Source organism: Nocardiopsis sp. LOL_012 (assembly GCF_048060475.1).
Classification (GTDB): Bacteria; Actinomycetota; Actinomycetes; order Streptosporangiales; family Streptosporangiaceae; genus Nocardiopsis.
The window spans coordinates 57672-139450 of the sequence record NZ_JBHMIV010000010.1; the positions used below are offsets into that span (position 1 = coordinate 57672).

The following is an 81779-nucleotide window of genomic DNA, read 5'->3' on the forward strand; positions in this document are numbered from 1 at the left end:
ACGCCTACCGCGCCGGGCACGTGCCCGGCGCCGTGTTCGCCGATGTGGACACCGACCTCGCCGCCCCGGCCAGCGCTCAGGACGGCCGCCACCCGCTGCCCTCCCCGACCGACTTCGCCGCTGCCCTGAAGCGCCTGGGCATCGGCGACGACTCCACCGTGGTCGTCTACGACGACGCGAACGGTTCCGTCGCGGCCCGGATGGTGTGGATGCTGCGTGCCCTGGGCACCCCGGCGGCGTTCCTCGACGGCGGTCTGGCGGAGTGGACCGGGGAGCTGGAGACCGGTGACACGACCCCCGAACCGGGGCGCCGCACCGCCCGGCCCTGGCCGCAGGAACGGATCGTGCACACCGACGCGGTCGCCTCTCTGACCGGCGACCCCGCACACCTGCTCCTGGACGCGCGCGCCCACTGCCGCTACACGGGTGAGGCGCCCGCGCCGGTCGACGCCCGACCCGGACACGTCCCGGGGGCCCGCAGTGCCGAGTGGCAGGGCAACCTCGACGAACGGGGTCTGCTGGCGGCTCCGGAGGTTCTGCGCGCACGCTTCTCGGCGCTGGGAGCCGACACGGCCGCCACCGTCACCGCCTACTGCGGGTCCGGGGTGACCGCCTGCCACGACCTCCTGGCGCTGGAGCACGCCGGATACGCCGGGGCCCGTCTCTACCCCGGTTCGTGGAGTCGTTGGGGAGGTGACCCCTCTCTCCCCGTAGAGACCGGTGACCGGGCACAATAGGATGTGCTCCCGCCCGATTCCTCCACATAACGCCCCCTGAAACAGGGGGCGCGACTGTCCGAAACCGGCCACCGAGGGAACCGGTGGGAGCCCCCTCACGTCTGACATGATCGGCACCCGCCCTACCCGCGAATCGAGGAACCTTGACTGTCGTTGTCCTGGCGGTGGCGATCGCCCTCGTCGCCGTCATCATCGCCGTCGTCGCCGTCGTCGTCGCTCTCAGGAAGAACCAGACGAAGACCGCCCCCCACACCCCGACCACCCCCAAGGACCCCTTCGCCCCCGAGGGCGACACCACCGGCGACCCCCGGACCCTCAAGGCCGGCGACATGCTGGACTGGGGCGTGGAGCGCACCTGGATCCGCGGCTCCCTGCGCCTGTCCCAGGGCGGTTTCACCTGGACGGAGCACTTCTTCGAGACGGACGAGGGCAAGGCCTGGCTGTCCGTCGAGGAGGACCCCACCCTGGAGCTGGCCGTGTGGGACGCGCGCCCCGACGTGGAGCTCACACCGCACGCCAAGACCCTGGAGTTCGAAGGCGTCACCTACCAGCTCGACGAGAAGGGCAGCGGCTCCTACCGCTCCGAGGGGACGACCGGCCTGAAGGCCGCCGGCGGTATGGACTACGCCGACTACGAGTCCTCCGACGGCCGACTGCTCTCCTTCGAGCGCTTCGACCACGGCCCCTGGGAGGTCAGCGTCGGTAGGAAGGTCCTCCCCGGCAGCTTCACGATCTACCCCGGGAGCTGAGCGCCGTGCTCGCGAGCATCAGCGTTCCCTTCGTCGACACCAGTGCGGCCGACCTGGTGTGGACGCTGGACCACCCCCTGATCGACCCCCTCGCCACCCGCAGTGTCGGCGCGCACGGTCCGCGAACGGAACTGCGGGTGCTCGGAGCCTCCCATCAGGTGGTCGTCGAGTCCCCCGCGGGCACACTGGTCGAGACCGTCGCCTGCCTGCCCGGTGTCGACGGGCGCCTCCCTGCGGTGACCGAGCGCTCGGTCGCCGCCGGCGGGTACCGTTTCCGTTCCAGCGTGGAGACCCTCTCCCCCGGTGAACTGCACCGCCGGGTGGGCCGGCTCCACGACGAGGTCACCGACGCCCCCGGCGGCCTCCTGGTCTCCTTCCCAGGAGACCGCCTCGCGGTGACCGCGCTGCACCTGACCCGCGGCGACGGCGGGCCGCTCACGTGGCGCACCTGGCACGCCTACCCCCAGAGCGGCGAGCTGGTGAGCACCGCGTCGACCGTGACCATCCCCTGACGTGAGGAGAACCCCCGCCATGAACCACCTCGGCAGCACCTCTACGAGAAAACGGCCCCTGACCGTCGCGGGCTTGGCGATGATCGCCATGGTGATGATGGTGTCCCTGCTCAGCGCCTGTTCCAACAACGGGCGTATCAGTTACTGCCCCGCGCAAGAGACCGTCCCCGACTCGCGTTACAGCGAGAGGAACTGCAAGAACGGGACCAGTCTCTACTGCCCCGACGACGACCACGTCACCGATCCCCGGTACGACGACGACGAGTGCGAGAACGACGGCGGGTATCGCGAAGGCGAAAGCTCCAACAGCGGAGGCGGCTTCTTCTTCTTCGGAGGCGGCGGTTCAGGAAGCAGCTACCGGGGAGGCGGTTCGGGCTCCGGCAAGTGACCCCTCTACCGAACCGCTGACCGACAAGGACCCCCCATGGCGGACGACGAATACGAGGACGTCGAGAACAAGGTCGCGCTCAACATCTTCCTGTCCCTCGCGGCCATCGTGGCGCCCTTGATCCTGGCCGCCTCCTGCGACAGTGACGGAGGCGGCTACCGGGGCGGCGGCGCGAGCTTCGGCAAGTAGCCTTCCGGCCACCGCTTCCACCGCCCCGACCAGCGCACATCCATCCCCCGACCCCGTGGAACTGGACCCATGAACGACCTTCTGTACAACTCCCTCGGAGCACTCGCCTACGGCGGCGTGGGCATCGTCATCCTCATCGTCGGCTACCTCGTCGTCGACCTGCTCACCCCCGGCAAACTCCACAAACTCATCTGGGAGGACCGCAACACCAACGCCGTCCTCCTCGTCTCCGCCAACACCCTCGGCGCCGCCATCGTCGTCTTCTCCGCCATCATGAGCAGCGAATCCGAACTCGGCCTCGTCCCCGGCCTGGTCTCCACCGGCGTCTACGGCCTCATCGGCCTCGCCGTCATGGCCCTGGCCTTCCTGCTCATCGACCTCGTCACCCCCGTCAAGATCACCGAGATGATCAGCAGCCCCGAACCCCACCCCGCCTCCTGGGTCAGCGCCACCTCCCACATCGCCATCGCCGTCGTCATCGCCGCCGCACTCACCTGACCCGCGGCCGACACACCCACCGGACAGGCACCACCGGGCTACCGAACGATCCGGCACAACCGGGCCGGCGCATGCCGGGGCGGGGGCTCCGCGGAGCCCCCGCCCCGGCATGGACCCGGTGACCCGCCGTGCCCGGTACAGCCATCACGGGTCGCCCGCGACAAGCCCGCTCCTCTGCGGCGACCGTGCCCCTTTCCCTGAGGAGAACCCCCCGTGAAGTACGCGTCCGAAGGCGGTGCCCACGCCGGAAACGGACAGCAGAGAGCCCGGATCACGGTGATCGCGGCACCGGCCGTCACCTTCCTGCTCATCGCCCTGCTCAGCGCCTGCGGCAACGGCGTACCGGCGAACGGCGCCGACACGGTCCGAACCGTCAGTACCGGCATCGGCTACTGCCCCGACCAGTCGGACGTGGCGGACTGGCGCTATGACGAGGCCGCCTGCGAGAACGGCACCAGCGACTACTGCCCCGACGACGACCACGTCACCGATCCCCGGTACGACGACGACCAGTGCGAGGACGACGTCGATACCGGCACCAGGACGACCACGATCAGGGCCGGAAGCGGCAGCACCGGAAGTACGAGCGGTACGAGCACCGGAGGCGGATTCCGCGGTGGCGGTCCTGGCTCGGGCAAGTAACCTGCGAAGGGGCGTATCCGCCACATACGCCCCGACCAGCGCACATCCATCCCCCGACCCCGTGGAACTGGACCCATGAACGACCTTCTGTACAACTCCCTCGGAGCACTCGCCTACGGCGGCGTGGGCATCGTCATCCTCATCGTCGGCTACCTCGTCGTCGACCTGCTCACCCCCGGCAAACTCCACAAACTCATCTGGGAGGACCGCAACACCAACGCCGTCCTCCTCGTCTCCGCCAACACCCTCGGCGCCGCCATCGTCGTCTTCTCCGCCATCATGAGCAGCGAATCCGAACTCGGCCTCGTCCCCGGCCTGGTCTCCACCGGCGTCTACGGCCTCATCGGCCTCGCCGTCATGGCCCTGGCCTTCCTGCTCATCGACCTCGTCACCCCCGTCAAGATCACCGAGATGATCAGCAGCCCCGAACCCCACCCCGCCTCCTGGGTCAGCGCCACCTCCCACATCGCCATCGCCGTCGTCATCGCCGCCGCACTCACCTGACCCGCGGCCGACACACCCACCGGCCCCCGCCCCCGGCCCGGCCCACCCCACAGACAGGCACCGCCCGTGACCGACACCGCCGAGACAGAGACCACCGAACGCACCGGCCCGCCGGGCACGAGGACCGGTTTCCGCCTGCCCGTACCGCCGCGGCTGGCACGTTTGCTCATCCTCACCGCGGTCTTCATCTGCGCCGCCTGCGGTCTGGTCTACGAACTGGCTCTGGTCGCCATCGGCAGCTACCTGCTCGGCGACACCATCACCCAGGCCGCCGTGGTCCTGTCGGTGATGGTGTTCGCCATGGGCATCGGCTCGCTGATGTCCAAGCGGTACCAGTCCAGCCCGGTGGTGGCCTTCGCCGTCATCGAGGGGCTGCTCTCGCTGGTGGGCGGCCTGTCGGTCCTCCTGCTCTACGGCGCCTTCGCCTGGCTGCACGCCTACCAGCCGGCCATGGTCGTGCTGGCCTTCGTCATCGGCATGCTCATCGGCATGGAGATCCCCCTGCTGATGACGCTCATCCAGCGCATCCGCAAACAGGAGGCCTCCGAGGCCGTCGCCGACCTGTTCGCCGCCGACTACGTGGGCGGACTCATCGGCGGTCTGGCCTTCCCGTTCCTGCTGCTGCCCCTGCTCGGCCTGCCCAAGGGCGCACTGATGGTCGGCGCGCTCAACGCCGTGGTCGGCGTGGCGGTGGTGCTCTGGCTCTTCCGGTCGCAGCTCACCCGGCGCGCCCACATCGCCCTGGCCACCGGGCTCGTCCTCATCGTCGCCGTGCTCGCCCTGGCCTTCGCCTACGCCGAACGCTTCGAGGTCGACGCCCGCCAGGCCCTCTACCGTGCCCCGATCGTGCACTCCGAGCGTTCCGACTACCAGGAGATCGTCATCACGCAGTCGCTGGACGGGGAGGACACGCGCATGTTCCTCAACGGCAGCCTGCAGTTCTCGACCCTGGACGAGTACCGGTACCACGAGTCACTGATCCACCCGGTGATGAACGGGCCGCACCAGGACGTACTCGTCCTGGGCGGCGGCGACGGTCTGGCACTGCGGGAGCTCCTCGGCTACGACGACGTCTCCTCGGTGACCCTGGTCGACCTCGACCCCGCCGTCGTCGAACTGTCCTCCACCGATCCGGTGATCAGGGCCGCCAACGAGGACTCCTTCGAGGACCCGCGGGTGGAGGTCGTCCACACCGACGCCTTCAACTGGCTCCAGGAGAACGCACGGACGTTCGACGCGGTGGTCGCCGACCTGCCGGACGGCTCCGACGTCGGACCGGCCAAGCTGTACTCGGTGGAGTTCTACTCCCTGATCAAGCACGCCCTGGCCGAGGACGGCCGTCTCGTGGTCCAGGCGGGGTCACCGTTCTTCGCGCCCGAGGCGTTCTGGAGTGTGAGCCACTCCCTGGAGGAGGCGGGGCTGGCCGCCACCCCCTACAACGTGGACGTCCCCTCCTTCGGGAACTGGGGGTTCTACCTGGCCTCCCACGACACCGCCCCGACACCGGCCATCCCGGAGGACGCGCCGCCGCTGCGCTTCCTGGACGCCGAACTCCTGGAGGCCGCCCTGGTGTTCCCGATGGACCGGCGCGACCCCGGGGTACGGTCGTCCACCCTCATGAACCCCCGCATCATCGACTACCACCTGGAAGGCTGGCGCGGGTACTGAGCCCTCCGGCACGGTCCCGAAGAGGGGGCACCGCGCGGCCCTCGGGTATCTCGGGCCGGTGGGCAGGCCACGCGGTGGATCGGAAAGCACCGGACACGGCCATCCTGTCCGGTTCGGGCACCGGCGCGGTGATGCGCCGTCCCGTTTCGGGCAATGCTGACTCCGACTTTTCCCGGGCTTTCCGCTCGGACGGGGTCAGAGGTGCACCAAACCGCTGTGTCCCCGTCTCCCTCACGCCTCACCGAGGGCGGCCAGGGCCATCACCGCACCGAGCTCCCAGCACGCCTCCCGGGCCGCCCCGTCGGGCCGTCCGGTCACCAGGACCGGGGGCCGGTGCCGCCGCCACCCCATCCCCTTGGTGATGGACTCCACAGCCCGCACCGCCCCCGAGGTGTCGTTGTCCCCGTGGACGAAGAGCGCGTAGGGCAGACCGCCCGTCCCGTCCTGCGCGGGATAGTACACATTGTCGAAGAAGTGCTTCAACGCCCCCGACATATACCCGATGTTGACCGGCGTCCCCAGCAGTACGGCATCGGCTTCCAGCAGGTCAGCGGCGGTCGCGGACAGAGCCGGCGTCGACCTGGCCGCCACCCCTTCGATATCGTCTGTGCGTGCGCCGTCGAGGACCGCCTCCAGCATCTCCTGGGTCGCGGGCGAGACGGTGTGGTGAACGATGAGCAGTCGAGCCATACCCCAACCCTAGGCACGCCACCGGAACCGCCACGGCTCTCCCGGCGTCCGAACCAGTAAGAACCCCAGCCGCGGATCGCGGGCGGCTCCGGACGACCACCGGGCCCCCGGGTGCGCCCGCACCCCGGATCGGGGGCACTCCGCCCCGCTCACGGAAGAAAGCCAAGGACCGCCATGAGCCAGCCTCCTTCGAACGGCCCCTACGAGGGCCAGCCCGCTGACATGCCCCCGCAGGGGCCCTACACCGGCGGCCAGCCTCCCGTGAACCCCCCGACCGGCGGCCAGCCCCCCATGGCTCCCCCTCCCGGAGACCCGCACGTCAACCCCTACGGCCAGCCGGGCATGCCCCCGCAGGGGGCCTACACCGGCGGCCAACCACCCATGGGTCCCCCGCCGGGCGACCCGTACGGCTACGGCCCACCGCCCGGCGACCCGTACGGCTACCCCTACGGCCAGCCGGGCATGCCCCCGCAGCGCAAGAAGACCTCCCCCTGGCTGTTCGTCGGCCTGGGCTGTGCCGGACTGTTCGTCCTCGGCGTCGTGGCCGTGGTCCTCATCGCCCTGGTCTTCAACGGCTCCGAGCCGACCGAACCCTCCACGCCCCAGGTGTCCAGCGGGTCGGAGGAGCCCGCGCAGCCCGAGGACCCGCCCGTGGACAACCCGGACATGCACCAGATCGGTGAGGAGTTCACCCACGAGGGGATGACCTACGTCATCACCGGTGTGGAGGTCGTGGACGAGTACCGCGGCTCGACCCCGTCCGGCGAGTACCTGGTCGTGTCCATGGACGTGGCCTCGGCCACCTCCGGCTCCGAGTGGTTCTGGATGGACGAACAGCGCGTCTACACCGCGGACGGCACCTGGTACGAGGAGGACTACGACCTCACCAACGAGGCCAACGGCGGCGTCAGCGTGATCGTGGACTCCGGCGACGGCTTCACCAGCGTGGCCATCCCCTTCGACGTCCCCGACGCCGACGCGATCACGCACATGGGCGTGAGCTCGGAGACCTACGGCGGCAACGAGACCGACGTCGCCCTGTCCTGGTAGGAGCGCGCCGTCCCGTGGGGGCGGGGGCCGGAAGGCTCCGGTCCCCGCCCCCACGGTCCGCCGGAGCCCTGTCACACCCCGCCCGCGTGCTCGCCTTCGTTGACCACCGAGGCGGTCAGCGCCGTGTCCTCACGCAGGCGGCGCGACGCCTTCCGCGTCCATCCGTCCTCGGGCACCGGCTCCGCGACGACGGACGCCCCGTGCACCAGGCCGCGCAGCGCCACCAGCGCCGCGGAGGGCAGCGCGCGGACCTCGTGTCCCGGCCCCAGCCCCCGCAGCGCCAGTTCCACGGGCAGTCCCGGGTCCACCAGGCGGACCCGCCCGTCCTCGGCCAGCCTGGCGAGGACCCGCGGGTCCTCGCGGTGGTGCGGACAGTAGGCGACGGGCCCCCGGCCGGTCTGCTCCTCCACCCAGGACAGGTAGGCGGGCAGGCGCAGGAGGCCGTCCTCGACCAGTGCGGTGCCGAGCACGATTCGCTCCTCGTCCGGAAGCTCGCGCTTCGGCAGCGAGCTCAGCAAGGGGAAGTCGTGCCGCACCACCCTGATGCCGACCGTCTCGGCCGCCGAGAGCAGCTCCCCCGGCAGGGGAAGCATGGTGAACACCGTCAGTCGCCCCTCGGCCGCCGCCGTGCGCAGCACACGCGCGGCGGAGCGGCCCAGGACGGTCCTCGGCAGGGTCCTGTGGTCCCGGGCCCGGACCAGCGCCTGCGGCGAGGGGCCGCTCAGCAGACGCAGCAGGTACCGGACGGAGAGCCCCTCATCGACGAACACGAGGCGGCAGCGCGGTGCCTTGCGCAGTGATCGCTGGACCCGGACGGAGAAGGGGTCGCCGAGCACCCAGGTGTAGTCGTCCGAACGGGGGCGCGCCGGACGCCGGACGAGCGCGGCGGGCTGGACCGCGGGATGGAGCCGACGCAGCTCCGCGTGCAGGGCGCTCAGCCCCGGAGCGTCCTGCCGGAGCATGACGATGCCGTGCGTGGACAGATCGCCGCTCGCGTAGGCCTCGACGGCGGACAGGAACTGCAGGGGGGACTCCACCCAGGCCGACCCGCGTGCTTCGAAGGCCCAAGGGACGTCGTCCATGGGAAAGAGGGAGTTCATGTGAGACTTTCACACCGAAGCCGACATGTGGCCTTTGACGATACAGACCACAAGTAACAGACCACACACGAAGCCGCGTCCCGGCCCGACCCGGTTGACGGCCCGCGCCAGTAGGTCCTCATCGGGGTGGGCGCTCCCCCAGCTCCCAGCCCGTCGGCGCAGTCGTCCGGGCGGTCATGAACACCACCGGCCACTGGAATGGCACACATCGCCACAAATAGCCACACATGACTACAAGATGACATGAACCACGCTCAGCAGGCTCGGAATCGCATGGCTTCCACGCCGACCTCACGACAAGGACTTGCGCAAGCAAGTGATTCACATCGCCTCGGGCGAACCCCGCTCGGGAGTCTCCGGTACGCAGGCCGAGGAGCCCACTTCTCGCCAGGGGACCAAGGCCGCCCGGGTCAGCGGTACCCGTCGGGGTTGGCCGACTGCCAGCGCCAGGCGTCGGCGCAGGCCTGGTCCACGGTGTGCTCGGCCCGCCAGCCGAGTTCGCGGACCGCCAGCCCCGGGTCGGCGAAGCAGGTGGCGATGTCGCCGGGGCGGCGGGGGCCCACCGCGAACGGGACGGCGCGCCCGCTGGCCCTCTCGAAGGCGCGGATCGCCTCCAGGACGGAGGTGCCCCTCCCAGTGCCCAGGTTGTACACCTTCAGGCCCTCCCGGCCCTCCAGGCGGTCCAGCGCCGCCAGGTGCCCCCTGGCCAGGTCGACCACGTGCAGGTAGTCGCGCACCCCGGTGCCGTCGGGGGTGTCGTAGTCGTCGCCGAAGACCGTGAGTTCGGGGAGCCTTCCCGCGGCGACCTTGGAGATGTAGGGGAAGAGGTTGTTGGGGATGTCGTTGGGGTCCTCGCCGATCAGGCCGCTGGGGTGGGCCCCCACCGGATTGAAGTACCGCAGCAGGGTGATCCGCCAGTCGGGGGAGGAGACCGCCAGGTCCCTGAGGATCTGCTCACCGAACAGCTTGGTCGCGCCGTAGGGGTTCACCGCGCTGAGCGGGCTGGGCTCGGTGATGGGGACGGTCTCGGGGTCGCCGTAGACGGTGGCTGAGGAGCTGAACACCAGGCGGCGGACCCCTGTCCGGTCCATGGCCTCCACCAGGGTGAGGAGCGCGTCCAGGTTGTTGCGGTAGTACCGCAGGGGCTGAGCCACGGATTCACCGACCGCCTTGAGCCCGGCGAAGTGTACGACGGCGTCCACGGCGTACTCGGCGAAGACGCGCTCGACCACCGCCGGGTCGGTGCAGTCGCCCTCCACGAACGGCACCGGTCGGCCGGTGATCTTCTCGACCCGCCGCACGGCCTCCGCACTGCTGTTCACCAGGTTGTCGAGCACCACGGCCTCATGGCCGTGCTCCAGCACCTCGACCGCAGTGTGCGAGCCGATGTATCCGGCGCCGCCTGTCAACAGAATACGCACGGTTCCCGCCCCTTCCTCGCAAGCACCTGTCCTCCGAGGTTACGCGCCTGTCGGCACCCCGTACGGACGACGCTCCCACCGGGACCTACCTGTCAGGCCGCCTCGGACCGCTACGGAAGGAGTGCCCTGATGTCGCTGTCGACCCGCTCGAACCGGCGGGTGTGCCGCCAGAGCTTGTAGACGAGCAGCGCCTCGAACGCGAGCATGAGGACGGCCGAACCCGCGATGAAGGCGAGCATCGCGACCACGGAGAACATCCCGGCCAGCGGGGCGACGATGAACACACCCATCTGGAACTCGATACCGCTGAACAGGTGTGGGCGGACCCGGTGGGCGCGCAGGAAACCCAGGAGCCGCCAGTAGGCAGAGGTCCCTCCGGAGGCCGGGGTCCGGGAACAGGGCCGCACCGGCCGGGAGCCAGTACCACTTACCGAGGAGGAAGCATGCCTCGTTCTTTCTTCCTGTCCTCGGCCCCCACTGTGAGGACACCTTGGGCGAACGAAGGCGGCGGCCGCACCGATGGTGCGGCCGCCGCAGGAGCCGGGTTCGGGGTTACTCGCCCTTCCACACGGGGGCGCGCTTCTCGGCGAAGGCCGCCGCCCCCTCCATCGCGTCGTGGCTGGCGAACACCGGTCCGGTCAGCTCACCCTGTTTCTGCCACATCTGCACGGTGGACCAATCGTCGGAGGCCTTGACGACCTCCTTGGAGACCTTCAGGGCCAGCGGCCCGTTCGGGGTGACGCGGGCGGCTAGGTCCCGGGCCCCGGCAAGCGCGCCCCCGCTGGGGGTCACCTGGTTGACCAGGCCGAGCTGCGACAGGCGCGGCGCGTCGACGAAGTCGCCGGTCAGGGCCAACTCCATCGCGATGTTGCGCGGGATGCGGTGGTGCAGGCGCAGCAGGCCGCCGCCCGCCGCGACCAGGCCGCGCTTGACCTCGGGGATGCCGAACCTGGCGTCCTCGGCCGCGACGACCAGGTCGCACGCGAGCACCACCTCGAACCCGCCCGCCAGGGCGTAGCCCTCGACGGCGGCGATGAGTGGCTTCCTAGGGCCGCGCTCGGTGAGGCCCGCGAACCCGCGGCCCTCGACGGAGGGGAACTCGCCCTTCACGAACGCCTTCAGGTCCATACCGGAGCAGAAGGTCCCCCCTGCGCCGGTGATGATCCCGACGCTCAGCTCCTCGCGGGCGTCGAGGTCGTCGAGCGCCTCGGCGACCTGGGCGGCCACGGCCGCGTTGACCGCGTTCTTGGCCTTGGGGCGGTTGATGGTGATGACGGCGATGCCGTCCTCAGCCGTGTAGAGAACCTCGTCGGACATGATCTCCCCCTACTTCGGCGGCATGCGCAGAGCGCCGTCGATCCGGACGACCTCACCGTTGACGTAACTGATCTCCAGCAGGGCGCGGGCCAGCCTCCCGAACTCCCCGGCGGTGCCGAGGCGCTTGGGGAACGGGATCGGCGCGGCCAAGCGCTGCTTGAACTCCTCGGCGCCCTCGCCCTCCCCGTAGATGGGGGTCTCCAGGATGCCGGGGGCGATGGTGTTGACGGTGACGCCGACCGCGGCCAGGTCGCGCGCGGCGGGCAGCGTCATACCGATCACGCCGCCCTTGGAGGAGGAGTAGGCGATCTGGCCGATCTGCCCCTCGATCCCGGCCAGCGAGGCGGTGTTGACGATGGCACCGCGCTCGCCGTCCTCGTTGACGGGCTCGGTCTTGGCGATCTCGGCCGCCGACAGGCGCAGCACGTTGAACGTGCCGATCAGGTTGACCTGGATGACCTTCTGGTAGCTGTCCAGGTCGTGCGGGTTGCCAGACCGGTCCACGGTGCGGGTCGCCCAGCCGATCCCGGCGCAGGAGACGGCCGCGCGGAAGGGCTTGCCGGTGTCGACGGCCGCTCGGACCGCGGCCTGGACCTGGCCCTCCTGTGAGACGTCCGTGGCGACGAAGACACCGCCGATCTCCTTGGCGATGGCCTCGCCGCGCTCGGCGTTGAGGTCGGCGATGACGACGGTGGCGCCGGCCGCCGCGAGTTCCTTGGCGGTGGCCTCACCGAGGCCACTCGCACCGCCCGAGACGAGGGCGGAGATTCCGTTGAGATCCATGGGCCGCACTCTACAGACGATGCGACCCACACACTAGAACCGGGTTCGGTTCAACGGGCCGCGTCGCGGCGCCCCGCCCCACGGGCCGCAGGGGCCACCCGAGAGCCCGCACGGACATCGCGTTCGTGTCGTCACCCCGGGCTACCTTCCTGCCATGAGAAGACCCGCGCTACTAGAGTGGCCCCAGGAATCGACTCTGGAGGATTCGATGCCCGCCCAGCCGCTCCCCGCATGGTTCACCCCACCGCCCGGCGGCTGGACCGCCGATGACATGGACAAGCTCCCTCCGGGCACGCCCCGGATGGAACTCATCGACGGAGCGTTCGTTTTGCTGTCTCCCCAGACCGGATTCCACACCAAGCTCATGTTCCGTCTGGAGGCCGCTCTGGACGATGCGGTCCCTCCGGGCGTCGACGTGATGCACGAGATGACGATCAAACTGGGCAAGCATCAGCGGCCGGAGCCGGACCTTCTCGTGTACCGCTTCGAGGAAGGGGACGATGAGCACCTGAACTGGTACGCGATGACCCATGTGCCGACAGAGGACGTACTCATCGTCGTGGAGATCGTCTCCGAGGAGTCCAGGGACCGGGACCGCACGACCAAGCCGCTCAAGTACGCTCAGGCGGGGATTCCGCACTTCTGGCGGGTCGAACTGGAGGACACGGGTCCCGCGATCCACGTCTACGAACTCGACGGGACACGGGACCCCCGGTACGTTCCGACCACGATCGCCCGGGAACGGCTCAAGCTCGACGTGCCCTTCCCCATCGACATCGACGTGAGGGAATTGGTCAAGCGCTAGCGGTACCCGGCTCCAGGGACGGGAACACGGCAGGCCCGGGTGCGCGGAAGGCTTCCAGCCGGAAGCCTTCCGCCAGGTCGTCACCGGCCTCGCCGCCGCGGGCCGACGCGTACGGTCACAGCGCCTCTCCGGCCAGGCGGGCCGCGCCGATGAGCCCCGCCTCGTTGCCCAGCGCCGCCGCGACCACACGGGCCGCGGGCCGGAAGCCCCGGCCGGGCAGGGTGCGCTCGAAGGCGGTCCGCGCCGGCCCGAGCAGCGGCTCCCCGGCCTCCGACACCCCTCCGCCGACGATGAACAGCTCCGGATCGAACGCCGCCGCCAGGTTGGCCAGGCCCGCGCCCAGCCAGGCGCCCACGTCCTCCAGCAGCTCCACGCAGGCCCGGTCACCCTTGCTCGCCAGTTCGCTGACGAGGGGCCCGGTGATCAGCCGTGCGTCGCCGCCGACGGCCTGGTGCAACCCGCGCGCCACCGGGGACTCGGAGCGGACCAGTTCACGGGCCTCACGTGTCACGGCGTTCCCGCTGGCGTACTGCTCCCAACACCCCCGGTTCCCGCACTCACAGCGGTGCCCGCCCGGAACCACGGTCATATGGCCGAACTCGCCCGCGATCCCGTGGCGGCCCCGCCACAGCTTCCCGTCGAGGACCACGGACCCGCCGATCCCCGTTCCCAGGTTCACCACCACGACATGGTCCACGCCCTGCCCGGCCCCGGCCCACACCTCGGCCCAGGCGGCGGCGTTGGCGTCGTTCTCCACCACCACGGGTAGCCCCAGGCGCGCGCCCAGGGCCTCCCGCAGCGGCTCCCGGCGCCAGGACAGGTGCGGCGCGAACAGCACGCTGGCGCGCTGCTCGTCCACGAACCCCGCGGCACCCACGCCCACGGCCCGTACCGCAAACCCACGTCGAAGCTCCTGGACGGCCCCGACGATGGTGTCCTCGACCACGTCGGGGCTCTTGCTCCGCTCGGGGGTCTCGGTCCGGACCCTGGCGAGCACCCGCCCCTCCGGTGTGACCACCCCGGCGGCGACCTTGGTCCCACCGATGTCGACACCGATCGTCAGGGCGCCTTCGCCTGGTGCGTCCGCCATGTCCTCCTCCGGCCCCGCACCCTAGAGGGCGGAGCGGACCACGTCCGCGAGCCGCTCGGCGACCGCGGTGGCCTGACCCGCTTCCTTCGCCTCGACCATCACGCGCACCTTGGGCTCCGTACCGCTGGGCCGGAGCAACACCCGGCCGGTTCCGCCCAGTTCGGCCTCGGCCTCGCGCACTGCGGCGGCCAGCTCCGCCGACGTGGCCACCCGGGTCTTGTCGACCCCGGAGACGTTGATGAGCACCTGCGGCAGGCGCGTCATGACCTTGGCCAGCTCCGCCAGCCCCTGCCCTCGGTGGGCCATCGCGGCCAGCAGGTGCAGCGCGGTCAGGACGCCGTCACCGGTGGTGGCGTGGTCCAGCAGGATCACGTGCCCGGACTGCTCACCGCCCAGGTTGAAACCGCCGCGCTTCATCTCCTCCAGCACGTACCGGTCGCCCACCGCGGTCTCCACCACGGAGACGCCCTCGCGCTCCATCGCCAGTTTCAGGCCCAGGTTCGACATGACCGTCACCACGAGGGTGTCCGCGGCGAGCCGCCCCGCCTCCTTGGCCTCCACCGCGAGGACGGACAGGATCTGGTCCCCGTCCACGACCCGGCCCTGCGCGTCCACCGCCAGGCACCGGTCGGCGTCGCCGTCGTTGGCGATGCCCGCGTCCGCGCCGTGCTCCACCACGGCCCGCTGGAGGGCTTCCAGGTGGGTGGACCCGTGGCCCGCGTTGATGTTGTAGCCGTCCGGTGTGTCACCGATCGCCACGACCTCGGCGCCCGCACGGCGCAGCGCCTCGGGGGCCACGGCGGAGGACGCGCCGTGCGCGCAGTCCACGACGACCTTCAGCCCGTCGAGGGGGTGCGGCACGGAGGCCAGCACATGGTCGATGTAGCGCTCGGCACCGTCGGAGGAGTCGGTGACCCGGCCCACATCGTCGCCCACGCACGGGGGGGAGGGGACGCCGAGCATGCCCTCGATCTCGTCCTCCAGGGCGTCCGCCAGTTTCCGGCCGCCCCGGGCGAAGAACTTGATGCCGTTGTCCGGCGCGGGGTTGTGGCTGGCGGAGAGCATGACACCGAAGTCGGCGTCCAGGTCCGCGGTGAGGAAGGCCGCGGCCGGCGTCGGCAGGACACCGACCCGGACCACGTCGACCCCCTTGCTCGCCAGGCCGGCGACCACGGCCGCCTCCAGGAACTCGCCCGACGCCCGCGGGTCGCGGCCGACGACGGCGCGGGGGCGTCGCCCCTGCTCGCGGTCGGCCAGCACGCGGGCGGCCGCGACGGACAACTCCAGGGCGAGGGCGGCGGTCAGGTCGCGACCGGCGACCCCGCGCACACCATCTGTTCCGAACAGCCGTGCCACAGGCCACAGCCCCTTTCGAGAACGGCGTCCTCGGACGCCGGCGGAGAAGAGTTTCGACGCCACTGCGGGCGCCACGGGTAGCGGGCGATAACGAGAAAACCCGCGTGCCGCCCCGACGCGGGGACGACACACGGGTGAGCGCTCAGCCGAACGGACGCCGGCACATGGGGTTCTAGCGCTTGGAGAACTGGGGAGCCTTGCGGGCCTTCTTGAGACCGGCCTTCTTCCGCTCCACCTCACGGGAGTCGCGGGTGAGGAAGCCGGCCTTCTTCAGGGTCGGCCGGTTGTTCTCGGGGTCCAGCGACGCGAGCGCGCGGGCGATACCGTGGCGCAGCGCACCGGCCTGGCCGCTGGGGCCGCCGCCGTCCAGGCGGGCGGAGACGTCGTAGGCGCCGTCGAACCCGAGGGAGACGAACGGCTCCCGGATGGTCTGCTGGTGGACCTTGTCCGGGAAGTAGGCCTCCAGGGACTTGCCGTTGACCTTCCACTCGCCCGCTCCGGGGGCGATGCGGACACGGGCCACGGCCTTCTTGCGGCGACCGGTTCCGGCGCTGGGTCCGGACGCGGTGGGGACGTAGGCGGCGTCGGCCGCCTCGTCGGACTCGCTGGTGTACTCGGAGGGGAACTCCTCCGGGTTCTCCGCGTACTCCTGCTCGACGTCTTCGATGCCGGTGGGCTCGACCACGGTTCTCCTCGTGCTTCCTGTCAGTTCTCGCGAACGCCTAGGCCGGCTGCTCGATCTTGGTGATCTCGAACGGCACCGGCTGCTGGGCCTGGTGCGGGTGCTGCGGCCCGGCGTACACCTTGAGCTTCTTGGCCATCTGGCGGCCGAGCGACCCCTTGGGCAGCATCCCCTTGACGGCCTTCTCCACGGCGCGCTCGGGGTTCTTCTCCAGCAGTTCGGCGTAGGCGATGGAACGCAGACCGCCCGGGTAGCCGGAGTGCCGGTAGGCGCGCTTCTGGGCCAGCTTGTTACCGGTGAGGGCGACCTTCTCGGCGTTCACGACGATCACGAAGTCGCCGGTGTCGACGTGGGGCGCGTAGTACGGCTTGTGCTTGCCCCGGAGGAGCGTGGCAACCTGGCTCGCCATACGCCCGAGCACGAGATCGGTAGCGTCGATAACGTGCCACTGACGCTGAATATCGCTTGGTTTGGGGCTGTATGTGCGCACGATCGTTTGCCTTCGCTCTTCAGTCGGCTGCCCCATCCCCGTCCGGGATGGTGGACTCGTATTACGAAACGCCACCGCGGGTACGGAGGCGTTACTTGGCCGGATGTCCCATGCCAATGAGGACGACCCGGAGGGTGAGTGCGCAGACGATGGTGCGTGGATCGGCACCCGACTTGTCGAGTCTGGGGACCACGGCAACTCAACGCACAACGACGGTATATCCTACCCGGTCACCATGCGCAGGTCAAAGCCGACGGCGGGTGTCCGGGCACGACCACGCCTGGCGGGAAAGCGCCGGCACGGGGTCACATCCGTGACCTCTCCGCCTTTTATTATGCCTGTCGTCGGGAGTGCTTCGTCCTTCTTCCGCCCGGGGTTTGGTTACGCTTGTACCGAACACCCGCTCTCCGCCCGGTATGACGGGCGCGAACGCGCAGTACGGAGACGCCCGTCACGGTAGCCCGGCCGGACCGGACCCCGCACGGTCGTCCAGTCCCCCTCTGAGCCATCGGAGACACCCATCAGTACGCATCCCCACCAGCCGCAGCACGGCCCCGACGGGTATCCCACCGGCCCGGAGCACGGGGACGGACAGGACCTGCTCGGCTCGGGCCTCCCCCATCCGGACGGCCGGCCTCCCGTACCCGGCGAACACCCCCAGCACGGCAGGACCGGACCGGTGCCCCAGGTGCCCCCCGGCGCCCCGATCCCCCCACCGCCCTACGGGCAGATCCCCAGCGGCCCTCAGAGCCCGTACTCCCATCCCCAGAACGGGCCGCAACCCACCGCCGACCCGTACCAGGATCCCTACCAGCGGCCCTACCCCACCGCGCCGAACGACGGCCGGTATCCGCTCGGTCCCGGCCAGGACCAGGGCTTCGGCGCTCCCCCCGCGACGGGCGAGCAGCCCGCAGCTGGGTACTACCCCCACCAGAGCGGACCTCACCTGCCCCCCAGCGGCCCGCAGCAGCGCTTCCAGGGGCCGACCGGCCACCAGTCCCCGGTGCGTCCGCACGAGAACCCCTTCCCGCAGGGACCGCCGAGCGGGCCCCAGCCACCGATGCCCCCGGGCCCCGGCGCGCCCGGCGACGGGCACCCCGGCGCACTTCCCCGCGCGGGCGCGTTCGGACCGCCCTCTTACACCCCTCACACGTCCCCTCAGCCCCCGGGCGGTCCCGGGCCCGACCCTGTGTTCCCCTCGGAGGCGCAGGGGCCCACACAGTACATCCCGGCCCTCCCCCCGACCCCCGGGGCGGCAGCGGACCGGCCCCTGTACCGGGACGAGGTCCCCGCCGACGCGGGATCGTCGACCACCCAGTTCGACGTCGAGGACTACGACTCCCACGACGACTACCCCGACCGGCGTCCCTCCGGCACCTCCGGGGGCCCCGACAGGACACGGCTGCTCCTCATCGCGGGGTTCGTGGTACTGCTGGTCATCGCGGGCGGCGGCGCGTTCTTCTTCGCCCGCGGCGGGTTCTCCGGCGGAGGGGACGGCTCCGAGGGCTCCCCCGTCGCCCCGCTCGCCGCCGAGTCGTTCTTCCCCGAGACCGTGGACCTGGGCGACGCGGGAACGTTCACCCGCGTGGTGGTCGACGAGACCGCGGAGTGCGCCGAGGGAACGCACAACGGATACGGTCAGGTCCTCACCGACAGCGGGTGCGAGCAGTTGATCCGGGCCTCCTATGTCAGCGAGGACGAGGCCCGCGCGGTGACCATCGGCGTCGCCACGCTCGACAGCGAGGCGGACGCCGTGGCGGCCCAGGAGGGGCAGGACCTCGTCGCCGCCGAGTGGTTCGCCGGCCTGGCCGGCGAGGAGGGCACGCCCGCGCAGCGGCTCGGATCCTCCGGCGGCCACGGCAGCAGCGGCCAGTGGGGCAGCTACGTGCTCTTCGCCCTCGCCGCCAACAGCGACGGGTCGGCGGAGGCCGCCTCCGCCGAGGCCGAGGCGGCCACCGCCCTGCGGTCGGTCAGCGAGGGCTTCCTCAACGAGACCTTCGCCCGGCTCACCGCGGAAACCGAGTGACCGCGGCTGGTGGCGGGGCACCCGGGCGGGTGCTCCGCCACCGCCTTCAGCCGGTGCGGCCCCGGCAGGGCAGCTCCCGCACCCGCCGTGTGGCCGTCGCCCGACCGGCCAGCTCCGCGTCGGCCGGGTAGCGGACCTCCTCCAGGCTCAGTCCCTGCGGCCCCACCACGTGCACCGAGGAGTCGCGCACACCCGCGCCGAGCACCTCACCGGGCCAGGAGACGTCTCGGCTGCCGTCCCCCACCGCCAGGAGCGCGCCCACGAGCGCACGCACCATGTTGTGGCAGAAGGCGTCCGCCTGGACCGTCCCTTCCAGGAGGGCCCCGTCCACGCGCTCCCACTCCAGCCTCAGGAGCTCGCGGATCGTGGTGGCCCCCTCCCGCCTCTTGCAGAACGCCGCGAAGTCGTGCTCGCCCGTCAGCAGTGCCGCGGCCGCGTTCATCCGCGCCTCGTCCAGCGGCCTGCGGTGCCAGAGCACGTACCGGCGCAGCAGCGGGTCGACCCCGTAGGGCGCATCGCTCACCCGGTACACGTAGCGCCGGTACAGCGGCGAGAAGCGCGCGTCGAACCCGGGCGGCGCCGGACGCACCGCGCGCACCCGCACGTCCTTGGGCAGCACACCCGCCAGGCGGCGCAGCAGCCGCTCCCCCTCGGCCTCCCACACCGGCCGCGGGACGTCGGCTTGGGCCACCTGGCCCCGGGCGTGCACCCCGGCGTCCGTGCGCCCGGCACAGGTCAGGGAGGCCTCGGGTAGGCGCAGTACGCGGGCCAGGGCCGCCTCCAACTCCCCCTGCACCGTCCGGCGTCCGGGCTGGGCCGCCCACCCGGAGAAGTCCGTTCCGTCGTAGGAGAGGTCCAGCCGCAGCCGGACCACCGTGTCGTCGTTGTCCATCGCATCCGCTTCCCGGGAAAGGCCGAGTGCCCGGCCCCTCTGGGGCCGGGCACTCGGTGCGCGGTGCGCGCCGCGACGGGCGCGCGACCGCCTACTTGCTCTCGGAGCCGCTCTCCGCGGCCTCCTCGGGCTCACCGGCGTCCGCGGCGGGGGCCTCCTCGGCCGGGGCCTCGGACTCCTCCTTGGCGGGCGCGGCCGGAGCCGCGGGAGCGGCGAGCGCCTCGACCAGCTCGATGATCGCCATCGGGGCGTTGTCGCCCTTGCGCGGACCGATCTTGGTGATGCGCGTGTAACCGCCGGGGCGGTTCTCGTAGCGCGGACCGATCTCGGTGAACAGCTCGTGCACGACGGCCTTGTCCGTGATCTTGGTCAGGACCTGGCGGCGGGCGTGGAGGTCACCGCGCTTGCCGAGGGTGATGAGCTTCTCGGCGTAGGGGCGCAGGCGCTTGGCCTTGGCCTCGGTGGTGCGGACACGGCCGTGCTGGAACAGCGCGGTGGCGAGGTTCGCCAGGATGTGCCGCTCGTGAGCGGGCCCGGAACCCAGACGGGCGCCCTTGGTAGGCGTGGGCATGGTGTCGTTCTCCTAGTGACGCGGTCCGCGGCCGCACTCGGCCGGGGACCATGTGGGCGACGAAGGTCGGTTAGAACTGCTCCGTCTCGACGAAGGACTCGCCCTCGTCGTCGGAGCCGTACGAGTCGGCCGCGGTGCTGGGGTCGAATCCGGGCGGGGAGTCCTTCAGGGACAGGCCCATGTCGACGAGCTTCTGCTTCACCTCGTCGATGGACTTGGCACCGAAGTTGCGGATGTCCAACAGGTCCTGCTCCGAGCGGGCCACCAACTCACCGACGCTGTGGATGCCCTCGCGCTTGAGGCAGTTGTAGGACCGGACCGTCAGGTTGAGGTCCTCGATCGGCAGTGCCAGGTCCGCCGCCAGAGCGGCGTCCGTGGGCGAGGGGCCCATGTCGATGCCCTCGGCGTCGATGTTGAGCTCACGCGCCAGGCCGAACAGCTCGACCAGGGTCTTGCCCGCGCTGGCGACCGCGTCACGCGGACGGATGGCCGGCTTGGTCTCGATGTCGACGATCAGGCGGTCGAAGTCGGTGCGCTGCTCGACACGGGTGGCCTCGACCTTGTACGTCACACGCAGAACCGGCGAGTAGATGGAGTCGATCGGGATACGGCCGATCTCCTGACCCATCTGCTTGTTCTGCGTCGCCGAGACGTAGCCGCGGCCGCGCTCGACCGTCAGTTCCATCTCCAGCTTGCCCTTGCCGTTGAGCGTGGCCAGGTGCAGGTCGGGGTTGTGCACCTCGACGCCGGCCGGCGGAGCGATGTCCGCGGCGGTCACCACACCGGGTCCCTGCTTGCGCAGGTACATCAGCACCGGCTCGTCGTGCTCGGAGCTGACGACCAGGCCCTTGAGGTTGAGGATCATCTCGGTGACGTCCTCCTTGACCCCGGGCACGGTCGTGAACTCGTGCTCGACACCCTCGATGCGAATGCTGGTCACGGCCGCACCGGGGACGGAGGACAGCAGGGTACGCCGAAGCGAGTTGCCGATGGTGTAGCCGAAACCCGGCTCCAGCGGCTCGATGACGAACTTCGAGCGCAGGTCCGAGACGGCTTCCTCGGTCAGCGTGGGACGCTGTGCGATCAACATGGTCCGTGTTTTCCCTTCCACATGGCCGACCGCTATATGACGGCCACCGGACGGGCACCGCGTGACGGGTGCCCTCTACTCGGATTCCTACCCAGAGCCGTGCGGCCCCACGGGGCCACACGGCGCGAGGCCGCGCGCGCCCGCGCGGTAGGAGGCGCGGACGCGCGGCCGGGATCAGACCCGGCGACGCTTGGGCGGACGGCAGCCGTTGTGCGGAACCGGGGTGACGTCCTGGATGGAGCCCACCTCAAGGCCGGTCGCGGTGAGCGAACGGATGGCGGTCTCCCGGCCCGAGCCCGGGCCCTTGACGAAGACGTCCACCTTGCGGACACCGTGCTCCTGGGCACGGCGCGCGGCGGCTTCGGCGGCCATCTGCGCGGCGTAGGGGGTCGACTTGCGCGAACCCTTGAAACCGACCTGGCCGGAGCTGGCCCACGAGATCACGGCACCGTTGGGGTCGGTGATACTCACGATCGTGTTGTTGAACGTGCTCTTGATGTGAGCGTGTCCGTGGACAATGTTCTTCTTTTCCTTGCGGCGCACCTTGCGCGCGGCACCCTGCTGGCGGCCCTTAGGCGGCATGAGCGAAACTCCCAGAGATCATCGGTCCGTGCATTGCTCTCGGACGCGGTCGTACGGTCCGAGCGGACTACTTCTTACCGGCCTTCTTCTTACCGGCCACGGTCTTCTTCTTGCCCTTGCGGGTACGGGCGTTGGTCTGCGTGCGCTGACCGCGGACCGGGAGGCCGCGCCGGTGCCGGATCCCCTGGTAGCTGCCGATCTCCATCTTGCGACGGATGTCGGCCTGGACCTCGCGGCGCAGGTCGCCCTCGACCTGGTACTGCTGCTCGATCCAGTCGCGCAGCTTGACCAGGTCCTCCTCGGAGAGCTGGTAGACGCGCGTGTTGCCGTCGACACCGGTGTTCTTCAGGGTTTCGAGCGCGCGGGTGCGCCCGACCCCGTAGACATACGTGAGAGCGATCTCCACGCGCTTGTCACGCGGGAGGTCGACGCCGGCGATACGTGCCATGTGGGCGAGACTCCATCCAGATGTGTGCGGAGGTCTGACCCGTTCCCTCCTCCCGTCGCCCAACCGACGAGGCCCCGGCCTCCGACCGGGGGTTCTTCCCCACACCCGCGGGTGTCGGGAATCGGAACAGGTATGTGTTGTTTCGACCCGGCGAGGTACGTGTTCCCCGTCCGGGAGTGTGCGCGTGAGACCGCAGCGGACAGACGCGGGCGACTAGCCCTGGCGCTGCTTGTGGCGCGGGTCCGAGCAAATGACCATGATCCGCTTGTTCCGGCGGATCACGCGGCACTTCGCGCAGATCTTCTTCACGCTCGGCTTGACCTTCATGGTGGACTCCGAACTCATGTCCCCCTTCCGGACCACGGTCCGGAGCGGGCTACTTGTAGCGGTAAACGATGCGCCCGCGTGTGAGGTCGTACGGGCTCAGTTCCACGACGACCCGGTCGTCGGGAAGGATGCGGATGTAGTTCATCCGCATCTTGCCGCTGATGTGGGCAAGGACCTGGTGCCCGTTGTCGAGCTCTACCTTGAACATAGCGTTGGGTAGGGACTCGACAACGGAACCCTCGATCTCGATGGCGCCGTCTTTCTTCGCCATGTCCTCCACGCCTCGCTCATCGATCGGTTCTTCGGGACAACCCGACGGGTCTCCGGTGTGCCCGTGCGCACGCACGAAGCCCCGGCGGCACCGCGTGTGGTACCACCGAAGCCGAGACACACTGGAAGTTCAGGCCAACTGCGAGAGCGTACGTCGATGCACAGACGTGGCACAGGAAAGGCAGACTGACCCAACAGCCCGCGTATGGGCCCTGACAGTCTATCGCCTCCGGACCCGTGCTCCGGACGACGGAGTACTCTACACCGCGTCCGGTGCCGGTAAAAGCGCGGTGCCTCCGCCCGCCACCACCCTCAAACGACGCCCGCGGCGCAGTTCCTCTGGATCAGAGCCTAGGCGGCGTCGCCGCGGTGCGGATGGTTCCTCTGTGCGGCCAGCACCCCGAACGTCACCACGCCCATCACGACGCCCCAGGGCCCCAGCACCCACAGGAACCAAGGATAGGTGTTCTGTCCAGTGAGGAACAGGATGAGCCAGATGACGAAGCACAGGAGGTTCACCCCGGCGTAGAGCGCCCAGGGCACCAGCAGCGCGGGGTCGCGCATGCCGATCGCAGGCGCCACCGCCGCCTGCTCGCTCCGCAGGTCCGCGAGGTCGCGCTCGGGCAGGTCCCCGGTGATCTCGGCGAGCTCACCCGCGGTCCGGGCCTTGTAGGCCCGCCCCAGCCGTTCGGTGAACTCGTCCTGGTCCAGCCTCCCCTGGGCGAAGTGCTCCTGGAGGAACGCCGCGACACGGTCGCGGTCGGCGTCGGTCGTCCGCATGGAAGGAACCGGGTCGGACACTGCGCGTACCTCGCATCTCCTCCGGGACGAACCGGCGCGGAGCGCCGGATCCGCTACCAGGTCGGCTGGACGAACCCCATTTGCGCTATTTTATCGCGGTTCTCCTCCCGCGCGGTAAGCACGACCGGCCCCTCGGCGGTGATCGCCACGGAGTGCTCGACGTGGGCCGCGCGTTCGCCGTCACGCGTCACCACGGTCCAGCCGTCGTCGAGCTGGCGGACCTCGTGCCCACCCAGGGTGGTCATCGGCTCGATGGCCAGGCACATGCCCTCCATCAAGCGCAGCCCCTTGCCCCTGCGGCCGTGGTTGAGCACGTGCGGGTCCATGTGCATCTCGGTACCGATGCCGTGGCCACCGTACTCGCGGACGTTGCCGTAGTCGCCGTTGCGGGAGATGTACCCGCCGATCGCATGACCGATGTCACCGAGGGTCCGTCCGGGGCGCAACTGCGCGATCCCCTGCCACATGGCCTCCTCGCAGGTCCGGAGCATCTCCAGGTCCTCCGGGCGGCCCTCGCCCACGGGGAGCGTGATCGCGGAGTCGCCGTGCCAGCCCTCCAGGACCGCACCGCAGTCGATCGAGAGCAGGTCCCCCTCCGCGAGCACCCGCTCCCGGCTGGGGATGCCGTGGACGACCTCCTCGTTGACGGAGGCGCAGATGGATGCCGGGAAGCCGTGGTAGCCCTTGAAGGAGGGCACCGCGCCCGCGTCCCGGATGGACTTCTCCGCGATCGCGTCGAGTTCGAGGGTGGACACCCCGGGCCGGACCGCGGCCCGGAGCGTGTCCAACGTGCGGGCCACGACCTGGCCCGCCGCCCTCATCCTGGCGATCTGTTCCGGCGTCTTGAGCTGCACATCCGGCTTGGATCTACCGAACATCAGGCGTCGGCCCCGCGCGCCTTCTCCTTGATGGCGGCCTTGGCGCGGGCCGTCACCTCGCCCACGGAGCCCGTGGCGGAGATCGCCGACAGGAGCCCCTTGGAGGCGTAGAAGTCCACCAGCGGCGCTGTCTGCTCCCGGTAGACCTCCAGACGGTGCCGGATGGTGTCCTCCCGGTCGTCCTGGCGCTGGTACAGGGCGACGCCGTCCGCGTCGCACACGCCCTCCGCCTTGGGTGCGTCGTACTCGACGTGGTAGGCGCGACCGCACTCGGAGCACGAGCGGCGGCCCGAGAGCCGCTTGACGACCTCCTCCTCGTCGACCTTGAGCTCCAGGACGATGTCCAGGTCGACCTTCAGGTCGGCGAGCATCTCACCGAGCTTCTCCGCCTGGGGAACGTTGCGGGGGAACCCGTCGAGCAGGAAGCCCCCGGCCGTGTCGTCCTGTGACAGGCGGTCCTTGACCATGGCGTTGGTGACCTCGTCGGGGACGAGGTCACCGCGGTCCATGTACTCCTTGGCCCTCTTGCCCAGTTCGGTACCGCCACTGACGTTGGCCCGGAAGATGTCACCTGTGGATACCTGAGGGATCGACAGGTCCGACGCGAGGATCTGGGCCTGGGTGCCTTTACCGGCCCCAGGCGGCCCCACCAATACTGCACGCATTTATCGCAGAAAACCTTCGTAGTTCCTCTGCTGGAGGTGACTCTCGATCTGCTTCACCGTGTCCAGCCCGACACCGACCATGATCAGGATGCTCGTGCCGCCCAACGGGAAGTTCATCGAGGCACCGGTGGCCCCCAGAGCCACCATCGGCAGCAGAGCGATCACGCCCAGGTACAGGGAGCCGGGCGTCGTCAGCCGGGTCAGCACGTAGCTGAGGTATTCGGCCGTCGGACGCCCGGGCCGGATACCCGGGATGAACCCACCGTACTTCTTCATGTTGTCGGCGACCTCTTCGGGGTTGAAGGTGATCGCGACGTAGAAGAACGCGAAGCCCACGATCATGACGAAGAACGTGCCCATGTACACCGGGCTCGTGACGTCGAGGAAGTAGGTCCGCAGGGTGGTGATGACGATGTTGTCCGAGTCCTGGCCCGCGAAGTTGATGATCATCTGCGGCAGGAACAGCATCGAGGAGGCGAAGATCACCGGGATGATGCCGGCCTGGTTGACCTTCAGCGGGATGTAGGTGGAGCTTCCGCCGTACATCCGACGGCCCACCATGCGCTTGGCGTACTGTACCGGGATGCGGCGCTGCGCCTGCTCGATGAAGACCACCGCGGTGATCAGGGCCAGGCCCGCGATGCAGATGATGGAGAAGACCCACACCGAGCGCTCCTCGTACATCCCCATGATCGAGGACGGGAAGGCCGCGATGACGGTGGTGAAGATGAGCAGCGACATGCCGTTGCCGACACCGCGCTCGGTGATGAGCTCACCGAACCACATGACCAGCGCGCTGCCGGCGGTCATGACGAAGACCATGGTGACCAGGGTGATGATGTCCTGGTTGGGCATGTAGGCCTGCACTGGGATGATCCCCTGGAACAGCATGTCCGTGCGGGCCATGGCCACGATGCTGGTCGCTTGCAGGACCGAGAGCATCAGCGTGAGATAGCGGGTGTACTGGGTGATCTTGCCCTGTCCGGCCTGCCCCTCCTTCTTGAGGGCCTCCAGGCGGGGGATGACCACCGTCAACAGGTTGATGATGATGCTCGCGGTGATGTAGGGCATGACCCCGAGCGCGAACACCGCCAGTTGCAGCAGCGCGCCGCCGCTGAACAGGTTGACCATGTCGTACAAGCCGGTGCTGTCCCCGGAGCGCAAAGCCTCCATCTGGTCCCGGATCGCGGCGGAGTTGATCCCCGGCACGGGAATGACCGCACCCAGACGGAACAGCGTCAGGATGAACAGTGTGAACAGCAGCTTGTTACGCAGGTCGGGCGTGCGGAATGCACGAACGAACGCACCTAGCACGTCTCCTCCTGCGCCACGTCGGCGGCGTAACGGGTTCCAGACATCGCGGCCGATCCTGAATCGTCGTAGATCGTCAGCACGGGGCACGTGCCCGGTGCTCGGAAGTATTCACATTACGTCAGACCGGGGGGTCGAACAGATGGCACTGTAACAGTGATCACTCGCCACGTGAGGATCAGGTCACCCTCACAGGCCGGTTCCAACGCGCGGGGGGCGCCCACCGCCTGGCCCTGACGGACCCTGCCGGTGAACGCCCCCACGAGACCGCATCGCGGTACAGGTCCCTACAGCTCGGTGACGGAGCCACCGGCCGCGGTGATCTTCTCCTTCGCCGAGGAGGAGAACGCGTTGGCGCTCACCTGCACGGCGACGGTGATCTCACCGGTACCCAGAACCTTGACGAGCTGGTTCTTGCGAACCGCGCCCTTGGCGACCAGGTCCTCGACCGTGACCGCGCCACCCTCGGGGTAGAGCTCGGTCAGACGGTCCAGGTTGACGACCTGGTAGTTCTTCTTGAACCGGGCGTTGCTGAAGCCCTTGAGCTTGGGCACCCGGCGGATGAGCGGCATCTGGCCGCCCTCGAAGCCGGGCCGCACGGTGTTGCGAGCCTTGGTGCCCTTGGTGCCACGACCGGCGGTCTTGCCCTTGGACGCCTCACCGCGACCCTTGCGGATCTTGGCCTTGTTGGAGCCGGGGGCCGGACGCAGGTGGTGCAGCTTGAGCGGCTCGTCGGGGCTGTAGTCGCTCATTCGGCAACCTCCTCGACGGAGACGAGGTGCGAGACGATCGTGATCTGACCGCGCACCTCGGGGCGGTCCTCACGGACGGTGGACTTCCCGATCCGGCCCAGGCCCAGCGACTGGAGAGCAGCGTGCTGCTTCACCTTGCCGCCGATCTTGGAACGGGTCTGCGTGATCTTGATCTTGGCCATGGTCAGGCACCCGCCTTCGCCTCGGCACGGGCACGCAGCAGCGCGGCCGGAGCGACGTCCTCGATCGGCAGGCCACGGCGGGCGGCGATCTCCTCGGGCTGGTTGAGCCCCTTCAGAGCCGCCACGGTGGCGTGCACGATGTTGAGCGGGTTGGACGAGCCGAGCGACTTGCTCAGCACGTCGTGGATGCCGGCGCACTCCAGGACGGCGCGCACCGGACCACCGGCGATCACACCGGTACCCGGGGCGGCCGGACGGAGCAGGACGACGCCGGCGGCGTCCTCGCCCTGGACCCGGTGCACGATCGTGCCCTGGACGCGGGGGACGCGGAAGAAGTTCTTCTTCGCCTCCTCGACGCCCTTGGCGATCGCGGCCGGGACCTCCTTGGCCTTGCCGTAGCCGACACCGACCATGCCGTTGCCGTCACCGACGACGACCAGAGCGGTGAAGGAGAAGCGGCGGCCGCCCTTGACGACCTTCGCGACCCGGTTGATGGTCACGACCTTCTCGATGTAGGTGACACCCTTGTCTGCGGCGCCGCCGCGGCGATCGTCACGGCGATCACGCCGCTCGCCACCGGCGCCGCGCCGCGGTGCTGCAGCCATCAGTGGTTCCTCATCTCGTGGTTGATCCTGCCCGTTGCAAAGGTCATCGGCTAGAACTCCAGTCCGCCCTCGCGCGCCGCGTCGGCGAGCTTGGCGATACGTCCGGCGTAGCGGTTGCCGCCGCGGTCGAAGACGACCTTGGAGACACCGGCCTCCTTCGCGCGCTGCGCGACGAGCTGGCCGACCTTCACGGACTTGTCTGACTTGGTGCCCTCTGCCGCCCGGACGTCCGCCTCGACGGAGGACGCGGCGGCCAGCGTGTGGCCCTTGGTGTCGTCGATGACCTGGACGACGATGTGCTTGGAGGAGCGGAACACGGCCAGGCGCGGACGCTCGGCGGTCCCCACGATCTTCTTGCGGCCGCGGAACTGGCGGCGCGCACGGGAGACGGCGCGCTTGGCGGTCCGCTTCCGGTTCACGGTGATGGACATGCCTACTTACCAGCCTTTCCGGCCTTGCGGCGGATACGCTCGCCCTGGTACCGCACGCCCTTGGCCTTGTACGGGTCGGGCTTGCGCAGACCGCGGATGTTCGCGGCCACCTGGCCCACCTGCTGCTTGTCGATCCCCTCGACACGGAGCAGCGTGGGCTTGTCCACCTGGAAGGTGATGCCCTCCGGCGGCTCCACCACGACAGGGTGGCTGAACCCGAGCGAGAACTCCAGGTTGTTGCCGCGCTTCTGGACGCGGTAACCCACGCCGTGGATCTCCAGCGTCTTGGTGTAGCCGTTGGAGACGCCCTCGATGAGGTTCGCGATCAGCGCGCGGGTCAGGCCGTGCAGCGACCGGTTCTCCGGCTTGTCGTCGGGACGCGCCACCGTGAGAACACCGGACTCGTCCTTGGAGACGGTGATCGGCTCGGCGACGGTGTGCTTCAGTTCGCCCTTCGGCCCCTTGACAGTGACGTCTTGCCCGTCAATCGTGACTTCGACGCCCTTGGGGGCCGAGATCGGCAGTCGACCAATACGCGACATGCTTCAATCTCTCCCTGTTACCAGACGTAGGCGAGGACTTCGCCGCCAACGCCGTGCTTCTTGGCCTGCTTGTCGGTCATCAGGCCACCGGACGTCGAAATGATCGCCACACCGAGGCCGCCCAGCACCCGGGGCAGGTTCTCCTTCTTCGCGTACACACGCAGACCGGGCTTGGAGACCCGGCGGATGCCCGCGATCGAACGCTCACGGGTGGGGCCGTACTTCAGGTCCAGGACGAGGCTCTTGCCCACGGGGGCCTCCTCGCTCCGCCAGCCCTGAATGAAGCCCTCCTGCTGGAGGATCTCGGCGATGTGCGCCTTGATCTTGGAATACGGCATCGTCACGGTGTCGTGGTAGGCCGAATTCGCGTTGCGCAGACGTGTCAGCATGTCTGCGATCGGGTCGGTCATCGTCATGGCCGATTGGCCCTTCCTCACCGCGGTTTCCGAGTGCGGGCCTTCCCAGGGCCTGCCCCGTCCACGGGATCGCCCCGTGCGGGTGCACAAACGGACCTACGGCGTGGTCGTGGGCACCGCGGTCCCGGAGGACTGCCGTGCCCTGATGGTTGGATATCGCCGAGCCGTGTCCGCTCCAGCGGACGCGGCCACTTCTGTCACACCGCCGACCGGCGGCCTCCGGTGGCGGCCCCGCGGAACCCGCCCGGGGGACGGACGCGACGCGGGGCCGAAACGCCGGAGACTACCAGCTCGACTTGGTGATACCGGGCAGCTCGCCCCGGTGGGCCATCTCGCGGAAGCAGATACGGCACAGGCCGAACTTCCGGTAGACGGCGCGGGAACGGCCGCACCGCGAGCACCGAGTATACGCGCGAACGGCGAACTTCGGCTTGCGAGCCGCCTTCGCGATCAGGGACTTCTTCGCCATGTGTGCTTACCCCTCAGGCTTCCTTGAACGGGAAACCGAGCCGCTTGAGCAGGCTGCGGCCCTGGTCGTCGGTCGTGGCCGTGGTGACGATCGTGATGTCCATCCCACGCTGACGGTCGACCTTGTCCGGGTCCACCTCGTGGAACATGACCTGCTCGGTCAGACCGAAGGTGTAGTTTCCGTTCCCGTCGAACTGCTTCGGGGACAGGCCTCGGAAGTCCCGGATACGGGGCAGAGCCAGGGAGAGCATCCTGTCGAGGAACTCCCACATCCGGTCGCCGCGCAGCGTGACGCTGGCGCCGATCGGCTGGCCCTCGCGCAGCTTGAACTGCGCGATGGAGTTCTTCGCGCGGTTGATCCGCGGCTTCTGACCGGTGATCGCCGACAGGTCGGCGATCGCGCCCTGGATCAGCTTGGCGTCGCGGGCGGCCTCGCCCACACCCATGTTGACCGCGATCTTGGTCAGGCCGGGGACCTGCATGATGTTGCCGAGCTCGAACTCGTCCTTGAGAGCCGGAACGATCTCGTTACGGTACTTCTCCTTCAGCCGCGGCATCGGAGGGACCGTGATGTCGTTGGTAACCGTCATCAGATGTCCTTACCAGAGCGGCGGGAGACCCGAACCTTGGTTCCGTCTTCCTCGAAGCGGTAGCCCACACGGGTGGCCTTGCCGTCCTCCGCGAGCGCAACGTTGCTCACGTGGATCGGGGCCTCCTTCGTGACGACCTCGCCCTGCTGGCCACCCGCCGGGTTGGCCTTCCTGTGCTTCTTGACCAGGTTGACGCCCTCGACGACGACACGGTTCTCCCGCGGGATGGCCTTGACGACCTTGCCCGTGGCACCCTTGTCCTTGCCGGCGATGACGATGACCTCGTCGCCAGATTTGATCTTCATCGCCTACAGCACCTCCGGCGCCAGCGAAATGATGCGCATGTACTTCTTGTCTCGCAACTCACGGCCGACCGGGCCGAAGATGCGGGTGCCTCGCGGGTCCCCACCGTCCTTGATGAGCACGGCAGCGTTCTCATCGAAGCGGATGTAGGAGCCGTCGGGCCGGCGGCGCTCCTTGACGGTGCGCACGATAACGGCCTTGACGACGTCGCCCTTCTTGACTCCAGCGCCAGGCAGGGCGTCCTTCACCGTGGCGACGATGGTGTCACCGATCCCGGCGTAGCGCCGACCCGAGCCACCGAGTACACGGATGGTGAGGATCTCCTTGGCACCCGTGTTGTCGGCGACCTTGAGTCGCGACTCCTGCTGAATCACGTCTGCTCCTGATGTGATGCGTGCGGTCCACTACCGCACGGCTAGGTGGTCTCACCCCTGGGGGCGGCGGCCGACCACGTGTGTCGGCCGCCACCAGGCCGGGGTTACTTAGCCTTCTCCAGGATCTCCACGACGCGCCAGTTCTTGGTCGCGGAGAGCGGCCGGGTCTCCATCAGTCGGACCCGGTCGCCGACGCCACAGGAGTTCGCCTCGTCGTGCGCCTTGTACTTGCTCGTCCGTCGGATGACCTTGCCGTACCTGGCGTGCGTGATGCGGTCCTCGACCTCGACGACGACGGTCTTGTCCATCTTGTCGCTGACGACGTAGCCCTCACGCACCTTGCGGTAGTTGCGGGTCGCGGTCTGGTTCTCAGTCATTCGGCTGCTTCCTTCGTCTCCTCAGCCGACGCGCCAGACAGCGGCATGATGCCCAGCTCGTGCTCCCGCAGGACCGTGTAGATCCGCGCGATCTCGCGCTTGACGGTGCGCAGACGGCTGTGGTTCTCAAGCTGGCCGGTGGCGGCTTGGAAGCGGAGGTTGAAGAGCTCGGTCTTGGCTTCCTTGAGCTTGGCGACCAGGTCCTCGACGGACTGGTCACGCAACTCGTCAGCGGTCACGGACTTCGCCATCACTCCCCCTCCCGCTTAATGAACTTGCACTTCATCGGGAGCTTGTGGATCGCACGGCGCATGGCTTCCTTCGCCACGTCCTCGGGCACACCCGACAGCTCGAACATCACACGGCCCGGCTTGACCGGGGCGACCCACCACTCGGGCGAACCCTTACCGGAGCCCATGCGGACCTCAGCGGGCTTCTTGGTCAGCGGGCGGTCCGGGAAGATGTTGATCCACACCTTGCCGCCGCGCTTGATGTGGCGCGTCATGGCGATACGAGCGGACTCGATCTGGCGGTTGGTCACGTAGGCCGACTCCAGGGCCTGGATGCCGTACTCGCCGAAGTTGATCTCGGTGCCGCCCTTGGCCTTGCCGCGCAGGTCCGGGTGGTGCTGCTTGCGGTACTTGACCTTACGAGGAATCAGCACGGTTAGCTCCCCTCGGGCTTCGCGGACTGGGCCGGAGCCTTGGACTCGGCGCCCTGGCCGCCGCCGGCACCGCCGCGCCGACGGCGCTGCGGACGCTCACGGCGCTGACCGCCGCCACCACCGCCGCCTGTGGAGCGCTGCGCGGCACGGGCCGCCTCGCGCTCGGCGCGGGTCGCGGGCGCGTCACCCTTGTAGATCCACACCTTCACGCCGATGCGGCCGAACGTCGTACGGGCCTCGAAGAAGCCGTAGTCGATGTCGGCTCGCAGCGTGTGCAGCGGGACGCGGCCCTCGCGGTAGAACTCCGAGCGGGACATCTCGGCCCCGCCCAGACGGCCACCGCACTGGATACGGATGCCCTTGGCGCCGCTCTTGATCGCGCTCTGCATGGCCTTGCGCATCGCGCGGCGGAAGGCCACACGGCTGCTCAACTGCTCGGCGACGCCTTGGGCGACGAGCTGGGCGTCGGTCTCCGGGCTCTTGACCTCGAAGACGTTGAGCTGCACCTGCTTGGCGGTCAGCTTCTCCAGCTTGGTCCGGATACGGTCGGCCTCCGCACCGCGGCGGCCGATGACGATGCCCGGACGGGCGGTGTAGACGTCCACGCGAACACGGTCACGGGTGCGCTCGATCTCGACCTTGGAGATGCCCGCGCGCTCCATGCTGCGCGTCAGCATCCGCCGGATCGCGACGTCTTCCTTGACGTAGTCCTTGTAGACCTTGTCCGCGTACCAGCGGCTCTTGAAGTCGGTGCTGACACCGAGGCGGAACCCGTGCGGGTTTACCTTCTGCCCCACTATCGGGTCCTTTCCTTCGTCTTGGACGAGGCGCCCGAGTTCTCAGCGACGACCACGGTGATGTGGCTCGTCCGCTTGGTCACTCGGAAGGCGCGGCCGAAACCCCGGGGACGAATGCGCTTCAGGGTCGGACCCTCGTCCACCCACGCGCGTTCGACCACCAGCGTTTCGCGGTCCAGCTTGTCGTTGTGCTCGGCATTGGCGATGGCACTGGCCAGCACCTTGCCAACGGGCTCACTCGCCGACTGGGGAGCGAACCGGAGCACCGCCTGTGCCTCGTCAGCGGGCAACCCGCGAATAAGGTCCACCACCCGGCGGGCCTTTCGGGGCGTCACACGGACGAACCGTGCCTGAGCCCTCGTTCCCATCGCTTTTCCCTCGCTCACGGAAATTCATCTCCACTCACCGTGGAGAACGTGGTTCTTAACTGCCTGCTGCAACCGCTAACGGCGGCTACGGCGGTCTTCCTTGACGTGGCTGCGGAAAGTACGCGTGGGAGCGAACTCGCCGAGCTTGTGGCCGACCATCGACTCGGACACGAACACGGGGACGTGCTTGCGGCCGTCGTGAACGGCGATCGTGTGACCGATCATGTCCGGGACGATCATGGACCGTCGGGACCACGTCTTGATGACGTTCTTGGTCTTCGCCTCGTTCTGCGCTTCCACCTTCTTGATGAGGTGGTCGTCGACGAACGGACCCTTCTTCAGGCTACGTGGCATCAGACGTGCTCCTTACCGCTTCTTCTTACCGCTACGCCGACGCCGGACGATGAGCTTGTCACTGGCCTTCTTCTTGGCCCGGGTCCGGCCTTCCTTCTGACCCCAGGGGCTGACCGGGTGACGGCCGCCCGAGGACTTGCCCTCACCACCACCGTGGGGGTGGTCGACCGGGTTCATCACGACACCGCGGACGGTGGGGCGCTTGCCCTTCCACCGCGAGCGTCCGGCCTTGCCCCAACTGATGTTGGACTGCTCGGCGTTGCCGACCTGGCCGACTGTGGCTCGGCAGGTGATCTCCACCATGCGCATCTCACCGGAGGGCATGCGCAGCGTCGCGTAGCGCCCCTCCTTGGCCAGGAGCTGGATCTGCGATCCCGCGGAACGGCCCAGCTTGGCACCGCCGCCCGGCTTGAGCTCCACCGCGTGCACGAACGTACCCGTGGGGATGTTGCGCAGCGGGAGGCAGTTGCCCGGCTTGATGTCGGCCTGCGGGCCGTTCTCGATCCGGTCGCCCTGCTTCAGGCCGGCGGGCGCCAGGATGTAGCGCTTCTCGCCGTCCACGTAGTGGAGCAGGGCGATGCGAGCGGTGCGGTTGGGGTCGTACTCGATGTGCGCGACCTTGGCCGCCACACCGTCCTTGTCGTGGCGACGGAAGTCGATCACACGGTAGGCGCGCTTGTGACCGCCGCCCTGGTGGCGGGCGGTGATACGCCCGTGGCCGTTGCGGCCGCCCTTGGAGTGGAGCGGGCGCACCAGCGACTTCTCCGGCTCCGAGCGCGTGATCTCGACGAAGTCGCTCACGCTGGAGCCGCGACGACCGGGTGTCGTCGGCTTGTACTTACGAATGCCCATCTTCTTCGCGCATTCCTTTACGTGTTACTGGGTGTGTAGCGGTCAGACCCGGCAGGTCAGACACCGAAGATGTCGATCGAGTGGCCCTCTGCGAGGCCGACGATCGCGCGCTTGGTGTCGGGACGCTTGCCGTAACCGAAGCGGGTCCGCTTGCGCTTGCCCTTGCGGTTGATCGTGTTCACGCTCGCGACCTTCACGTCGAAGATCTTCTCGATCGCGATCTTGATCTGGGTCTTGTTGGCGTCGGGGCGGACGATGAACGTGTACTTGTTCTCGTCCATGAGCCCGTAGCTCTTCTCGGAGATCACCGGTTCGATGATGATGTCCCGGTGGTCGGCGATCCTCACTTGGCGTCCTCCTCGGACTCTGCGGCCTTGGAGGCACCGGCCGCGTGGGCCAGGAACTCGGCGTAGCCCGCTTCGGTGAAGACCACGTCGTCCGAGTACAGGACGTCGTAGGTGTTCACCTGATCCGCGTCGAGGACGTGCGCCTCCTGGAGGTTGCGCAGGGCTCGCCGGTTGTGCTCGTCCTCGCGGGCCAGCACGACCAGGACCTTGTCGGACCCGGTCACCTGGCGCAGCGCCTTCAGAGCGGTCTGTGTGAGCTTGGTCTGGACGTCGTCGGCCACGAAGGTGGTGACGACGTGGATGCGGCCGTGGCGCGCCCGGTCGGAGAGGGCACCGCGCAGAGCGGCGGCCTTCATCTTCTTGGGCGTGCGCTGGCTGTAGTCGCGCGGCTGGGGGCCGTGCACCGTGCCACCGCCGGTGTACTGCGGGGCGCGGATCGAACCCTGGCGGGCCCGGCCGGTCCCCTTCTGGCGGTAGGGCTTCTTGCCACCGCCGCGGACCTCGCCGCGGGTCTTGGTGGCGTGCGTGCCCTGGCGACCGGCGGCCAACTGGGCGTTCACGACCTGGTGGATCAGCGGAATGCTGACCTTGGCACCGAAGACGTCCTCCGGCAGCTCCACGCTGCCCTTGGCGCCGCCCTCGGGGCTGGTGACCTCGATCTGGGCCATGGCTTACTTGTCCCCCTTCACAGCGGTGCGGACGAGCACCAGACCGCCGTTGGGACCGGGGACGGCACCCTTGACCAGGATGAGCCCCTTCTCCGCGTCCACGGAGTGGACGGTCAGGTTCTGGACGGTCTTGCGCACGTTGCCCGCGCGCCCGGCCATCCGCATGCCCTTGAAAACGCGGCCGGGCGTGGCGCAGCCGCCGATGGAACCGGGCGAGCGGTGCTTGCGCTGGGTGCCGTGCGTGGCGGAGAGGCCGCGGAAACCGTGGCGCTTCATCACACCGGCGAAGCCCTTGCCCTTGCTCTTACCCGTGACGTCGACCTTCTGGCCGCTCTCGAAGCTGTCCACCGCGACCTCCTGGCCGAGCTGGTACTCGGAGGCGTCCTCGGTGCGAACCTCGACGTAGTGGCGGCGCGGGGTCAGGTCGTTCTTGCGCAGGTAGTCGCCGAGCGGCTTGTTCACCTTGCGCGGGTTGATCTGCCCGTAGCCGAGCTGGATGGCGGAGTAGCCATCGGTGTCCGGAGTCCGGATGCGGCTCACGACGCACGGACCGGCCTTCAGAACCGTCACGGGAACCATCTCTCCCGCGTCGTCGAAGACCTGGGTCATGCCGAGCTTCTCGCCCAGAACTCCCTTGATCTGCTTGGTGGCCATGTCTGTGCGTCCTTAAAGCTTGATCTCGATGTCAACACCCGCCGGAAGGTCGAGCCGCATGAGCGAGTCGACGGTCTTCGGCGTGGGGTCGATGATGTCGATCAGCCGCTTGTGCGTGCGCATCTCGAAGTGCTCGCGCGAGTCCTTGTACTTGTGCGGCGATCGGATGACGCAGTAAACGTTCTTCTCCGTCGGCAGCGGCACCGGGCCCGCGACCTGTGCGCCAGTTCGCGTCACGGTCTCGACGATCTTCTTCGCCGAGCTGTCGATGACCTCGTGGTCATAGGCCTTTAGCCGAATGCGGATCTTCTGTCCCGCCATATGGCCTGTTCGTCCTTCGCTTCAGTGTCCGTAACGGTGTCAGTCCCGGTCACAGACGCCCAGGCCCGGCGGAACCGCCGTGTGCCGTGAGCCCCTATTCCCTTGAGAAACCGCAACAGGGCTTGCCCCTGCGGTGCGTCACCGTCACAGAGCCCGATGACGTCTTGAGTGGTGCGGTGGGCGGGCCGTGACGGGCACGGCCCGCCCACCGCGCCGGGGAGCGCCCTCGGATGAGGGGCTCCCCGGCCTGGGTCCTACTTGATGATCTTCGTGACTCGCCCGGCGCCGACGGTCCGGCCACCCTCGCGGATGGCGAACTTCAGGCCCTCTTCCATGGCGACCGGCTGGATCAGCACGACGGACATGGCGGTGTTGTCACCGGGCATGACCATCTCGGTGCCCTCCGGCAGCGTCACGACGCCGGTGACGTCGGTGGTGCGGAAGTAGAACTGCGGGCGGTAGTTGTTGAAGAACGGCGTGTGGCGGCCACCCTCGTCCTTGGACAGGATGACGACCTGGCCCTCGAACTCGGTGTGCGGGGTGGTCGTACCGGGCTTGATGACGACCTGGCCGCGCTCGACGTCCTCGCGCTTGATGCCGCGCAGGAGCAGACCGACGTTGTCGCCGGCCTGGCCCTGGTCGAGCAGCTTGCGGAACATCTCGACACCGGTGACGGTGGTGCTCTGCTTCTCTTCCTTGATGCCGACGATGTCGACGGTCTCGTTGACGTTGACGACACCGCGCTCGATGCGGCCGGTCACCACGGTGCCGCGACCGGTGATCGAGAAGACGTCCTCGATCGGCATGAGGAACGGCTTGTCGGTGTCGCGCTCGGGCTCGGGGATGGACTCGTCGACCGTCTTCATGAGGTCGAGGACCGCCTGGCCCCACTCGGCGTCGCCCTCAAGGGCCTTCAGCGCGGAGACCTTGGTGACCGGAACGTCGTCACCGGGGAACTCGTACTCGCTGAGCAGCTCGCGGACCTCGAGCTCGACGAGCTCGAAGATCTCCTCGTCGTCCACCATGTCGGCCTTGTTGAGGGCCACCACGATGTAGGGCACGCCGACCTGGCGGGCCAGGAGCACGTGCTCCTTGGTCTGCGGCATCGGGCCGTCGGTGGCGGCCACGACCAGGATGGCGCCGTCCATCTGCGCCGCGCCGGTGATCATGTTCTTCACGTAGTCGGCGTGGCCGGGGCAGTCGACGTGGGCGTAGTGACGCGCCTCGGTCTGGTACTCGACGTGGGCGACGGAGATGGTGATACCGCGCTCGCGCTCCTCGGGAGCGTTGTCGATGTCCTCGAACGGGGTGAACGGGTTCAGCTCCGGGTACGCGTCGTGCAGCACCTTGGTGATGGCCGCGGTCAGCGTGGTCTTGCCGTGGTCAATGTGACCGATGGTGCCGATGTTGACGTGCGGCTTAGTCCGCTCGAACTTTTCCTTCGCCACTGGATGTCTCCTAGACGTACAGAGCTATCTGACGTCCGCCCCCGCGGGTGCGGGACCGGACTGGTTACGTGTCCGCGGGCGAGTTACTCGCCGCGAACCTTCGCCACAATTTCTTGGGCGACGGCGGACGGAACCTCCGCGTAGGAGTCGAACACCATCGAGTAGTTGGCTCGACCCTGCGTGCGGCTACGCAGGTCACCCACGTAGCCGAACATCTCGGAGAGGGGAACCTGGGCCTTGACGACCCGGGCGCCCGAACGCTCGTCCATGGACTGGATCTGTCCGCGGCGGGAGTTCAGGTCCCCGATGACGTCACCCATGTAGTCCTCAGGGGTGATGACCTCGACGGCCATGACCGGCTCCAGAAGAGTCGGCTTGGCCAGCCTGACGGCCTCCTTGAAGGCCATCGAACCGGCGGTCTTGAAGGCCATCTCGGAGGAGTCGACCTCGTGGTACTGCCCGTCCTGGAGCGTCACCTTGATGCCCACGAGCGGGTAGTGCGCGAGCACACCGAGCTCAGCGGCCTCCTGGCAACCGGCGTCGACCGAGGGGATGTACTCCCTCGGCACGCGGCCACCGGTGACGGCGTTGACGAACTCGTAGCCGCTGGCGTCGCCGCTCTCGGACTCCAGGGGCTCCAGGTCGATCTTGACCTTGGCGAACTGGCCGGACCCACCGGTCTGCTTCTTGTGGGTGTAGACGTGGCCCTCGACCTTCTTGCGAATGGTCTCGCGGTAGGCCACCTGCGGCTTGCCGATGTTGGCCTCGACCTTGAACTCGTCGCGCATGCGGTTGACCAGCACCTCAAGGTGCAGCTCACCCATACCGGAGATCACGGTCTGGCCGGTCTGCTCGTCCGAGGACACCTGGAAGGAGGGGTCCTCGTCGGCCAGGCGCTGGATCGCGATGCCCAGCTTCTCCTGGTCGCTCTTGGTCTTGGGCTCGATGGCCACCTCGATGACCGGGGCCGGGAACGACATGGACTCCAGAACGATCGGTGAGGACTGCTCGCACAGCGTCTCACCGGTCGTGGTGTCCTTCAGACCCATGACCGCCACGATGTCGCCCGCACCGGCCTCCGCGATCTCCTCACGCTTGTTGGAGTGCATGCGGTAGATCTTGCCGATGCGCTCCTTGCGGCCCTTGAGGCTGTTCATCACCTGTGAGCCGGAGGTCAGGACGCCGGAGTAGATGCGCACGTAGGTCAGCTTGCCCAGGTGCGGGTCGCTCATGATCTTGAAGACCAGGGCGGACATCGGCTCGTCGACGCTCGGCTTGCGGGAGAGCTTGGTCTCCTCGGTCTCGTCCTTGGGGTCGTGGCCCTCGATGGCCTCGACGTCCAGGGGCGAGGGGAGGTAGGCGGTGACCGCGTCGAGCAGGGGCTGGACGCCCTTGTTCTTGAAGGCGGTGCCGCACAGGACCGGGACGGCGGTGCCGGCGATGGTGGCGCGGCGGATCGCGGGGACCAACTGCTCCTCGGAGGGCTCCTGGCCCTCCAGGTACAGCTCCATGATCTCGTCGTCGGCCTCGGCCAGCGTCTCGATGAACTTGGTGCGCGCCTCACGGGCCTCGTCGGCGTGCTCGTCGGGGATGTCGATCGTGTCGTACATCTCACCGAGCGCGGCCTCGGCGTTCCACACGTAGGCCTTCATCTTCACCAGGTCGATGACGCCCTTGAAGTCGCCCTCGGTCCCGATGTTGAGCTGGATCGGCATCGCGTTGGCGCCCAGGCGGTCGCGGAACATGTCCACGCAGCGCTGGAACTCGGCGCCGATCTTGTCCATCTTGTTGACGAAGCAGATACGCGGAACGTTGTAGCGGTCGGCCTGACGCCAGACCTGCTCCGACTGGGGCTCCACGCCCTCCTTGGCGTCGAACACCGCGACCGCACCGTCCAGCACACGCAGCGAACGCTCGACCTCGACCGTGAAGTCGACGTGGCCGGGCGTGTCGATGATGTTGATGGTGTGGTCGTCCCAGTGGGTGGTGGTAGCGGCCGAGGTAATGGTGATACCCCGCTCCTGCTCCTCCTTCATCCAGTCCATCGTGGCGGCGCCGTCGTGGACCTCACCCACCTTGTGGGTGACACCGGTGTAGTAGAGGATGCGCTCCGTCGTCGTGGTCTTGCCAGCGTCGATGTGGGCCATGATGCCGATGTTTCGCACCTTGGCCAGGTCAAGCAAAGTCTTAGCCATGAGGCTCGTCGTCCCTCGGTCCGTTCCGATCCGGCCGCTCTACCAGCGGTAGTGAGCGAAGGCCTTGTTCGACTCGGCCATCTTGTGCGTGTCCTCACGCTTCTTGACGGCCGCGCCGAGTCCGTTGCTGGCGTCGACCAGCTCGTTCATCAGACGCTCGGTCATGGTCTTCTCACGGCGCTGGCGCGCGTAGGAGACCAGCCAGCGCAGAGCCAGCGTGGTGGACCGGGAGGCGCGGACCTCGACCGGCACCTGGTAGGTCGCGCCACCGACGCGGCGGCTGCGGACCTCGAGCGCGGGCTTGACGTTGTCCAGGGCGCGCTTGAGAACGACCAGCGGTTCCTGGCCGGTCTTCTCGCGAGCACCCTCCAGGGCGTCGTAGACGACGCTCTGGGCGATGGAGCGCTTGCCGTCGAGCAGCACCTTGTTGATCAGTGCCGTGACGAGCGGCGAGCCGTGGACCGGGTCGGTGATGAGCTGGCGCTTCGGCGCCGGGCCCTTGCGCGGCATGCTTACTTCTCCTTCTTGGCGCCGTAGTGGCTACGCGCCTGCTTGCGGCCACGGACACCCTGGGTGTCGAGCGAGCCGCGGACAATTCGGTAGCGGACGCCCGGCAGGTCCTTCACACGACCACCGCGGACCAGCACGATGCTGTGCTCCTGGAGGTTGTGACCGATGCCGGGAATGTAGGCAGTGACCTCGATGCCGCTGCTCAGCTTCACGCGGGCGACCTTGCGCAGAGCGGAGTTCGGCTTCTTCGGCGTAGTGGTGTAGACACGCGTGCACACACCACGACGCTGCGGACTCCCCTTCAGCGCCGGGGTCTTGTTCTTTGCGACCTTGTCCTGTCGGCCCTTACGGACCAGCTGCTGGATGGTGGGCACCGCGTCTCCGTCTTCCTCGTGACCTACGCCGGTTCTCGTAGCCGATATCGCTATTGACCTGCTGAACTTCCCGAATCTCCCCGACCCCCGCTGTCGGGCGTGTCGCGCCTGTTCTAACGCACGGCGAAACCGAACACACCCGGCCGGAAGCCGTTATGGGAGGGGGTTCACATGCGCGGCGCGCCTGCGCCGTCGCCGGGGAGGAATCGACCGCTCCCGGGAGGCTTCAGGTGCCGCACACACGCGTGTGACCCGTCGACTCACGGGCACAATCACACAGGCTACCGCTCTCCGGTGACCCGGTCAAAGCGGTGTGCGACATGGCGAGTTTCGATCCTCGCGTAGCCGTGGGTCGGCCCTCAGTCTACTCGCTTCCGGGGGCGCTTCGCTCCAGGATCGCGGTGTCCGGGGCGCTTCACGGCGTTCGGAGCACCGGCCACCCCCTCGACCTGGCGTTCAGGGGTGGCCGGTGACCGGAGAAGACCGTCGGGTGCGCTACAGGACGAACCAGAAGGCGACACAGATCACGCTGATGAGGAGGCCCAGGGCCGCGAGCACCGTTCCCCCGCTGATGAAGCCCAGACCGTCCAAGCGGCCTTCGGACCTGCGGATCCTCTGCTTGGCCTTGGGGCCGGTGACGAACAGAGCCACCGGACCGGTGGCCAGACCGACGAGGGGAAGCAGCGAGGCGGCGCCCAGCCAGAGGGTGATCAGCGCCCCCCGATCGGTGTCGGCGAGGAAGTCGATGCTGTCGTAGCCCGGGTAGGCGTCCCCGGCCTCCCCACCCAGGGGGCGGTCGTCGAACCCGGGGAAGTCGCCGGCGATCGGGTCCCGGCGCCGTTTGGACCTGGCCCTGCGCGCCGACTGGCCGGTCGGCATCCCGTAGTCGGCGGGGGTGAACCCGTCGTCGTACTCCGGGTCCTCCTCCTGCTCCCCGGGAGCCTCGGTCTCCTCTTCGCCCGGGGCGACGGGCTCCTGGACGTAGGGCACGGGGGGTGCCAGGTCCGAGGGCACCCCGGGCACGACACCACCGCCGGCATACCCGGCCTCCGGGAGACGCTCCTCCGGATCGAAGCGGTGCGCGTCGGCGGCGAGCGGGTCCGGGCCCCCTCCGGCCCGGCCGTAGGACTCGTCACCGCGCCGGTCCCAGCGGTCCGGGTCGCCGTAGTCCTGGTGGAGGTCGCCGGAGTACGGCTCGCCGTAGCCCTGGTCGTAGCGTTCGCCCCCGTCGTACCCGGTTCCGGGGTACCCGTCCCCTTCCTCGCGGGCGGGATGGGGGGCGGTCTCCGACGGAGCGTCGAAGGCCCGGTTGCCGTCGGGCTCCGCCCGGTGGTCCGCGTAGGAGCCCTTGAAGCCCAGGGGGTCGACCTCGTACCCGGCCTCCCGTCCGCCGTCCTTCTCACGGGCCCTCGTCTGCATGTCGGCGAGCGCGGCGAGCGGGTCGTCGGCCTCGGGGACCGCAGCGGAGAGGGCGGTGGTCTCCGGCCCGGAGGGCCCCGGCCCCCAGTCCTGGTACTCCGGTTCGGAGGGCGTGTTCTCGCGACGCCTGCGTTCGGCCTCGCGCACCGCCTCCGGCAGGCGTTCGTCGTCGCGACCGAAGGCCCAGGTGTTGCCGCTGCCCGTGCCGGGCGTCCCCTCGTCGAAGCGTGTCGAGGCGGGTGAGGGGGTCCCGGAGAGTTCGTCGTCGTAGGTGTCCGTGTACGGGGCCGCCGTCTCCTGCGAGGGGGCCCAGGAGGCGCCGGCGTCCTGGGAGACGGCCCGCTCCGGCCCGCCGTCGGACACACCCGGCTCCCGATAGGGCGCAGCGAGGTCCGCCGACGTATCCCAGGACCGGGCCTCCTCCGGCTCCCACGAAGAGGGCCGGGCCTCCTCCGAGTCCTCCCAGGACGGCGCGGCCGAACCCGACCGCGCCCCGCCCCAGACCGGAGCGTCCCCGGCCCCCTCCCACGGAGAGGGAGCCGCGGATCCCGGCTCCCACGAGGAGGCGGCCGTGTCCTGCGCGGGGGTCCAGGAAGTACCGGTGTCGTGCGAAGGCATCTGGTCCGGCCCGCCGTCGGACACACCCGGCTCCCGATAGGGCGCAGCGAGGTCCGCCGACGTATCCCAGGACCGGGCCTCCTCCGGCTCCCACGAAGAGGGCCGGGCCTCCTCCGAGTCCTCCCAGGACGGCGCGGCCGAACCCGACCGCGCCCCGCCCCAGACCGGAGCGTCCCCGGCCCCCTCCCACGGAGAGGTTCCGAGGCCGTCACCGGAGAATGAGGAGGCGTCCTCCCGCGTCTCGGGCGGAAGGGGGACCTGGGCACTGGCCGCCACGCCGGGGTAGGCGGGCTCCTCCTCGGGTACGGGCTCCCCCGGGATCCGTGTCAGCGGCCGGTAGGCCGCGGCCCCCGCACCCGGGTAGGAGATGGGGTCCTGGTTCAGCGACGGAGAGGACGGCTCCGGCGCGGCGTACGGGGGCTGCGGTGGCCCGCCGAGCGCCTCCGGATAGGGCTCCACCAGTGCCGGCCGGGACGTGCTCAGCCCCGAGTAGCCGCCGCTGTCGGGGAAGACCGTCTCGTCCGGGTCCTTGCCCTCCAGCGGATCCTGGTACTCCGACTGCGTGCGGTAGCGGTTCTCCGTCGGCTTGAACCACGAGTCGGTGCTGCCCGCACCCGTGTTCCGGCCGCCCCCGTTTTCAGTCACTGTGTGCCTGCTCTCCAGACAGCGCCGTAGCGCTCGTTCCCCGTCCGCACCGCCCTGTGCGGATAGCGATAACGCCGAACGGCGGCGCCACCACCCCGGTGGGGAGGTGGTGGAGCGCCGCCGCGGACACCGCCGTTACCGGTTGTACGGCCCGAAGTCGTACTCCTCCAGCGGGACGGCCTCACCGGATCCCTGCCCGAAGGTGTACTCGCTGGGCTCCTCGTAACCGGACACCGAGTACATCGAGGCCTTGGCCTCCTCGGTCGGCTCCACCCGGACGTTGCGGTACTGCGGAATACCGGTACCGGCAGGGATGAGCTTACCGATGATGACGTTCTCCTTGAGGCCGAGCAGAGGATCGCTCTTGCCGTGGATCGCGTTCTCGGTCAGCACCCGGGTGGTCTCCTGGAAGGAGGCCGCCGACAGCCAGGACTCGGTGGCCAGCGAGGCCTTGGTGATCCCCAGCAGGACCGGGCGCCCGGCGGCGGGCTGTCCGCCCTCGGACACCACGCGGCGGTTGATCGACTCGAACTTGGGCCGTTCCACCATCTCACCCGGCAGCAGCTCGGTGTCACCCGACTCCAGGATGTTCACCCGCTTGAGCATCTGGCGGACGATGATCTCGATGTGCTTGTCGTGGATGGACACACCCTGCGACTTGTACACCTCCTGGACCTCCGACACGAGGTGCTGCTGCACCATGCGCGGGCCCTGGATACGGAGGACCTCGTGCGGGTCGATCGCGCCCTGGATCAGCTTCTGGCCGACGGCGACGTGGTCGTCGTCGCTCACCAGGAGCTGGGCACGCATCGGCACCGGGTAGGCGATCTCGTCCGAGCCGTCGTCCGGGATGACGACGATCTTACGGCTCTTCTCCGTGTCGTCGATCCGGATCCGGCCCTCCAGCTCGGAGATCGGGGCCACGCCCTTGGGAATACGGGCCTCGAAGAGCTCCTGCACACGCGGCAGGCCGTGGGTGATGTCCTGGCCGGCCGAACCGCCCATGTGGAAGGTCCGCATGGTGAGCTGGGTGCCGGGCTCACCGATGGACTGGGCCGCGATGATACCGATCGCCTCACCGACGTCCACCGGCTTGCCGGTCGCCATGGAACGGCCGTAGCAGGTGGTGCAGACGCCGATCTTGGCCTCACAGGTCAGCGACGAGCGGATACGCACGCGGGTGATGCCCGCGGCGATGAGCTTGTCGATGTTCTGCTCGGAGGTGTCGGACAGCGCGGGCAGCACGGTCTTGCCCTCGGCGTCCACGACGTCCTCGGCGAGCGTGCGCCCGAACCCGGTGTTCTCGACGTTGTGCTTGCGCACCACGACGCCGGACTCGCTCTTCTCACCGATCTCGTGCCAGAGGGAGCGGTCCGTGCCGCAGTCCAGCTCGCGGACGATGACGTCCTGCGCGACGTCCACCAGACGACGGGTCAGGTAACCCGAGTCGGCGGTGCGCAGCGCGGTGTCGGCCAGACCCTTGCGCTGTCCGTGCGTGGAGATGAAGTACTCCAGGACGGACAGGCCCTCGCGGTAGGAGGACTTGATCGGGCGCGGGATCGTCTCACCCTTGGTGTTGGAGACCAGGCCGCGGATACCCGCGATCTGGCGCACCTGCATCGGGTTGCCTCGGGCACCGGACTGGACCATCATCCACACCGGGTTGTCGGCGGGGAAGTTGTCCTCCATGTCCTTGGCGACCTCGGCGGTGGCCTGTGTCCACACCTCGGTGAGCTCCTGGCGGCGCTCGTCGTCGGTGATGAGACCGCGGTCGTACTCGCGCTGGATCTTGTCCGCCTTGCGCTCGTACCCCTCAAGGATCTCGGCCTTGCGCGGAGGCGCGACGACGTCCTCGATGCCGATGGTCAGGCCGGACCGGGTGGCCCAGCGGTATCCGGCGTCCTTCAGGGCGTCCAGGGTCGTGGCGACCTGGACCTTGGGGTAGTTCTCGGCCAGGTCGTTGACCAGGGCCGAGATCTGCTTCTTGCCCATCTGGTAGTTGATGTAGGGGTAGTCGACCGGGGTGGTCTCGTTGAAGAGGTACCGGCCCAGGGTCGTCTCCAGGAGGTAGTCCTGGCCCGGCTCCCAGCCCTCCGGGGCCTCCCAGTCCTTGGGCGTCGGGGCGCCGTCGGAGATCCGCAGGCGGATGTTGGCCTGCAGGTCCAGGTCGCCCAGGTCGTAGGCCATGATGGCCTCGGCCGGGGAGAGGAACGCGCGCCCCTCACCCGCGGCACCCGCCTTCTCCGTGGTCAGGTAGTACAGGCCGATGATCATGTCCTGGGTGGGCATGGTCACGGGCTTGCCGTCGGAGGGCTTGAGGATGTTGTTCGTGGCCAGCATCAGCAGCCGCGCCTCGGCCTGGGCCTCGGCCGACAGCGGCAGGTGCACGGCCATCTGGTCACCGTCGAAGTCGGCGTTGAACGCCGTACACACGAGCGGGTGGATCTGGATGGCCTTGCCCTCGACCAACTGCGGTTCGAAGGCCTGGATGCCCAGGCGGTGCAGCGTGGGCGCACGGTTGAGCAGCACCGGGTGCTCGGTGATGACCTCTTCGAGGACGTCCCACACGACCGGGCGGGACCGCTCCACCATGCGCTTGGCGCTCTTGATGTTCTGAGCGTGGTTCAGATCGACCAGGCGCTTCATCACGAACGGCTTGAACAGTTCCAGGGCCATCTGCTTGGGCAGGCCGCACTGGTGCAGCTTGAGCTGCGGGCCGACGACGATGACCGAGCGGCCGGAGTAGTCGACGCGCTTGCCGAGCAGGTTCTGGCGGAACCGGCCCTGCTTGCCCTTGAGCATGTCGGACAGCGACTTGAGCGGACGGTTGCCCGGTCCGGTGACCGGTCGGCCCCTGCGGCCGTTGTCGAACAGCGCGTCGACGGCCTCCTGGAGCATCCGCTTCTCGTTGTTGACGATGATCTCGGGCGCGCCGAGGTCGAGCAGCCGCTTGAGCCGGTTGTTGCGGTTGATCACCCGGCGGTACAGGTCGTTGAGGTCGGAGGTGGCGAAGCGTCCGCCGTCCAACTGCACCATCGGACGCAGGTCCGGCGGGATGACCGGAATGCAGTCCAGCACCATGCCCATGGGGCTGTTGGTGGTGTTGAGGAACGCCGAGACGACCTTGAGCCGCTTGAGGGCGCGGGCCTTCTTCTGGCCCTTGCCGGTGCGGATGGTCTCCCGGAGCTTCTCCGCCTCCGCGTCCAGCTCGAAGTTGGAGAGCCGGTCCTGGATGGCCTGGGCGCCCATACCGCCGCGGAAGTACTTGCCGAAGCGGTCCCGCATCTCGCGGTAGAGCATCTCGTCGCCCTCAAGGTCCTGGACCTTGAGGTTCTTGAACCGGTTCCAGACCTCGTCGAGGCGGTCGATCTCGCGCTGGGCCCGGTCGCGCAACTGGCGCATCTCGCGCTCGGCACCCTCGCGCACCTTGCGGCGGGCGTCACTCTTGGCGCCCTGCTCCTCCAGCTCGGCGAGGTCGGCCTCCAGCTTGCGGTGGCGCTCCTCGACGGTGGAGTCGCGGCGCTGCTCCAGGTGCTGCTTCTCGACCGCGATCCGCGCCTCCAGGGACTGGAGGTCGCGCTCACGGGCCTCGGTGTCGACCCACGTGACCATGTAGGCGGCGAAGTAGATGATCTTCTCGAGATCCTTCGGCGCCAGGTCCAGCAGGTAGCCCAGGCGGGAGGGCACACCCTTGAAGTACCAGATGTGCGTGACCGGGGCGGCCAGCTCGATGTGGCCCATCCGCTCACGGCGCACCTTGGCGCGGGTCACCTCGACGCCGCAGCGCTCACAGATGATGCCCTTGAAGCGGACGCGCTTGTACTTTCCGCAGTAGCACTCCCAGTCCCGGGTCGGACCGAAGATCTTCTCGCAGAAGAGTCCGTCCTTCTCCGGCTTGAGGGTCCGGTAGTTGATGGTTTCGGGCTTCTTGACCTCGCCGTGCGACCACTGGCGGATGTCGTCGGCCGTGGCGAGGCCAATGCGCAGCTCGTCGAAGAAGTTGACGTCGAGCACTTAATTCGTCCCCTGCTCTCGAAGGATGCGGAAGTTAGACCTCTTCGACACTGCTCGGCTCGCGCCGACCCAGGTCGATCCCCAGTTCTTCCGCAGCGCGGAAAACGTCCTCGTCGCTGTCGCGCATCTCGATGGACATACCGTCACTGGACAGCACCTCCACGTTCAGACAGAGCGACTGCATCTCCTTGATGAGCACCTTGAAGGACTCAGGGATGCCCGGCTCGGGGATGTTCTCGCCCTTGACGATGGCCTCGTAGACCTTGACACGGCCCACCACGTCGTCGGACTTGATGGTGAGCAGCTCCTGGAGGGCGTAGGCGGCGCCGTAGGCCTCCAGCGCCCAGACCTCCATCTCACCGAAGCGCTGGCCGCCGAACTGCGCCTTGCCGCCCAGCGGCTGCTGGGTGATCATGGAGTACGGGCCGGTGGAGCGCGCGTGGATCTTGTCGTCCACCAGGTGGTGGAGCTTGAGGATGTACTTGTAGCCGACGGAGATCGGCTCGGCGAAGGGCTCGCCGGTACGGCCGTCGAAGAGGCGGGCCTTGCCGTCCTCGTTGATCAGGCGGTTGCCGTCGGCGTTGGGCCGGACCGACTGGATGAGGCCGCTCAGCTCGTCACCGCGCAGGCCGTCGAAGACCGGCGTGGCCACCCGGGAGTTCGGCGGCGCCTCGGACGCCCCGATCTCCTGGAGGGACCGCTGCCAGGCCTCCTCGGTGCCCTCGACCAGCCAGCCGTTCTTGGCCATCCACCCCAGGTGGACCTCCAGGACCTGGCCGACGTTCATACGGCCGGGGACGCCCAGCGGGTTGAGGATGATGTCGATCGGCGTGCCGTCCTCCAGGAAGGGCATGTCCTCCTGGGGCAGGATCTTGGCGATGACACCCTTGTTGCCGTGGCGCCCGGCGAGCTTGTCGCCGTCGGTGATCTTGCGCTTCTGGGCGACGTAGACGCGGACCATCTCGTTGACGCCGGGGGCGAGCTCGTCGCCGTCCTCGCGCCTGAACACGCGCACGCCGATGACCTTGCCGGTCTCACCGTGCGGGACCTTCAGGGAGGTGTCGCGGACCTCGCGCGCCTTCTCACCGAAGATGGCGCGCAGCAGGCGCTCCTCCGGGGTCAGCTCGGTCTCACCCTTGGGGGTGACCTTGCCGACGAGGATGTCGCCGTCGACGACCTCGGCACCGATCCGGATGATGCCCCGGTCGTCGAGGTCGGCGAGGACCTCCTCGCTGACGTTGGGGATCTCGCGGGTGATCTCCTCCGGGCCCAGCTTGGTGTCGCGGGCGTCGACCTCGTGCTCCTCGATGTGGACCGAGGAGAGGACGTCGTCCTGGACCAGGCGCTGGGAGAGGATGATCGCGTCCTCGTAGTTGTGGCCCTCCCAGGACATGTAGGCCACGAGCAGGTTCTTGCCCAGCGACATCTCGCCCTGGTCGGTGGAGGGTCCGTCGGCGAGGACCTCCTTCTCCTCGACCCGCTGGCCTTCCTGGACGATCGGCCGCTGGTTGAAGCAGGTTCCCTGGTTGGAGCGCTGGAACTTGTGCAGGCGGTAGGTCTTGCGCGTGCCGTCGTCGGCCATCACCGTGACGTAGTCGGCGGTGACGTCCTCGACCACACCGGCCTTCTCGGCGAGGAGGACGTCGCCGGCGTCGGTGGCCGCGCGGTACTCCATGCCGGTGCCGACGTAGGGCGCTTCGGCGCGCAGCAGCGGCACGGCCTGGCGCTGCATGTTGGACCCCATGAGCGCGCGGTTGGCGTCGTCGTGCTCCAGGAAGGGGATCATGGCCGTGGCGACCGACACCATCTGGCGCGGCGACACGTCCAGGTAGTCGACCACCTCCGAACCGACCTGCTCGAACTCCTCGCCCTTGTGGCGCACGAGGACCTGCGACTCGGCGAAGGTCCCGTCCGCGTTCAGCGGGGTGTTCGCCTGGCCGATGACGAACCGGTCCTCCTCGTCGGCGGTGAGGTAGTCGACCTGGTCGGTGACCCGGCCGTCCTGCACCCGGCGGTAGGGGGTCTCCACGAAGCCGAAGGAGTTGACCCGGCCGTAGGCGGCCAGCGAGCCGATGAGGCCGATGTTGGGGCCCTCGGGGGTCTCGATCGGGCACATGCGGCCGTAGTGGGAGGCGTGGACGTCGCGGACCTCGAAGCCCGCGCGCTCCCGGGACAGACCACCCGGGCCCAGCGCCGAGAGGCGGCGCTTGTGGGTCAGACCCGCCAGCGGGTTGGTCTGGTCCATGAACTGGGAGAGCTGCGAGGTGCCGAAGAACTCCTTGATGGAGGCGACGACCGGACGGATGTTGATCAGGGTCTGCGGCGTGATCGCCTCGACGTCCTGGGTGGTCATCCGCTCGCGGACGACGCGCTCCATGCGGGCCAGGCCCAGGCGGACCTGGTTCTGGATGAGCTCGCCGACGGTGCGCAGGCGGCGGTTGCCGAAGTGGTCGATGTCGTCGGTCTCGATCCGGCGGGGACCGAGGTCGGTCTCCTTCTCGGCCTCGCCGGCGTGCAGGCGCACGAGGTAGTCGATGGTGGAGACGATGTCCTCTTCGGTGAGCGTGCCCTGGGTGTAGTCGGCGTCCAGGGAGAGCTTCTTGTTGATCTTGTACCGGCCGACCTTGGCGAGGTCGTAGCGCTTGGGGTTGAAGTAGAGGTTCTCCAGCAGCGCCTGGGCCGACTCCTTCGTGGGCGGCTCTCCGGGGCGGAGCTTGCGGTAGATGTCCAGCAGGGCGTCGTCCGTACCGGCGGTGGGGTCCTTCTCCAGCGTGTTGCGGATGGACTCGTACTGGCCGAAGCGCTCCAGGATCTGGTCGGTGGTCCAGCCCAGCGCCTTGAGCAGGACGGTGACGCCCTGCTTGCGCTTGCGGTCGATACGCACACCGACGAAGTCGCGCTTGTCGACCTCGAACTCGAGCCAGGCGCCGCGGGACGGGATGACCTTGCAGCCGAACAGGTCCTTGTCCGAACTCTTGTCGACGGAGCGGTCGAAGTAGACTCCCGGGGAGCGGACCAGTTGGGACACGACGACACGCTCGGTGCCGTTGATGATGAAGGTGCCCTTGTCGGTCATGAGCGGGAAGTCGCCCATGAACACCGTCTGGCTCTTGATCTCACCGGTGTCGTTGTTGATGAACTCCGCGGTGACGAACATCGGAGCGGAGTAGGTCGCGTCCCGCTCCTTGCACTCGTCCACGGTGTTCTTGGGCGGCTCGAACCTGTGGTCCCGGAACGACAGGGACATCGTGCCCGAGAAGTCCTCGATCGGGCTGATCTCCTCGAAGATCTCTTCGAGACCGGACTGCTCCGGAACGCCCTTGTCGCCGGCGTTTCGGGCCGTTTCGACCCGATTCTTCCACTTCTCGTTTCCTAGCAGCCAGTCGAACGACACGGTCTGCAGGTCGAGCAGGTCCGGAACCTCAAGCGGTTCCTGGATACGGGCGAAGGAAACGCGGCGCGGACCAAGGGCGTTAGCGGAGGCGTTGCGCGAGGCTGCCAACAGGGGTCCTTCCGAAGGCTTGTGGCGGTTGATGCGCGCACGCCAGACGATCCATCACGGGAAGGACCGCCGCAACACTGTTGAGACGGTCGCATCGAGCGGGAGCGGGCTACCGTGTCCAGACGAAAATCAGATGACGGAAGCCGTACACCGACACAGGGATCACCAAAGGGCAGCGCAAAAGGTCAGTGTAGCCGAACACCACACTGCTGTCCACTCACGGTCCCTTGCGGTCCCTCGGGCGCCACTCACGACATCCGAAGGATCACCCCTGATGGCCAATCCGTCAAGCCCGTGGACCACGGTTGACCATGGACGAACCGCGCTGCCCGCCCTGCGACCCAAGGGGTTCGGAGCCTTCGGACATCCGAGAGGATTCCCTCAGCCGGGCCGGGTAAACACTCCGCCCCGACCGCGTCAAGATTCCCAGGACGGGAGATTACCCTGCCGAAGGGACACTTCGCACTCCCGCGACCGCCCCAGCTTCGCACACGACGGCGCCGCCGCCCGGCAGACACGGCCCAGCCGCAGGACATACGAGAACGCGGCCGCCCCTTTCCGGAGAAAGGGACGGCCGCGTCGGGCAGACCGGCGGACCCGTCGGGCCCGCTCACGGACTACTTGAGGGTGACCTTGGCGCCGGCGCCCTCAAGGGCCTCCTTGGCCTTCTCGGCGGCCTCCTTGTTGACGCCCTCCAGGAGCGGCTTGGGAGCGTTGTCGACGAGGTCCTTGGCCTCCTTGAGGCCCAGGCTGGTGAGGCTGCGGACCTCCTTGATGACCTGGATCTTCTTGTCGCCGGCACCCTCGAGGATGACGTCGAACTCGTCCTTCTCGGGCTCGGCCTCGGCGGCGGCACCGCCACCGCCGGGGCCAGCGGCGACGACGGCGGCCGGGGCGGCGGCCTCGACATCGAACTTCTCCTCGAACTGCTTCACGAACTCGGAGAGCTCAAGGAGGGTCATCTCCTCGAACGCGGCAAGCAGGTCCTCGGTGCTGAGCTTCGCCATGGTGCGATCTCTCTTTCTCTACTGACACGCGTGCCCGGGGGCACCGCGTGCGAGGCGTGTGGCGGGAGCCGACGGCCCCCACCGGGGTTCGGGGTGTCTAGGCGGCTTCCTCTTCGCGCTTGTCCGCAAGAGCCTGCGCCAGGCGCACGGTCTTGAGCGGAAGCGCCTGGAAGACGGCGGCGGCCTGGCCCTGCTTGGCCTTGAGCGCACCGGCCATCTTCGAGAGAAGCACCTCGCGGGACTCCAGGTCGGCCAGCTTGGTGACGTCCTCGGCGGACATCGACTTGCCGTCGATGACAGCGCCCTTGATCACCAAGGGCTCGTTCGCCTTCGCGAAGTCACGCAGACCCTTGGCGGCCTCGACCACGTCGCCGTGGACGAAGGCGATGGCGGAGGGGCCCTGGAGGAGGTTCTTGATCTCCTCGTCGAGGCCCGCCTCGTCCACCGCGATCTTGGTCAGCGTGTTCTTGACGATGCGAAAACGCGCACTCTGGCCGAGGGCGCGGCGGAGCTCGTTGAGCCCGGCCACGCTGAGTCCCCGGTATTCGGTCAGCACGGCGCCGTTGGACTCACGGAACTCCTCCGTGAGCTCGGCGACCGCGGCTGCCTTGTCCGGCCTCGCCATGGGACTCCTTCCAACAGTGAACGCTGGTTGGTCCCCAAGGACCCGCGTGAGCGGGCGTCAGCACGAGAAAGGCCCCGAGCGCCAGGCGCACGGGGCACGACCGCGTCCACGGGGCGCGAGGACGCGCGCCCGGAACGGGAAAGCTCTGAGTGACACCTGCGCGGGCGCCCACCTGCTGTGGGTCCTTAGGTCACCCGTCGGGGTGACGACCAGCGGTCTTCGGCAAGTCCCCATCGTACCGGACTCTCGCGTGTGCTTGCACAGGCCCACGACGTCGGCACCACGGAACCCTCCGGGCACCTCTGCCGTCGAACAGGTCAACCCTCTCCCCCCGCTCACGAAGGCACGCATATGAAGACCGGTATACCGGCCGCGCTCAGCGTCGGCGTCCTCGCCCTGTCCCTCACCGCCTGCGGCGGCAGCGCCCAGGAAGGCGCCACCACCTCCGAAGGCTCCGAGGCCGCCGGTGGGGCCACCAGTGTCCTCGACCTCATCGACGGGCTCGCCGACAACACCGACGAGGTCACCAACTACACCCTTGAGACCGACATCGTCTCGACCGGGCCGGAGGCGATCGGGATCTCCATCACCATGGAGGTCATGGACGACCCGGAGGCGGTCCGGACGTCCATGTACATGCCGTTCATGGCCGAGATGGTGCGGGGCATGGCCGAACTCCAGGGGCAGGACGTCGAGGGCCTGACCACGGAGGAACTCGGCACCACGACCGTGATCACCCTCCCCGACGGTACGACCCTCACCTCCAACCACACCGGGCTCCAGGGCGCGGACACCCCGTGGATCCGGGGCGAGTCCGACACCCAGGTGGAGATCTCGGACCAGGATTTCGACCGCGAAAACCTGGGCTCCCTGTACTCCGCGCTCACCGATATCGACTCCTTCGAGGAGACGGGGACCGAGGAGGTCAACGGCGTCCCGACCACCCGGGTCGAGGGCACACTCACCGCTGAGCAGTACGCGGCCCTGGCCCCGGAGCAGCAGGAGGCCTTCGGCTCGATGAACGAGTCCGGCGGCACCATGGACGTGTCGGTGTGGATCGGCGACGACGGCTTCCCCATGCGTATGGAGTTCTCCGGTGACGAAGGCGACATGGCGATGGTCTTCTCGAAGCTGGGTGAGACCTCCTTCGAGATCCCCGCCGAGGACCAGATCACCGACATCTAGGCCCGCCGAACGGACCTCGAACGAAAGAGGCCCCCGGAACCTCGCCGGTTCCGGGGGCCGCCGCGCGTCTGCGTGAAGGCTAGGCGTCGAGCGGGATGCTCGGGCCCATGGTCGTGGTGACCACGGCCTTCTTGATGTAGCGGCCCTTGGCGGCGGACGGCTTGAGGCGGTTCACCTCGTCGATCGCGGCCTGGTAGTTCTCCACCAGCTTGGCGTCGTCGAAGGAGACCTTGCCGATGATGAAGTGCAGGTTCCCGTGGCGGTCCACGCGGAACTCGATCTTGCCGCCCTTGATGTCGGTCACGGCCTTGGCCACGTCCGGGGTGACGGTACCCGTCTTGGGGTTGGGCATGAGGCCGCGCGGACCGAGCACGCGGCCCAGGCGGCCGACCTTGCCCATGAGGTCCGGGGTGGCCACGACGGCGTCGAAGTCCAAGAAGCCGTTCTGGATCTCCTGGACGAGGTCGTCGTCACCGACGTAGTCGGCGCCGGCGGCGCGAGCCTGCTCCGCACGCTCACCGGTCGCGAAGACCAGGACCCGGGCGGTCTTGCCGGTGCCGTTGGGCAGGTTCACGGTGCCGCGGACCATCTGGTCGGCCTTGCGCGGGTCGACGCCCAGGCGCAGGGCGACCTCGACGGTGGCGTCGAACTTGACGCGGGTGGTCTCCTTGGCCAGCTTCACGGCCTCGACGGGGCCGTAGAGCCGGTCGCGGTCCACCAGCTCGGCGGCTTTGCGGTGGTTCTTGCTGCGCTTCACGCTGTTCTCCTCAGGAACGTGTGGTATCCGGGCCAGCGCATGGCCCTGCCACGGTGGGTTCTCGTCGTCGTCCCGCCATCCGGGTCCGGGACCCGGCGGGGCGCGAGGGCTACTTGACCTCGATGCCCATCGAGCGTGCGGTGCCGGCCACGATCTTGGCAGCGGCCTCGACGTCGTCGGTGTTGAGGTCGGGCAGCTTGGTCTGCGCGATCTCACGGCACTGCTCGGCGGTGATCGAACCGGCGGTGTTGCGGCCCGGGTCGGTGGCGGCCTTGTCCAGGCCCGCGGCCTTGAGGATCAGCTTCGGCGCCGGGGGCGTCTTGGTGACGAAGCTGAAGGAACGGTCCTCGTAGATGGAGATCTCTACGGGGATGACGTTGCCGCGCTGGGCCTCCGTGGCAGCGTTGTACTGCTTGCAGAAGTCCATGATGTTGACGCCGTGCGGACCGAGGGCGGTACCGACGGGCGGCGCCGGGGTGGCCTGACCGGCGGGCAGCTGCACCTTGACGAGTGCGGCCAGTTTCTTCTTCGGAGGCATATCGGGTCCTTTGCCTGATGTGCGATGTGTGCTGGTCCCTCACCTCCCGGCGGGGCCGGGGGCGGTCGTGGACCGCCGGGCGCCGGGGAGGAGCGTGCCGCGGCCGCGGCCGCGGGGCCCGCCGGGACCGGGCGGGCCGAAGCGCCCCGCCGTGGGCGGAGCACACGAGACGGGTCCGCCCGAGGGCGGACCCGTCAAGTCTACGCCGGTCGGGCCGCAGCCCGAACGCCTCAGATCTTGGCGACCTGGTTGAACGAGAGCTCGACCGGGGTCTCACGGCCGAAGATCGACACGAGCACCTTGAGCTTGTGCGTCTCCGGGTTGATCTCGCTGACCGTCGCGGGCAGGGTCGCGAACGGCCCCTCCATGACGGTGACGGACTCGCCGACCTCGTAGGCGACGTCGGAGCGGCCCGCGCCGCCCGCGGCGGCCTTGGCCTGCTGCGCCTGCTGCGGCTCCTCCTCCTGCTCGGGCGCCAGGAGCTTGGCGACCTCGGTGAGGCTGAGCGGAGCGGGCTTGTTGGACAGGCCCACGAAACCGGTCACCCCGGGGGTGTTGCGGATCGCCGACCATGACTCGTCGGTGAGGTCCATGCGGACGAGCACGTAGCCGGGCAGGACCTTCTCCACGACCTGCTGGCGCTTGCCGCTCTTGACCTCGGTGACCTCGTGCTCGGGCACCTCGACCTGGAAGATGTAGTCCTCCATGTTGAGGGACTGGGTACGGCTCTCCACGTTGGCCTTCACGCGCTTCTCGTAGCCCGCGTAGGTGTGCACCACGTACCAGTCGCCCGGCAGCAGGACGAGTTCGCTTCTGAACTCCTCGACGGGGTCGAGCTTGGGCTGCTCCTCGACCGCCTTGTCGGCGCCGTCAGCCGGCTCCGCCTCTTCGGCGCCGTCCTGGCCGGCCTCGGTCTCGGCCTGGTCGACCGTGTCCGCCGACAGTTCGTCCTCAAGGCCGGTCTCTTCCGCCGACGACTGATGACCCGGCTCCTCTTCGGGGAAGTCGTCAGAGGTCAGTGGGGACTCGGACACGGCTGCTCTTTCTCTCGTCGGATGCGCTGCGGGCGGGCCGACGCGCACCGGTCAGCGGCCGACGTCGAACCCGGTCCTGCCAGCTTAAGGTCTGTCGGTTCGGGATGGGACCAGGCAGGAAACACCGGGACGGCACGGCGCCCGCGCCGTGCCCTCCGCCCACCCGTTGGGTCCCGCTCTAGTCGCCGCGGCTCCGCATGAGGGCGCCCGCACCGATGAGAACGGCCATGGCACCGGTGGCGATGCTGGTCCACAGACCCAGCCCCTGGAACTCGCCCTCGGGGCTGAACCCGGAGTAGAGCCAGGTGATGAGCTCAGCGAAGACGAAGTCGGCGAGGGAGACGTAACTCAGGACCAGGACCACGAACACCAGCACGACGATGGTGTAGGTGATCAGTTCGCGCCGCGTGGGCCAGCGAACCTTGCGCAGCTCCTCGGCGACCTGCTTGGTGAAGTTCCAAGGGTTGTTGCGACGCTGGGGCTCCTTGCCCGACTTGGCGTCGGCGTCAGTCTGGGTCACCTGGGGTCCTTAGGGTCGCGGGCCATGGAACATCCCCGTAAACTCCCGCACGGTGTGCCGACCCGAGGTCGGCACACCGTGCGCTTGCAGGGCAGGAGGGACTCGAACCCCCAACCGCCGGTTTTGGAGACCGGTGCTCTGCCAATTGAGCCACTGCCCTTGACGGAAACTGCGCTTCCACCATAGCCGGTCGACCGCGGCTCCGCACACCATTACGGCCCGCGAGGCCGTCAACCGGCTCGACGCGAACGAGTGTATGCGCACGGCCCGCCGCGGACAAACCCGCCCCTCCCCCGACGCGCGGCCGCAGCGCACCACCAAGGCCTGCTACCCTCCCCGCCACCACCGGGGGCGCACACGTGACACCATAGGGTCCATGACTGAGCGACCCCGAGTCTCTGCACGTATCAGCGCCATCTCCGAGTCCGCCACCCTCGCCGTCGACGCGAAGGCCAAGGCCATGAAGGCGGAGGGGCGTCCCGTCATCGGCTTCGGCGCGGGAGAGCCCGACTTCCCGACCCCCGACTACATCGTCGAGGCCGCTGTCGAGGCCGCGCGCGAACCGCGCTTCCACCGCTACACCCCCGCCGGCGGGCTTCCCGAACTGAAGAAGGCGATCGCCGAGAAGACCACCCGGGACTCCGGCTACCAGGTCGAGCCCGCCCAGGTCCTGGTGACCAACGGCGGCAAGCAGGCCATCTACGAGGCCTTCGCCGCCCTGCTCGACCCGGGGGACGAGGTCATCGTGGTGGCCCCCTACTGGACCACCTACCCCGAGTCGATCAAGCTCGCGGGCGGCGTCCCCGTCTTCGTCACCACCGACGAGAGCACCGGCTACATGGCCGGGGTCGAACAACTGGAGGCGGCGCGCACCGAGCGCACCAAGGTCCTGGTGTTCGTCTCCCCCTCCAACCCGACCGGTGCCGTCTACCCGCGCGAGCAGGTCCGCGCCATCGGCCAGTGGGCCCTGGAGCACGACCTGTGGGTGCTGACCGACGAGATCTACGAGCACCTGGTCTACGGCGACACCGAGTTCTCCTCGATGCCCGTCGAGGTCCCCGAACTGGCCGACCGCACCGTGGTCGTCAACGGTGTCGCCAAGACCTACGCGATGACCGGCTGGCGCGTGGGGTGGATCATCGGCCCGAAGGACGTCGTCAAGGCGGCGGGCAACCTCCAGTCGCACGCCACCTCCAACGTGGCCAACGTCTCGCAGGCCGCCGCCCTGGCCGCCGTCTCCGGCAGCCTGGACGCCGTGGCGACGATGCGCGAGTCCTTCGACCGCCGCCGCCGGACCATCGTGCGCATGCTCAACGAGATCGACGGCGTGGTCTGCCCCGAACCGCAGGGCGCCTTCTACGCCTACCCCTCCGTGAAGGGCGTGCTGGGCAAGGAGATCCGCGGTAGGACGCCGGCCACCTCCACCGAGCTGGCCGAGCTCATCCTGGAGGAGGCCGAGGTCGCCGTGGTCCCGGGCGAGGCCTTCGGCACCCCCGGCTACCTTCGGCTGTCCTACGCCCTCAGCGACGAGGACCTCGCCGAGGGCGTGAGCCGTATCCAGAAGCTGCTGGCCGAGGCCCGCTAGGCTGTGTTCCTTTGAACCTCCGCTCCGCTTCGAGCGGATCGCGGTGAGGGAGCAGGCGGGTGTGCCCTCCGGCCGGTACCGGAGGGCACACCCGCGTTCGGCCGCCGTTTCCGCGCGAGTCCGGCCGACCCGGTACCGTCTGCGGCGCGGATACGGCAGAGTTGGTTCATGGAGAGACCGACCAGCACCCGCCGGTTGGACCGGCTGCCCAAAGCACACCTGCACCTGCACTTCACCGGATCGATGCGCCACTCGACCCTCGTGGAACTCGCGGAGGAGAACGGGGTCCGCCTGCCCCAGGCGCTGGTCGACGAGTGGCCGCCTCGTCTGCGCGGCACCGACGAGCGCGGGTGGTTCCGCTTCCAGCGCCTCTACGACATCGCCCGCTCCGCCCTGCGCCGTCCCGAGGACGTGTACCGGCTGCTGCGCGAGACGGCCGAGGACGAGCGCGACGCGGGTTCGGGCTGGTTGGAGATCCAGGTGGACCCCAGCGGCTACGCCTCCCGCTTCGGCGGCCTGACCGCCACCCTGGAACTGGTGCTGGAGGCCGCCCGCGCCGCCGAGCAGGCGACCGGGGTGCCGGTGGGCCTTATGGTGGCGGCCAACCGCACGAAGCACCCTCTGGAGGCCAAGGTGCTGGCCCGTCTGGCCCGCCAGTACGCGGGCCGGGGCGTGGTCTCCTTCGGCCTGAACAACGACGAGCGCAAGGGCCGTGCCCGGGAGTTCGAGGGGGCGTTCCGCATCGCCCGGCGCGCGGGGCTGCTGTCGGCTCCGCACGGCGGCGAGCTCCAGGGGCCGCGCAGCATCCGGGAGTGCCTGGACGAACTGGGGGCCGACCGGGTCGGGCACGGCGTCCGTGCCGTGGAGGACCCCTATCTGGTGGAGCGCATCGCCACGCAGGGTGTCACCCTGGAGATCTGCCCCACCTCCAACATCGGGCTGGGGGTGTTCGAGCGACTGGAGCACATGCCGCTGCGCCGACTCTTCGACGCGGGGGTCCCCATCGCCCTGGGGACGGACGACCCGCTGCTCTTCGGGCCGCGCCTGGTAGAGCAGTACGCGATCGCGCGCCGCGTGTTCGGGTTCACCGACGCCGAACTGGCCGAACTGGCCCGGATGTCCGTACGGGGTTCGGCCGCGCCGGACGCGGTGCGCAAGGAACTCCTGGCCGGTGTCGACGCCTGGGTGGAGGCTCCCCCCGGGGATCAGGACAGGAGCAACCAGAGGCCCTGACCGAGCATGGCGGCGCCCGCGGCGAAGAACAGGACCGCGGCGCCGAGCCGGATGGCGCGTTCGGGGAGCTTCTTGCCCAGGACGGCGCCGAGCGCGATGGCGACGGCGTCGGCCGCGACCATGCCGACCGTGGAGCCGATCCACACCGGCAGCCAGTCGTACCGGGTGCCGACGGTGATGGTGGTGAGCATGGTCTTGTCACCGAGCTCGGCGACCAGGAACACCACGATGACGGTGAGCAGGGCGGAGCGGATGCGCCGGGAGGCGGCGCGCTCCTCGTCCCGCTCGGTCATCTCGTCACCGCGCAGGGTCCAGAGGCCGAAGAAGAGGAAGGCCAGGCCCGCGGCGAGGGTGAGCCAGTCGGTGGGCAGGCTCGCACCGAGGGCCTCGGCGATCAGGACGCTGGCGACGTGGACGAGCGCCGTGGCCAGGGTGATGCCGAGCAGGACTGTGCCCACCCGGTACCGGGTGGCCAGGGACATCGCCACGAGCTGGGTCTTGTCGCCCATCTCGGCGACGAGGACGGCGACGGTGCTCGCCACGATTCCCGCCATGAACGCCGTCACGCCGCCCCCTTTCCGCTCTTTTTTCGACCATAGAACAGAAAGAAAGGGAACAGCAATTCATTGACGGAGTGAATTCATTTGCAAGGAGTGACTGAAAAAGAAGTTAGCCACGCCGAACACGAGAATTCGATACGCTTGACCAGGGTGTTCGCATCACCGTGCCACCACACCAGAGAACGGCCGAGCGGGGGTTCGGGCGCGGGACCACCGTGGTTCCACACCCGGATCGGTGCTCGATTTCCGGGCGGGGCCCGGAAAACCCTCACAGGGAAACGCCGACCATGACGGGTTCGTTGACCAGGCGCACGCCGAACGCCGCCTCGACCCCCGCCCGAACCTCACGGGCCAGGTCCAGCAGGTCCTCCGTGGTGGCGCCGCCGGGGTTGGTGAGCGCCAGGGTGTGCTTGCCGGAGATCCGTGCGGGCCCGGAGCCGTAGCCCCTGCCGAAGCCCGCCCTGTCGATCAGCCAGGCCGCGGAGAGCTTCACGTTGCCGTGGCCGTCCGGGTGGCCCGGAGGCTCCACGTCCGCCCCGAGGCGCTCGGCGACCCGCTCGCGCACCGTCGCGAACCCCTCCTCCGACACCACCGGGTTGGTGAAGAACGACCCCGCGCTGCGCGTGTCGGGGTCCTCGGGATCCAGGACCATGCCCTTGCCGGAGCGCAGCTTCAGGACGGTCTCACGCGCCTGTTCCAGAGGTACGCGGGCCCCCGCCTCCGCACCCAGGGCTCGGGCCACCTCGGCGTAGCGGATCGGGCGGCTGAGCCGGGACCGGCGCAGCGCGAAGACGACCTCGCACACCACGTAGCGGTCCGAGCCCTTGAACACGCTGTCGCGGTAGGTGAACCCGCACTCGGCGTTGGTCATGGCCCGCCGCTCCCCGCTCACGCGGTCGTGGACCAGCACCTCGCGCACGGTCTCGGAGACATCCTGGCCGTAGGCCCCCACGTTCTGGATCGGGGTTGAGCCGACCCGCCCGGGGATCCCCGACAGGAACTCGATACCGCTGAGCCCCTCCCGGACGGTGCGCTCGACCAGCGGATCCCACTCCACTCCGGCGTCGGCCCGCAGCAGGACCGTCTCCTCCCCCGTCTCCGGGTCGGGTCCGCCCCCGGTGAGGGACACCCCCTGGGAGTCGACGTGCACCACGGTCCCCGCGAAGCCGGCGTCGGCGACCACCAGGTTGCTGCCGCCGCCCAGGACGAGGACCGGCGTACCGGCGCGGTCCGCCTCGGACACCGCGCGCACCAGCGCCTCGGTGGTACCGGCGGCCACGAAGGTCCCAGCGGGGCCACCCAGACCGAGCGTGGTGTAGTCGGAGAGCACGGCTCCGGCAAGCGTGGACACTGTTCTCCCCCTCAGGCCAGGCGGACGAGCGCGGTGGACTTGGCCAGGACCTTGGCCCCGCCCGAGCGCGCGGTCAGGAGCACCGTGACGGTGCCGTCGTCGTTCTTGGCCCGGACCTTGCCGCCGACGGTGATCTCGGCGCCGCTGTCGTCGTCGGGGACCACCACGGGCGCGGAGAAGCGCACGGAGTAGTCGACGACGGCCCCGGGGTCCCCGGCCCAGTCGGTGAGCACACGGCCCGCCTCGGCCATGGTGAACATGCCGTGCGCGATCACGTCGGGCAGGCCGACGGACTTGGCGAAGCGCTCGTTCCAGTGGATGGGGTTGAAGTCGCCCGAGGCCCCGGCGTAGCGCACCAGGTCCGCCCGCTCGACGGGGAAGGTCCGCTCGGGGAGTTCGGTGCCGACCTCGACGTCGGCGTGGCGCAGCCTGCTCACGGTCGTGTTCCTCACATTCGACTGTTCGGGAGGGGAGGCGGCGGTCACTGGCCGCGGACGACGAGCATCATGCCCGCCGTGACGACGTGCTCGCCGCCGGCGTCCTCGGCCACGGTCTCCAGGGTGATCATCTCGTTCCCGCCGAGCGCCTTGACGTCGGTAATCCGGGTGATCGCGGTCAGCACGTCGCCCGCGTGCAGGGGACGGCTGTAGCGGAAACCCTGGTCACCGTGTACGACCCGGGAGAAGTCCACCCCCAGTTCGGGGTCGGCCACGGCCTGTGCGGACCCCGCCATACCGAGGATCACCGGGAAGGTCGGCGGCGCGATGACGTCGGGGTACCCGGCCGCCTTCGCCGCCTCCCGGTCGACGTAGACCGGGTTGGGGTCGTTGATCGCCTCGGCGAACTCGCGGATCTTGCCCCGGGTCACCTCGTAGGGCTCGGGCGCCGGGTACTCCCGGCCGAGGTAGTCGGCGTTGATCGCCACGTTCTCCCTCTCCTGCTTCTCACGCCGGGGAAGGCCCCGGAACAACGAACAGCCCGGCGAGCGTTGGACGCTCTCCGGGCTGGAGTCTATGCCGAACCGCCGGGTCGCTCACACGTTCACGACGCCGGACCACGACACCGCGCGGAACCCTAGCGGGTCTCGCGGTGGTCGTTGTGCTTGCGGCAGTTCGGGCAGAACTTCTTGATGGTGAGACGGTCGGGGGTGTTCCGACGGTTCTTCCGCGTGATGTAGTTCCGGTGATTGCACTCCTGGCAGGCCAGGGTGATCTTCGGCCTCACGTCTGTGGCAGCCACTTCGGAGTGCCTTTCTCGCTGGAGACGATTTCTGAGCAGTAGAACACTGCAAAGGGCCCGCGACGACCCCTGAGAGGTACCCCAGGGGTCAGCGGGTTGGTAGCGGAGGCCGGACTTGAACCGACGACACAGCGATTATGAGCCGCTTGCTCTACCGACTGAGCTACTCCGCCCCGATCTTCGGGCGCGGCCCGACAGGGACCGCTCCCGGTTCAGGCCGGTAGTCGCGCCACCGGCCACCCACCTGAGTGGACCGGACCGCTTCAAGTGGTGGAGCCCCTTTACGGAATCGAACCGTAGACCTTCTCCTTACCATGGAGACGCTCTGCCGACTGAGCTAAAGGGGCGCGCTGCGAGGCCTTGTCTCGGCTGCCTCGGGGGCGTTGCCCCCTCGCGCTGGTCATGACTATACAGGGCTTCGGGGGTGGTCTGCCAAATCGAAGGCCCCCGAACCGGTGGCGGCGTCCCCGCCCGGCCCCTCCCGGGACCCACCGGCGTGGGGAAGGCCCAGTCCAGAGGGGCGGGCACGCCCCGGGCCGCCCCGACGCTCCGCCTCACACGGTGCCCTCGGCCACCCAGACGTTGGACATCGCGTCGCGGTTGATCATGCGGATGGTGGCGGGCAGCCCCAGTCGGCGCAGGGCGTCGGAGAGGCGGGTGTCGTGCGTGAACACGATGACCTGCCGGTGGCGCCCCGCCTCCGCCAGGACTCCGGCCAGACCCTCCACGGTCTCGGTGTCCATCGCCTGGACCGGATCGTCGAGCATGAGGAAGCCGAAGGGGTTGCCCTCCACGAGGGCGCGCGGCAGACAGATGGACAGTGCCAGCGCCTGGAACTCGCCCTGGCTGAGCAGTCCGGGCGCGCTGGTCTGGTCGCCCACCCCGTCCACGGCCACGTCCACCTCGACGCGGCGCCGGGCGCCCCTGCCGATCAGGCGCATGCCCTGGAGGTCGATGTGGCGCTCCTGGCGCAGCCGGTGCCAGACCTGCTCCGCCTGGCCCGCCACCGGCCCCAGGCGCTCGGAGCGCACCGCCCTGGCCTGTTCCGTGAGCCAGTCCAGGGCCGCCTCGGCCGGCGCCAAGCGGTCCCGGGCCGTGATCGCGTCATCGGCGTCCTCCAGCCAGCCCGAGAGCCGCTCGGCCAGGTCCGTCCAGTCCCCGGCGGGGTCCTCCAGGCGCTCGGTCGCGTCCCTGCGGGCGCTGAGCGCCGCGGAGCGCAACTGTCGGCCGACCGTCTCGATGTGCTCGGCCAGCTCCCTCAGGTCGTCGATGTCGGCACCGGATTCCCACAGGGCCCACACCTGTCCCAGCTCGCTCTCCGGCGGCAGCCAGGAGGGCATCGGCGACAGCAGGAAGCGGGCCTGGTCGCGGGCGGCCTCGGCACGCTCGTAGGCGGCCGAGGCGGTCGCGGCCTGGGGGCGCAGGGCGCGCAGTTGTGCGTTGGCCCTGCGGACCCAGTCGGAGCCCAGGGCGCCGGCCGTCGCGCACGTGGGGCACGTGGTCTCCGTCGGGTGGCGCTGGTGGTGCTCCAGCGCCTGTTCGAGCAGCCGGACCACCCCGTGGGCGTGGTCGCCCTTGGTCCCGGCGGCCATCGCCAGCTCCATGGCGGCCCCGCGCAGTTCGTTGACCACGTCGCTGATCACCACGCGCTCGGGGACCGCGAGGCGGCGCAGCCTGCGCAGGACGAGGTGGAGTTCGGGGTCGCTCGGCCCGTCGTCGGCCGCGAGGCGGCGCAGGGCCTCCACGTCCAGATCGGGCGAGGACAGGATCCGGACCGCCTGGGCGGCCCGGGGGTCGGACGACCCCTTGAGGGCCTCCAGCAGGAGCCTGAGTTCGCGCGCGGGGCGGTCGCGGCGCTTGGCCAGGCCGGTGCACACGCGGGCCAGGCGGCGCTCGGCCTCGGCGAGCTCGCTGAGGCCGAGGAGGGCGGTGAGGGTGTCGTAGAGCTCGGCGGCCCGCCCGGTCACGGTGCGGCCGAGCTCGTCGTAGGACAGGAAGGGCCGGTAGCGGACCAGGTGCTCGCCCCACGACAGGGTGCGCAGGGAGGAGACCTCGCCGCCGGGGTGGACGACCTCGCCCCGAGCCGAGCGCACGCTCTCGCCCGTCCATCGGCGGGTGACCCGGGTCGGCCCGGGGTCCCCGGCGATGTGCAGGTCGACGGTGGCCTCGGTGCGCTCGTCGTAGTGGAGGTTGCGCCAGCCGTCGCGCCAGCCGGTGGGCATGGCGTCCCAGCGGGGGTTGCGGCCGGTGAGCGCGGCCTCGGCGGCCTCGGCGAAACTCGACTTGCCCGAGCCGTTGCGGCCGACGATGACGGTGAGGCCCGGTCCGGGCGGGAAGGCGAGTTCGGCGGGCCGGCCGATCCCCCGGAAGCCCTGGACCCGGATCCCGGCCAGGTAGGCGCGGCGCATCGGCCCGGGGGGCGCGTCCGCCCCGGCCAGGCCGCCCTGGGGGGCGTCGGGGGCCGGCCGGCCGTCGAGGAGCGCCTCCAGGGCGTCGTCGCCCCACAGGGCCGCGGTGACCCACGACCGCGCCTCGCCGGGCGGCCCGGAGCGCGCCAGCGCGCCCAGGATCCGCTCCGTCGTGGGGTCGCTCGCGGGTACGGGAACGTCGCTTCCCGCGCCGCCATACGCCCCGGATACCCCTGTCACCCGCGCCACCCCGCTCCGTGTCGTTCCTGCACAAGCAGATTAGGACAAGCCGGGAGGAAGGGCTCCGCTCGGCCGGTCCTCCCGCCACCGGTGCACGAGCCCTACACCCCCACGAGTCTGCGTCTGCTTCCGTCCCAGGTGAAGTGCAGTGTGGCGATCCCGGGCACGTTGGGGTCGCGCAGGCACTCGTAGATGTTGAGGCTGGGCACACTCGCGAAGCATCCCCAGACGCGCTCCGAGGTGAGGACGAAATCGAGGTCGAGTTCGACGAGCAGGCCGAGCAGTCGGCCGTGCGTGGGCTCGTCGACCTTGGCGAAGGCGTCGTCCAGGAGGATGAGCCTGGGTGCCCAGGGCGCCTGTGCCGCGAGCGCGTCGAACTGGGCCGCCGCCGCGGCGAACAGCACCAGGTAGGCCACGACCCTCTGTTCGCCCTGGCTGAGCGCGGTGCGGTGGCCGAGCCTGCGCTCGTCCCCGGTGCCGTCGGTGACGTAGACGGTGAAGGCGAACCAGGACCGGTAGTCCAGGGCCGCGCGCAACTGCGCTCCCCCGGTGGCGGTGGGGTCGAGTCGGCGGATCGCCTCGATGCAGCGGCGCAGGGCGTCGCGCAACCGGGTGGTCTGGACCCGTGAGCGCTTCTCCGCGGGTGTGGCCAGCAGCGGGACGACGGCCTCGATGTCGGCCCCGGCGTCGGGGGCCAGGTCCCAGTCCAGGCGGACGCCGAGCCCGGCTGAGGTGGTCACGTCCTTGAGCACGCCGTTCATGGTGGCGATGAGGGCGCGCGCCTCGTCGATCTGGCGGGAGAGGTGTCCGGCGAGCTCGCCGAGCAGGTGGCGTTCGAAGGCCTCCTCCTCGGCGACGGCGACGGTCTCCTCCGCGCGTGCGGCCGCGGCGGTGACGCGTTCGGCGTAGGCGGTGACGTCGTGGACACCGTCCTCGTCGTGGACGGTGAGGCGCTTGATCCCGCGCGGTTCGCTGAGCTCGGCGCGCGTCTGCGACCAGCCGATCGAGGACAGCAGCCGCTGGAGGTCCTCCCGGCTGCTGAGGATGCCGCTGTCGTCGACCCCGGTGACACCGTCCTGCGCGGCGATCCCCTCCTCGACCTGGCGGACGAAGGCCTCCAGGAGCGCGAGTCGGACGTCGGGGCCCGGCAGGGAGGCTGGGGCGGTCGCCGCGGGCTCCGCTGCGTCGGCCTCGGAGCGGGCCGCCAGGTACCGGGCGAGGGGCGCGTCGGATCCGGCGCACGCCTTGAGTCCGGCGGCGTCGAGCAGGACCGTGTCGGGAGCGTCCCCGGAGGTGCCCGGGCCCGTGGTGACGGAGGAGACGAGAGCGTCCCCGGCGACGAGCGCGCGGCGGACCTGTTCGGCCCGCTCGCGGGTGGCGGCGTCGAGCCGGGCCTCGGCGCTGACGCGCCGGTCCCGGGCGTCCTGGGCCGCGCGTTCGAGTTCGGGCAGGCGGCGGGCGGCGTCCTGGGCCCGGGCCCGGACCTGGGCGCGGGCGGTGTCGAGCTGTTCCGCGGAGGCGCCGCCGGCGCGTTCCCCGAGTTCGAACTGGCGGCGGACCGTGATCATGTCGTCGATGGCGGCCGCGCGGGCGTCCTCGGCGAGGACCCGGTCTGCGCGGGCGCGCCGCCAGTCCGTGACGTGGCGTTCGTGGTCGGCGAGGTTCCAGGCGAGGACGTCGAGGTCCCTCAGCGCGGCGGCGACCAGGACGCGCAGGTGGTCGAGGGCGCGCAGGGTGCTGTCGAGGTCGGCGCGGCCGGTGGGCAGGGAGTGCGCTGCCGCGGCCTCGCGGAGCCCGGAGCGCAGGTCGAGGAGTTCGGTACGCGTCCGCTCGGCCTCGCGCTGGGCGCTCTCCTGGGCGCGGCGGGCGGCGGCCACGTCGGTGCGGGCTGCGTCGAGGGCCGCCCAGGCGCGGGTGAGCGGGGCGGGGTCGGGAAGGTCCCGGGAGACCTCCAGGAGCTCGGCGTAGGCGTTCTCGACCGCCCAGCGGCGTTCGCCCGCCTCCGAGAGCAGGGCCTCGGCGATGTCGATCCTGCGGGCGGTGTTGGCGGTCTGGCGGTCGCGGGCACGCTTGCGTGCGGCCCTGCCGATGAACTCGGGTTCGCTCTTGTGGTGGGCCCCGGAGGCCACCCCGAGGCTCCAGGAGCCGTTGAGGGACACGGAGCTGACCGTGGCGACGGTGGCGTCGCGGCGGTGCTTGGCGGCGGTTCCGTCGATCGGTCCCGGCCGGTCCGAGTGCAGCGTGATGGAGGACAGCAGTGCGCGCAGGGCCTCGTGCCCCACTCCGGTCTCGGGCTCGGCGACGGGGACGAGGACGTCGAGGAGGGTGCGCCCCTTGGCGGGGCGGGACGGGGTGAGGACCAGGTCGCGGGTGCCGGGGTCGTGGACGGCGCCGTCGGAGCCGATCCAGGCGCAGAGGAGTCCGCTGGCCTCCAGGGCCGCCTCCAGACCGGCGCGTTCGCGCGGGTTGAGCTCCTCTGCGAAATCGACGGCGAGGTGGAAGGGGACGCCGCTGCCGTCGCCCCGCGGGCGGGTGGCCCAGGCCGGGCGCTCGGGTGCGGGGTCGGCGCCGCGCGAGCGCCGTTCGGCGAGCTCGTGGAGTTCGTCGGCGAGCCGCCCCTCCTCTCCGACCGCGACATCGCGGCGGGCGCGCAGCTCCTCCAGGAGCGGGTCGACCGTGGCGTGGGCGAGACGGGCGACGGTACCCGGCACGTCCGGGTCCAGGACGCGCAGGGACTCGCTGATGGGCAGCTCCACGCTGCCCTCCAGTTCGTGGATGGCCTCACCCAGGGCGTGGGCGTGGCCTGATTCGCGCAGGCGGGCGGTCCAGGCGCGGACGCCCTCGGCGTAGGAGGCGCTCTCCTCGCGCAGTCGGGCGATGGCCCCGCGCTCGCGGGTGTGGGCGTGTTCGAGTACCGCCTCGGCGCTCTCGGCCTCGCTGGTGAGGGCGACGAGGCGGCGGTCGGCGGCGGCTTCGGCGGTGGTGAACTCGGTGAGGCGCGTGGCGGTGTCGGTGCGGTGCTCGGCGTGTTCGGCGGCGGTGGTGAGCCGGTCGTGGAGGAGGCCGAGGCGTTCACGCAGGGTGTCCAGGTCCAGTCCGTCCACGGGCGGGCGCTCCACGGCCTGTTCGAGCCCTTGGAGGTCGACGCGGGTGGTGCTCTCCCTGGGGGCGTGGACCCGGGACGCGGTGTCGGGGACGGCCCCGAGGGCGGCGGGGTCGATCCCGGCCGCGGTGGCGGCGCGGTCGGTCTCGGCGTGGGTGTGCCGCAGCACGTCGAGGGCGCGTTCGATGGCACCGATGTCCTCGCCGAGGCGTTCGACGGTGTGGTTCTCCGTGCGCTCGGCGTGTTCGGCGGCGACCCAGGCGGCCTCGGCGGCGCGGATGTAGGCGCCGACCGCGGCGTCGTAGGCGCGGCGCGCGCCCTTGGTGGCCGTCGCGGCGTCCGTGCCGGCGGCGGCGAGGGTGGCGTCGTCGGCGTTGGCGGTGTCGCGGGTGCGGCGGGCCTGGTCGCGTTCCTCGGCGACGCGGCCCTCCGCGGCGACCAGGCGGTCGAGTTCGGTGCGCAGGCGGTCGGCCTCGGCGGTACGGCGCTCGCAGGCGTCCAGTTGTGCGCGGACCTCGGCCGCACGGGTGCCCAGGGCGTAGAGCAGGTATCCGCGGTAGTCGGTGAGGAATCCGTCGACGCCGCTGCCCGCCCTGGTGAGGGCGGCCTTCTCGTCCCTGGCCTGTTCGAGGTCGGCGATGTTGCGCGCGACCTCGTCGAGGACGGTGTCGTCCATGGGGGGCAGGGCCTCGGACAGGACGCTGACGAGTTCGCCGGCCTCCAGGCGGTCGCCGATGGTGGGGCGGCGCAGGCGGTAGAGGAGGTGGACGAGGTTGCGGTACCGGACGGAGTCGTCGATGCCGAAGAGGCTGTGCATGACCCGGGCCCGGTAGGCGACGGCGCTCGTGAAGCAGTTGTCGGAGCCGATCTCGGAGCGCAGGCGGTCGACGGGTTTGGGACGGCCGTCCGTGACCAGTTCGAGGTCGTGGCCCACTCGGCGCTCGGTGACGAAGAACACGCACCGGGGGTCGGAGTCCCCGACGGCCAGGACGGCGGCGCCGAGGGTGAGGTGGCGCGGCGCCGTGGCGGGGGGTTCGGGTTCGGAGCCCTTGCCGGTGCCGCTCCGGCGGGCGCCGTCCAGGCCGCGGTCCCCGCGGTCGGTGGTGAACTCGACCCACAGGTAGCCCAGGCGTGTGGTGGGCCCGGCGTCCTCGTCCGCTTCGCGGGTCTCGGGGCGCTGGCTCTCCGTTTCGGCGCCGCCCAGCAGGTCGGGACCGGTGTGGTCGGAGCCGTCGGCCGACGCGGGGCGGCGCCCCTCGGCCATGAGCCACCGCAGGCTGGTGCGGTTGGTCCCCGTGGTGTCCAGGCGGCGGACGTCCCCGTCCAGGAGGAAGGGCAGCAGCATCTCCAGTGCCTTGGACTTGCCCGCGCCGTTGCGTCCGCGCAGCAGGAGGCGGCCCTCGGCGAAGTCGAGGACCTGGTCGTCGTACTGCCAGACGTTGCGGATGCCCGCGCGTTCGAGACGGTAGCGCGGGCTGTCGGCCGGGTCAGACGGAACCGTCTCCGGGGCTGGGCCGGTCTCTTGGGTCACCGCTGTCTCCTGGGTCACCACTGGTCGCGCTCACCTTCTCGTTCGCCACCGCTTGCGGCACGGACGCCACTGGGTTCAGGTCGCCACGGGGGTCGGTGGTGACCCCCGGCTCGTCGTGGTCGGCCCTGTCCGGTTCGACGGGGGACGTCCGGCCGTCCACGCCATTGTCCTGGATGCGGGGGACGCGCTCGTCCACGTCGGTTCCGTAGCGTGCGGCGGCAGCGGTGAGGTACCGCTCCCCCGGGGCACCGCGCAGGAGGCCGAGGTCCGCCAGCAGGGCCAGCACCCGCGCGGGGAGCCGTTCCGGGTCGGGGATCTCGGGGCCCGCCGTGCGGGCCCACTCGGCGCGCGCGGGCGCCCGTGCGCCGCAGAGGGCGTCCAGGGCGGCGTCCAGTTCCGTGTCCGGAACGGGGACGGAGGTGGTGGGGCGGCCGGGGAGCAAGCGGCCTGAGAGGTGTCGGATCAGGGCCAGGGCCGTCTGGCCGACGGGGTCGTCGGTGGGGAAGCCGGTGTGTTCGCCGGTGTCGTCCGGTGCCACCAGTGCCACCCCCTCGGCGCGGACCTCGGTGTCGTGGCCGAGGAGGCCGCCGAGGGCGGAGGCGGCCCGCCACTGGTGCGCGGCCAGCCGGTCGCGCTGGCGGTCGGGGAGTTCCTCGCGGTAGACGACGGCGGTCTCGGCGAGGAGTCTGCGCAGCGCGACCTCGCCCGCGTGGTCGCCGTCGGGGTCGGGGTCGGCGGCCTCGGCCAGGAAGGAGTCGGGGGTGTCGCCCGCCTTGGGCGGGTGGGCCGCGACGGAGCGGACGATTCCGGGTTCGGGGCGCAGCAGGGGGTCTGCGGCGGCGTCGGCCCGGTGGTCGGCGAGCCGCCCCGCGGCCTCGGTGAGGGCGCCGAGTCCGATGAGGTACTCCAGCGCGGCGCAGAACGCGCGGCGCTCACCGAGTCCGCGCTGCGGGTCGGCGTCGATGTCGGCCTCGGCCGCGACGGAGCGGACGCGCCCGGCGAGTGTGCGGACCGGGGCGGGTTCGGGGTCCTCCAGGAGGACGGCCAGGGTCAGCGCGAGGTAGGTGTGCACGCGCGGGGTGAACCGTGCGCCCGTCGCGCGGGTGAAGGGCCGGGTGACCTCCTCGACGAGTCCGCGCTTGACGAGCCTCGCGTGGTCCTCGGCGATGACCAGCCGGTAGCCGAGAACCCGTTGGAAGCGCTGGACCAGCCACTCGGCGTGCGAGCACACGAGGGCGTACTCGGCCGGGCGGGTGCGTGCGGTGATGAGCGGCCGTGCCATCAGGGCGCGGGCCGCGGCCTGGCGCTCCCCGATGAAGGCGGCGTCCTCGCCGTGGGCGTCCGTCTCCCTCACCCCCTACAGGCTCCGGCGCGTGTGCGCCGAGAGGTCGATCGGGCCGGTGGTCTCGTTGGCGGGGTCGGGGGCCGCCTCTGGGGCGGCGGTCGGCTCGCGGAGGGCGGGGGGAGGCTCCTCGGCGGGGTCGAGGACGTGCTGTCCATAGGGGGTGACGCGCAGGCGCAGCCCCTCCAGGGTCAGTTCGCCGCCTTCACCGAGCACGGTGACCTCGGCGCCGGGGGCGGGGATCACGTGGAGGCGCAGACCGAATTCGAGGTCCCCGGCGGAGGTGGGCCGGCCGCTGGCGTCACCGGAGCCGAGGGCGGCGGTGAGCAGCTCCATGAGGACCTCCATGCCCGCACCGGACAGGTTCAGGCTGGCCCGGTCCCCGGTGGGCTCGGCGAGCAGGGAGCCGATCTGCTCGGCTCCGGCCCGGCGCCAGTGGGCGGAGGACTCGGCGGCGTCGCGCAGGCGGGCGCGCTGGGCTCGGTGGTCGCGGACGGGTTCGGGAGGGCGTGTGCCCGGCCGCTCGGTGACCGTGCTGCGGTCGGGGTCGGCCTGCCACCAACTGGTGGTGGCGGCGACCCGGTCGTCGACCCTGCCCGCCAGGTGGAGTGCGGAGTGGAGCCCGTACGCGGCGGTGGCCAGTGCGTCGGCACGGTCGGGCCCGGCCTCCTCGAACCAGGAGGCCAGGCGTAGGAGCGCGGCACGGCCGTGCCGCGGCGCCGACTGCTCGCCGGTCCCCTGTCCTTCGTCCGCGCGGTCGTCCGCGGGCTGCTTGAATCCCACACTTCAGCAGACTAGAGACCTCCTGGACACACCACACCCGGTTCGGCCCCTGATGACCCGGCCGAACCAGCCCTCCCACCCGCATTGAGCAGGGATTATGTACTTTTTCTGAAGTTTGGATCGATTCTCGGGAACATGTTCCACCGGTGGCCGCGAGGTGTCACCCGGGAGGCAGGGCCAGTCGTCCCCCGTCGGCCTCCGCCATGGCGCGGCGCATGTCATCGGGCATGTCCCCGCCGCTCACGGCGTAGGTGGAGAAGTAGGCGGTGCCCTCGACCTCCACGGGGTTGGCGAGAACGACGTCCACCTCGTAGGGGTCGTCCGTGCAGCCCTCGTGGAGGCACCACGTCCCCGAGACCCCTCCCTGGCCGCGCGCGGTGCCCGCCGACCACTTCTCCCACTCCATGCCGGAGAACGTGGTGAACTCCGTGGCGACGTAGGAGTCGGGGCGCTGGTCGGCCCTGCCCCGCTCGTGGCCGTGGGTGTTGAACACGTAGGTCTCGCCGTCCCCGGCGGTGACGGGCGCCGCCCCCTCGGACGCGGGCCGGGGCTCCTTGCCGATGGACCCCCCCGGTACGGCCGTCTGACCGCCACAGGACGCCACCGTCAGCGCGACCGCGCCACTCAGCAGAACACCACGTTTCATTCCGGCCTCCTCCATATGCCTGACCGTGCGTTGGAAAAACGGAGAGGCCCTCCGGCCGAGCCGGAGGGCCTCCCACTTCTGTTCTCGGTCGCCGACCGCCGCGACGGGGTCCGGTGGAGCCCGCCGGGACCGCACGCGCCGCACCGGGCGCGGACCCGTGGACGCCGTCGGCCGCTGCGGGGCCGGGCGACACGCCGAACGGTTCCTAGTCGATGTTGGTGCCGACCGGGCCGTTGGTGCAGTCACCGGCGGTGTCCGGCGACAGGACCGGGACGTTCACACCGAGCGCGCCGAGGGCGAGGTCGGTGTTGCAGAGCTGGATGGGAACGAGCTGCAGGTTCTGGTTGAACTGCTGGTCACCACCGTGCGACCCCCCCGCGGAGGCGGGAGCGGCGGCCAGCATGGCCCCCAGGGCGATTCCGGCGATGGCACTGGCAGCAGTGAACTTGCGCAACATGGTCGGAATCTCCTAGTCGACGTTCGTGGCAACGGGGCCGTTGGTGCAGTCACCGGCGGTGTCCGGCGACAGGATCGGGACGTTCACACCCGCGACCAGGCCGAGGGCCAGGTCCGTGTTGCAGAGCTGGATGGGAACGAGCTGCAGGTTCTGGTTGAACTGCTGGTCACCACCGTGCGACCCCCCCGCGGAGGCGGGAGCGGCGGCCAGCATGGCCCCCAGGGCGATTCCGGCGATGGCACTGGCAGCAGTGAACTTGCGCAACATGGTCGGAATCTCCTAGTCGACGTTCGTGGCAACGGGGCCGTTGGTGCAGTCACCGGCGGTGTCCGGCGACAGGATCGGGACGTTCACACCCGCGACCAGGCCGAGGGCCAGGTCCGTGTTGCAGAGCTGGACCGGAATGGCCTGGAGGTTCTGGTTGTACTGCTGGTCGCCACCGTGCGAACCGCCGTGGCCGTGAGCCATGGCCGGGGAGCCGGAAAGGACGAAACCGAAAGCGGCACCAGCCACAAGGCCGGCAACACCGAGCTTACGCAGCATGTGTATTTCCCTTCTGAAAACGTGAATAGATGTCTCGGTCGGACTGTTGCCGGAACTAGCTGATGTTGGTGCCGACAGGCCCGTTCACGCAGTCGCCCGTGGTCTGCGGCGACAGGATCGGAATGGTGATGGCAACCAGGCCGACGCTGCCGGTCAGGTTGCAGGACTGGATCGGGACCACCTGCAGGTTCTGGTTGAACTGCTGGTCACCACCGTGCGAGGCGTAAACGGGGGCTCCGGTGAGGAGCGCACCCATAGCGGCACCGGCGACCAGGCCAGCAGCGGCCATCTTCTTGATCATGATTTCCCCGAGACGAAATACGAGGTTCAACAGAAAAAGACGCAGGCGTTGTTGCACCTGTGTCGCGGTGGACTAAGGCAATCATCATCCGCCCCCCGGGTTTTGTCAACGCCGAAACCCCGAGGTTATTTTGTCCAAATTGTCGGAGATGCTCTTTTTATAGAGAGTTCAATTGTCGTTTTCCCGACTATATTCATGATCTCCGCCCATGCGGATCTTCCACCCCCAGAGGCGCCGCCGACCCCGCCCCCGCGAAGAGAGAACCGAGCGAACCCGCCAAAAAGCCGCCACCCTCAGTGATCATCGCGTGACTTCACCGTGGCACCTTCGCGATCGTCCGAATCCCACGAGGCACCCCCAGCGCCGTCACACCGCGCGAGGATATGTGACGCACATCACCCAAGAGGGGGGTGGGGGACGCCCGAGGTGAGCGGGCGCTCCAGGGGAGTGCCGAGAGGTGTTCCACGGCTGTTCCACAGGTGTTCCGTGACCGTCCCGTGGAGAGCCGGGAACGGCCGTGACCGGCCGGGAACGCGAAAGGCCCCGGTGTCCAGCGTTTGTGCTGGTCACCGGGGCCTTTCCCCAGGGTGGCAGGTCAAGGATTCGAACCTTGGAAGGCAAAGCCGACGGATTTACAGTCCGCTCCCATTGGCCGCTCGGGCAACCTGCCTGGGCTGCGGCGACGTGTTCGTCGCGACGCATGAACGAGAGTAGCGGATGATCGACCCAAACCTGAAATCGATTAAGCCGCGCGCTGTCGCCGTGGTGGTTCCCGACGCCTCCGAGCAGCGCCCGGCTAAGCTCGGGAACCCCGCCCGGCCGGACCTTCCGGCTCGGGCCGGACGAGACCGCGCGGGCGCCCGCCGGGCGTCCGCTCCCATGACAGACAGCGGGGTGTGAGCGTACGTGGCCGCCGAATCCAGTTTCGACGTCGTGTCCAAACTCGACCGTCAGGAGATCGACAACGCCCTGAGGCAGGCGGACAAGGAACTGTCCCAGCGGTTCGACTTCAAGGGCACCGGAACCGGCATCGCCTGGAAGGGTGAGGAGGTCGAGATCACCAGCAGTACCGAGGAGCGCGCCACCGCGGCCCTGGAGGTCTTCAAGGACAAGCTCGTCAAGCGCAAGGTCTCCCTGAAGACCATCGAGCCCGCCGACGAGCCCAAGCCCTCGGGCAAGGAGTACCGCCTGCCGATCGGGCTCAAGGAGGGCATCACCCAGGAGTACGCCAAGAAGATCTCCAAGCTCATCCGCGACGAGGCCCCCAAGGGCGTCAAGTCGCAGATCCAGGGTGACGAGCTGCGTGTGAGCTCCAAGAAGAAGGACGACCTCCAGAGCACGAAGAGGCTCATCGAGGAGCAGGACTACGACGTGGCCCTGCAGTTCGTGAACTACCGGTAGCCGTGGCCGACCGGGCCGCCCGGTCGGGGCGGTCCGGCTCCGTCAGCCCGGGTTCCACTCGCCGTGCAGTCGGCGCAACCGCCGGACCCGCTCGTCCACGGGCGGGTGGGCGGAGAACAGGCGTCCCGCGCCGGCGGGGAACGGGTTGGTGGTCATCAGGTGCGCCGCGGGCAGCAGGAGGCGCTGCTGCGGCAGCGGGTGGGTGCGCGTACCCGTCTCCAGCTTGCGCAGTGCACGCGCCAGGGCCATCGGGTCGCCCGTCAGCCGCGCCGCCTCCTCGTCGGCCCTGAACTCGCGGCGGCGCCCGACCCCGCAGTAGACGACCGCCCCGGCCACCGGGGCCAGCAGCGCCAGCATCAGCCCGCCCAGCAGGTTGGGCATGTCGGTCTCCTCCGACTCCCCCAGCGGCAGCAGGAACGTGACCGCGGTGAGCGCGGCGATCAGCGCGGTCAGGATCGAGGCGACCGAGCTGATCAGGGTGTCGTGCGCGCGGATGTGCGCCAGCTCGTGCGCCAGCACGGCCCGCAGCTCCCGTTCGTTCAGAGTGCGCAGCAGTCCCGTGGTGCAGCACAGCGCCGCCCGGCGCGGGCTGCCGCCGGTGGCGAAGGCGTTGGGCGAGGGGATGGGGGACAGGTAGAGCCGGGGCATCGGCTGCCGGGCGGCCGTGGCCAGCTCGCGGACGATCCGGTACAGGTCGGGGCGCTCGATCTCACCCACCGGCCGGGCCCGCATCACGCGCAGGGCCAGCGACTCCCCGAAGAGATAGACCAGCACCCCCGCGCACACGACCAGCACCAGACAGAACTGGGCACCGGCCGCCGCGGCGACCAGCCAGCCGCCGCCCACGAGCAGGACACCGGTACCGGCGAACAGGCCCGCCGCACGAAGCACGTTCACGTGCATGCCGCCACCTTCCCGCCGGTTTGTCGTCTTCGATGCCGTCCATGGTGACAAACGCGCGGCCTGCCGCCGCGCGTTCCCCACCTGACCAGCCGTTCATCACATTTCCCGGAGCACGCTTCCTCTGATGTGACAATCGCCACCCGGAAGCGGGCGGGCCGCGCGCGAGCACCTATAGTGCGAACGTGGTCCTTGTCACTCCATCCACGGGTCCGGGAGATCCGGACCCGTGGACGAGCGGCGGTGTCGTCGGCGGTCGGCCCCTGCACTCCCCGGCCGCCGCGACGGCACCGCGCACCGCGGCACCGGGTTGGCGCACCCGGCCGTCGCGGGGACCACGACCGCTGTCCTCACGCCCGCGGACCGGATGCCGTCACCGGCACTCCCCCGAAGGCTGACAACCGAGCGCCGCCGCCCCTGCGACCGGCGGCTCACCGAGGAGGTCGTCGATCTCAGTGGCCAAACAGATCGAACAACTCGACCGGGTCATCATCCGCTTCGCGGGTGACTCCGGCGACGGTATGCAGTTGACCGGTGACCGCTTCACCCAGGACACAGCGTCGTTCGGCAACGACCTGTCGACCCTGCCCAACTTCCCAGCGGAGATCCGGGCCCCCGCCGGCACCCTGCCGGGCGTCTCCAGCTTCCAACTGCACTTCGCCGACCACGACATCGTGACCCCGGGCGACGCCCCGGACGTCCTGGTGGCGATGAACCCCGCGGCGCTGAAGGCCAACATCGGGGACCTGCCCAAGGGGGCCACGGTGATCGTCAACACCGACGAGTTCACCAAGCGCAGCCTGGCCAAGGTAGGCTACGGCGCCGACCCGCTCGGCGACGGAAGCCTCGACGGGTTCAAGGTCAGCGCGGTACCGCTGACCTCGATGACCGTGGAGGCGCTCACCGGCATCGACATCTCGAAGAAGGACGCCCAGCGAGCGAAGAACATGTTCGCGCTCGGCCTGCTCTCGTGGATGTACAACCGGCCGACGGAGGGGACGACGGAGTTCCTGAAGTCCAAGTTCGCCGCGAAGCCGAGCATCCTGGCGGCCAACCTGGCCGCCTTCCGGGCCGGGTGGAACTTCGGGGAGACCACCGAGGACTTCGCGGTCTCCTACGAGATCAAGCCCGCGCGGCTGCCCGCGGGCACCTACCGCAACATCACGGGGAACCTGGCCACGGCCTACGGCCTGATCGCCGGGTCCGAGAGGTCGGGGCTGCCGCTCTTCCTGGGCTCCTACCCCATCACCCCGGCGTCGGACATCCTCCACGAACTGTCGCGGCACAAGCGGTTCGGGGTGCGCACGTTCCAGGCCGAGGACGAGATCGCGGGCGTGGGCGCCGCCCTGGGCGCGGCGTTCGGCGGCGCGCTCGGCGTGACGACCACGTCGGGCCCCGGCATGGTGCTCAAGCAGGAGACCATCGGCCTGGCGGTCATGACCGAGCTCCCGCTGGTGGTGGTCGACGTCCAGCGCGCCGGCCCCAGCACGGGCATGCCGACCAAGACTGAGCAGACCGATCTGCTGCTGGCCCTGCACGGCCGCAACGGGGAGTCGCCCCTGCCGGTCGTGGCGTCGGCCTCACCCGCCGACTGCTTCGACACCGCCTTGGAGGCGGTGCGGCTGGCGGTGACCTACCGCACCCCCGTGGTGATGCTCTCGGACGGCTACCTGGCCAACGGGTCGGAGCCGTGGCGGCTCCCGTCGGTGGACACGCTGCCCGTGATCGAACCCGGCTTCGCCACCGTTCCGAACGGCTCCGACGGCTCCTTCCTGCCCTACGAGCGCGACGCGCGGACGCTGGCCCGGCCCTGGGCGGTCCCGGGGACCGCGGGGCTGGAACACCGGATCGGCGGGATCGAGAAGCACGCCCGGACCGGCGACATCTCCTACACCCCGGCCAACCACGACCTCATGGTGCGCACCAGGCAGGCGAAGATCGACGCCATCGCCCGCGACATCGCCCCGCTGGAGGTGTCCGACCCCACCGGGGACGCCGACGTCCTGGTCCTGGGGTGGGGCGGCACCTACGGTTCGATCACCGCCGCGGTGCGCCGGGTCCGGCGGGCGGGCGGCCGGGTGGCCCAGGCCCACCTGCGCCACCTCAACCCCTTCCCGCCCGACCTCGGTGAGGCGCTGAGCCGCTACGACCGGGTGGTGGTCCCGGAGATCAACCTCGGCCAGCTCGCCCTGCTGCTGCGGGGCCGGTTCCTGGTCGATGTCATCGGTTACAACAAGGTGCGCGGCCTGCCTTTCAAGGCCGAGGAACTGGCGGACGTGCTCCAGGAGGTCATCGACGGTGGCGAGTGAGAACGGCGGACCTGCGGCCAACGGCTCCGGGAGCGGCCTCACCGGCCTGCGCCTGGTGCCCAGGGCCGACACGACCTACACGATGAAGGACTTCAAGTCCGACCAGGAGGTGCGCTGGTGCCCCGGCTGCGGTGACTACGCGATCCTGGCGGCCTTCCAGTCGTTCCTGCCCCTGTTGGGGGTGCCGCGCGAGAACATCGTGATCGTATCCGGGATCGGCTGCTCCTCCCGGTTCCCCTACTACCTGAGCACCTACGGCATGCACTCGATCCACGGGCGCGCCCCGGCGATCGCGACGGGGCTGGCGAGCAGCCGCCCGGACCTGTCGGTGTGGGTGGTCACCGGTGACGGGGACGGGCTGTCGATCGGCGGCAACCACCTGATCCACGCGCTGCGGCGCAACGTCAACATCAACGTCCTGCTGTTCAACAACCGGATCTACGGGCTGACCAAGGGGCAGTACTCCCCCACCTCGGAGGCGGGCAAGGTCACCAAGTCCTCGCCGGTGGGCTCCCTGGACCACCCGTTCAACCCGGTGTCGCTCGCGCTGGGCGCCGAGGCCGGGTTCGTGGCGCGCACGATCGACTCCGACCGCAAGCACCTCACGTCGGTTCTGCGCGCGGCGGCGGACTACCCGGGCGCCTCGTTCGTGGAGATCTACCAGAACTGCCCGATCTTCAACGACGACGCCTTCGCGCCTCTGAAGTCCCCCGCCGACCGGGACGTGCGGCTGCTGCGCATGGAGCACGGCGAGCCGCTGCGGCTGGGCGCGGACCGGGGCGTGGTCGCCGGGGAGTTCGGCGGTCTGGAGGTCGTGGACACCGGCACCGTCGGTGAGGACCGGGTCATCCGGCACGACGCGCACAGGGAGGACCCCGGCTACGCCTTCGCCCTCTCCCGGCTGGACCAGCCCGCGTTCGAGCACGTGCCGATCGGCGTGTTCCGCGACGTGCGGCGCCCCAGCTATGACGAGCTGCTCAACCGGCAGATCGCCGAGGAGCGCGCGGAACGGGGCCCGGGCGACCTGGCCGACCTGTTGTCGGGCGGGGACACCTGGACGGTCTCCTGATCCGCTGTCGGCGCCCCGCCGCCGGGGATGTGCTCCCTCTCCGGGCGGCGGGGCCTACGCTGCTGGCATGCGTATCGTCATCGCCGGGGGACACGGGAAGATCGCACTGCGCCTGGCCGGGCTACTGGCCGACCGCGGAGACGAACCCGTCGCCCTCATCCGCAACCCCGACCACGCCCAGGACGTCCGCGACGCCGGGGCCGAGCCCGTGGTGGTCGACCTGGAGAAGGCCACCGTCACCGAGTTGGCGGAGAAGCTCATGAACGCGGACGCCGTGGTGTTCGCCGCGGGCGCGGGACCGGGCAGCGGCGCGGCCCGCAAGGAGACCGTCGACCGCGCGGCCGCCGTCCTGACCGCGGACGCGGCCTCGCTGTCGGGTGTGCGCCGCCTGGTGCAGGTCTCGGCCATCAACGTGGACGAGCCCGTCCCGGAGGGCACCGACGAGGTCTGGGCCGCCTATGTGGAGGCCAAGCGCGCTGCCGACGCCGACCTGCGGGAGCGCCACCTGGAGCTGGACTGGACGATCCTGCGCCCGGGGCGGCTCACCGACGATCCCGGGACCGGGAGGGTAGCGCTCGGGGAGGACGTCGAGCGCGCCGAGGTGACCAGGGACGACGTCGCCGCGGTGGTCGTCGCCCTCCTGGACGAACCGGGGACGGTCGGGAGGACTCTCAATCTGGTGAACGGTGAGACGCCGGTCGCGGAGGCGGTCCGGGCCGCGGCGTCGTAGGTGCCGCTGTTCCGCACTTTCTGTGGCCAGATGTGTGTATTGAAGGCATGATGGTTGCGGAGCCCGGCGGAGTCCCGCCTTGGTGGACACGGATACCGGGTAGCGCCAGACGGGTGAAGCAGCTCCGATTCAGAGCAGATGGGTACGGTTTCTCATGAGCGTCACGCAGGTCGTCAGGGACAGCACCGTCGTCGAGCACGCGAAGGTCGCCGCGCAGCAGAAGCGGCGGATGTTCGTGGTCCAGCTCGACGTCAACTCCTACGACGACAGGGACAGCAAGCTGCGCCCCGGTCTGACCCGCATCCTGGAGGGGATCGAGGAGGTGGGGTGGCGCCTGGAGATGACCACTCCCGGTGAGGCCGACGACGACAAGGCCTCCTGCCGCCTGTTCATCTTCCGCCCGGACCCGCAGGCCCAGCAGCCGGAGCAGCCCGTCCAGCAGGACCAGTCCGGCCAGCAGCAGGTGCCGCAGAACCCGGCGACCGGCGCCCAGCAGCAGTACCCGGGCTACGCACCGCAGCCGGGGTACGGCCAGCAGTACCCGGGCTACGACCCCCAGCAGTACCCCGGGTACGGCCAGCCGCAGTACGACCCGCAGCAGTACCCGGGTTACGGGCAGCAGCCGGGGTACGGCCAGCAGTACCCGGGCTACGGCCAGCAGCCCGGCTGGTAGCAGCCTTCCGTCTCCGGGGCCCGCGCGGTGCGCGGGCCCCTTTTGTGTTCTTTCACCCCGGTAAGTCAGATTCCGATGCATTCGTCGTCGGGCCGCTCGGACGATCCTTTCGCCGTGGCGCATCAGAGCCACGGAACAAGAGGGCATGTCGTTCATGTCGCCCTCCGTAGCAAGGAAAAACTCAGGAAAACCCGGATTCCCCCGAGGAAGCACACCAAGCGATCGCCGCACTACGCTAAGTTATTTCCGGCGGCTCCAGCCGCCCCATTGTGTACTTCCGAAAGGTGACCATCATGCGGCGTATCGCCAAGATCTCCGGAATCGCTCTCGCCACCGGCCTGGCGCTGGGCGCCCTGTCCGCCCCCGCCTCCGCGGACAACAACTCCG

The 81779-nt window shown here is 69.6% G+C and carries 89 protein-coding genes, 4 tRNA genes and 1 pseudogene (1 of these 94 only partly in view); 20 read left to right on the forward strand and 74 right to left on the reverse strand.

The features are described 5' to 3' along the window. From ACFHWE_RS08725 to ACFHWE_RS08765, 9 genes are all read left to right on the forward strand, one after another. Nucleotides 1-737 carry the 3' portion of a sulfurtransferase gene (locus tag ACFHWE_RS08725; RefSeq protein ID WP_416600156.1) on the forward strand. It extends 115 nt beyond the left edge of the window, so the window shows 737 of its 852 coding nt (coding positions 116-852); the start codon falls outside the window, past its left edge; its stop codon occupies nt 735-737. A gap of 143 nt (nt 738-880) precedes the next feature. Then, the gene (locus ACFHWE_RS08730) at nt 881-1486 is read left to right on the forward strand and encodes a DUF4178 domain-containing protein (protein WP_416600157.1); all 606 of its coding nucleotides are present in this window, start codon (nt 881-883) and stop codon (nt 1484-1486) included. A gap of 5 nt (nt 1487-1491) precedes the next feature. Next, nucleotides 1492-1998 carry a DUF2617 family protein gene (locus ACFHWE_RS08735; RefSeq protein WP_416600158.1) on the forward strand — a complete coding sequence of 169 codons (507 nt, stop codon included), beginning with the start codon at nt 1492-1494 and terminating at the stop codon, nt 1996-1998. A gap of 19 nt (nt 1999-2017) precedes the next feature. Further along, on the forward strand, nt 2018-2386 hold the full coding sequence (locus tag ACFHWE_RS08740; protein WP_416600159.1) for a hypothetical protein: 369 nt from the start codon (nt 2018-2020) through the stop codon (nt 2384-2386). Nucleotides 2387-2422: 36 nt separating this feature from the next. Beyond that, nucleotides 2423-2575, forward strand: a complete 153-nt coding sequence (locus ACFHWE_RS08745; RefSeq protein ID WP_416600160.1) for a hypothetical protein — start codon at nt 2423-2425, stop codon at nt 2573-2575. Nucleotides 2576-2644: 69 nt separating this feature from the next. Further along, a complete protein-coding gene (locus ACFHWE_RS08750) occupies nt 2645-3073 on the forward strand; it encodes a DUF350 domain-containing protein (RefSeq protein ID WP_416600162.1) in 429 nt (142 codons plus the stop codon). Nucleotides 3074-3286: 213 nt separating this feature from the next. Continuing rightward, the gene (locus tag ACFHWE_RS08755) at nt 3287-3715 is read left to right on the forward strand and encodes a hypothetical protein (protein ID WP_416600163.1); all 429 of its coding nucleotides are present in this window, start codon (nt 3287-3289) and stop codon (nt 3713-3715) included. A gap of 75 nt (nt 3716-3790) precedes the next feature. Next, on the forward strand, nt 3791-4219 hold the full coding sequence (locus ACFHWE_RS08760) for a DUF350 domain-containing protein (protein WP_416600162.1): 429 nt from the start codon (nt 3791-3793) through the stop codon (nt 4217-4219). Between the two features lie 66 nt (nt 4220-4285). Beyond that, entirely contained in the window at nt 4286-5887 is a 1602-nt protein-coding gene (locus tag ACFHWE_RS08765; RefSeq protein WP_416600164.1) for a polyamine aminopropyltransferase, read from the forward strand. Nucleotides 5888-6118: 231 nt separating this feature from the next. Here ACFHWE_RS08765 and ACFHWE_RS08770 read toward each other — a convergent pair whose 3' ends face one another. Continuing rightward, nucleotides 6119-6577: a flavodoxin family protein gene (locus tag ACFHWE_RS08770; protein ID WP_416600165.1), complete on the reverse strand. Its 459-nt coding sequence runs from the start codon at nt 6575-6577 to the stop codon at nt 6119-6121. A 174-nt stretch (nt 6578-6751) separates the two neighbouring features. Between ACFHWE_RS08770 and ACFHWE_RS08775 the strand changes: the two genes are divergently transcribed. Next, nucleotides 6752-7627 (forward strand): hypothetical protein, encoded by an 876-nt coding sequence (locus ACFHWE_RS08775; RefSeq protein WP_416600166.1) that lies wholly within the window; start codon nt 6752-6754, stop codon nt 7625-7627. A 71-nt stretch (nt 7628-7698) separates the two neighbouring features. Here ACFHWE_RS08775 and ACFHWE_RS08780 read toward each other — a convergent pair whose 3' ends face one another. From ACFHWE_RS08780 to ACFHWE_RS08800, 5 genes are all read right to left on the reverse strand, one after another. Continuing rightward, nucleotides 7699-8709 carry a hypothetical protein gene (locus tag ACFHWE_RS08780; RefSeq protein WP_416600167.1) on the reverse strand — a complete coding sequence of 337 codons (1011 nt, stop codon included), beginning with the start codon at nt 8707-8709 and terminating at the stop codon, nt 7699-7701. Nucleotides 8710-9137: 428 nt separating this feature from the next. Next, nucleotides 9138-10148, reverse strand: coding sequence for a UDP-glucose 4-epimerase GalE (gene galE / locus ACFHWE_RS08785; protein ID WP_416600169.1), 1011 nt, complete (start codon nt 10146-10148; stop codon nt 9138-9140). Nucleotides 10149-10258: 110 nt separating this feature from the next. Next, complete coding sequence (locus ACFHWE_RS08790) at nt 10259-10555, reverse strand: hypothetical protein (RefSeq protein ID WP_416600172.1); 297 nt, start codon at nt 10553-10555, stop codon at nt 10259-10261. A gap of 145 nt (nt 10556-10700) precedes the next feature. After that, nucleotides 10701-11465 carry a crotonase/enoyl-CoA hydratase family protein gene (locus ACFHWE_RS08795; RefSeq protein ID WP_416600174.1) on the reverse strand — a complete coding sequence of 255 codons (765 nt, stop codon included), beginning with the start codon at nt 11463-11465 and terminating at the stop codon, nt 10701-10703. A gap of 9 nt (nt 11466-11474) precedes the next feature. After that, nucleotides 11475-12248 (reverse strand): SDR family NAD(P)-dependent oxidoreductase, encoded by a 774-nt coding sequence (locus tag ACFHWE_RS08800; RefSeq protein WP_416600177.1) that lies wholly within the window; start codon nt 12246-12248, stop codon nt 11475-11477. 208 nt (nt 12249-12456) lie between these two features. Here ACFHWE_RS08800 and ACFHWE_RS08805 point away from each other — a divergent pair, with 208 nt between their 5' ends. Then, nucleotides 12457-13053, forward strand: coding sequence for a Uma2 family endonuclease (locus ACFHWE_RS08805; RefSeq protein ID WP_416600258.1), 597 nt, complete (start codon nt 12457-12459; stop codon nt 13051-13053). Nucleotides 13054-13168: 115 nt separating this feature from the next. Here the strand turns inward: ACFHWE_RS08805 and ACFHWE_RS08810 are convergent, their stop codons facing one another. From ACFHWE_RS08810 to rplM, 4 genes are all read right to left on the reverse strand, one after another. Beyond that, nucleotides 13169-14143, reverse strand: a complete 975-nt coding sequence (locus ACFHWE_RS08810) for an ROK family glucokinase (protein ID WP_416600179.1) — start codon at nt 14141-14143, stop codon at nt 13169-13171. 21 nt (nt 14144-14164) lie between these two features. Then, complete coding sequence (gene glmM, locus ACFHWE_RS08815; protein WP_416600181.1) at nt 14165-15499, reverse strand: phosphoglucosamine mutase; 1335 nt, start codon at nt 15497-15499, stop codon at nt 14165-14167. Nucleotides 15500-15671: 172 nt separating this feature from the next. Then, the gene (gene rpsI / locus ACFHWE_RS08820) at nt 15672-16184 is read right to left on the reverse strand and encodes a 30S ribosomal protein S9 (RefSeq protein ID WP_028646486.1); all 513 of its coding nucleotides are present in this window, start codon (nt 16182-16184) and stop codon (nt 15672-15674) included. Nucleotides 16185-16221: 37 nt separating this feature from the next. Then, entirely contained in the window at nt 16222-16671 is a 450-nt protein-coding gene (gene rplM, locus ACFHWE_RS08825; protein WP_028646487.1) for a 50S ribosomal protein L13, read from the reverse strand. Between the two features lie 679 nt (nt 16672-17350). Between rplM and ACFHWE_RS08830 the strand changes: the two genes are divergently transcribed. Beyond that, entirely contained in the window at nt 17351-18697 is a 1347-nt protein-coding gene (locus tag ACFHWE_RS08830) for a hypothetical protein (RefSeq protein ID WP_416600184.1), read from the forward strand. Between the two features lie 46 nt (nt 18698-18743). Here ACFHWE_RS08830 and truA read toward each other — a convergent pair whose 3' ends face one another. From truA to rplJ, 41 genes are all read right to left on the reverse strand, one after another. Beyond that, the gene (gene truA / locus ACFHWE_RS08835; RefSeq protein WP_416600186.1) at nt 18744-19589 is read right to left on the reverse strand and encodes a tRNA pseudouridine(38-40) synthase TruA; all 846 of its coding nucleotides are present in this window, start codon (nt 19587-19589) and stop codon (nt 18744-18746) included. A 91-nt stretch (nt 19590-19680) separates the two neighbouring features. Beyond that, nucleotides 19681-20160 (reverse strand): 50S ribosomal protein L17, encoded by a 480-nt coding sequence (gene rplQ, locus ACFHWE_RS08840; protein ID WP_416600187.1) that lies wholly within the window; start codon nt 20158-20160, stop codon nt 19681-19683. Between the two features lie 70 nt (nt 20161-20230). Beyond that, nucleotides 20231-21250, reverse strand: a complete 1020-nt coding sequence (locus ACFHWE_RS08845) for a DNA-directed RNA polymerase subunit alpha (RefSeq protein WP_028646491.1) — start codon at nt 21248-21250, stop codon at nt 20231-20233. Nucleotides 21251-21424: 174 nt separating this feature from the next. After that, on the reverse strand, nt 21425-21832 hold the full coding sequence (gene rpsK, locus ACFHWE_RS08850) for a 30S ribosomal protein S11 (protein WP_028646492.1): 408 nt from the start codon (nt 21830-21832) through the stop codon (nt 21425-21427). A 67-nt stretch (nt 21833-21899) separates the two neighbouring features. Then, the gene (rpsM, locus tag ACFHWE_RS08855; RefSeq protein WP_416600189.1) at nt 21900-22280 is read right to left on the reverse strand and encodes a 30S ribosomal protein S13; all 381 of its coding nucleotides are present in this window, start codon (nt 22278-22280) and stop codon (nt 21900-21902) included. A gap of 213 nt (nt 22281-22493) precedes the next feature. Beyond that, the gene (gene rpmJ / locus ACFHWE_RS08860; protein ID WP_028646494.1) at nt 22494-22607 is read right to left on the reverse strand and encodes a 50S ribosomal protein L36; all 114 of its coding nucleotides are present in this window, start codon (nt 22605-22607) and stop codon (nt 22494-22496) included. Nucleotides 22608-22656: 49 nt separating this feature from the next. After that, nucleotides 22657-22878, reverse strand: a complete 222-nt coding sequence (infA, locus tag ACFHWE_RS08865) for a translation initiation factor IF-1 (RefSeq protein ID WP_013156135.1) — start codon at nt 22876-22878, stop codon at nt 22657-22659. A 350-nt stretch (nt 22879-23228) separates the two neighbouring features. After that, nucleotides 23229-23678, reverse strand: a complete 450-nt coding sequence (locus ACFHWE_RS08870) for a DUF1707 SHOCT-like domain-containing protein (RefSeq protein WP_416600191.1) — start codon at nt 23676-23678, stop codon at nt 23229-23231. A gap of 53 nt (nt 23679-23731) precedes the next feature. Continuing rightward, a complete protein-coding gene (gene map, locus ACFHWE_RS08875) occupies nt 23732-24556 on the reverse strand; it encodes a type I methionyl aminopeptidase (protein ID WP_416600193.1) in 825 nt (274 codons plus the stop codon). Continuing rightward, nucleotides 24556-25221, reverse strand: a complete 666-nt coding sequence (locus ACFHWE_RS08880) for an adenylate kinase (protein WP_416600195.1) — start codon at nt 25219-25221, stop codon at nt 24556-24558. The genes map and ACFHWE_RS08880 overlap by 1 nt, the downstream gene beginning before the upstream one ends. Continuing rightward, nucleotides 25222-26535 carry a preprotein translocase subunit SecY gene (gene secY / locus ACFHWE_RS08885; RefSeq protein WP_028646498.1) on the reverse strand — a complete coding sequence of 438 codons (1314 nt, stop codon included), beginning with the start codon at nt 26533-26535 and terminating at the stop codon, nt 25222-25224. It abuts the gene before it with no gap. 284 nt (nt 26536-26819) lie between these two features. Beyond that, nucleotides 26820-27284: a 50S ribosomal protein L15 gene (rplO, locus tag ACFHWE_RS08890; protein ID WP_028646499.1), complete on the reverse strand. Its 465-nt coding sequence runs from the start codon at nt 27282-27284 to the stop codon at nt 26820-26822. Next, nucleotides 27281-27466: a 50S ribosomal protein L30 gene (rpmD, locus tag ACFHWE_RS08895; RefSeq protein ID WP_017578629.1), complete on the reverse strand. Its 186-nt coding sequence runs from the start codon at nt 27464-27466 to the stop codon at nt 27281-27283. Before rpmD ends, rplO begins: the two co-directional genes overlap by 4 nt. A 2-nt stretch (nt 27467-27468) precedes the next feature. Beyond that, entirely contained in the window at nt 27469-28071 is a 603-nt protein-coding gene (gene rpsE, locus ACFHWE_RS08900) for a 30S ribosomal protein S5 (protein ID WP_028646501.1), read from the reverse strand. 50 nt (nt 28072-28121) lie between these two features. Further along, nucleotides 28122-28502 carry a 50S ribosomal protein L18 gene (gene rplR / locus ACFHWE_RS08905; protein WP_028646502.1) on the reverse strand — a complete coding sequence of 127 codons (381 nt, stop codon included), beginning with the start codon at nt 28500-28502 and terminating at the stop codon, nt 28122-28124. A 2-nt stretch (nt 28503-28504) separates the two neighbouring features. After that, on the reverse strand, nt 28505-29044 hold the full coding sequence (gene rplF, locus ACFHWE_RS08910) for a 50S ribosomal protein L6 (RefSeq protein ID WP_028646503.1): 540 nt from the start codon (nt 29042-29044) through the stop codon (nt 28505-28507). A gap of 17 nt (nt 29045-29061) precedes the next feature. Further along, nucleotides 29062-29460 carry a 30S ribosomal protein S8 gene (gene rpsH / locus ACFHWE_RS08915; RefSeq protein ID WP_028646504.1) on the reverse strand — a complete coding sequence of 133 codons (399 nt, stop codon included), beginning with the start codon at nt 29458-29460 and terminating at the stop codon, nt 29062-29064. Between the two features lie 283 nt (nt 29461-29743). Further along, nucleotides 29744-29929, reverse strand: a complete 186-nt coding sequence (locus ACFHWE_RS08920; protein ID WP_416600199.1) for a type Z 30S ribosomal protein S14 — start codon at nt 29927-29929, stop codon at nt 29744-29746. 13 nt (nt 29930-29942) lie between these two features. Next, entirely contained in the window at nt 29943-30518 is a 576-nt protein-coding gene (rplE, locus tag ACFHWE_RS08925; protein ID WP_028646506.1) for a 50S ribosomal protein L5, read from the reverse strand. After that, complete coding sequence (gene rplX, locus ACFHWE_RS08930; RefSeq protein WP_416600201.1) at nt 30518-30823, reverse strand: 50S ribosomal protein L24; 306 nt, start codon at nt 30821-30823, stop codon at nt 30518-30520. The genes rplE and rplX overlap by 1 nt, the downstream gene beginning before the upstream one ends. A gap of 3 nt (nt 30824-30826) precedes the next feature. Further along, on the reverse strand, nt 30827-31195 hold the full coding sequence (gene rplN, locus ACFHWE_RS08935) for a 50S ribosomal protein L14 (protein WP_014911091.1): 369 nt from the start codon (nt 31193-31195) through the stop codon (nt 30827-30829). A 104-nt stretch (nt 31196-31299) separates the two neighbouring features. Then, nucleotides 31300-31572 (reverse strand): 30S ribosomal protein S17, encoded by a 273-nt coding sequence (rpsQ, locus tag ACFHWE_RS08940; protein WP_028646508.1) that lies wholly within the window; start codon nt 31570-31572, stop codon nt 31300-31302. Next, entirely contained in the window at nt 31569-31823 is a 255-nt protein-coding gene (rpmC, locus tag ACFHWE_RS08945; protein ID WP_028646509.1) for a 50S ribosomal protein L29, read from the reverse strand. Before rpmC ends, rpsQ begins: the two co-directional genes overlap by 4 nt. Beyond that, nucleotides 31823-32236 carry a 50S ribosomal protein L16 gene (gene rplP, locus ACFHWE_RS08950; protein WP_028646510.1) on the reverse strand — a complete coding sequence of 138 codons (414 nt, stop codon included), beginning with the start codon at nt 32234-32236 and terminating at the stop codon, nt 31823-31825. The genes rpmC and rplP overlap by 1 nt, the downstream gene beginning before the upstream one ends. Before the next feature lie 2 nt (nt 32237-32238). Then, nucleotides 32239-33033, reverse strand: coding sequence for a 30S ribosomal protein S3 (gene rpsC / locus ACFHWE_RS08955; RefSeq protein ID WP_416600204.1), 795 nt, complete (start codon nt 33031-33033; stop codon nt 32239-32241). Further along, nucleotides 33033-33401: a 50S ribosomal protein L22 gene (gene rplV, locus ACFHWE_RS08960; RefSeq protein ID WP_017598542.1), complete on the reverse strand. Its 369-nt coding sequence runs from the start codon at nt 33399-33401 to the stop codon at nt 33033-33035. Before rplV ends, rpsC begins: the two co-directional genes overlap by 1 nt. Nucleotides 33402-33476: 75 nt before the next feature. Further along, nucleotides 33477-33755: a 30S ribosomal protein S19 gene (rpsS, locus tag ACFHWE_RS08965; protein WP_028646512.1), complete on the reverse strand. Its 279-nt coding sequence runs from the start codon at nt 33753-33755 to the stop codon at nt 33477-33479. 12 nt (nt 33756-33767) lie between these two features. After that, a complete protein-coding gene (rplB, locus tag ACFHWE_RS08970) occupies nt 33768-34607 on the reverse strand; it encodes a 50S ribosomal protein L2 (RefSeq protein WP_028646513.1) in 840 nt (279 codons plus the stop codon). A 56-nt stretch (nt 34608-34663) separates the two neighbouring features. Further along, nucleotides 34664-34954, reverse strand: coding sequence for a 50S ribosomal protein L23 (gene rplW, locus ACFHWE_RS08975; protein ID WP_028646514.1), 291 nt, complete (start codon nt 34952-34954; stop codon nt 34664-34666). Beyond that, the gene (gene rplD / locus ACFHWE_RS08980) at nt 34951-35622 is read right to left on the reverse strand and encodes a 50S ribosomal protein L4 (RefSeq protein ID WP_416600205.1); all 672 of its coding nucleotides are present in this window, start codon (nt 35620-35622) and stop codon (nt 34951-34953) included. The genes rplW and rplD overlap by 4 nt, the downstream gene beginning before the upstream one ends. Before the next feature lie 3 nt (nt 35623-35625). Continuing rightward, on the reverse strand, nt 35626-36276 hold the full coding sequence (gene rplC / locus ACFHWE_RS08985; RefSeq protein ID WP_416600206.1) for a 50S ribosomal protein L3: 651 nt from the start codon (nt 36274-36276) through the stop codon (nt 35626-35628). 12 nt (nt 36277-36288) lie between these two features. Beyond that, nucleotides 36289-36597 carry a 30S ribosomal protein S10 gene (rpsJ, locus tag ACFHWE_RS08990; protein ID WP_014908366.1) on the reverse strand — a complete coding sequence of 103 codons (309 nt, stop codon included), beginning with the start codon at nt 36595-36597 and terminating at the stop codon, nt 36289-36291. 254 nt (nt 36598-36851) lie between these two features. Beyond that, nucleotides 36852-38045 (reverse strand): elongation factor Tu, encoded by a 1194-nt coding sequence (tuf, locus tag ACFHWE_RS08995; protein ID WP_416600208.1) that lies wholly within the window; start codon nt 38043-38045, stop codon nt 36852-36854. An 83-nt stretch (nt 38046-38128) separates the two neighbouring features. Then, complete coding sequence (fusA, locus tag ACFHWE_RS09000; RefSeq protein WP_028646518.1) at nt 38129-40240, reverse strand: elongation factor G; 2112 nt, start codon at nt 40238-40240, stop codon at nt 38129-38131. Nucleotides 40241-40279: 39 nt separating this feature from the next. Then, nucleotides 40280-40750, reverse strand: a complete 471-nt coding sequence (rpsG, locus tag ACFHWE_RS09005; protein WP_028646519.1) for a 30S ribosomal protein S7 — start codon at nt 40748-40750, stop codon at nt 40280-40282. 2 nt (nt 40751-40752) lie between these two features. Then, nucleotides 40753-41124: a 30S ribosomal protein S12 gene (gene rpsL, locus ACFHWE_RS09010; RefSeq protein WP_014912437.1), complete on the reverse strand. Its 372-nt coding sequence runs from the start codon at nt 41122-41124 to the stop codon at nt 40753-40755. Between the two features lie 495 nt (nt 41125-41619). Further along, a complete protein-coding gene (locus ACFHWE_RS09015; protein WP_416600212.1) occupies nt 41620-43806 on the reverse strand; it encodes a hypothetical protein in 2187 nt (728 codons plus the stop codon). A gap of 135 nt (nt 43807-43941) precedes the next feature. Next, nucleotides 43942-47820: a DNA-directed RNA polymerase subunit beta' gene (locus ACFHWE_RS09020; protein WP_416600214.1), complete on the reverse strand. Its 3879-nt coding sequence runs from the start codon at nt 47818-47820 to the stop codon at nt 43942-43944. A gap of 34 nt (nt 47821-47854) precedes the next feature. Continuing rightward, on the reverse strand, nt 47855-51322 hold the full coding sequence (rpoB, locus tag ACFHWE_RS09025) for a DNA-directed RNA polymerase subunit beta (RefSeq protein WP_416600215.1): 3468 nt from the start codon (nt 51320-51322) through the stop codon (nt 47855-47857). A gap of 617 nt (nt 51323-51939) precedes the next feature. Next, on the reverse strand, nt 51940-52329 hold the full coding sequence (rplL, locus tag ACFHWE_RS09030) for a 50S ribosomal protein L7/L12 (RefSeq protein ID WP_416600216.1): 390 nt from the start codon (nt 52327-52329) through the stop codon (nt 51940-51942). A 97-nt stretch (nt 52330-52426) separates the two neighbouring features. Beyond that, nucleotides 52427-52954 carry a 50S ribosomal protein L10 gene (gene rplJ, locus ACFHWE_RS09035; protein ID WP_028646524.1) on the reverse strand — a complete coding sequence of 176 codons (528 nt, stop codon included), beginning with the start codon at nt 52952-52954 and terminating at the stop codon, nt 52427-52429. Between the two features lie 351 nt (nt 52955-53305). Here rplJ and ACFHWE_RS09040 point away from each other — a divergent pair, with 351 nt between their 5' ends. After that, nucleotides 53306-54139 carry an LppX_LprAFG lipoprotein gene (locus ACFHWE_RS09040; protein WP_416600217.1) on the forward strand — a complete coding sequence of 278 codons (834 nt, stop codon included), beginning with the start codon at nt 53306-53308 and terminating at the stop codon, nt 54137-54139. Nucleotides 54140-54218: 79 nt separating this feature from the next. Here ACFHWE_RS09040 and rplA read toward each other — a convergent pair whose 3' ends face one another. From rplA to ACFHWE_RS09065, 5 genes and pseudogenes are all read right to left on the reverse strand, one after another. Beyond that, nucleotides 54219-54896: a 50S ribosomal protein L1 gene (rplA, locus tag ACFHWE_RS09045; protein WP_028646526.1), complete on the reverse strand. Its 678-nt coding sequence runs from the start codon at nt 54894-54896 to the stop codon at nt 54219-54221. A gap of 109 nt (nt 54897-55005) precedes the next feature. Continuing rightward, a complete protein-coding gene (gene rplK, locus ACFHWE_RS09050; RefSeq protein WP_416600219.1) occupies nt 55006-55434 on the reverse strand; it encodes a 50S ribosomal protein L11 in 429 nt (142 codons plus the stop codon). Nucleotides 55435-55664: 230 nt separating this feature from the next. Then, a complete protein-coding gene (nusG, locus tag ACFHWE_RS09055; protein ID WP_416600221.1) occupies nt 55665-56468 on the reverse strand; it encodes a transcription termination/antitermination protein NusG in 804 nt (267 codons plus the stop codon). Nucleotides 56469-56754: 286 nt separating this feature from the next. Next, a pseudogene (gene secE / locus ACFHWE_RS09060) lies at nt 56755-56988 on the reverse strand (preprotein translocase subunit SecE); the annotation flags it as partial. 87 nt (nt 56989-57075) lie between these two features. After that, nucleotides 57076-57148 (reverse strand) — tRNA-Trp (locus ACFHWE_RS09065). Between the two features lie 216 nt (nt 57149-57364). Between ACFHWE_RS09065 and ACFHWE_RS09070 the strand changes: the two genes are divergently transcribed. Then, nucleotides 57365-58573, forward strand: a complete 1209-nt coding sequence (locus ACFHWE_RS09070) for a pyridoxal phosphate-dependent aminotransferase (protein ID WP_416600223.1) — start codon at nt 57365-57367, stop codon at nt 58571-58573. 168 nt (nt 58574-58741) lie between these two features. Further along, nucleotides 58742-59806: an adenosine deaminase gene (locus tag ACFHWE_RS09075; RefSeq protein WP_416600225.1), complete on the forward strand. Its 1065-nt coding sequence runs from the start codon at nt 58742-58744 to the stop codon at nt 59804-59806. Here the strand turns inward: ACFHWE_RS09075 and ACFHWE_RS09080 are convergent. The 17 genes from ACFHWE_RS09080 to ACFHWE_RS09160 form a co-directional block, all read right to left on the reverse strand. Then, a complete protein-coding gene (locus ACFHWE_RS09080; RefSeq protein WP_416600261.1) occupies nt 59779-60360 on the reverse strand; it encodes a TMEM165/GDT1 family protein in 582 nt (193 codons plus the stop codon). The genes ACFHWE_RS09075 and ACFHWE_RS09080 overlap by 28 nt on opposite strands. A 274-nt stretch (nt 60361-60634) precedes the next feature. Continuing rightward, on the reverse strand, nt 60635-61717 hold the full coding sequence (locus ACFHWE_RS09085) for a UDP-N-acetylmuramate dehydrogenase (protein WP_416600227.1): 1083 nt from the start codon (nt 61715-61717) through the stop codon (nt 60635-60637). 11 nt (nt 61718-61728) lie between these two features. Further along, nucleotides 61729-62154, reverse strand: coding sequence for a MaoC family dehydratase (locus ACFHWE_RS09090; RefSeq protein ID WP_028646533.1), 426 nt, complete (start codon nt 62152-62154; stop codon nt 61729-61731). Between the two features lie 44 nt (nt 62155-62198). Continuing rightward, nucleotides 62199-62642: a MaoC family dehydratase N-terminal domain-containing protein gene (locus ACFHWE_RS09095; protein WP_028646534.1), complete on the reverse strand. Its 444-nt coding sequence runs from the start codon at nt 62640-62642 to the stop codon at nt 62199-62201. 149 nt (nt 62643-62791) lie between these two features. Continuing rightward, a complete protein-coding gene (rpmG, locus tag ACFHWE_RS09100; protein WP_026117477.1) occupies nt 62792-62956 on the reverse strand; it encodes a 50S ribosomal protein L33 in 165 nt (54 codons plus the stop codon). 97 nt (nt 62957-63053) lie between these two features. Next, nucleotides 63054-63129: transfer RNA gene (locus tag ACFHWE_RS09105), tRNA-Met, on the reverse strand. Between the two features lie 98 nt (nt 63130-63227). Continuing rightward, a tRNA-Thr gene (locus ACFHWE_RS09110) sits at nt 63228-63303 on the reverse strand. 207 nt (nt 63304-63510) lie between these two features. Beyond that, entirely contained in the window at nt 63511-65613 is a 2103-nt protein-coding gene (locus ACFHWE_RS09115; RefSeq protein ID WP_416600230.1) for an AAA family ATPase, read from the reverse strand. Nucleotides 65614-65705: 92 nt separating this feature from the next. Beyond that, entirely contained in the window at nt 65706-70238 is a 4533-nt protein-coding gene (locus ACFHWE_RS09120) for a TIGR02680 family protein (RefSeq protein ID WP_416600231.1), read from the reverse strand. Beyond that, nucleotides 70195-71592 (reverse strand): TIGR02678 family protein, encoded by a 1398-nt coding sequence (locus ACFHWE_RS09125; RefSeq protein WP_416600233.1) that lies wholly within the window; start codon nt 71590-71592, stop codon nt 70195-70197. Before ACFHWE_RS09125 ends, ACFHWE_RS09120 begins: the two co-directional genes overlap by 44 nt. Nucleotides 71593-71595: 3 nt before the next feature. Continuing rightward, nucleotides 71596-72363, reverse strand: coding sequence for a DUF2397 family protein (locus tag ACFHWE_RS09130; protein WP_416600235.1), 768 nt, complete (start codon nt 72361-72363; stop codon nt 71596-71598). Nucleotides 72364-72523: 160 nt separating this feature from the next. Then, a complete protein-coding gene (locus ACFHWE_RS09135; protein WP_416600237.1) occupies nt 72524-73009 on the reverse strand; it encodes a hypothetical protein in 486 nt (161 codons plus the stop codon). Between the two features lie 205 nt (nt 73010-73214). Continuing rightward, the gene (locus ACFHWE_RS09140) at nt 73215-73466 is read right to left on the reverse strand and encodes a hypothetical protein (protein ID WP_028646541.1); all 252 of its coding nucleotides are present in this window, start codon (nt 73464-73466) and stop codon (nt 73215-73217) included. 12 nt (nt 73467-73478) lie between these two features. Beyond that, nucleotides 73479-73733 (reverse strand): hypothetical protein, encoded by a 255-nt coding sequence (locus ACFHWE_RS09145; protein ID WP_028646542.1) that lies wholly within the window; start codon nt 73731-73733, stop codon nt 73479-73481. A 12-nt stretch (nt 73734-73745) separates the two neighbouring features. Further along, nucleotides 73746-74009, reverse strand: a complete 264-nt coding sequence (locus ACFHWE_RS09150) for a hypothetical protein (RefSeq protein WP_028646543.1) — start codon at nt 74007-74009, stop codon at nt 73746-73748. A 55-nt stretch (nt 74010-74064) separates the two neighbouring features. Then, the gene (locus ACFHWE_RS09155) at nt 74065-74310 is read right to left on the reverse strand and encodes a hypothetical protein (RefSeq protein ID WP_028646544.1); all 246 of its coding nucleotides are present in this window, start codon (nt 74308-74310) and stop codon (nt 74065-74067) included. A 588-nt stretch (nt 74311-74898) separates the two neighbouring features. Further along, nucleotides 74899-74980: transfer RNA gene (locus tag ACFHWE_RS09160), tRNA-Tyr, on the reverse strand. A 236-nt stretch (nt 74981-75216) separates the two neighbouring features. Here ACFHWE_RS09160 and ACFHWE_RS09165 point away from each other — a divergent pair. Further along, nucleotides 75217-75711, forward strand: coding sequence for a YajQ family cyclic di-GMP-binding protein (locus ACFHWE_RS09165; RefSeq protein WP_028646545.1), 495 nt, complete (start codon nt 75217-75219; stop codon nt 75709-75711). Between the two features lie 42 nt (nt 75712-75753). On the opposite strand, the gene ACFHWE_RS09170 is transcribed toward ACFHWE_RS09165, so the two are convergent. After that, entirely contained in the window at nt 75754-76614 is an 861-nt protein-coding gene (locus ACFHWE_RS09170; RefSeq protein WP_416600240.1) for a M48 family metalloprotease, read from the reverse strand. Nucleotides 76615-77066: 452 nt separating this feature from the next. Here ACFHWE_RS09170 and ACFHWE_RS09175 point away from each other — a divergent pair, with 452 nt between their 5' ends. From ACFHWE_RS09175 to ACFHWE_RS09190, 4 genes are all read left to right on the forward strand, one after another. After that, nucleotides 77067-78920 carry a 2-oxoacid:acceptor oxidoreductase subunit alpha gene (locus ACFHWE_RS09175; protein ID WP_416600242.1) on the forward strand — a complete coding sequence of 618 codons (1854 nt, stop codon included), beginning with the start codon at nt 77067-77069 and terminating at the stop codon, nt 78918-78920. Next, nucleotides 78910-79989 (forward strand): 2-oxoacid:ferredoxin oxidoreductase subunit beta, encoded by a 1080-nt coding sequence (locus tag ACFHWE_RS09180; RefSeq protein ID WP_416600244.1) that lies wholly within the window; start codon nt 78910-78912, stop codon nt 79987-79989. Before ACFHWE_RS09175 ends, ACFHWE_RS09180 begins: the two co-directional genes overlap by 11 nt. 67 nt (nt 79990-80056) lie before the next feature. Continuing rightward, the gene (locus ACFHWE_RS09185) at nt 80057-80719 is read left to right on the forward strand and encodes an NAD(P)H-binding protein (RefSeq protein ID WP_416600246.1); all 663 of its coding nucleotides are present in this window, start codon (nt 80057-80059) and stop codon (nt 80717-80719) included. A 154-nt stretch (nt 80720-80873) separates the two neighbouring features. Further along, nucleotides 80874-81392, forward strand: coding sequence for a hypothetical protein (locus ACFHWE_RS09190; RefSeq protein WP_416600248.1), 519 nt, complete (start codon nt 80874-80876; stop codon nt 81390-81392). Nucleotides 81393-81779 lie beyond the last annotated feature (387 nt).

Bases quoted from the DNA above. Each gene is read 5' to 3' on its own strand.
- ACFHWE_RS09135 (WP_416600237.1), bottom strand. From the start codon at position 73,009: ATGAAACGTGGTGTTCTGCTGAGTGGCGCGGTCGCGCTGACGGTGGCG.
- ACFHWE_RS08795 (WP_416600174.1), bottom strand. From the start codon at position 11,465: ATGTCCGACGAGGTTCTCTACACGGCTGAGGACGGCATCGCCGTCATC.
- rpmC (WP_028646509.1), bottom strand. From the start codon at position 31,823: ATGGCGAAGTCCGTGACCGCTGACGAGTTGCGTGACCAGTCCGTCGAG.
- rpmD (WP_017578629.1), bottom strand. From the start codon at position 27,466: ATGGCCAAGATCAAGATCACGCAGACCCGTTCCAAGATCGGCGGCAAG.
- ACFHWE_RS08760 (WP_416600162.1), top strand. From the start codon at position 3,791: ATGAACGACCTTCTGTACAACTCCCTCGGAGCACTCGCCTACGGCGGC.
- rplF (WP_028646503.1), bottom strand. From the start codon at position 29,044: ATGTCGCGTATTGGTCGACTGCCGATCTCGGCCCCCAAGGGCGTCGAA.
- ACFHWE_RS08920 (WP_416600199.1), bottom strand. From the start codon at position 29,929: ATGGCGAAGAAGTCCCTGATCGCGAAGGCGGCTCGCAAGCCGAAGTTC.
- rpsS (WP_028646512.1), bottom strand. From the start codon at position 33,755: ATGCCACGTAGCCTGAAGAAGGGTCCGTTCGTCGACGACCACCTCATC.
- ACFHWE_RS09075 (WP_416600225.1), top strand. From the start codon at position 58,742: ATGGAGAGACCGACCAGCACCCGCCGGTTGGACCGGCTGCCCAAAGCA.
- ACFHWE_RS08745 (WP_416600160.1), top strand. From the start codon at position 2,423: ATGGCGGACGACGAATACGAGGACGTCGAGAACAAGGTCGCGCTCAAC.
- ACFHWE_RS08770 (WP_416600165.1), bottom strand. From the start codon at position 6,577: ATGGCTCGACTGCTCATCGTTCACCACACCGTCTCGCCCGCGACCCAG.
- ACFHWE_RS09145 (WP_028646542.1), bottom strand. From the start codon at position 73,733: ATGTTGCGCAAGTTCACTGCTGCCAGTGCCATCGCCGGAATCGCCCTG.
- rpsG (WP_028646519.1), bottom strand. From the start codon at position 40,750: ATGCCGCGCAAGGGCCCGGCGCCGAAGCGCCAGCTCATCACCGACCCG.
- ACFHWE_RS08880 (WP_416600195.1), bottom strand. From the start codon at position 25,221: ATGCGTGCAGTATTGGTGGGGCCGCCTGGGGCCGGTAAAGGCACCCAG.
- fusA (WP_028646518.1), bottom strand. From the start codon at position 40,240: ATGGCTAAGACTTTGCTTGACCTGGCCAAGGTGCGAAACATCGGCATC.
- rplO (WP_028646499.1), bottom strand. From the start codon at position 27,284: ATGAGCGACTACAGCCCCGACGAGCCGCTCAAGCTGCACCACCTGCGT.
- rpsJ (WP_014908366.1), bottom strand. From the start codon at position 36,597: ATGGCGGGACAGAAGATCCGCATTCGGCTAAAGGCCTATGACCACGAG.
- rplJ (WP_028646524.1), bottom strand. From the start codon at position 52,954: ATGGCGAGGCCGGACAAGGCAGCCGCGGTCGCCGAGCTCACGGAGGAG.
- ACFHWE_RS08810 (WP_416600179.1), bottom strand. From the start codon at position 14,143: ATGGCGGACGCACCAGGCGAAGGCGCCCTGACGATCGGTGTCGACATC.
- ACFHWE_RS09190 (WP_416600248.1), top strand. From the start codon at position 80,874: ATGAGCGTCACGCAGGTCGTCAGGGACAGCACCGTCGTCGAGCACGCG.
- ACFHWE_RS09185 (WP_416600246.1), top strand. From the start codon at position 80,057: ATGCGTATCGTCATCGCCGGGGGACACGGGAAGATCGCACTGCGCCTG.
- rpsM (WP_416600189.1), bottom strand. From the start codon at position 22,280: ATGGCACGTATCGCCGGCGTCGACCTCCCGCGTGACAAGCGCGTGGAG.
- rplK (WP_416600219.1), bottom strand. From the start codon at position 55,434: ATGCCTCCGAAGAAGAAACTGGCCGCACTCGTCAAGGTGCAGCTGCCC.
- ACFHWE_RS09170 (WP_416600240.1), bottom strand. From the start codon at position 76,614: ATGCACGTGAACGTGCTTCGTGCGGCGGGCCTGTTCGCCGGTACCGGT.
- ACFHWE_RS08805 (WP_416600258.1), top strand. From the start codon at position 12,457: ATGCCCGCCCAGCCGCTCCCCGCATGGTTCACCCCACCGCCCGGCGGC.
- ACFHWE_RS08780 (WP_416600167.1), bottom strand. From the start codon at position 8,709: ATGGACGACGTCCCTTGGGCCTTCGAAGCACGCGGGTCGGCCTGGGTG.
- rpmJ (WP_028646494.1), bottom strand. From the start codon at position 22,607: ATGAAGGTCAAGCCGAGCGTGAAGAAGATCTGCGCGAAGTGCCGCGTG.
- infA (WP_013156135.1), bottom strand. From the start codon at position 22,878: ATGGCGAAGAAAGACGGCGCCATCGAGATCGAGGGTTCCGTTGTCGAG.
- ACFHWE_RS09155 (WP_028646544.1), bottom strand. From the start codon at position 74,310: ATGATCAAGAAGATGGCCGCTGCTGGCCTGGTCGCCGGTGCCGCTATG.
- rplV (WP_017598542.1), bottom strand. From the start codon at position 33,401: ATGGGAACGAGGGCTCAGGCACGGTTCGTCCGTGTGACGCCCCGAAAG.
- rpsH (WP_028646504.1), bottom strand. From the start codon at position 29,460: ATGACGATGACCGACCCGATCGCAGACATGCTGACACGTCTGCGCAAC.
- rplQ (WP_416600187.1), bottom strand. From the start codon at position 20,160: ATGCCCACGCCTACCAAGGGCGCCCGTCTGGGTTCCGGGCCCGCTCAC.
- rplD (WP_416600205.1), bottom strand. From the start codon at position 35,622: ATGGCCCAGATCGAGGTCACCAGCCCCGAGGGCGGCGCCAAGGGCAGC.
- rplR (WP_028646502.1), bottom strand. From the start codon at position 28,502: ATGTCCATCACCGTGAACCGGAAGCGGACCGCCAAGCGCGCCGTCTCC.
- rplC (WP_416600206.1), bottom strand. From the start codon at position 36,276: ATGGCCACCAAGCAGATCAAGGGAGTTCTGGGCGAGAAGCTCGGCATG.
- truA (WP_416600186.1), bottom strand. From the start codon at position 19,589: ATGGACAACGACGACACGGTGGTCCGGCTGCGGCTGGACCTCTCCTAC.
- ACFHWE_RS09080 (WP_416600261.1), bottom strand. From the start codon at position 60,360: ATGGCGGGAATCGTGGCGAGCACCGTCGCCGTCCTCGTCGCCGAGATG.
- rplX (WP_416600201.1), bottom strand. From the start codon at position 30,823: ATGAAGATCAAATCTGGCGACGAGGTCATCGTCATCGCCGGCAAGGAC.
- ACFHWE_RS09140 (WP_028646541.1), bottom strand. From the start codon at position 73,466: ATGTTGCGCAAGTTCACTGCTGCCAGTGCCATCGCCGGAATCGCCCTG.
- rplL (WP_416600216.1), bottom strand. From the start codon at position 52,329: ATGGCGAAGCTCAGCACCGAGGACCTGCTTGCCGCGTTCGAGGAGATG.
- rpsE (WP_028646501.1), bottom strand. From the start codon at position 28,071: ATGGCTGCAGCACCGCGGCGCGGCGCCGGTGGCGAGCGGCGTGATCGC.
- rplE (WP_028646506.1), bottom strand. From the start codon at position 30,518: ATGACGGTTACCAACGACATCACGGTCCCTCCGATGCCGCGGCTGAAG.
- ACFHWE_RS08800 (WP_416600177.1), bottom strand. From the start codon at position 12,248: ATGGATCTCAACGGAATCTCCGCCCTCGTCTCGGGCGGTGCGAGTGGC.
- ACFHWE_RS09150 (WP_028646543.1), bottom strand. From the start codon at position 74,009: ATGCTGCGTAAGCTCGGTGTTGCCGGCCTTGTGGCTGGTGCCGCTTTC.
- map (WP_416600193.1), bottom strand. From the start codon at position 24,556: ATGTTCGGTAGATCCAAGCCGGATGTGCAGCTCAAGACGCCGGAACAG.
- rpsK (WP_028646492.1), bottom strand. From the start codon at position 21,832: ATGCCGCCTAAGGGCCGCCAGCAGGGTGCCGCGCGCAAGGTGCGCCGC.
- ACFHWE_RS08775 (WP_416600166.1), top strand. From the start codon at position 6,752: ATGAGCCAGCCTCCTTCGAACGGCCCCTACGAGGGCCAGCCCGCTGAC.
- ACFHWE_RS08845 (WP_028646491.1), bottom strand. From the start codon at position 21,250: ATGTTGATCGCACAGCGTCCCACGCTGACCGAGGAAGCCGTCTCGGAC.
- ACFHWE_RS08740 (WP_416600159.1), top strand. From the start codon at position 2,018: ATGAACCACCTCGGCAGCACCTCTACGAGAAAACGGCCCCTGACCGTC.
- ACFHWE_RS08750 (WP_416600162.1), top strand. From the start codon at position 2,645: ATGAACGACCTTCTGTACAACTCCCTCGGAGCACTCGCCTACGGCGGC.
- rplB (WP_028646513.1), bottom strand. From the start codon at position 34,607: ATGGGCATTCGTAAGTACAAGCCGACGACACCCGGTCGTCGCGGCTCC.
- rpsQ (WP_028646508.1), bottom strand. From the start codon at position 31,572: ATGACTGAGAACCAGACCGCGACCCGCAACTACCGCAAGGTGCGTGAG.
- ACFHWE_RS09040 (WP_416600217.1), top strand. From the start codon at position 53,306: ATGAAGACCGGTATACCGGCCGCGCTCAGCGTCGGCGTCCTCGCCCTG.
- ACFHWE_RS09070 (WP_416600223.1), top strand. From the start codon at position 57,365: ATGACTGAGCGACCCCGAGTCTCTGCACGTATCAGCGCCATCTCCGAG.